This is a genomic window from Ruegeria sp., from assembly GCF_965221235.1.
GTDB lineage: Bacteria > Pseudomonadota > Alphaproteobacteria > Rhodobacterales > Rhodobacteraceae > Ruegeria.
Map to the genome: position 1 here is coordinate 115344 of NZ_CBDCRS010000005.1, position 115343 is coordinate 230686.

Annotated in this window: 100 protein-coding genes and 1 pseudogene (2 of these 101 cut by a window edge); 60 read left to right on the plus strand and 41 right to left on the minus strand. The window is 57.5% G+C overall.

Annotation, left to right across the window (positions count from 1 at the left end):
- The 4 genes in view from ACOQOY_RS21190 to ACOQOY_RS21205 are tightly spaced (at most 46 nt apart) and all read right to left on the minus strand, a layout consistent with a single transcriptional unit that may run on beyond the window.
- Window positions 1-548 carry the start of a hypothetical protein gene (locus ACOQOY_RS21190; RefSeq protein WP_420587365.1) on the minus strand. Its footprint begins 1129 nt before the window's first position, so the window shows 548 of its 1677 coding nt (coding positions 1-548); its start codon is at window positions 546-548; its stop codon lies off the left edge, out of view.
- A gap of 46 nt (window positions 549-594) precedes the next feature.
- A complete protein-coding gene (locus ACOQOY_RS21195) occupies window positions 595-1056 on the minus strand; it encodes an SGNH hydrolase domain-containing protein (RefSeq protein WP_420587366.1) in 462 nt (153 codons plus the stop codon).
- Window positions 1019-1180, minus strand: coding sequence for an SGNH hydrolase domain-containing protein (locus tag ACOQOY_RS21200; RefSeq protein WP_420587367.1), 162 nt, complete (start codon window positions 1178-1180; stop codon window positions 1019-1021). The genes ACOQOY_RS21195 and ACOQOY_RS21200 overlap by 38 nt, the downstream gene beginning before the upstream one ends.
- Entirely contained in the window at window positions 1122-2162 is a 1041-nt protein-coding gene (locus ACOQOY_RS21205; RefSeq protein WP_420587368.1) for an acyltransferase family protein, read from the minus strand. The genes ACOQOY_RS21200 and ACOQOY_RS21205 overlap by 59 nt, the downstream gene beginning before the upstream one ends.
- 442 nt (window positions 2163-2604) lie before the next feature.
- Between ACOQOY_RS21205 and ACOQOY_RS21210 the strand changes: the two genes are divergently transcribed.
- The 4 genes from ACOQOY_RS21210 to ACOQOY_RS21225 are packed head-to-tail and all read left to right on the plus strand — an operon-like array spanning window position 2605 to window position 7034.
- Window positions 2605-3609 (plus strand): UDP-glucuronic acid decarboxylase family protein, encoded by a 1005-nt coding sequence (locus ACOQOY_RS21210; protein WP_420587369.1) that lies wholly within the window; start codon window positions 2605-2607, stop codon window positions 3607-3609.
- The gene (locus tag ACOQOY_RS21215; protein WP_420587370.1) at window positions 3606-5099 is read left to right on the plus strand and encodes a hypothetical protein; all 1494 of its coding nucleotides are present in this window, start codon (window positions 3606-3608) and stop codon (window positions 5097-5099) included. Before ACOQOY_RS21210 ends, ACOQOY_RS21215 begins: the two co-directional genes overlap by 4 nt.
- The gene (locus ACOQOY_RS21220; protein ID WP_420587371.1) at window positions 5099-6121 is read left to right on the plus strand and encodes a glycosyltransferase family 2 protein; all 1023 of its coding nucleotides are present in this window, start codon (window positions 5099-5101) and stop codon (window positions 6119-6121) included. The genes ACOQOY_RS21215 and ACOQOY_RS21220 overlap by 1 nt, the downstream gene beginning before the upstream one ends.
- Window positions 6105-7034, plus strand: coding sequence for a sulfotransferase (locus tag ACOQOY_RS21225; protein ID WP_420587372.1), 930 nt, complete (start codon window positions 6105-6107; stop codon window positions 7032-7034). The genes ACOQOY_RS21220 and ACOQOY_RS21225 overlap by 17 nt, the downstream gene beginning before the upstream one ends.
- Window positions 7035-7060: 26 nt before the next feature.
- Here the strand turns inward: ACOQOY_RS21225 and ACOQOY_RS21230 are convergent, their stop codons facing one another.
- A complete protein-coding gene (locus ACOQOY_RS21230; RefSeq protein WP_420587373.1) occupies window positions 7061-8539 on the minus strand; it encodes an NAD(P)/FAD-dependent oxidoreductase in 1479 nt (492 codons plus the stop codon).
- A gap of 663 nt (window positions 8540-9202) precedes the next feature.
- On the opposite strand from ACOQOY_RS21230, the gene rfbF reads away from it, so the two are divergent.
- The 5 genes from rfbF to ACOQOY_RS21255 are packed head-to-tail and all read left to right on the plus strand — an operon-like array spanning window position 9203 to window position 13581.
- Window positions 9203-9976: a glucose-1-phosphate cytidylyltransferase gene (gene rfbF, locus ACOQOY_RS21235; protein WP_420587374.1), complete on the plus strand. Its 774-nt coding sequence runs from the start codon at window positions 9203-9205 to the stop codon at window positions 9974-9976.
- Entirely contained in the window at window positions 9958-11052 is a 1095-nt protein-coding gene (gene rfbG / locus ACOQOY_RS21240; protein WP_420587375.1) for a CDP-glucose 4,6-dehydratase, read from the plus strand. The genes rfbF and rfbG overlap by 19 nt, the downstream gene beginning before the upstream one ends.
- A 5-nt stretch (window positions 11053-11057) precedes the next feature.
- The gene (locus ACOQOY_RS21245; protein ID WP_420587376.1) at window positions 11058-12290 is read left to right on the plus strand and encodes a methyltransferase domain-containing protein; all 1233 of its coding nucleotides are present in this window, start codon (window positions 11058-11060) and stop codon (window positions 12288-12290) included.
- Entirely contained in the window at window positions 12290-13180 is an 891-nt protein-coding gene (locus tag ACOQOY_RS21250; RefSeq protein WP_420587377.1) for an NAD-dependent epimerase/dehydratase family protein, read from the plus strand. The genes ACOQOY_RS21245 and ACOQOY_RS21250 overlap by 1 nt, the downstream gene beginning before the upstream one ends.
- Window positions 13177-13581, plus strand: a complete 405-nt coding sequence (locus ACOQOY_RS21255) for a GtrA family protein (RefSeq protein WP_420587378.1) — start codon at window positions 13177-13179, stop codon at window positions 13579-13581. The genes ACOQOY_RS21250 and ACOQOY_RS21255 overlap by 4 nt, the downstream gene beginning before the upstream one ends.
- 3 nt (window positions 13582-13584) lie before the next feature.
- Here the strand turns inward: ACOQOY_RS21255 and ACOQOY_RS21260 are convergent, their stop codons facing one another.
- Both ACOQOY_RS21260 and ACOQOY_RS21265 read right to left on the minus strand, forming a co-directional pair.
- Window positions 13585-15618 carry a hypothetical protein gene (locus ACOQOY_RS21260; RefSeq protein WP_420587379.1) on the minus strand — a complete coding sequence of 678 codons (2034 nt, stop codon included), beginning with the start codon at window positions 15616-15618 and terminating at the stop codon, window positions 13585-13587.
- A complete protein-coding gene (locus tag ACOQOY_RS21265; RefSeq protein ID WP_420587380.1) occupies window positions 15615-16586 on the minus strand; it encodes a glycosyltransferase family 2 protein in 972 nt (323 codons plus the stop codon). Before ACOQOY_RS21265 ends, ACOQOY_RS21260 begins: the two co-directional genes overlap by 4 nt.
- 602 nt (window positions 16587-17188) lie before the next feature.
- Here ACOQOY_RS21265 and ACOQOY_RS21270 point away from each other — a divergent pair.
- Window positions 17189-17890 carry an arylsulfotransferase family protein gene (locus ACOQOY_RS21270; RefSeq protein WP_420587381.1) on the plus strand — a complete coding sequence of 234 codons (702 nt, stop codon included), beginning with the start codon at window positions 17189-17191 and terminating at the stop codon, window positions 17888-17890.
- Window positions 17891-18002: 112 nt separating this feature from the next.
- Here ACOQOY_RS21270 and ACOQOY_RS21275 read toward each other — a convergent pair whose 3' ends face one another.
- The 6 genes from ACOQOY_RS21275 to ACOQOY_RS21300 form a co-directional block, all read right to left on the minus strand.
- Entirely contained in the window at window positions 18003-19832 is a 1830-nt protein-coding gene (locus ACOQOY_RS21275) for a hypothetical protein (RefSeq protein ID WP_420587382.1), read from the minus strand.
- A gap of 2 nt (window positions 19833-19834) precedes the next feature.
- Complete coding sequence (locus ACOQOY_RS21280; RefSeq protein WP_420587383.1) at window positions 19835-20572, minus strand: SDR family oxidoreductase; 738 nt, start codon at window positions 20570-20572, stop codon at window positions 19835-19837.
- The gene (locus tag ACOQOY_RS21285) at window positions 20569-21831 is read right to left on the minus strand and encodes an FAD-binding protein (RefSeq protein WP_420587384.1); all 1263 of its coding nucleotides are present in this window, start codon (window positions 21829-21831) and stop codon (window positions 20569-20571) included. The genes ACOQOY_RS21280 and ACOQOY_RS21285 overlap by 4 nt, the downstream gene beginning before the upstream one ends.
- 59 nt (window positions 21832-21890) lie before the next feature.
- Entirely contained in the window at window positions 21891-22313 is a 423-nt protein-coding gene (locus ACOQOY_RS21290) for a GtrA family protein (RefSeq protein ID WP_420587385.1), read from the minus strand.
- Complete coding sequence (locus ACOQOY_RS21295; protein WP_420587386.1) at window positions 22310-23764, minus strand: UbiA family prenyltransferase; 1455 nt, start codon at window positions 23762-23764, stop codon at window positions 22310-22312. Before ACOQOY_RS21295 ends, ACOQOY_RS21290 begins: the two co-directional genes overlap by 4 nt.
- A gap of 137 nt (window positions 23765-23901) precedes the next feature.
- Window positions 23902-24258 carry a hypothetical protein gene (locus tag ACOQOY_RS21300; RefSeq protein WP_420587387.1) on the minus strand — a complete coding sequence of 119 codons (357 nt, stop codon included), beginning with the start codon at window positions 24256-24258 and terminating at the stop codon, window positions 23902-23904.
- 764 nt (window positions 24259-25022) lie between these two features.
- On the opposite strand from ACOQOY_RS21300, the gene ACOQOY_RS21305 reads away from it, so the two are divergent.
- From ACOQOY_RS21305 to ACOQOY_RS21320, 4 genes are all read left to right on the plus strand, one after another.
- Entirely contained in the window at window positions 25023-25514 is a 492-nt protein-coding gene (locus ACOQOY_RS21305) for a hypothetical protein (RefSeq protein ID WP_420587388.1), read from the plus strand.
- Window positions 25508-26872 (plus strand): arylsulfotransferase family protein, encoded by a 1365-nt coding sequence (locus ACOQOY_RS21310; RefSeq protein WP_420587389.1) that lies wholly within the window; start codon window positions 25508-25510, stop codon window positions 26870-26872. The genes ACOQOY_RS21305 and ACOQOY_RS21310 overlap by 7 nt, the downstream gene beginning before the upstream one ends.
- A 78-nt stretch (window positions 26873-26950) precedes the next feature.
- Window positions 26951-28174 (plus strand): PepSY-associated TM helix domain-containing protein, encoded by a 1224-nt coding sequence (locus ACOQOY_RS21315; RefSeq protein WP_420587390.1) that lies wholly within the window; start codon window positions 26951-26953, stop codon window positions 28172-28174.
- Window positions 28175-28365: 191 nt separating this feature from the next.
- Entirely contained in the window at window positions 28366-28539 is a 174-nt protein-coding gene (locus ACOQOY_RS21320; RefSeq protein WP_420587391.1) for a hypothetical protein, read from the plus strand.
- Window positions 28540-28797: 258 nt separating this feature from the next.
- Here ACOQOY_RS21320 and ACOQOY_RS21325 read toward each other — a convergent pair whose 3' ends face one another.
- Entirely contained in the window at window positions 28798-29034 is a 237-nt protein-coding gene (locus ACOQOY_RS21325) for a hypothetical protein (RefSeq protein WP_420587392.1), read from the minus strand.
- Between the two features lie 249 nt (window positions 29035-29283).
- Between ACOQOY_RS21325 and ACOQOY_RS21330 the strand changes: the two genes are divergently transcribed.
- The 8 genes from ACOQOY_RS21330 (at window position 29284) to ACOQOY_RS21365 (ending at window position 39468) form a co-directional block, all read left to right on the plus strand.
- The gene (locus ACOQOY_RS21330) at window positions 29284-31320 is read left to right on the plus strand and encodes a B12-binding domain-containing radical SAM protein (RefSeq protein WP_420587393.1); all 2037 of its coding nucleotides are present in this window, start codon (window positions 29284-29286) and stop codon (window positions 31318-31320) included.
- Between the two features lie 94 nt (window positions 31321-31414).
- Window positions 31415-32605: a PepSY-associated TM helix domain-containing protein gene (locus ACOQOY_RS21335; protein WP_420587394.1), complete on the plus strand. Its 1191-nt coding sequence runs from the start codon at window positions 31415-31417 to the stop codon at window positions 32603-32605.
- Window positions 32606-32665: 60 nt separating this feature from the next.
- A complete protein-coding gene (locus tag ACOQOY_RS21340) occupies window positions 32666-34162 on the plus strand; it encodes a lipopolysaccharide biosynthesis protein (RefSeq protein ID WP_420587395.1) in 1497 nt (498 codons plus the stop codon).
- 27 nt (window positions 34163-34189) lie between these two features.
- On the plus strand, window positions 34190-35293 hold the full coding sequence (locus ACOQOY_RS21345; protein WP_420583443.1) for an IS4 family transposase: 1104 nt from the start codon (window positions 34190-34192) through the stop codon (window positions 35291-35293).
- A gap of 206 nt (window positions 35294-35499) precedes the next feature.
- The gene (locus tag ACOQOY_RS21350; protein ID WP_420587396.1) at window positions 35500-36471 is read left to right on the plus strand and encodes an NAD-dependent epimerase/dehydratase family protein; all 972 of its coding nucleotides are present in this window, start codon (window positions 35500-35502) and stop codon (window positions 36469-36471) included.
- Between the two features lie 9 nt (window positions 36472-36480).
- Window positions 36481-37695, plus strand: a complete 1215-nt coding sequence (locus ACOQOY_RS21355; RefSeq protein ID WP_420587397.1) for a glycosyltransferase family 39 protein — start codon at window positions 36481-36483, stop codon at window positions 37693-37695.
- Window positions 37696-37748: 53 nt separating this feature from the next.
- Window positions 37749-37946 carry a hypothetical protein gene (locus tag ACOQOY_RS21360; RefSeq protein ID WP_420587398.1) on the plus strand — a complete coding sequence of 66 codons (198 nt, stop codon included), beginning with the start codon at window positions 37749-37751 and terminating at the stop codon, window positions 37944-37946.
- Window positions 37939-39468, plus strand: a complete 1530-nt coding sequence (locus ACOQOY_RS21365) for a GMC oxidoreductase (RefSeq protein WP_420587399.1) — start codon at window positions 37939-37941, stop codon at window positions 39466-39468. The genes ACOQOY_RS21360 and ACOQOY_RS21365 overlap by 8 nt, the downstream gene beginning before the upstream one ends.
- Here the strand turns inward: ACOQOY_RS21365 and ACOQOY_RS21370 are convergent.
- Window positions 39441-40727 (minus strand): glycosyltransferase, encoded by a 1287-nt coding sequence (locus ACOQOY_RS21370; protein WP_420587400.1) that lies wholly within the window; start codon window positions 40725-40727, stop codon window positions 39441-39443. The two genes, ACOQOY_RS21365 and ACOQOY_RS21370, sit on opposite strands and share 28 nt — an antisense overlap.
- A 261-nt stretch (window positions 40728-40988) precedes the next feature.
- Here ACOQOY_RS21370 and ACOQOY_RS21375 point away from each other — a divergent pair, with 261 nt between their 5' ends.
- Entirely contained in the window at window positions 40989-42083 is a 1095-nt protein-coding gene (locus ACOQOY_RS21375; protein WP_420587401.1) for a glycosyltransferase family 4 protein, read from the plus strand.
- Window positions 42084-42420: 337 nt separating this feature from the next.
- On the opposite strand, the gene ACOQOY_RS21380 is transcribed toward ACOQOY_RS21375, so the two are convergent.
- The 4 genes from ACOQOY_RS21380 to ACOQOY_RS21395 all read right to left on the minus strand — a co-directional run bounded on the left by ACOQOY_RS21380 (window position 42421) and on the right by ACOQOY_RS21395 (window position 47211).
- Window positions 42421-43401 (minus strand): formylglycine-generating enzyme family protein, encoded by a 981-nt coding sequence (locus ACOQOY_RS21380; protein WP_420587402.1) that lies wholly within the window; start codon window positions 43399-43401, stop codon window positions 42421-42423.
- Between the two features lie 104 nt (window positions 43402-43505).
- On the minus strand, window positions 43506-45137 hold the full coding sequence (locus tag ACOQOY_RS21385; RefSeq protein WP_420587403.1) for a GMC oxidoreductase: 1632 nt from the start codon (window positions 45135-45137) through the stop codon (window positions 43506-43508).
- Window positions 45138-45140: 3 nt separating this feature from the next.
- Complete coding sequence (locus ACOQOY_RS21390) at window positions 45141-46061, minus strand: hypothetical protein (protein WP_420587404.1); 921 nt, start codon at window positions 46059-46061, stop codon at window positions 45141-45143.
- Window positions 46062-46158: 97 nt separating this feature from the next.
- A complete protein-coding gene (locus ACOQOY_RS21395; protein WP_420587405.1) occupies window positions 46159-47211 on the minus strand; it encodes a Gfo/Idh/MocA family protein in 1053 nt (350 codons plus the stop codon).
- A 156-nt stretch (window positions 47212-47367) separates the two neighbouring features.
- Here ACOQOY_RS21395 and ACOQOY_RS21400 point away from each other — a divergent pair, with 156 nt between their 5' ends.
- The 17 genes from ACOQOY_RS21400 (at window position 47368) to ACOQOY_RS21480 (ending at window position 66001) form a co-directional block, all read left to right on the plus strand.
- Complete coding sequence (locus ACOQOY_RS21400) at window positions 47368-48456, plus strand: NAD-dependent epimerase/dehydratase family protein (protein WP_420587406.1); 1089 nt, start codon at window positions 47368-47370, stop codon at window positions 48454-48456.
- Between the two features lie 69 nt (window positions 48457-48525).
- Window positions 48526-49701 carry a glycosyltransferase family 4 protein gene (locus tag ACOQOY_RS21405; protein ID WP_420587407.1) on the plus strand — a complete coding sequence of 392 codons (1176 nt, stop codon included), beginning with the start codon at window positions 48526-48528 and terminating at the stop codon, window positions 49699-49701.
- 210 nt (window positions 49702-49911) lie between these two features.
- On the plus strand, window positions 49912-50832 hold the full coding sequence (locus ACOQOY_RS21410; protein WP_420587408.1) for a glycosyltransferase family 2 protein: 921 nt from the start codon (window positions 49912-49914) through the stop codon (window positions 50830-50832).
- 1 nt (window position 50833) lies between these two features.
- Window positions 50834-51805 (plus strand): lysylphosphatidylglycerol synthase transmembrane domain-containing protein, encoded by a 972-nt coding sequence (locus ACOQOY_RS21415; RefSeq protein ID WP_420587409.1) that lies wholly within the window; start codon window positions 50834-50836, stop codon window positions 51803-51805.
- Window positions 51805-53250, plus strand: coding sequence for a protoporphyrinogen/coproporphyrinogen oxidase (locus ACOQOY_RS21420; protein ID WP_420587410.1), 1446 nt, complete (start codon window positions 51805-51807; stop codon window positions 53248-53250). Before ACOQOY_RS21415 ends, ACOQOY_RS21420 begins: the two co-directional genes overlap by 1 nt.
- 3 nt (window positions 53251-53253) lie before the next feature.
- On the plus strand, window positions 53254-54018 hold the full coding sequence (locus ACOQOY_RS21425) for a polysaccharide deacetylase family protein (RefSeq protein ID WP_420587411.1): 765 nt from the start codon (window positions 53254-53256) through the stop codon (window positions 54016-54018).
- Window positions 54019-54229: 211 nt separating this feature from the next.
- On the plus strand, window positions 54230-55600 hold the full coding sequence (locus ACOQOY_RS21430; protein ID WP_420587412.1) for a nucleotide sugar dehydrogenase: 1371 nt from the start codon (window positions 54230-54232) through the stop codon (window positions 55598-55600).
- A gap of 108 nt (window positions 55601-55708) precedes the next feature.
- Entirely contained in the window at window positions 55709-56728 is a 1020-nt protein-coding gene (locus tag ACOQOY_RS21435) for a hypothetical protein (RefSeq protein ID WP_420587413.1), read from the plus strand.
- A gap of 17 nt (window positions 56729-56745) precedes the next feature.
- Window positions 56746-57915: an FAD-dependent oxidoreductase gene (locus tag ACOQOY_RS21440; protein ID WP_420587414.1), complete on the plus strand. Its 1170-nt coding sequence runs from the start codon at window positions 56746-56748 to the stop codon at window positions 57913-57915.
- Entirely contained in the window at window positions 57915-58337 is a 423-nt protein-coding gene (locus tag ACOQOY_RS21445) for a GtrA family protein (protein ID WP_420587415.1), read from the plus strand. The genes ACOQOY_RS21440 and ACOQOY_RS21445 overlap by 1 nt, the downstream gene beginning before the upstream one ends.
- Before the next feature lie 39 nt (window positions 58338-58376).
- Window positions 58377-59309, plus strand: coding sequence for a hypothetical protein (locus ACOQOY_RS21450; protein ID WP_420587416.1), 933 nt, complete (start codon window positions 58377-58379; stop codon window positions 59307-59309).
- Window positions 59306-60133, plus strand: a complete 828-nt coding sequence (locus ACOQOY_RS21455; RefSeq protein WP_420587417.1) for a sugar phosphate isomerase/epimerase family protein — start codon at window positions 59306-59308, stop codon at window positions 60131-60133. Before ACOQOY_RS21450 ends, ACOQOY_RS21455 begins: the two co-directional genes overlap by 4 nt.
- Window positions 60130-60942, plus strand: coding sequence for a glycosyltransferase family 2 protein (locus tag ACOQOY_RS21460; protein WP_420587418.1), 813 nt, complete (start codon window positions 60130-60132; stop codon window positions 60940-60942). The genes ACOQOY_RS21455 and ACOQOY_RS21460 overlap by 4 nt, the downstream gene beginning before the upstream one ends.
- A gap of 141 nt (window positions 60943-61083) precedes the next feature.
- The gene (locus ACOQOY_RS21465; protein ID WP_420587419.1) at window positions 61084-62262 is read left to right on the plus strand and encodes an acyltransferase family protein; all 1179 of its coding nucleotides are present in this window, start codon (window positions 61084-61086) and stop codon (window positions 62260-62262) included.
- Between the two features lie 167 nt (window positions 62263-62429).
- On the plus strand, window positions 62430-64364 hold the full coding sequence (locus ACOQOY_RS21470) for a hypothetical protein (RefSeq protein ID WP_420587420.1): 1935 nt from the start codon (window positions 62430-62432) through the stop codon (window positions 64362-64364).
- A 263-nt stretch (window positions 64365-64627) separates the two neighbouring features.
- A complete protein-coding gene (locus tag ACOQOY_RS21475; protein ID WP_420587421.1) occupies window positions 64628-64813 on the plus strand; it encodes a hypothetical protein in 186 nt (61 codons plus the stop codon).
- 198 nt (window positions 64814-65011) lie between these two features.
- Window positions 65012-66001: a glycosyltransferase family 2 protein gene (locus ACOQOY_RS21480; protein ID WP_420587422.1), complete on the plus strand. Its 990-nt coding sequence runs from the start codon at window positions 65012-65014 to the stop codon at window positions 65999-66001.
- Between the two features lie 9 nt (window positions 66002-66010).
- Here ACOQOY_RS21480 and rfbD read toward each other — a convergent pair whose 3' ends face one another.
- Genes rfbD through rfbC form a run of 3 tightly spaced genes read right to left on the minus strand, consistent with a single transcriptional unit; the run spans window position 66011 to window position 68456 of the window.
- Window positions 66011-66862: a dTDP-4-dehydrorhamnose reductase gene (gene rfbD, locus ACOQOY_RS21485; RefSeq protein ID WP_420587423.1), complete on the minus strand. Its 852-nt coding sequence runs from the start codon at window positions 66860-66862 to the stop codon at window positions 66011-66013.
- Window positions 66859-67899: a dTDP-glucose 4,6-dehydratase gene (rfbB, locus tag ACOQOY_RS21490; protein ID WP_420587424.1), complete on the minus strand. Its 1041-nt coding sequence runs from the start codon at window positions 67897-67899 to the stop codon at window positions 66859-66861. Before rfbB ends, rfbD begins: the two co-directional genes overlap by 4 nt.
- Window positions 67896-68456: a dTDP-4-dehydrorhamnose 3,5-epimerase gene (rfbC, locus tag ACOQOY_RS21495; protein ID WP_420587425.1), complete on the minus strand. Its 561-nt coding sequence runs from the start codon at window positions 68454-68456 to the stop codon at window positions 67896-67898. The genes rfbB and rfbC overlap by 4 nt, the downstream gene beginning before the upstream one ends.
- A 392-nt stretch (window positions 68457-68848) precedes the next feature.
- Between rfbC and ACOQOY_RS21500 the strand changes: the two genes are divergently transcribed.
- Window positions 68849-70087, plus strand: coding sequence for an arylsulfotransferase family protein (locus ACOQOY_RS21500; protein WP_420587426.1), 1239 nt, complete (start codon window positions 68849-68851; stop codon window positions 70085-70087).
- Here the strand turns inward: ACOQOY_RS21500 and ACOQOY_RS21505 are convergent.
- Window positions 70072-70761: a class I SAM-dependent methyltransferase gene (locus ACOQOY_RS21505; protein WP_420587427.1), complete on the minus strand. Its 690-nt coding sequence runs from the start codon at window positions 70759-70761 to the stop codon at window positions 70072-70074. The two genes, ACOQOY_RS21500 and ACOQOY_RS21505, sit on opposite strands and share 16 nt — an antisense overlap.
- Window positions 70762-71078: 317 nt before the next feature.
- Here ACOQOY_RS21505 and ACOQOY_RS21510 point away from each other — a divergent pair, with 317 nt between their 5' ends.
- Window positions 71079-71405, plus strand: coding sequence for a hypothetical protein (locus tag ACOQOY_RS21510; protein ID WP_420587428.1), 327 nt, complete (start codon window positions 71079-71081; stop codon window positions 71403-71405).
- Window positions 71406-71423: 18 nt separating this feature from the next.
- Window positions 71424-72488 (plus strand): arylsulfotransferase family protein, encoded by a 1065-nt coding sequence (locus ACOQOY_RS21515; protein WP_420587429.1) that lies wholly within the window; start codon window positions 71424-71426, stop codon window positions 72486-72488.
- Here the strand turns inward: ACOQOY_RS21515 and ACOQOY_RS21520 are convergent.
- The 4 genes from ACOQOY_RS21520 to ACOQOY_RS21535 form a co-directional block, all read right to left on the minus strand.
- Window positions 72440-73197, minus strand: a protein-coding gene (locus ACOQOY_RS21520; RefSeq protein ID WP_420583776.1) for an IS5 family transposase whose coding sequence is annotated in 2 segments (ribosomal slippage) — window positions 72440-72861 and window positions 72861-73197 — 759 coding nt in all. Because the reading frame shifts where the segments join, the coding sequence is not laid out codon by codon here. The genes ACOQOY_RS21515 and ACOQOY_RS21520 overlap by 49 nt on opposite strands.
- A 115-nt stretch (window positions 73198-73312) precedes the next feature.
- Complete coding sequence (locus tag ACOQOY_RS21525; protein ID WP_420587430.1) at window positions 73313-74806, minus strand: sulfotransferase; 1494 nt, start codon at window positions 74804-74806, stop codon at window positions 73313-73315.
- On the minus strand, window positions 74803-75015 hold the full coding sequence (locus ACOQOY_RS21530) for a hypothetical protein (RefSeq protein ID WP_420587431.1): 213 nt from the start codon (window positions 75013-75015) through the stop codon (window positions 74803-74805). The genes ACOQOY_RS21525 and ACOQOY_RS21530 overlap by 4 nt, the downstream gene beginning before the upstream one ends.
- Before the next feature lie 478 nt (window positions 75016-75493).
- Entirely contained in the window at window positions 75494-78148 is a 2655-nt protein-coding gene (locus ACOQOY_RS21535; RefSeq protein ID WP_420587432.1) for an AMP-binding protein, read from the minus strand.
- 1382 nt (window positions 78149-79530) lie between these two features.
- Here ACOQOY_RS21535 and ACOQOY_RS21540 point away from each other — a divergent pair.
- The 5 genes and pseudogenes from ACOQOY_RS21540 (at window position 79531) to ACOQOY_RS21560 (ending at window position 85305) form a co-directional block, all read left to right on the plus strand.
- Window positions 79531-80243: pseudogene (locus tag ACOQOY_RS21540) on the plus strand (IS5 family transposase).
- A gap of 65 nt (window positions 80244-80308) precedes the next feature.
- On the plus strand, window positions 80309-81307 hold the full coding sequence (gene dctP / locus ACOQOY_RS21545; protein ID WP_420587433.1) for a TRAP transporter substrate-binding protein DctP: 999 nt from the start codon (window positions 80309-80311) through the stop codon (window positions 81305-81307).
- A gap of 95 nt (window positions 81308-81402) precedes the next feature.
- Window positions 81403-82017: a TRAP transporter small permease gene (locus tag ACOQOY_RS21550; RefSeq protein WP_420587434.1), complete on the plus strand. Its 615-nt coding sequence runs from the start codon at window positions 81403-81405 to the stop codon at window positions 82015-82017.
- Window positions 82014-83306: a TRAP transporter large permease gene (locus tag ACOQOY_RS21555; protein WP_420587435.1), complete on the plus strand. Its 1293-nt coding sequence runs from the start codon at window positions 82014-82016 to the stop codon at window positions 83304-83306. The genes ACOQOY_RS21550 and ACOQOY_RS21555 overlap by 4 nt, the downstream gene beginning before the upstream one ends.
- A gap of 490 nt (window positions 83307-83796) precedes the next feature.
- The gene (locus ACOQOY_RS21560) at window positions 83797-85305 is read left to right on the plus strand and encodes an aldehyde dehydrogenase (NADP(+)) (RefSeq protein WP_420587436.1); all 1509 of its coding nucleotides are present in this window, start codon (window positions 83797-83799) and stop codon (window positions 85303-85305) included.
- On the opposite strand, the gene ACOQOY_RS21565 is transcribed toward ACOQOY_RS21560, so the two are convergent.
- Genes ACOQOY_RS21565 through ACOQOY_RS21575 form a run of 3 tightly spaced genes read right to left on the minus strand, consistent with a single transcriptional unit; the run spans window position 85302 to window position 88602 of the window.
- A complete protein-coding gene (locus ACOQOY_RS21565) occupies window positions 85302-86333 on the minus strand; it encodes a histone deacetylase family protein (protein ID WP_420587437.1) in 1032 nt (343 codons plus the stop codon). The genes ACOQOY_RS21560 and ACOQOY_RS21565 overlap by 4 nt on opposite strands.
- Before the next feature lie 3 nt (window positions 86334-86336).
- Complete coding sequence (locus ACOQOY_RS21570; protein ID WP_420587438.1) at window positions 86337-87266, minus strand: 3-keto-5-aminohexanoate cleavage protein; 930 nt, start codon at window positions 87264-87266, stop codon at window positions 86337-86339.
- A 1-nt stretch (window position 87267) separates the two neighbouring features.
- Entirely contained in the window at window positions 87268-88602 is a 1335-nt protein-coding gene (locus ACOQOY_RS21575) for an aspartate aminotransferase family protein (RefSeq protein ID WP_420587439.1), read from the minus strand.
- A 108-nt stretch (window positions 88603-88710) separates the two neighbouring features.
- On the opposite strand from ACOQOY_RS21575, the gene ACOQOY_RS21580 reads away from it, so the two are divergent.
- A complete protein-coding gene (locus tag ACOQOY_RS21580; RefSeq protein WP_420587440.1) occupies window positions 88711-89685 on the plus strand; it encodes a LysR family transcriptional regulator in 975 nt (324 codons plus the stop codon).
- 36 nt (window positions 89686-89721) lie between these two features.
- Window positions 89722-90552: a carbon-nitrogen hydrolase family protein gene (locus ACOQOY_RS21585; RefSeq protein ID WP_420587441.1), complete on the plus strand. Its 831-nt coding sequence runs from the start codon at window positions 89722-89724 to the stop codon at window positions 90550-90552.
- A gap of 42 nt (window positions 90553-90594) precedes the next feature.
- Here ACOQOY_RS21585 and ACOQOY_RS21590 read toward each other — a convergent pair whose 3' ends face one another.
- The 7 genes from ACOQOY_RS21590 to ACOQOY_RS21620 form a co-directional block, all read right to left on the minus strand.
- Window positions 90595-91602, minus strand: coding sequence for a GlxA family transcriptional regulator (locus tag ACOQOY_RS21590; protein WP_420587442.1), 1008 nt, complete (start codon window positions 91600-91602; stop codon window positions 90595-90597).
- 424 nt (window positions 91603-92026) lie between these two features.
- Complete coding sequence (locus ACOQOY_RS21595; protein ID WP_420587443.1) at window positions 92027-93430, minus strand: L-serine ammonia-lyase; 1404 nt, start codon at window positions 93428-93430, stop codon at window positions 92027-92029.
- A gap of 42 nt (window positions 93431-93472) precedes the next feature.
- The gene (gene glyA, locus ACOQOY_RS21600; RefSeq protein WP_420587444.1) at window positions 93473-94735 is read right to left on the minus strand and encodes a serine hydroxymethyltransferase; all 1263 of its coding nucleotides are present in this window, start codon (window positions 94733-94735) and stop codon (window positions 93473-93475) included.
- 53 nt (window positions 94736-94788) lie between these two features.
- A complete protein-coding gene (locus tag ACOQOY_RS21605; RefSeq protein ID WP_420587445.1) occupies window positions 94789-95316 on the minus strand; it encodes a sarcosine oxidase subunit gamma in 528 nt (175 codons plus the stop codon).
- A gap of 14 nt (window positions 95317-95330) precedes the next feature.
- Entirely contained in the window at window positions 95331-98333 is a 3003-nt protein-coding gene (locus ACOQOY_RS21610) for a sarcosine oxidase subunit alpha (protein ID WP_420587446.1), read from the minus strand.
- Window positions 98326-98628, minus strand: a complete 303-nt coding sequence (locus ACOQOY_RS21615; protein ID WP_420587447.1) for a sarcosine oxidase subunit delta — start codon at window positions 98626-98628, stop codon at window positions 98326-98328. Before ACOQOY_RS21615 ends, ACOQOY_RS21610 begins: the two co-directional genes overlap by 8 nt.
- Before the next feature lie 10 nt (window positions 98629-98638).
- Window positions 98639-99892: a sarcosine oxidase subunit beta family protein gene (locus ACOQOY_RS21620; RefSeq protein ID WP_420587448.1), complete on the minus strand. Its 1254-nt coding sequence runs from the start codon at window positions 99890-99892 to the stop codon at window positions 98639-98641.
- A 106-nt stretch (window positions 99893-99998) separates the two neighbouring features.
- Here ACOQOY_RS21620 and ACOQOY_RS21625 point away from each other — a divergent pair, with 106 nt between their 5' ends.
- Window positions 99999-100982 (plus strand): GlxA family transcriptional regulator, encoded by a 984-nt coding sequence (locus ACOQOY_RS21625; RefSeq protein ID WP_420587449.1) that lies wholly within the window; start codon window positions 99999-100001, stop codon window positions 100980-100982.
- A gap of 126 nt (window positions 100983-101108) precedes the next feature.
- Here the strand turns inward: ACOQOY_RS21625 and ACOQOY_RS21630 are convergent, their stop codons facing one another.
- Genes ACOQOY_RS21630 through ACOQOY_RS21645 form a run of 4 tightly spaced genes read right to left on the minus strand, consistent with a single transcriptional unit; the run spans window position 101109 to window position 107092 of the window.
- On the minus strand, window positions 101109-101762 hold the full coding sequence (locus tag ACOQOY_RS21630; RefSeq protein WP_420587450.1) for a transglutaminase-like domain-containing protein: 654 nt from the start codon (window positions 101760-101762) through the stop codon (window positions 101109-101111).
- A gap of 21 nt (window positions 101763-101783) precedes the next feature.
- The gene (locus tag ACOQOY_RS21635) at window positions 101784-103538 is read right to left on the minus strand and encodes an acyl-CoA dehydrogenase family protein (RefSeq protein WP_420587451.1); all 1755 of its coding nucleotides are present in this window, start codon (window positions 103536-103538) and stop codon (window positions 101784-101786) included.
- Window positions 103539-103546: 8 nt separating this feature from the next.
- Window positions 103547-105871: a 3-hydroxyacyl-CoA dehydrogenase NAD-binding domain-containing protein gene (locus tag ACOQOY_RS21640; RefSeq protein WP_420587452.1), complete on the minus strand. Its 2325-nt coding sequence runs from the start codon at window positions 105869-105871 to the stop codon at window positions 103547-103549.
- 27 nt (window positions 105872-105898) lie between these two features.
- On the minus strand, window positions 105899-107092 hold the full coding sequence (locus ACOQOY_RS21645; protein WP_420587453.1) for an acetyl-CoA C-acyltransferase: 1194 nt from the start codon (window positions 107090-107092) through the stop codon (window positions 105899-105901).
- 330 nt (window positions 107093-107422) lie between these two features.
- Between ACOQOY_RS21645 and ACOQOY_RS21650 the strand changes: the two genes are divergently transcribed.
- The 9 genes from ACOQOY_RS21650 to ACOQOY_RS21690 form a co-directional block, all read left to right on the plus strand.
- On the plus strand, window positions 107423-107911 hold the full coding sequence (locus ACOQOY_RS21650; RefSeq protein ID WP_420587454.1) for a MarR family winged helix-turn-helix transcriptional regulator: 489 nt from the start codon (window positions 107423-107425) through the stop codon (window positions 107909-107911).
- Window positions 107908-108885, plus strand: a complete 978-nt coding sequence (locus ACOQOY_RS21655; RefSeq protein WP_420587455.1) for a winged helix-turn-helix transcriptional regulator — start codon at window positions 107908-107910, stop codon at window positions 108883-108885. Before ACOQOY_RS21650 ends, ACOQOY_RS21655 begins: the two co-directional genes overlap by 4 nt.
- A gap of 434 nt (window positions 108886-109319) precedes the next feature.
- Window positions 109320-109772, plus strand: coding sequence for a CoxG family protein (locus ACOQOY_RS21660; RefSeq protein ID WP_420587456.1), 453 nt, complete (start codon window positions 109320-109322; stop codon window positions 109770-109772).
- A 30-nt stretch (window positions 109773-109802) separates the two neighbouring features.
- On the plus strand, window positions 109803-110570 hold the full coding sequence (locus ACOQOY_RS21665) for an enoyl-CoA hydratase-related protein (RefSeq protein WP_420587457.1): 768 nt from the start codon (window positions 109803-109805) through the stop codon (window positions 110568-110570).
- On the plus strand, window positions 110571-111431 hold the full coding sequence (locus ACOQOY_RS21670; RefSeq protein ID WP_420587458.1) for an FAD binding domain-containing protein: 861 nt from the start codon (window positions 110571-110573) through the stop codon (window positions 111429-111431).
- Window positions 111428-111916 carry a (2Fe-2S)-binding protein gene (locus tag ACOQOY_RS21675; protein ID WP_420587459.1) on the plus strand — a complete coding sequence of 163 codons (489 nt, stop codon included), beginning with the start codon at window positions 111428-111430 and terminating at the stop codon, window positions 111914-111916. The genes ACOQOY_RS21670 and ACOQOY_RS21675 overlap by 4 nt, the downstream gene beginning before the upstream one ends.
- Window positions 111913-112677 (plus strand): N-acyl homoserine lactonase family protein, encoded by a 765-nt coding sequence (locus ACOQOY_RS21680; protein ID WP_420587460.1) that lies wholly within the window; start codon window positions 111913-111915, stop codon window positions 112675-112677. The genes ACOQOY_RS21675 and ACOQOY_RS21680 overlap by 4 nt, the downstream gene beginning before the upstream one ends.
- Window positions 112670-115039, plus strand: a complete 2370-nt coding sequence (locus ACOQOY_RS21685; protein WP_420587461.1) for a xanthine dehydrogenase family protein molybdopterin-binding subunit — start codon at window positions 112670-112672, stop codon at window positions 115037-115039. Before ACOQOY_RS21680 ends, ACOQOY_RS21685 begins: the two co-directional genes overlap by 8 nt.
- A gap of 3 nt (window positions 115040-115042) precedes the next feature.
- Window positions 115043-115343: the start of an SDR family NAD(P)-dependent oxidoreductase gene (locus ACOQOY_RS21690; RefSeq protein ID WP_420587462.1), read on the plus strand. The gene runs 455 nt beyond the window's last position; only the first 301 of its 756 coding nucleotides appear in the window; it begins with the start codon at window positions 115043-115045; its stop codon lies beyond the right edge, outside the window.

Genomic DNA, 115343 nt, shown 5'->3' on the forward strand with positions numbered 1-115343 from the left:
GCCAATCCCACGGGCAGGGACCATGCGGCGCGGTGATCGCGCAAGGCAAGGCAGACGCCATGACAGACCAGCGGTACAAAGACATACCCTGCAAATTCCCCCGCCGCCTGACGAACCACCCAGTCAATGCCCAGATGATAAGGAGCCAAGGCCCAGACCACAGCGGCGATTGCAGCGGACTTCATAGGTAAGAATTGCCGGGCAAAGACCCAGAATGCCAGCCCCGACAGCCAGCACAGCAGCCCTCCGGCCAAACCGAACTGAACCTGCGGGCTGCACTCGGGGCACAGCCATTGGGCAGGCCCGGCAGCAACGTAGAAAGGTAGCGGCGCGTAAAAAAAGAAATCAAACCCACCAATGCCGTCCCACAGGGCGGGCAGAAACCGGGGATAGGGCGTGCCAAGACCAACAGCTTCGGAAAACGCGATGGTCCAGCTTAGGTTGAAGCCGAACGAATGCCCCATCGGAGTGCCAATCGCCGCAAAGACAAGAACGCCAACGACCAGAGCGGCACATGCAATCAATCCCGCCCACAGTTTATCTGCCACTGGTTCCCTCCTGTCTTTTGACATCACCATCACGGTCCCAGTGCATTCAGTCGCCCGACAGAATGTGCGCGAGGTGTTGGTTCAGAAGCGTAGACACAAGCAATCGCGCGCCTGCCTGATTGAGATGATCTTCGTCCAGATAAATAGGATCACCGTTTTCAAGGACGCGGCAAGAGCTTTCACACAGATCATCCACCGGTCTTGCCAGGATTGTGCCGAATTTTCGGCTGCCTTCTAACAGGATCGCGCAGGCAGGCTCATTTCCGCGGTCGAACTCTTCTCGCGTCGGCAGAGCGCGCAATCGCGTCCCAAAGGTAAAGCTTGCGGCATGGGCATCAGGGACATTGAGGCCGGCTTCCGGGATGCTGCCAACGACCACAACATCGACTTTGCGGTCATTTAACCGCTGAAGCAGTCGTTCGACACCCTGTTTGACGTGAATGGGATTGTTCCTGATACCTGTCGGGGCCTCACCGGCTGCGGCCATTTCGGCGCGGCGGACACCCATCAAAGGCGGGCAGCCCAGTTTGACAATAGCCACCCCCGGAATATCGCTGCTCTTGCAGCCAGGCATCAAAACCGGGCAGCAAAGCGCTCGCATGGGAATCCCCCCACACGATGATTTGGCCCACCGCCGGACCATTCGATGTGGCGCCGATCCGGCAGGGTTCTTTTTCTGTTGACCACCCGGCCATACTGTACCCGCGCCGCGACCAGAACGGGCCAATGCCACAGATTCAAGGAGTATGAGATCAACCCGATCCAAACCACGGGGCGCAGGGTCAGAAATCTGGCTATCATCGACCGGCCATACATCCCGGCCCAGATTAGAAACGCGGCTCCCAAGCAGGGCGGGATCGCCGTTATGCCCGGAAACGGCGTATGATCCGAGATCAACAGAATGCTGCCTATAATCAGGACTGCGCCGATCAGCGCCACCGCTTCCACAGCAGCCGGGCGACGCAATGCCGGAAAAGCGCCCACCGCCAACAAAGCGCCGATCCCAAGTTCCCAGATCCGGGTTGGGGTCAGATAAAAATTGGCAACGGGATGCGCTGTCGTCGCATACATGGAGAGCGCAAGCGAAACCAAAGAGATCAGCACAATTACCCTAATCCAGACCCGCATCGAGGCTCTGGACAACGCCCAAAGCAAGAGCGGAAAGAACAGATAAAATTGCTCTTCCACGGCCAGAGACCAAGTGTGCAGTAGCGGCGCAAATTCGATTCCATGGCCAAAATAGTCTCCGGCATCCATCCAGAACCAGATATTGGAGGCAAAAAGCAGGGTCGCCCCCACTGACACTGCCAGATTGCCATACTGGTTCGGCAGCAACAGGAACCAACCAACCGCGAGACAGGCGGCTAGAACCACAAACAAGGCCGGCAAAATGCGTCTGGCCCGACGTTCATAAAAAGACAGAATCGAAAATTGTCCGTCCCGGATTTCGCGAGCCAGAATGGTCGTGATCAGAAAACCCGAGATGACAAAGAATATGTCTACGCCAACAAACCCACCGGGAACCCCGGCGAAACCGGCATGGTGCAGAACCACGGGAACAACGGCAACAGCGCGGAGCCCGTCGATGTCTGGTCTGTAAAAACCTTTAGACACAACACTCACACAAAAACTAAATCTATATATTTTGTTACTGCCGTTCCTGCCGCCGATCAAGGCAACCCGGCTTGGGTCGCAACGCCGGACAGGCCGTTTTCAGAGCGTTGCAAGCCTTAATTCACAGTTCTGTCGCAGGCGGGGCATCCCAGCGAAGGAAACAATTCCGCTCAATCGGCGAGACTATCCGTTAGAGAGGTTACTCCCCCCTGCATTCACCCGCTTTTTGCCGCAAAACAAAGGAAACCGGGGATGTGCAATATTTCTTCTTCGGCAATCAGCAAGTTTCGTGTAGCTTTGAACTGTTATTTTACCAAGTACAGGCGCTTATTTTCGATCGGAATTTGCATTTTGGCCGTTTGTTGAAAGTGCCTGCCTATGAGCAGGGAGATGTTGCGAATGGGTGTTACACAGAAGACGGCCAAAAGTGCCGGGTGCGCTGATGAACGCGTCTGATTTTGACCCCAATGACATGAACCTCAACGCCAAACGGGTTTTGGTGACGGGCGGAGCCGGTTTTCTGGGCTCGCACCTGTGTGCAGCCTTGCTTGAACAGGGACACGAGGTTCTGTGCGTCGATAACTTCTTCACCGGGCGGCGGGGCAACCTGCGATACCTTCTGAACAACCCCCGGTTCGAGGTCATGCGCCATGACGTGACCTTTCCGCTTTATGTCGAGGTGGACGAGATTTACAATCTGGCCTGCCCGGCCTCGCCCTTCCATTATCAGCACGATCCGGTGCAGACGACCAAAACAGCGGTGCATGGGGCGATCAATATGCTGGGGCTGGCCAAACGCCTTGGCGCGCGGATTCTTCAGGCGTCGACGTCTGAAATCTATGGCGATCCGCAAATCCATCCGCAGACCGAGGATTATGTGGGTCACGTCAATCCGATTGGTCCGCGCTCGTGCTATGACGAGGGCAAGCGCTGCGCCGAGACCTTGTTCTTTGACTATTACCGTCAGCATAACCTGCCGATCAAAGTGGCGCGGATCTTCAACACCTATGGGCCGCATATGCACCCCGATGACGGGCGTGTGGTGTCCAATTTCATCATGCAGGCCCTGAACGGGGACCCCATCACCATCTACGGCGATGGCAGTCAGACCCGGTCTTTCTGTTTCGTGTCCGATCTGATCGATGGTCTGATCAAGCTGATGGAATCCCCTGATGACGTCACCGGGCCGATCAATTTGGGCAATCCGGTTGAGCTGAGCATCCGTGAACTGGCGGACTCGGTCATTCGCCTGACCGGCTCGAAATCTGAACTGGTGCAGCGACCGCTGCCGCAGGACGATCCGATCCAGCGTCAGCCGGATATCACCCGTGCCCGCGAACAGCTGGGCTGGTCGCCCCAGGTGGCGCTTGAGGACGGGCTGAAGGCGACAATTGGATATTTTCAGCGCACGGCAGTCACCGCCGAGAAAGCCGCCGGGCAAGTATGAGCATATCAGTTCCCTCGGATAAACACTCCTCGAGGGTCAGAGCGCTGCTTCTTTTTGCTCTGGCCGTTCTTGCTTGTTTGTCTGTGGTGCTGATCAATGGCGAGGCGCTCTATTACTTCGACACTGGCAGCTATATCCGGCAGGGCAGTGTCGCACTGAACACGATCCTGCCCCCGGTGTATGAAGGCAGCGTATCCGGTGGAACTTACGCCGCAGATCAGGACAGTACAGCCACCGGATCGCGGTCGCTGATCTATGGCCTGATCATGGCGTCGTTCTTCCGTGCAAATGCGCTGTTCGCTATGCCGGTTCTGCACCTTGCCGTCGTGTTGCTAACGGCGTGGCTGTTGGCGCGGACGGTCAGCCGGTATCTGGATGGCGATTACGGAACACCGGTGATTACCGCTGTGCCGCTGCTAGCGGCGGCCTGTACCTCAATGCCATTCTACGTCGCTTTCATGATGCCCGATATCTTTGCGCCGGTGCTGCTGATTGGGATTGCAGCGCTGACAGCGTTTGGACGCGTGATGCAAATCTGGGAGATGGTGCTGATTTCTGGCCTGGCCCTGTTCAGCATCCTTCTACACCCCTCGCATCTGGCCGTGGCGGGCCTGATGATCCCCTTTGTCTTACTGGTTGCGCTGTGCCGCAGAACACCGGGCAAGTGGCGCCCGGTCATTATTATGATTGTGATCCTGACCCTTGCCCTGGCCGAACGCAAAGCGTTTCAGGTCACAGTCGAAAGCACGACGAACAAAGAGGTTGTCTATACCCCTCATATTACCGCACGGTTGATCGTCGACGGGCCAGGAATGGATTACCTCAACGAGGTCTGCCCTAACACAGACATCCCGACCTGCGCCCTGCACGAAGCGCTGTCCTGGTCGGATGATCCCTACAGGATGACACCATCCCACATTATTTTCGAACGCTCTGATCGGTTGGGTTCGTTCCGGCTGATGACTCCTGAAAATCAGAAACGGGTTGCGCTGGCACAGCGTGATTTTGCACAGGCGGTGTTCCTGTCGCGTCCGATCTCGACATCGCTGGCGCTGGCCGAAAACGGGTATCGCCAGGTTCTGCGCTATAGCATCACTATGACGATCCCGTCTGACGTCGAGATCAACAACGCCCGCAATCTGGCGCGCCTCAACCCATCACAGCTGCACCTGATCCAGAGCGGCGTCCTGTCCGAAGAACGGGTCTGGATCGAAACCGCTGATGTCCTGCACGGCATAATCTATGCGGCCTCGTTTGTCTTTATTGTGGTCGTATTGCTCAGGCCACGCAGCGTACCGACAGACGTGAAACTGTTTGCCCTGTTTATTCTGATCGGAATTGCGGTGAATGCGCTCGTTTGCGGTGGCGTTTCCCAACCTGCAGACCGCTATGGCGCGCGGGTGATGTGGCTGCTGCCCTTTACGGCGGCCCTTCTTTATCTTGTTCAGCGGTCTCACGCACCGCGCAATGCGACCGGAGACCTCGTGTGATGTCTGAACAATCCCTCTCAATCAGCGTGATCATGCCGGCCTATAACGCCGAGCATCTGCTGCCCCGCGTCCTGTCTCCGCTAATTGAGATGCTGAACAACGGTCTGGTGCAGCAGGTTCTGGTAGTAGATGACCAGTCCCCCGACGGCACCGCAGCGCTGGCGCGAGAAATGGGGGCCACGGTGCTGACCACCCCGGTCAATGGCGGGCCGGGGGCGGCGCGCAATCTGGCCGCCCAGCAGGCCACCGGTGACATCCTGTGGTTTGTTGATTCCGACGTCATCGCCTGGCCGGACGGGCCGGACCATATCCGCAGTGCGATGTCCGAAGACAATGTCGCCGCCGTATTCGGATCCTACGACGATGCGCCAGATGGTCAGGCCTGGTTCTCGCGCTACAAGAACCTATTGCATCGGTACCACCATCAGCGGGCCAAGCGGGAAGCGCGCACCTTCTGGGCCGGGTGCGGGGCCATCCGCCGGGACGTGTTCAATGAGGTCGGTGGGTTTGACGTGAAAACCTATGAGGTACCCTCGATCGAAGATATTGAGCTGGGCTACCGGATCGCAGCCACCGGCCGCCGCATTCTGGTTGAGCCTCAGTTGCAAGGGAAACATCTGAAAGTCTGGACCATCCGCAACAGCCTGAGCACGGATATCTACTGCCGCGCCCTGCCCTGGGCCCGGCTGATGATCTCGCGCGAGGGGCTGACCGACGACCTTAACACCTCAACCGCCGAGCGGTTGCGGGCCGGAATTGCGGGTTTGTTGCTGCTGTCGATCCTGGCGCTGCCATTCTGGCCTGGGGCTTGGCCCCTGCCCCTGATGTTACTGGCAGCGGCCTTAGTCGCCAATTTCGATCTGGTGCGCGCCATGTCCGGGCATGGCGGGCCGTGGTTTGCGTTCAAATGCCTGCTGTATCATCAGATTTATTACGTCTATTCCGCCAGCGTCTATGTTTGGTGCCTGTTCGAGTATCATGTGCTGGGGCAAAAGCAGAAACTTCATGTCACACGCAATTGATGCCCTGTCCAAGCTGCGGCTGCCCGACTTTTTGATGATCGGTGCGGCGCGCGCGGGAACCACCGCGCTTTACAGCTATTTGCGGCAGAACCCGAGCATCTTCATGCCCACCTCCAAAGAGCCGAATTTCTTCGCCTTTGAAGGCGAAACGCTGACCTATACCGGCCCCGGAGCAGACTACGTCAACAACTCGGTCACAGATGTCGAGGCCTATGGCGCTCTGTTCGCCGAAGCCCCGGAACACTCTGTCTGTGGCGAGGCGTCGCCGCTTTACCTTTACGCCTCCAAGGCGCCCGAGCGGATTCACCGCCACATCCCAAAGGTGCGCATGGTTGTCATTTTGCGCAATCCGATTGATCAGGCGATGTCGCATTACATGTATGCGGTAAAACAACGGATTGAACCGCTGGAAGATTTCACTGCCGCGTTGGAGGCCGAAGAGGAAAGACTGGCCGCCGGGTGGCAACCCCTGTTCGGCTATTCCCGCTATCCGCTGTATGCGCAGCAATTGACCCGGTACTTCGACATATTCGACCGGGATCAGTTCCTGATCCGCACGTATGAAGAGTTTCAGGCCGACCCACAGACTGTCATCGACGACATTACGGGATTTGTGGGTGCAAAACCCGGTTTCAGCCCGGATATGACGGGGCGGGTCAATGCGGGCGGTGTTCCGCGCAGCCGCATCTTTCAGGATTTTCTGATGAAGCCGAACCCGATCACCGGGATGATTGCCCGTGTAATGCCGCTGGAAACCCGCCGCAGAATCCGGGATCGCCTGTCGGAAATGAACCTTAAACGCGAAACGAACATGCCTGCAAGGGCGCGTGAAATTCTACAAGACCGGCTTGTCCCCGAGATCGAAAATCTTGAGCAACTTCTGGATCGCGACCTGAGCGCCTGGAAACACTGACGCTCAGACCCGCGGCGAGACCGCGTTTATGCGATCTTGTTTGCTTTGCCGCCAAACATCTTTTTCTTCTCGGGCTTGACCTCGAATTCTTCGTGGTACGAGCGTTCGACATTCACGTCCCAGATATCGTTCTCTTCGCCCAGAATGTTGCGCGCAGCATACATCGCCGACAGCATCGAATGGTCCTGATTGTTGTAACGATGCAGGCCGTTTCGGCCAACGGTCTGGAAATTTTCGAACGTCTTCAGCCAGTCGCTGACCGTTCCCAGCGCGTCCTTGTATTCGGTATCGTATACCGGATAGGCCTTGGGCTGACGAATGACCGCAAAGTCAACGACGTCGCTGGCCTTGGCCAGACCAAGCTGTTCCAGCTCTTCACTGGCGAGCTTTCTGAGGTCTTCGTTTGAGGATGACCATAACCCGTCATCCTTCTGGCAGAAATATTCCATGCCGATCGACGCGGTGTTCTGGTCCGGCAGCATTTCCTTTGACCACGCCCGGAAATTCTGAATACGGCCCACTTTGACCTTGGGACTGTGGATATAGATCCAGTTGTCCGGGAACGGATCGGCGTGATCCAGGATCAACGTCACGATCAGGAAGTCGCGATAGCGTAGGCGATCAGCGGCCTCAAGCACCTCGGGCGGTGGGGGCGGATCAAACGCGTGGATCAGGTCACGCACCGCCATAGAGTTGATGAATTCAGCCCCCTCAACCCGTTCGATATGTCTTTCGCCTTCTTCGGTCCAATGGCGAACGTCGATTGAGGTTACGCGGTTGCCATCGCGGTTCACCTTCACCACTTTGGACCGGGTTTCGACGCTGCCGCCCTTTTCCCGGATCAGATCGCGGGTTTTTTCCCACATCATGCCGGGACCCAGGCGCGGATACTGGAATTCCTCAATCAGGCTGGCGGTGTCATTGGCCCCCGAAATCGCATTCCAGACGGCCTTGGGCAGGGACAGGTTCTTGATCCGCTGCGCGGCCCAGTCTGCTTGGATTTCCTTGGGTGAAATCCCCCAGACCTTTTGCGTGTAGCTATGGAAGAAGTGCATGTACAGCCGCCCGCCGAAGCGGTTGATCACCCATTCCTCAAACGTATCTTCCTGCGGTTTGGGCCGGATCTTCCATTTGATGAAGCTGCCGATGATCTTGTAGGTTTCATAAGGACCGATATTGCCCAGGGCGTTGAAGATGCGCAGCGGGTAATCGTAGAACTTGTTGCGATAGAAGATGCGGCTCAGGCGCTGAACAGTGATGAAATCGTCGCCCATCACCTCATGCCACATGTCCTCGACTTCACCGACCTTGGTGAAAAACCGGTGGCCTCCGATGTCAAAGCGATAGCCATTATGCGTTTCGGTCCGCGAGATGCCACCCACCATGTCTGAGGCCTCATAGACTTGAGGGACATGTGCATCGCTCAGTTTTTGGAGTTCATATGCTGCGGTCAGGCCAGCTGGGCCGCCACCAATTACGACGACTGGTACAATATCGTTTTTCAAATCACTAACATCCATACTAAAACCCTTACCTCAGGCTACTAAAGGTTGCCGTCGATTCACACCAAAATCTACGGAACCCGGAAAAACCCGCCATCTCAAGGGCTGCATTTCATCCATGCGCCCTCATTGCGCTTTATCTACCCGCCCGTGATTTCACCTATGTGACAGTGGAGACGTAAGTGAGTAGCGGCCTGATTTAGCTGTCGTGGACCTCAGACCAGGCGGGGCATCTGTTCGTCTCCTGTTGTCTGGCTCAAACCGATTAAACTATTGAATCATGGCTTTTTACGCCACGCAGGCTGAATGCATTGATCATTTGTCCTGCAGCATCTCGTGCCGCGCTGGTCGCCATGTGACATGTCCTGAAATTTCATTGATTGAAACCGACGTGCCGCACTGGAAGCCTAAGATATGTGCGTGCTTTGGCCGGATGTGCGTTTTCTCGCCCCAGGGGCAACAATCCACCTCAACCCAATGAATTGTTCGCGCTTTCACACAGCCGCCGAGGCCGGTTTTCCCTCTGGCAAAGCGCGCGACAATGAATCTTGACATGTGTCCGGGGCTGCCATCCTACTATACGTGTGTTTGATTGTAACAAGGTTGCTTAACTGAGGCTCGTGGTCGGCAAAAGTCGGCCCCGATTGCGTCTGAGGAGCTGGTTTTATGAAGTGCGTTATTCTGGCCGGGGGTCTTGGGACCCGGCTGAGCGAAGAAACCATCCGGATTCCAAAACCGATGGTCGAGATCGGCGGAAAGCCGATTATCTGGCACATCATGAAAATCTATGCCGCACATGGCGTGACCGATTTCATCGTATGCCTGGGCTACAAGGGCTATGTGATCAAGGAATATTTCGCGAATTTTTTTCTGCACAGCTCGGATGTCACGATTGATCTGTCCACCGGTAGCCTTGAAATTGCCAACAGCAAATCCGAACCCTGGCGCGTGACGTTGGTTGATACCGGCGAAAACAGCCAAACCGGTGGGCGGTTGGGGCGAGTTATGCCGCTGTTGCAGGATGAAGAGGCCTTTTGCCTGACCTACGGGGATGGTGTTGGCGATATTGATGTTGGTGCCAGCATCGCGTTTCACCGCAGCCACGGCAAGCTTGCAACTGTCACCGCCGTGCCGCCACCCCGGCGGTTCGGCAAGCTGGAACGGGACGGTGGCCGGGTTGTTAGCTTCACGGAAAAGCCCGTGGGTGACGGCGGCGTGATCAACGGCGGATTTTTCGTCCTGTCGCCGGAGGTCAAGAAATACCTCGGCAATGACAAAATGGCGTGGGAACGTGAACCCCTGACCGGTTTGGCCCGCGACGGTGAGCTGATGGCCTTTGAACACAAGGGGTTCTGGCAGCCGATGGATACGATCCGCGAACGTCACGAGCTTGAGGAATACTGGGCCAGCGGCGAGGCCCCATGGAAGATCTGGGAATGACGGCGGCCTTTTTTGCAGGGCGACGGGTTCTGGTGACAGGTCATACCGGGTTCAAAGGCGCATGGCTGTCGGCATGGCTGTCTTCGGCGGGGGCAGATGTAACCGGGTATGCTTTGCCACCGGAAGGGCAGCCCAACCTGTGGTCCTTGCTTGATGTGTCGGGCATGCGCTCGATAAACGGTGATCTCAATGACCGCGAGACACTAGATCGGGTCATCGCCGAAACACGTCCGGAGTTTGTGTTTCACCTGGCCGCACAGTCCTTAGTGCGCAGGTCCTATCGCGAACCCGTCGAAACCTTTGCCAGCAATGTGCTTGGCACGGTTCAGCTGCTGGACGCGCTGCGCGCCGCGCCCGATCTTCGGGCCGTGGTCGTCGCCACCTCGGACAAGGCGTATGAAAACGCCGAGCAAATCTGGGGCTACCGCGAGACCGATCCGATGGGCGGTCAGGATCCCTATTCCGCCTCGAAAGGTGCGACCGAGATTGCAACGGCCGCCATGCGCCGCAGCTTCTTTTCAGAGAATGCAGCGGGGGCGCATCCGGCGCAGGTTGCGACCGCACGTGCGGGGAATGTCATCGGTGGTGGCGACTGGGCTGAAGATCGGCTGGTGCCGGACATCGTGCGCGGCTGTCTGGGTGAGGACGGCTGCGTCCACCTGCGCCATCCCAACGCCATTCGCCCATGGCAGCATGTGCTTGAGCCGCTGCGCGGATACCTGATGCTGGCGCAGGCACTCGACGGCAACGCGGACTTCGCCAGCGGTTGGAATTTCGGCCCCGATCGCGATGACGAACGCCCGGTTGTTGATGTTGCGAACGCGATCGTGGCGGCACTGGGGCAAGGTCGGATCAAGACTGACCCGAACGCAGCGACGGTACACGAAGCCACAATGCTGAGGCTGGATGTGTCGAAGGCCCGGACCGGTTTGGGCTGGTATCCGGCTCTCAGTTTTGAAGACACCGTGGCCTTTACCGCAGACTGGTACGCTGGTTGGTCTCGGGGGGAGCTAGCGGCAGAGCTGTGCCGGACTCAGATCAGCGCTTACGAAACACTGCTTCAGAGACAGGGATAGGACCTATGCCGCAACCGCGCTGCCGCCATTGCGATGCTCTGCTGACACTGACCCTTGTGGATCTGGGGCAATCACCTCTGGCCAACTCCTATGTCCCGCCGGAACAGGCGGACATCCCAGACGCGACCTATCCGCTGCACACGCGGGTTTGCACTCAATGCTGGCTGGCGCAGGTGGATGATGCCGTTCCGCCGGAAGAGATATTTTCGAACAACTACGCGTATTTCTCATCGTTTTCTGACAGCTGGCTTGCCCATTGCAAAACCTACGCCGAAAACATGATACAGCGCTTCGATCTGGGACCGGACAGTCTGGTGGTCGAGATTGCGTCGAACGATGGCTACCTGCTGCAATATTTCGTGGAGCGCGGAGTGCCGGTTTTGGGGATCGAGCCCTCGGCCAATGTGGCACAAGTTGCCGAGCAGAAGAATGTGCCGACCCTTGTAGAGTTCTTTGGTCAATCCCTTGCTGAACGACTAACGCAGGAAGGAAAGCGCCCTGATCTGATTGCCTCGGCCAATGTTCTGGCGCATGTGCCGGATATCAATGATTTCGTCGACGGAGTGGCGACACTACTGCACGAGGATGCGGTCTATACGGTTGAGTTTCCGCATCTTCTGAACCTGATTAAACAGGTACAGTTCGATACAATCTACCACGAGCACTATTCCTATCTTTCGCTGCTGACGGTCGAAAAAATCTTTGCCCGCGCCGGGCTGCGGGTTTTTGATGTCGAAGAGCTGCAAACCCATGGCGGATCGCTCAGGGTATTTGCTTGCCTGAACGAGGCCAGCCACAGCGAGGGCCCGGGGCTGGCCAAGGTGCGCGCCGACGAGACAGCAGCACAGCTGGACCGGGCGGAAGGGTACATGAACTTCACTGCTCGGGTTGAGCAGGTGCGTGACGGGTTGCTGACCTTTCTGAACACGGCAAAAGCCGAGGGGAAAACCGTTGCGGCCTATGGGGCTGCGGCCAAGGGGAACACGCTGCTGAATTATGCGGGGATTGGCCCGGACCTGATCGCATATTGCGTCGATCGCAATCCCGCCAAGCAGAACACGCTTTTGCCCGGCAGTCGGATTCCGGTGCGGCCAGTTGGTGCGCTGCGGGCTGATCCGCCGGACTATGTGGTGATCCTGCCGTGGAATATCCGCGACGAAGTCATCAACCAGCTGTCGGACCTGCGCGACCATGGCACGCGCTGGGTAACAGCTGTGCCGGAGATCAGGGTCAGCTGATGGCACGGGTTCTTCTGACCGGAGCCACTGGCCTGACGGGGCGCGCAACCTTAGAATGCCTGATGCAGGCCGGACATGAGGTGATAGCGCTTACACGTAAAGGCCGCGTGGCGGCTGCGGACCGGACCCTCACCTGCGATCTATTGGACCCCGCGGAAGCCTCAGCCGCCTTGCGCGCTGCCGATGCGACAAATCTGGTGCATCTTGCTTGGCATGACGATCCGCAAGATCGATGGGTTTCCCCGGTCAACCTCGACTGGATGGCCGCGACGCTGCAACTGGTTCGCGAATTCGCGCGACAGGGCGGGCAAAGGGTGGTGTGTGCTGGTAGCTGCGCAGAATACGACTGGTCCGGGTCCGAGTTGACTGAAGCCACGCCGTTGCGCCCTGCAACACCCTATGGGGCGGCCAAGGCTGGCACCGGACTGGCCTTATGTGCAGCGGCACATGATCTGGGATTGTCCCTCGCCTGGGCGCGGATTTTCTTTGTCTATGGTCCTTACGAGCCCGCCGGTCGTTTGCTGGGTGACTTGATCGGCAATTTGCGCCGGGGCAAAGCCGTGGACTGCACAGATGGCACGCAAAAGCGCGACTTTCTGCATGTGGACGATCTTGCCCGCGCCCTTACGCAGCTATTGGCGTCGGATGTAACCGGAGCCATCAATGTCGCCAGCGGCACCACGCTGGCAGTGCGTGACTTGATCGACGAGGTGGCAACGCAGCTAGATGGCTCTGATCTGGTGCGTCTGGGGGCAATTCCCCGCAGCGCACAGGACCCGGATTGTTTGGCCGCCGACGTTACACGCTTGCGCGATGAGGTTGGATTTGTTCCCGAACATGACGTTGCTTCGGGGGTTGCTGCGGTGATTGCGGCAACGGCAAAAAGATGAAGCCTCTATTGTCCGATCCCAAATGGGCATTCCTGCGCTTTTTAGTTGTGGGTGTCGTTAACACGGGCTTTGGATATCTGCTGTTCGCCCTGTTGCTTGCCGCAGGCTTGTCCGCGCAGCCCGCGCTGGCCTTGGCGTTTGCGGGTGGCGTTTTGTGGAACTATGTCACCCATGCCCGATTGGTCTTTGGCACCGGCGGCGTAGCCCGACTGCCAGTCTATGTGCTGGCCTATCTGGGTCTTTACGGCATCAACGCGTTGGGTCTGCAAGCACTGCTTTCAGCTGGTCTGCCCCCTATTGTGGCACAAGGAGTGTTAGTGCTGCCCATCGCCGTGCTGGCTTATATCGTGATTGGGCGGGTGCTGACGGGTCGCTTTCCTTGGAGCCGCGGTGCAGGATGATCCTCAGCCGTCGACGGTGACATAGATCAGCTCGCGTCCGGGAAAGGCCGCGATTGTTGCCTGATTGGCCTCGGACCCCAGATCGCGGACGTAAATCGGACGGTCGGACGAAAGGAACGGATCAAGCCGATAAAAGGCCAAGCCGATGTCGCCGGAGGTCGCGACAAACACAAGCGCATTTGTCAGGTTCTCGCGCTGTTCAAGGTCCCGGATTTCTGACGTATAGCCCAGATACCCATGATACTTTGCGACCCCCCGCCAGGGCGTGAACACCATCAGGGATACGGCGCACAGAAACAGCAATACGACGGAAAAGCGTTGTTGCCCGGTCTCGGACAATCGCAGCCTGACCTCCAACAGACCCGCCGCAGATAAGGTAAGGAACGGCAGCAGCGCGACGTACCAATAGCGCGGACCAATGAAGAAGGTTCCGGTATACCAGTAAAAGAACATGACGCCGATGACGACGACCAACAGGGCCAACATGGCCTTGTCAAAACCTGTCGGATGGCGGAACCACAGCACTGCAGCCCACAGTGCGGTCAGCGATCCGAAGGTCCAGCCGAGAAATTCGAAGTTCATAAATGCGAACCCGTTGAGCGTGTTCAACAGCCCTTCGGCCGGGCTATGCCCGGGCCAGATGTCCAGCGCCAGCCAATCTCCGGCTGGCGGGCCAATGTCAGGGCCGAACCCAAAGGTGTTGCCCGCACCGGGCCACAGACGGTTGATATAGTCCGCCTGCGGTGTCAGCAGCAGATCCCCCGTTGTGGCAAGGTTGAACAGGAAAAAGGTGGACCCTGCTGCAAAGCAGCCCAACCCGTAAAGGATAATCCGGGCGATGTTGCCCCGGAAATCGAGCAACAGCCAAAGCCCTGTCAAGCCGCCGATCAAGATACCCTCCAACGGGCGGGTGGTGAACAGCCACCCCATCGCAAGACCCGCGCCAAAGGCTAAAACCGCTGCCTTGCCCGACCTGTCCGTGACTGGTCGCAGCAGCAGCCACCAGCCCAGCAACGCCAGAAAGAGCCCAGCCGCATGGGCCATCATCGACGCGCCAATAGCCAGTACCCAAGGCGAACTTGCCATCAACAGGCCGACCACATCGGCGCGGGTTGTGCCGACCGTGTTGCGAAGAATGCCATGGGCCAGCCAGACAGATGCCCCGGTCAGCGCTGGGTTCACGATCCACGGCATGCCGATCAGAACCCCAAGGCTCAGAATACCGGGCCAGCCCGGGGCAACGACCGACAACCAGCGATCGCCACGAATATCCAGCAGGTAATATTCCAACGCGGGTTGCGCTTCGACCGGCGGGGCCGGAACGGTCAAAGCGCCTCCGGCAAAGGTGCGGGCCTGAAACAGATAGGCCACTTCATCCTCGACATGCGGCACGCGCTCAAAGGCAAACCAGGCCAGAAGCGCGCTGGCGACAAAGGCGAAAATCGCCAGTCCCAGTGGCGGCACTCTGGGAACATGCGAGGGCCCCGCCACCAGAAACATGGCCATCACCGTGGCCAGCTGCATCGTGGATATCAAACCGCCTGCTAGGGTCTGTTTGAGATAGGGAAAATAATGGCCAAATGCGACGTAATTGGTGGGTGAGACAGTAAACACTGTGACCAGTACAAGCAGGATCAGTATTCGGCCATACCCAAAATCTCTCAGACCTTGCCACGCCGCGGCGGGCCAGCGGGTGACCAGTACATACCCGGTCAGCACGGTTTGCGCCCCCAGAATACCCAGCATCATCAGCGTTGCGGTGTCTGTGGACAGGTCCAGTTTCGGAAACCACAAGGGCTGTGTCATCCACAACCGCGCTGCGCTGCCCAGCAAAAACAGCGCGGCCAGAGCAGCAAACAGCCCATAGCCCCGCATCGCGAACCCGACGAAGACCATCAGGCTGACACCCGTCAGGATACCCATCCAGGCCATCATCTCATCCTGCGTTGCATTGGTTTGCATGGCGCTGGTTGCATCTGCGCAAAACGCAAAAGCTACCGTCAGCAGTGACAGGCGCAGGAAGGTCGGGCCGATCATGCCGAAGATTTGGCCTCTGAGGTGTCCGGGGTGTCGATATTGATCTTTTCCTGCTCGATCACGATCGGACCGCCGCGTACCTGATTGTGGATCGAGGTGATGTATTCCCCCAACATCCCAATGAACAGAAGCTGCACGCCAGACAGGAAAAACAACGAGACAATGATGGTCATGGTCCCGCGCGGTGCTTGATCAGGAGAGACCAGATACGCGATCACCGAGAAGATCGAGAACAGGATACAGCAGATGGCAATCACCAGCCCGCTCAGGGTGCAGAACCGCATCGGCGCGCGGGTGAATGCAAAGATGGCGTTCAGCGCCTGATCCGTCAGCGCACCCATATTGTGTTTGGACAGGCCACGTTTTCGCGCCTTCCACGTGTAAGGCACAATAACCCGGCGGAACCCGCAGGAGGCGATGATCCCGCGGATATACGGATAGTGATCGTTATGCGCCAGAACCGCATCCAGAACACGCCGGTCGACCAGCTGGAACTCTCCGACGTTTGGTTCCATCTCGACATCCGACAAGCTGTTGATGGTGCGGTAAAAGAACTTCCGCGCGGTTCTGAAAAAGAATCCTTCTTCGCGGGTGTTTCGCGCCCCGGCCACCACGTCATAACCGTTTTCCCAAAGCTGGACGAATTCGGGGATCATCTCGGGCGGGTCCTGCAAATCTACGGGCAGCAAAACCACGATGGCATCGCCCGTCGCATACCGCAGCCCGTTAAAGGTGGATCGGAACACGCCGAAATTGCGGGCATTGACGACAATTTTGACGTTCGGATCTTGTTCGGCGATCCCGCGCAAGACCTCTACCGTGCCATCGTTTGACGCGTTGTCGATGAAAATATGCTCATAGTTGTAATCAGGCAGCTCGTTTTCGAATAGCGCTTTCACCGTGTCGTAGCAAACAGCGACATTGTCTTCTTCATTGTAGCACGGCGATACGACGGAAATGGTTTTCATGACACAATCTGGAAGGGAACTCAGGACACACTCAAAGGAAATTCAGACAGTCTACAACCAATGTAGCTGAAACCCGTTTGCCGCGGAAGCACTTGCATCACAGCCATCCATGCTTTGATGGCGTGGTGCGGCTTTTGCGCCGTATCTGCCTAGGTACGGCAACTGGATCTGATCAAATTTCTGGACAGTCTTTGGTTTTCGGCCCTTTTGTTGGCGCAATTTCCATACTTCAGGATTAGGCCTTGCAGGTCTTTGCAATAATAATTTGCGCATGTTTAGCTGCACACATCTTCATCAATAACCACAAAGCCACAGCTAAACGGTTTTACATGGCGCCAGATCCAGCTTTTATACCGGCACGCACGCGGACCAGCCCCCGATACCTCTGGTTTCCAGTCGCATCCCTTCCTCTTGCGCCAATGCAATTGCGATCCGGCCCCTCTTCGTTTTTACCTAGTTCAGAAGTTACTATGAAAACATTATCCATTCTGTCAGGACTTCTGCTGCTTTTGATTTTAGCCTTCACCGCTGGCATGTAGACAACGCACAAAGGCTGGAAACCTTATCAGGCGCTTGTTGAGACCCGCAATGTCTGGAGGTCGATGAAGGCCACGGGAATGGTCCTGCCCGAGGGCTCGGTCCGCAAACGTCCGAACTGGGCTGTCGATGCACGTTATGTCGTCACCGCACCCGACAAGATGGCCCCCGGCTTTCTGGTTGTAACCCGATTTTCTACGGACAAACACGGCTATGTCTTTGACTTGATGAACGAAGATGAAGATATCCTGCATCCCAATAACGTCGAGCCCTTGCCCGCAGCCCGGGCCGACGCTTTTTCCATGTTCGAAGCCGGGGATCTTCTGGTCAGCCTTAGGAACATCGACCTTGTCGCCGTGATCGACCGGGACACGCACGAGATTATCTGGGCCCGCTACGGCCCTTGGCGCTACCAGCATGATGCGGACTGGCAACCGGATGGCACCATCACTGTCTATTCAAACAACATCCACAGATTCCGGACCACCATTGTCGAAGTCAATCCACTCACCGGTAAGGCTCGTGACCTGTTTCATGGCACTGGCTTCAAGTTTGATTCTTTCATCATGCGTCAGCACCATCGCCTTTCAAATGGCAGCTGGCTGATCGTATCACCGATGGAAGGCGGCGTCATAGAGGTCACCGCGACCGGTGAACCCGTTCGGGAGTTCAACAACTACCTCGACGAAAACTACAACAAGGTCGTAACCCACGCAGAAGTGCTGCCCCCGGATTATTTCGACACAATGCCACAATGCGCGCAGTAAACAGGCACTTTATTGCGCCAAATGTAGGAACAAAGCTGAAAGAGTGTTCCCTCTCATAAGCCGTCGACGCAATGCCGGGTACTGATTGCCATCGTAACCGCCGGGCACAGCTTCAGCGCTCCTGCGCAAGTAGCTGCAGACTTTGCCGGTTATGCTGGCGCTGCCCATCCAGAAGGTTGTCAAAGTCGATGTTTTCAATCGGGCGGGTGGTGATCCGCCCGAGTTCGTCTACCAGCCTGTCGGCATGAGGCGAGTCCCGACGCACATAAAGGAAATGCGTGTACTCCTCCAGAGAAGGGTAAGGATAGGGAATCTCCCCGACTGCAATCCAGCGGTCGCGCAGTTCGCGCATCCGGACATGCAACATCTCGAGCCGTTCGTCGTAGGTCATCTTGCCCATGAAGCGTTCGTATGAGGCAAAGATCACCGGCTGCAGCAGGATATTCTGCGCGTATTCGCTCTGCACCAGCGGGTCGTCGCGGCCACTCTCCGCACCCGCGCTTGCTGCCGGCACCGGGCCGAGATAAACGTCCGGATCGGACCCCCAGATATACTGTTCACGCTCCATCGGCGTAATCGGCTCGCGCCCGGACAATACGTTGTCCGTCAACCCGATCGGATCGATCAGCGAGAACCCGCTAACATACGGAATATAACCGGCTGAATCAAAGACAAGCGTCCCGTCGGACCCCGCCTCGGAGCGCGCGAGCGCTTCGGCAATCGGCTCATAGTGCAGTATCTGTATCCCGCTGAACCACTTCCAATGGCGCGAGCGGTCGAATTCAAATTGGACCGCCAAAGCACAGAGTAACACACTGGTAACCAGAACCCGTCCGCCAGTTGATCCGAGTGCTCTTCCGGCAAACTCTTGCATCCGCTCGGTGGAACGACCCGATGAGAGCAGCCAACTCAGCCCGATCCAGAAGAACACGGCCGTGGGATATTCGAACCGATTGAAGAAGCCAACAAGATGAAGCGTGGTCGTGTAGTATGCCAGAAAGGCGGCAACAGGAACGACGAGCAGTGCGATGCGAGCGGGTACTTGATTGACGTGGTTGTCCCGAAAACGCCAGTCAACGAATATCAGCAGCGGGACTAATAGCCCTATGCGCCAAAACATATCGCCGAGGAATCTCTTGACCGGTGAAATGCCATTAAACGCCAGAGGATCCGATGCCTTCACATAAAATGAATTGGGCAGGACATATCCGAAATAGCTGTACTTCCACGCCAGGAAGGTCAGTCCCATTGCGACCAGCACCGCAAATGAGACGGCAAGCTGCCGAATGAAGAGTGTGTTCGCCTGCGTCAGCCAGGTCCGCAGCGCAACGATGCCCAAAACAAGCCCTTGGCCCATGATGAACGGCGCCGCATCCGGTCGGCACAAGAGACAAAAGAAATTCACCACCGCCAGCCCCAAAGCTGCGGTCCAGGTTCGACGATTTAGCAAGATCAAGCTGGTCAGGAAGCTGGCGGAAATCAGAGTCAGAAAAATCAGCGTCTCCATCCCCGAGTTCAAGTGGACAGTGAAGGCCACGCCGGAAAAGAACATCGCGAGCGGAAGCGCAGCCGCCACGTCAAAACGACCGGTCAGGTTCTTGATCGTGAAGTAAAGGATGACGACGAGGGCCGCGAGGCCAAGGGTGTTCATGGCATAAGAACTGATGGCGGGGGACAGGCCGAGTTTGAAGGCCGCCGCATAGAGCAATGTCTGCAGGAAAGAAGTGGAGCCTTCCACTGGAGGTCCGTCAACATTCCACACGATCCCCAGGCCCTGACTGAGGTGTTCGGCAAAGCGGATCGTTATGTAGGCATCGTCTGGGAAATAGCCGCCGAAGCGCACTGAGCGAAAGGCGGCAAGTAGTAGCGCCCCAACAATTAGCAGCCACGGGGCGAATTTTCGGAACGCGTGCAACGCCTCGGCTCTTGCTTCTTCACGCATGGTTATATCCTCAGCCTCTTGAAAACCGGCTCTGGAATATTCCGGATGATCAGCATAATCAGCCGCCAGATCGGGCGAAAATAGATCACGTCCTTCCTGCCTGCGACAGCACGCGCGATGGCATCCGCGACCTCGCCTGGTTCGGCGGTCAGCTTGGCCGGCAGGTCCATGCCTTCGGTCATTTGGGTTGAGACAAAGCCCGGAAGGACCGTCACGACATGAACCCCGCGTTTGGCGAGACGATTTCGCAGGCCTGACAAGAAGGCCGTGAAGCCTGCCTTTGCTGAGCCATAAACGTAGTTCGTCGCCCGGCCACGGTCCCCTGCGACCGAACTGATGCCGACGAGGGTGCCGCTGCCGCGCGCCTCGAAGCTGTTGGCAAGGACCGTCAGGATGCTCGCCGGACCTTCGTAATTGCTGCGCATTACACGGCAAGCCGCCCGTATATCGCGCTCGTTTTCCGCTTGTTGGCCCATAAGGCCGACGACACAGACCGCGACTTGGGGCAGCTGTGGAAGTTCCGCAACGAAGGCGTCGTGGGTTTCAGTCGCCAGCGCATCGAATTCGTGCAGGGTCACCGAAACCCCGTGGCGCAACTCCATATCAGTTTTGTCGGCTTCAAGGGCGGAGGCGTTGCGGGCGGCCAATTGGACGGGATTGCCAAGCGCGGCAAAATTGTGGGCGACAGCCTTGCCGATGTCGGATCCAGCGCCGAGGATGAGTACGGGAAGCTTTGTCACAGGGCCAGCCTTTCGGATTGGGCCGATCTGAACCGGCTTGTGTACCCATGGCTGTCGCGGTGGGCGCGGAAATCAGCGGCGCGTATGTCTGAGGCGCGCAGCGTTTCGGTACGCATCCGGCTATCTTTTGCCAGGTAAAAGCGGCCGCCGTTTTCGATGGTGATCTGGTCCAGTTGCTCCAGCAGCGCGAGGGTTTTCCTCGTGACCGAAAAGTCCAGCGCGAGCGTGTAGCCATCCATCGGGAAAGAGAAAGCGCTTTCCTGCTTGCCAAAGCGTTTCAACACCGCAAGGAAGGATCCGGAACCGGCCTTGGCAATCTCGGCCAATAGTGCTGTCAGCCCGGCCTCGGATTGGTCCAGCGGTAAAGCGCATTGGAACTGGACAAAGCCTTTGCGGCCATAGATGCGGTTCCAGCCCAAGATCGCGTCGAGCGGGTAGAAGTAGCTGTCCCAATCTACGAGGTGCTCTGCTGTCTTTCGCGCGCCGGCCCAGTAGTAGAGGGCGTTGAAGGCACGCACGGTCAGGCTGTTCAGCGCAAAGGCCGGGAAGTCGATCGGGACCGAGAGTTTCCTTTTAGTCTTGGTCCGGAAAGGGGCCAGCGCCTTACCCGTCGGCAGATCGCGGAGGGTCGCATGCTCTCCGAGCATCACCAGGGATCGACCAAGATTGCCGCGGGTGCCGAGGCAATCGATCCAGGCCACGGAATAGGTCGCGTCCTGCGTTGCCTCGAAAGCGGCCATCGCGGCCTTGAGATTGGGTGCGGCGATGGTTTTCTGGCGAATCCAGGCGGTTTCAATTGACCGCAGACGGATGGCGGCGCGCAGGATGACGCCGGTCAGCCCCATGCCTCCCAAAGTGTGGTCGAACATTGCTGCATCGTCGTGTGGGGAGCAACGGCGGATTTCACCATCGGGGCCCATGACATCGATCCAATCGACGCAGTATCGGAAGCTCCCGTCCTTGTGGTGGTTCTTGCCATGGACGTCCGCCGCGATGGCACCGCCCAGCGTGACGAACTTGGTCCCGGGCGTGACCATCGGGAACCAGCCGCGGGGCAGAAAGGCGGCAATGATGTCGCCCAGCAGTACCCCGGCTTCCGCGACCAACTGACCGGAGGCGGGATCGAAGGCGATCATTCGGTTGATGTGTCGCGTCTCAATCGTGGCGGACGTGTTGATGGCGCTGTCGCCATAGGCGCGGCCATTGCCACGGGCGATAAGGTTCGGCTCGGAGAGGACCAGATTCCGCAATGCGTCCACGCTGCGCGGCCGATGGGTCCTTGCCTCCAGCACAGGATATCGCCCCCATCCCGACAGCATCATGCCGACACTGCCATTTGCCGATCGGCGAACACGAAGCGCCGATCGAGTTTGTACTTCACGACATAGCCGACCGAAAGCCCCAGGATCGCGCCCAACTCGCGCGTCATGTCCGTCTGCCAGATCAGCCAGAACGCTGTTTCGGCACCCCAGAAGATCGCCGTTGTGATGAGCCCCATGGACGTATAGAGAGAGAACTTCCGACCATGGTTTTTCGCGCCGGTCTCAACGTCGTAGAAGATCCAGCGCTTGTCGAGGACATACTTGATTACGAGGCCAACGATGGTTCCCCCGCGCACGGCGGCAGCGAAATAGCCACTGGTATCCCCAAACTGCAGGACCAAACGCTGGGTGGTAAGGTTGGCAATTATTGCCGCAAGGGCGAAGGCCGCGTATCTCAAGATGAGCGTCTGCAGTGTCATGCCAGCGCCCCCCCGAGAACAAAGCCCAGAATAATCAGTAGGCACATCTGGCTGATGCGGTCCTTTGCCGCGTAAACCACGGGATCGTCATGCATGTGGCCTCGGTGCGCGACCATCACTGCCCGGGTGATCCAGTACAGCAGGACGGCGCAGACGCCCCACAGGGCTTCTGGATGCGCGTAAAGTTCGACCACAGCGGGCGAATTGACGTAAAGCATCATCACCAGCACGGAAACGTACCCGGAGCCGATCGCGATCATCGATATGATCGGCAGGTCGTCCACGTGGTATCCCCGTCTGCTGGCCTTGAGGCAGCCGCGATCGGCGCTGTCGATGAGCTCGGTTTGGCGTTTGACCGCGGCCAGCGACAGGAAGAAAAACACCGAGAATGCGAGCAGCCAGACAGACAGCGGAATGCCGGTGGCGACCCCGCCCACAATGATCCGGGTCGTGTAGAGGCCCGCCAGGACGCAGATGTCGATGACGATTTTGCGTTTGAGATACAGGGAATACGCGGTGGTCAGCAGGTAATAGGCCACCATCACCAGCAGGAATGACAGGCTGATGCTGATTGCAAGCAGGCCGCCGAGGCTAAGCAGCCCCGCCGCCATCCATGTGCCGTGGGCAATCGGGATACTGCCAGAAGCAAACGGGCGGTTCTTTTTGTGCGGGTGGGCTCGGTCCGCTGCGAGATCAAGCAAGTCGTTCAGCACATAGACGCTCGACGCCACCAGGTTGAAGCAGACGAAGGCGAGCAATGACAGGAGGAAGGTCTGACTGTCCAGCTGATGCGCTGCCAGCATTGGCAAGAAGACAAGCACGTTTTTTAGCCACTGGTGGGGCCGCAGCGCATTGATGTAGGATCTGACCGATTTTGTGTCGGTGACGAGATGTTCGACGTTTTCACAGACGCTCTCAGCTTCCCGGCGCAATGCGGCAGTGGCATTCACGGTGATAGCCTTGGCGGCCCGCTCCCAGACTGGCAGATCGGCTTTGGCATCCCCCATATAGGCGAAGCCCTTTGACCCGAACCGATTTGCTAGGAATTGCCCCTTGTGGTCGCCCTTCAGGTTCAATTTGCCATCAGAGCCATGCACCTCGTCAAAGATGCCCAGATGCCTAGAGATTGCTTCAGCAAAATCACGATCACTGGCTGTGACGAGTGCCGTTTTTCCTCCAGACTCTCGCCAGGCTTCAACAAAGGCTATCACCTTGACGTCATAAGGAAGGGTAGCGGTGTCGACTGCCGAAGCTGCGGCCAGATGGCGCTTGAGATATGCCCGCCCACGAGCCAGCGCCGCAACGGAGAGGAAGGGGCTGCGCCAGTCCCGACCAAAGGCCGACCAGAAGCTCTCATGGAGTAAGTCGCTTCGCAGGAGCGTTCCGTCAAGGTCGACCACCAACATGCCTGGAGCGGAAGCATCAAGGGTATTAAACAATACTGCTGTCACGTGCTACTCCGATAACCTTGGCTTAGCTTAGCACCCTATTCTGCACTCGGCCGGACTCGACCCCGTAGTGCTCTGGGTTACCGCCCGCCCCAGAAGCCATATTCCAGATGGACTGGAGGCCAGTAATGCGCGGGCAATCAAATTGAACCACTCAGGTGAGGCTGATCGACAAAAAAACCGCCATTGATCAGTCCGCTATCTCCGACAGGCTGTTCGGAAAAGTTAAGAACCTGGTTGTCCTGCACCTCAAGCTTACCAAAGCAGCGCAGCGACGGGACCGTCGCGAGTGTGCTATAAACCCGGATGTCTATATTCCCAACCTCATCGCCATGGGTCAGGCAGAATGCCTCTTCATCTTTGAGGCGGGGCATAACCTGCTTAAACCGCCCACCGGTCAGGCTGCATTTACCCGTATCAACCAGCGTTACGCGCCAGGGTTCGGATTTACCGTTTGCGACTTGCAGGCTGCCGCTGGCAAGGAAAACGTAATTCATAAAATTGCTCCGTCGTTAACCACGAAGACAGTCACTAGTTAATTGGCCTATAACCTAGACCTGATGTGGCCCTCTCTCTCCAAACACTCAGGAGTAGTAGGGCGGAAGCGTCACGCACCTGTCAAGATTCACGATGTTAAGAGTTGTTATGCAATAAAATTTCGGACACTCTCACGCCAAAAAGTATACAATATGCTTGGTGAGGCGTCATTGTTGACTTTTCCGCAAATGTTGGAAGGGCATTCGAAGCACACCGTCCGCAATACCTCAAATCAAGGCAAAACAGATCGGATAGTTTGCCTCTGCCATGAAAGTGCCCAGAATTTCCTTCGGCCGTCCGGCAGCCATGAGGGCGGCCTGTGTCGTGTCGGAATACATCAATTTTTCAAATTTTTAGCTTGAAATCCCCCTTTCTATCAAAGGTGAAAGCTGTTGGTTTTCCGCAGAACCTGTTCCCAGGGCGCAAAGCCGGGTTTGGATATTGGTTCATGCGTCAGATTAAACCGCGATTTCCGGGCCGCGACCCAACACTCACTTGTAGATCAAAGAAAACGGCCGCGTGGACGGGACTACATTTGCTGCGGGGCAACATGATTTTGTTGTGAATCTCAGGCGTCCTCCTGTAACCTGACGACAGTGTTATTAGTGAGGATGTTAGTCAATTGAAAAAAGGTATTGTTCTCGTAGTTATCATTGGTGGTGGCCCGGCTGGGTTAACAGCGGCTTATGAAATCCAAAATTGAGTGTTACGAGAGTTGAGAGATATGCATGTTCCTCAGGTCTGCGAGGCCCCGGACATGGTCGGCCGAATTTCCCGCACCGAAACCCATAAAGGCTATCGCTTTGATATCGGTGGCCACCGGTTTTACACGAAAGTACGCGAAGTCGAAGACATTTGGCATGAGGTGATGGGCGATGATTACATCACCGTGCAAGGCCTGAGCCGTATCTTCTATCGCAACAATTTCTACGGCTACCTGCTGCGCATCTTCAATGCTTTGGGCAATATCGGCCCCTATGAGACCTACAAGACCATCGGCAGCTTCATCAAGTGGACGATCCAGCCCAAACCGCAGGAAGATACATTTGAGGAATGGGTGATCAATCGCTTTGGCAGGCGGCTCTGTATGCACTTCTTTCACAGCTACACCAAAAAGGTCTGGAATGCGTTTTCCGGCGCCTATCACACCGTCTGCCTGATTGAGGAATTTCAGTATCCCCGCCCGGGCCCCGGCATGATGAGGAAACCATGTTGAAGCATCTGGACAAGATCGCGTTTTTCGTAGCACTGCCTCTGCTGGTCGTAGGCCTGGCCTTCGGGGCCGGGATGTATTCGGGTTTGAAAAAGAACTTCGCCTACAAATCGGTCAAACAATTCAAAGAGAACATGTTCCTGGTTTTTGATGAGCGCGAGAACTGGGTGCCTGGTGGTCGACCGATTCATTTTCTGCAACCTGCGCGAAACCCGGGAAGTGAGGTGACCGTCAACGAGCGTCAGAATGATGGAAACCTGATCTTCATTTCCGGTTTTTTTGGCGACGGCAACGAATTACGGCTCATACAGCGCGACGGAACACTGATGGCTCGTTGGCCAGTTCGGTTTTCCGACCATTTCCCTGACACCTCCCATATCGAGAATCCACCGGCGACGGACCACAACATCGACACACACGGAGCGCTCATCCTTCCGGATGGATCGGTCGTCTTTAACTACGACTATGGCGGCACGGTCAAACTCTCGCGTTGCGGAGAGGTTGTGTGGACACTTGCGCATCCGACGCATCATTCGATCGAAGTGGCCGAAGGGGGCGGGTTCTGGGCCCCCGGACGCCACTATCTAAGACCCCCGGAATATGATCGCTTCTGGCCTATGACTCGCCCGGGTCCGGGTAAATACTTCCTGGAAGACCTGGTTTTGAAAATGTCGGATGACGGAGAGATTGTAATCCAGAAGTCTGTTCCCGAGATCCTCTTTGAGAACGGGCTCGATGCGCTGCTGACAGCGACAGGCTACAGTTTTGGCCACGGAACCGACCGCGACGCCGAGCTCGTCCACGTAAACAAGATCGAAGAACTTCCCGCAGCGTATGCCGACAGTTTTCCGGAGTTCGAGGCCGGCGATCTGCTGCTGTCGCTTCGGACCTACAACCTTCTGTTCGTCGTCGATCCGGATACCTGGAAGGTGAAATGGCATCAGACCGGTCCGTGGCGGCGCCAGCACGATCCCGAGTTCGATGCGGATGGCACCTTCTCAGTATTCAACAACAATACCTATCAGCTGGATTATCTTCCAGATGACTCGATCGATCTGGATGCCCCGCTGGTTGGCAATATCCTGAGAGTGGACCCGTCACACGGAACAACGTCGGTCGCATTCGGTGACCGCGAAGGTGAAGAGTTTGGCACCGTCGTTAGGGGCAAGCATGAGATCACTGGCGACGGCGGGTACCTGATAACCGAGTTCGAGGCGGGCCGCATCTTTGAGACCGATGCGGATCGCAGGATCGTCTGGGAATATGTAAACAGGTATGACGAGGACGAGGTTCTGGAGGTGACCGAGGCCCGGCTCTATCCCGCCTCGTATTTCGCGACGGATACCTGGGCTTGTCCGTAGGCGCGGCCTAACGGAATATGTGTTGCGTGGTTATGAGGAGCGTCAAGCTCTTCGACGGAATTCTGAATTGGGGTTGCAATGTTCGACTTCCGCTTACGTATACCAAGCTGGCACCGGTTGCACTCCTTTCTCGGGTTGGGTGCGTCTTTGTTCTTCACCTTCCTGTTTCTTACCGGCACGCTCTTGGTGTTCGCGCCAGAGCTGGACTGGCTACGATACTCTGAAGTTCGCGCATCGCCGCAGGGTAGTGCGAAACTGAGCTTGGGAACGATCTACGACGCGGCTGCCAGGGCCCGGCCCGATTGGGACATTGTAGCGCTCGATCGGTCAGAGGGCGCGCGGTTTGCCGACCAGGTTACGGGCATCCGGCCTGAAGGCCGCGATGCGTTTATTTGGGTCGATCCCTACACCGGTCAGGTGAATGGCGAGACGTCCTCATTTACCATCCATGCCGCTCTGTTGCGATTGCACGAAGCCCTATTCATCCCCGGGAACCAGGGCAAGCTTGTCGTAACATTCTTTGGCATTCCCCTGACCGCCACAGTTATCGCCGGCCTGTTTCTCTACCGCCGGTTCTGGACCGGTTTTTTCCGCTGGCCACGTTTTTCGAGTCGCTCCCGGGCCTGGCTCAGCGATCTGCATCGGCTAATCGCAGTCTGGTCGCTCGTCTTTTTCGTACCCCTGGTGGTGACCAGCCTTTGGTATTTTGTTGAAACCGTCGGACTCGATGCGCCCGCTACGCCAGCGAACCGTACTGTCACCCGCGACCGACTCCTCCCGCCGGATTTCGACGGTGCGCGTCTCGATGCCGCCAGCGCAATCGCCACGGCGACATTGCCGGGCCTAGAGGTTCGGAAAGTGATATTGCCCCGCCGACCCGCACAACCAATCGTTTTCCAAGGGGATCATACGGCGGTTCTGGTTCGTCCTCGGGCAAACTCAGTCTATTTCCACCCGGAAACGCTCGAGGTGCTCGGTGCGCATCGCGGCGAGGACCTGTCGCTGCACCAGCGCATTGCGGAAGCCGCCGATCCGATACATTTCGGCACTTGGGGCGGGCTGCCGACGCGAATTCTCTGGGGCCTGTTTGGTGTGGGACTATCGGCCTTGACGATAATCGGGATGATAATACACGCCAAGCGCGTCGGGATCATACAGCAAAAGACCACCGGCGCACCGGCGCGTTCCGGCTTCGCCCGGGTCTGGCGCGGGATGGGCCCGTGGGGACTTGGAGGCTGGATTTCGTTGGGGTTGGTGGTGACAGGGCTGGCTCTGTTAACGCGCAACTTCCTGGGGGCCTAAAGCGTTTCGGTATTACTTTGAGACATACCCAACAGCGTTGAAGAAATGTACTGCAAAGTGTGGGGTAGTGGCGTATTTCGATTTGATGGTGCCAGAGATTCTGAAAGTTGTCCGCTTCAAAAGTCTTTCAGCTGAAAGCCCGCCTCTTGGGGAAAGGTCCAATGATCTGGCGGCAGGTTTAGGTTCCGGCTTTGACGACTCTGCGCGAATTGCAAGGCATTGTGCCGGTGACCATGGGCTGGAAAGGTTTTAGCTTTTTCTCTTCGATGTTCGCGCAGGGCGGCACGGATCGTTTGAATTGCATGCTGCATTTGGCGTTGGACCGACTTGGGCTTCGGGAGAGCGAGCGGTTCTCGTATGTCTAAGTTAAGGATGGTCACTGGGAGCACAAGTTTTGCATCTCGATCATCGTCACGACCAACCTAGCCGTCGGCAAATGGTCGATTCTGTTGAAAAACACCGTGTTGTGATCGCGAAAAGTAACGCATTGAACGGAGTGCGAACGGCTTTCTTATCAGAACCATTCGCGTTTGCTGCGGTGCAGGAAAGACCTATGCCAGTCTCCAGAGATATGGACGGTGGAGGCGAGGAATAATGCACGGAGCACATGGCGGGAAAACGCCTTACGAAACTCTCAGGGAAAAGCTAAAAGAAAAGCAGCAGATGCCGCGCTGAAACGCCCACGTTACAATCTTTTCCATGGCTCCGACCTCACGTTCGATGCCTTCATAATGGGTCACCACCAGCGCCTTCCCAACGGCAACTGGCTGATTATTTCCTCTACGGAGGGTCGGGTTATTGAAGTCACCGCGACGGGGGAGCCCGTCCGAGGATTCAACAACTACCTTGATGAAGAACACAATACGATCGCCTCACATACGGAAATCCTGCCCCCGATTATTTTGAGACAATGCTCCAATGTGCCCAGTAAAAAGGCACCTGATTAAGCCAAATGTAGAAACAAAACGGAAATTATCTATACTTTGTGCGGACGACATAAGGTGTGATCCGGGAAACTGGACAGATGGCGGGTTGGTACAATAGCCTTTTCCCGTCGACCTGAGTCACGCCGTATCTGGTAATTAGTTTTGCGACATAAGGGTTTTTAGATGCGTATTTACCTAGCCGATTTGGGCCATAATCTTGTGACCGCCACATCAGACACCTACCCTTTAGGTGTCGGAAACCTCGCGACCTATGCCAAGGCTTACGCCAAATCGAAGACGCCTGTTGAGGCACAGATATTTCGTGATCCGCAAGAGTTGAAGGCGGCAATTGACGCTGCTGCGCCGGATGTGATCGGGTTTTCCAGCTATTCCTGGAACCACCATCTGGCTCTTTCTTTCGCCGATTATGCAAAGCTGGCCAACCCCAATGCCCTGACGCTGATGGGCGGCCCCAACTTTCCGCTGACCGAAGACGAGCAGGACAGCTGGATCAGGACGATGCCACAGATCGACATGCACGTGCGCGGACCGACTTACGAGGGCGAGCGCGCCTTATTAAGCACGCTGCAACGGTTCATCGACGTCGGCACCCGCCGCGAAGGGATGTGGGACGAAGCGATTGACGGCGCGCTGTTCGTGCATCCCCAAACCGGCGAAATCCTGCGCGGTGGAGAACTGCCCCGCATCCGCGATCTGGATGAAATTCCCTCACCCTATCTGGCCGGGCTGATGGATAAATTCTTTGACACCGGCCTGTTTGCGCTGATGCAACTGGCCCGCGGCTGCCCGTTCACCTGCGCGTTCTGCAACTCGGCAGTCAAATCGAACTCGAAAGTTTTCCGCCATTCGTTCGAGCGGACCAAGGCGGATCTCGATTACATCGTGGCGCGGATCAACCACGCCAGCCCGCTATGCTTTGCCGACGACAATTTCGGCATGTATGTGCAAGATGAAGAGGTGGCTGACTATCTGGGCCATTTGATGGAGAAATACGACTGGCCGAAATATATCCGCACGACGACCGGTAAGAACCGCGGTGACCGGATCATCAAGGTCATGCGCAAGGCCAAGGGCCGGTTACCGATGACCTCGTCGGTTCAGTCGCTGAACCCGACCGTTCTGAAAAACATCAAACGCGACAACATCAGTCTGGATACCTATGCCGAGGTCCAGCAAGAGCTGCACTCAAAAGGGATGCAATCCTATGGCGAACTGATCCTGTGCATGCCGGGTGAGACCAAGGAATCGTTCATGGATGCGGTCGACAAGCTGATTGAAACCGGCGTCAGCCGGGTCGCCGCGCATCAGCTGATGCTGTTGCATGGTGCGCCCTTGGCCAACCCCGAAAGCCGCGAGGAATTCGGCTTCAAAACCCGCCACCGCGTGGTTGCCCGCTGTCTGGGCAAATATACCGGCGATACTGTGGTTGAGACCGAAGAGATGGTTGTCGAATCCGAACATTTCTCGTTCCAGGACTATCTGGACACACGGGTGTTCCACCTTCTGCTGACAATCTTCTATTATGAGGATAATTTCGATGAAGCATTCCGGCTGGCCAAGGCCAATGGCATTCGGCCATTTCAAGTGGTCAAATATATGCAGGAAATCCTCGACGAGGCCCCGCAGGAATTACGCGATGCAGTCTCGGGCTATCTTGAAGAAAACCAGGCCGAACTGTTTGAAACCCGCGCCGATTGCGCGGCATGGGCCAAAGAGAACTACGACGATCTGATCAGCGGAGAGCTGGGCGGAAATCTTCTGAGCAAATATTCCATGATCGGGCGTTTCATTGTCCTGAACGAGGCGCTGGGTTTCCTCAAACGCGCGATTTCCGACCTTCTGGGTCCTGACAATCAAAATGCGCAAGCTATGTTGGAATCCATCATCGGTTATTACGATGCGGTGATGCTGCATGTGCCGTTCGCGGAAAATCTTGAACGCGAGCCGGTCTGGACATCGCAATTCGATGTCGAGGGATGGCGCGCTGATGGCTATTCAGGATCGCTCAGCGATTACAGGTTTGATGCGCCGCGTGATTTCCAGACTCAGGTCGATACGCGCATCAAGTCGACGCTGTTGTCGCGGATTGAAACCTTTGGCGAGCACGCGTCCGGATTGGGTCGCTTTACGCGGACGATGTTTGCCAATGATTTCCGCCGCAAACTCGACAGCACCTCACAGAGCCATGCCGCCGAATGAATCCGGGCCGGGGCCTGCATCTGACATCCTGTAAGGTTGACAGGCCGCTGGTCGGCAAGGATTTTATGTTTGGCAACAACAGGTGCGCGTGCGTATGGGTCGTCAGTTTCGCAGTTTGACATTCACGGTCCATAAGTGGCTGGGGTTGCACCTGTCCCTTTTCATGGCGTTCTTGTTTCTGACCGGCTCTGTTCTTGTGGTGGCCAGCGAACTTGAGCTTGTATTCCGCCCGAATGTCTGGACCACCGTTCAGGATCAGGAAAGAACCGCAAGCTTTGGCACCATCTACGATACGGTTAAATCCACAGACTCGGTGCGGGCGATCAACGTGATCGAAAAATATCCTGGCGCTTGGCTGACCGACAAGGTCTATGTCGCCACGTCCGAGGGGCCAAAGGTTATGTGGACAGACCCTACAAGCGGTGCTGTTGTCGACACGACCCAAGTGGTTGGCTTTCGATCGGTTCTCAGGGATCTGCATGACAATCTCCTGTTGGATCATCGCGTTGGCTACCTGCTGGTTTCAGGGATCTCAATCCTGATGCTGGGGCTAATTGTGTCGGGGCTGATCAGTTACCGGCGGTTCTGGAAGGGGTTCCTGCGCCGCCCTTCTGATCGCGCGGGCCGAAGGGGCTATCTTGGTGGCCTGCACCGGCTGCTTGCCGTCTGGTCCGGGGTCCTGATGCTGCTGATTGCCGTCAGCAGCTTTGTGTTCTTTCTGGGCGGTCTGGGCATCAGCGGCAAAACAGCCGCCCCCGGCCCTGCGCAGGAACGGACCGAAGTGTTGCCCGCTGATTTCGCCGGGGCGCGCATTGATCAGGCCGAAGCCATCGCCCGCACCGCCCTGCCCGGCTTTGAGCCTTCTGTCATGGTGCCGCCCCGCAATCCGCGCGGCGGTATCGTCTTTTCCGGATCGTGGGATGGCGGCCCGCCCCTGCTGGGCGCGGCGCGGGTCGTCATTGATCCGGTGACGATGGAGGTGATGGCCGCTCTGACACCGTCCGACAACACCGGCATTGCGCGCCTAAAGCCGTTGATCGACAAACTGCATTTCGGAACCTGGGGTGGGTTGTTTTCCAAACTGCTCTGGCTTGGGTTTGGTCTGGCAGGCTTTGGTGTCGCCCTCAGCGGTATGATGACCTTTGCCGCCCGTCAGTCGGGCCCGCTATCGGGCGATGCAGGTGTAATGCGGCAGGTCTGGTCAGGGCTTGGCCTGTTTCGATGGGTCTATGCCCTTTTGGCATTAGGCATTTTTGCAGCCGCGAGTTATCACTACGCGTTGTAATTCAGCCATCGCTGCCAGGCCGGAGTTGAGTATTATTTTTGGTGAAGCGATAAGATAGCGATGTCATTTGAACGGAAATTCACCAAAGGCGTCGCCTGGATGTCGGCAGGCGGCTGGGTCGAACAAGCCATTAACTTTGCCATACTCGCCGTGCTTGCCCGTCTTCTGGGCGTCGAGACATTCGGCATTCTTGCAATGGCCGCAGCCCTTGTCCTGCTTGTGGAATTTTTGGTGCGCGAATCTGTGTCTGAGATATTGCTGACACAAGACACGTTGTCACCACAGCGCCTAAACTCCGTATTCTGGCTGTTGGTGGCATTTGGTGCGGGGCTGGCAGGTTTGCTGTTTATCGCATCAAATCCGATTGCGACCTTCTATGGCGAAGCGCAGGTTGCCCCGCTTATTGTTGCGCTATCGCCAACCGTACCCATGATTGCGCTGGCGGCGGTTCCCGTGGCATTGCTACGGCGCGAAATGCGATTTCGTGCATTAGCTCTGCGGGCGGTATGTGGCGTCATTGCAGGTGGGGTGGTCGGGATCGGCATGGCACTTTCAGGCTTTGGTGTCTGGAGCCTGGCAGGGCAGCGTGTCACCCAAGTTGGCGTGAACGCAATCATGGCCTGGGCTGCGGTCTCGTGGCGACCGGGCTTGAGCGTATCCTTTACCCATATCGGCGAGGTTTTGCATTTCGGCCACCGCATCATCGGCCTGCGCGCGGCTGAACTAGTTGCAGTTCAGATGCCCTCGGTCATCATCGGAGCCACGCTTGGTCCCATACAAGCTGGGTTGTTTTCGATCGCATGGCGGGCGGTCGAGATTGCTTCTTTTCTGGTAACAACACCTTTGCGCATGGTGGCCCATCCCGCACTCAGTCAAGTCATGCGCGACGGTGCAAACGCCACTGCGCTGCTGCTAGATATCATGCGCATCACGGGGCTTGTGGCCTTTCCTGCCTTTGCCGGTCTGGCGCTGCTGTCCGAACCGGCACTAACCGTTCTGTTCGGACAGAAATGGGCTGCAGCAGCACCTGTCCTGAGTATTCTGTCAGTCTTCGGACTGTATCTATGCATCGAGAAGGTACAGCAAACCTACTGTCTGGCTGCAGGTCGGGTGGGTATTCTGGCCTTGCTGGCCTGGTGCGAAGTCGGGTTGAGCATCACCCTGATCTATCTCACCGTTCCTTTCGGACTTCCGGCTGTCACTGCGGGCTTTGTGGTCGCATTTCTGGTTCTGTGGCCACTGCGTTTTCGCAATCTTGCCGCCATCGCCAACCTCAAAGCTGGTACGCTCATGCGCCTGCACATCGCACCCTTTTTTCTAGCAGCCATCATGGCGGCCGGCGTTTACCTGGTAAGCCACCAACTGGCCGAAACGTCTGGGCTGATCGTGCTTGTTACCGGCACTCTGAGCGGCCTGGTCCTGTTTGCAGGGCTGGCATTTTTTTTCCTGCGCGACAGGTTGGAAGTATTGCGCTCGTTCATTCGCCAAAAGGTTCCGGCGTCTAAACCACGGTACACGACGCTTCTTGAAACGAGGGGCGAAAAGGATTCGAATTGAAGATTCTTCACTACAAGGATCTTCAGGATGTTCGGATTTCTCCTCACCCCTCTGATGACAACGCTAAGCCCACATTTTGATCTGAGCAAGACGCGATTGGAGACCCTGGCCATAATGCTGATTGGTCTGGCAAACGGTCGAACTGTGAACCTTGGTCATCTGGCGAGTCAGTTCCCCGGCAGCGCTCTTCATGCATCGAGTTATCGCCGCCTTCAGCGCTTCTTCCAGCATGTTCGATTGGATGGAGATGTGGTTGCGCGGTTGATTATCTGCCTGCTTGATCTGAAGGGTCCAAAGCTCCTTGCGCTGGACCGGACCAACTGGAAGTTGGGCAAGACCGATATCAACTTTCTGGTTCTGGCGATCGTGACACGCCGCTTCAAGGTGCCTCTGATGTGGTCGCTTCTGGGTAACAGCGGTAATAGCTCAACGCGGCAACGCAAGAAGTTGATCCGACGATATCTTCGAGTGTTCGGGGCATCTTCCATTGAGGCTCTGCTGGCAGACCGGGAGTTCATTGGGGATAAGTGGTTGGATTTTCTCGCTGAAAACAACGTTCCATTCGTCGTCCGCTTACGCGAAAACATGCACATCCACACCGAAGACGGACGCCGGTTCCAGTTGCGTTCGCTGCTGCGCAAACGCCGCAAGGGCCAATGGAAAGGCTGGCTGGGCGGCATGGCGCACACGCCCAAGAACCTATTTCGCTTTCAGGGGAAACGGATCAAAGGTGGCGAGTTGATTTGGGTCGCAACAAACATCGACGCCCCAAAAAACCCACTCAAACTCTATCGCAAAAGGTGGGGCATTGAATGCCTCTTCGCAGATGCCAAAACTCGTGGCTTCAATATCGAAGACACTCACATCACCGACCCGCACAAGCTTGCGACACTCCTTACGATCGTTGCGCTGGCCATGACCTGGGCATACCGATGCGCAAGTCAGGCGATGGGCCGACAGGGGATCCCGAAAAAAGCCCACAAGCGGCGGGCAACGTCATGGTTCAGGGTCGGGTTCGACGCGCTCCGACGTTGGATCTTATATAACCCGGAAAAGGCTCTTCAGGCCTGGCGACGAACCTGCCCAAAGCGGTCGCTTTCAAGCCCCAAAATGGAGCGCGTTTGGCCATGAGTCGTGTACCATGCGTCTAAACAGTCTTCATGATGTACGTCGCTGCAAAATCAGGCAAAATGCCTGCAATTGTTTCCCGATCAATCACAGAATGCAGATCCAAATTCCATTCGTTCACTACATACGATCCGGGAATATAGATGCGTTCCGGGCGACGTGTTATAATCAGGGCAATTGGTTATTCTTAGTAGGTCTGGCGAGTACAAATGCATATTCTGATTACCGGTGGTGCCGGTTTTATTGGCTCACATCTTTCTGAACGCTTGATCCAGAATGGCCATGACGTCACGGTTCTGGATGATCTTTCCACCGGACAGATATCCAACCTTGCCGCGATTGCAGATCACTCTGCGTTTCGTTTCGTAGAAGGCAGCATTCTGGACCGCGCTCTGGTTGCCAAACTGGTCACAGCCGCCGACGTGGTATTCCACCTGGCTGCAGCAGTCGGGGTCAAACTGATAATGGATGAGCCCAGCCAATCGATGCTGACGAATGTTGCTGGTACCGAAAACGTTCTGGACGCGGCCCTGCAGAACGGAGCGCACACATTCATCGCATCCAGCTCGGAAGTCTACGGGAAAGCAACAAAATTCCCGTTCCAAGAAGAAGACGATCTGACAATCGGGGCAACAAAAAACCTGCGGTGGTCTTATGCCTGCGCCAAAACTCTGGATGAGTTTCTGGCACTGGCCCATGCCCGGGAATCCGGCCTGCCGGTCACCATTCTGAGGTTTTTCAACACCACCGGGCCGCGTCAAACCGGACGCTATGGCATGGTTCTGCCCAATTTTGTGAAATCCGCGCTCGAGAATGCTCCGTTGATCGTACACGGCACTGGCAAACAATCACGCTGCTTTGGGCATGTCGCAGATGTTGTCGAGGCCATGTGCCGGCTGATGAACACGCCGGCAGCCCGCGGCGAGGTTTTCAATATTGGCACAGATCAGGAAGTCACGATCCATGGGCTGGCCGAACAGATCATCAAGGCGGTTGGGTCTGACTCTGACATACAACTCGTGCCGTACGAGCAGGTTTACCCCGAGGGGTTCGAAGACATGCAGCGCCGCCTGCCTGATGTTTCGAAACTCGAGCGCATCACCGGGTTCCGCCCGATGCTACCTCTGAGCCAGATCATTGACGATATTGCCAATGAAATGCGCCTTCCGCTAACGGCATAGATTACAGCTATGCAGTACACCGTGCTCAGGTCTGTCGATTATTTCTTGCTGGCGGCCATTCTGGCACTGGCCATCGTGTTGCGCCTAATCGGCCTGAATGCACCGCTGTGGTATGATGAGATCGTCACCATCCAGTCCTATGTGCGCGGCCCATGGTCCGACATCATGCAGGGCTATTCGATGAACAACCACTATCTGTTCACCTTGCAATCCAAACTTTCCACATCTGTGTTTGGCGACCACATCTGGGCGTACCGCCTTCCGGCAGTGTTGTTCGGAACTGGCACTGTCCTTGCCATCTGGTGGCTTGCCCGGGATGTGGCCGGGGTGGCCGTAGCACATGTCTCGGCGCTGTTGATCGCCCTGTCCTATCATCAGGTCTGGTTCTCTCAGAACGCTCGTGGCTATACCGAGCTGGCATTCTGGAGCACCCTCGGTATGATCTTTTTCCTGCGTGGGGTAAATGCACCAAAGCGCGGCACATGGGTTGCCTATGGTCTGGTTCTGGCCGCAGCCGTCTTTACACATCTGACCGGGGCGTTTTTCTTTGCCGCACAAGGGCTCGTCTGGCTTGTCCTTGTCATTGCCCTTGCCCTGAAAGGGCAGTTACCGCGCGATCTGCTTCTGTCCCCGCTGATCGGTGCCACTGTTGGATTGCTGTCGCTCGCCGCGTTCTATGCACCTGTGATCCCCGATGTTCTGAACACCGTAGGGTCAGTATCCGAAACATCCGCAGTCGATCTGATGCAAGAGTATCAAAACCCGATCTGGACCGTGTTCGAAGGGGTTCGGACCGCGATTGGCACGGCCGGTGCTTTGCCCTTGCTGGTGGCATTGGCCGTGGTGGCGGTCTCTTGCATCGGAACCGCGACATTGCATGGGCGGGCACCGCTTTTTGCTCCCATGGTACTGGCGCATATCCTGCTGATGCTGGTTCTGTTGCTGGCTCTGGGCATGCGCGTCTGGCCCCGGTTTTTCTTCACGGATATTGGCTTTATCCTGATTCTGATCGTGGTTGGTGTCTCTGCCACTACACGGTTTGCAGGGCGCCTTGTGGGGCGGCCCACGCTTGGGCGATATCTGTTCATTGCCGCATCGGCGGCGATGGTGTTGATCTCAATTGCCCTGATCCAGAGAAACTACTCGGCCCCGAAACAGGATATGGCGGGCGCATATGAAATGGCAGAAAGCATCAGGACAGCCGAACAGACGTATATTCCGTAGGCCATAGCGGCCCCTTGTTTGCCGGGTTTTTCGGAGCCGACTGGGGGAATCTGATGTCACAGAAGGACTATGACAAGGCTCTGGCCGAGCCCCGGCCGGTCGTTCTCGTCGTACCGTTCCCAGCGCGGTCGCACAGGATGATCCCGACCTTGCGCAACGATATCGGGCCTGTTTTTGAATTGGTCCACCACTTCCCTGGAACCCTTGGGGACGGAGATATCCTTATTCTGAAACGCCACGGGTATGACTGATCTAATTATTGGGTCTGGCCCATCTGGGGCCTCGGTCGCTGCGGCCTTGCTGGCGCGGGGGCGGCAGGTGCTGATGCTGGATGGGGGACAAATTCCAAATCAAAAGGCCACAGCGCTGCGCACAGAAATGGCCAGCATGCCACCGGATGAATGGTCACAGGACATGCGCGCCAATTGGCAGGCTCCGCAGTTCCAGACGCCACCGGGGCAAATCCGCCGGTTCGGTTCTGACTTCGCGATGGAGCCTGCCTCCGAGACCCTGACCAGGACAGAGGGGTTCGGATTACGGGCCTCGCGCGCGGAAGGGGGGCTGTCAAATCTGTGGGGCTCAGCTGTTCTGCCCAACCGGGCTGAAGACATATCGGACTGGCCGATTAGTGCTAGCGATCTCGCCCCTCATTACAAGGCGGTGGCAGAGTTCATGCCGATCAGCGGTCAGAGCGATGATCTGGAAGCCCTTCTGCCTGTCTTTTCCATGCAAGGTCGAACCGCGCTGAATTCATCCCCTCAGGCCGCTGTATTGCTTAAAAAGCTGAGCCAAAGGAAAGCGAACCTCGCAAAATTGGGCGTTCATGCCGGTGCTGCCCGGTTGGCCGTAGATCCGGCCTGCCAATATTGCGGTCAGTGCCTGCATGGCTGCCCGTGGGGTTATATCTGGTCGGCCAGACAGACGCTTGCCGATCTGCGCAACCGACCGGGTTTCAGCCATCAGTCTGGCGTTGTCCGCCGCTTCGAGGAAACCGCAGACGGCGTAATCCTGACGCTGGATGGCGGTGAAACCCTGCAGGTCGACCGTGTCTTTATCGCCGCAGGTGTACTGGAAACAGCGCGGCTGATTTTGACCTCGGACCCCGACCGCAGCCGGGTTTTGACTCTCAAGGACAGCCAGCATTTTTTTCTGCCCAGCCTGCACAGATGGCGTGCGCCGCGCCAGCCGGACCGGATGCCATTTCACACGCTGCCTCAGGCCTTTGTGGAAATCGCTGATCCGACTATTTCCCAGCGTCTGGTTCATGCACAGATCTACACCTGGAACGAATTCTACGCCCATGATTTAAATTCGACCTATGGTTCCAAACTGCCCGGCTCGGCCCCACTGTGGCGTGCCTTGGCGAAGCGGCTGATCGTAGCACAGGCATTTTTGCATTCCGACCATTCGGCCCGGATTGACCTGTCGCTTGCGGCAGACGGGCGTCTAACCCCTTCGGTTGTCCAGAATCCTGACACCGATCACATCATGACTGCTGTCAAAGCCCGATTGGCCAAAGCCCTGAACACGGTGGGGCTTTCGACACTGACCTTTGCCGCTCGCCGTGGAGAGCCGGGTTCGGGTTTTCATGTGGGTGGGTCGGTTCCGATGTCGTCTGATCCCGGCCCCGGCGGCACGGATATTCTGGGCCGGCCCAAAGGATTGTCCCGCGTTCATGTCGTTGACGCCTCAAGCCTGCCCAGCATTCCGGCCACGACCATTACATTCTCGGTTATGGCCAACGCTCATCGGATCGGGACATTGGCGGGTTGAGATCCACTCTCAAACGCCCCAGCCTCAAGTGCTTTGGCCAGCGTCCGGTCACCTTTTCCCTGCGCCGCGCGGGCTAGGGCAGCTCCATATGCTTGAAGCACCGGTGTTTCGTGCCAGATATCCAGAAACGCATTGCGTGCAGCTGCACCCTGCTCGTCGCGCCGGTCGGGCCGATTCTGCAGATCACGCATCGCGGCGATCAGATCATCTTCGGTCTCGAACAGCGATCCACCGCCTGCCCGCTCGACGATTTCAGGGAAGGGCCCCAGTCGCCGGGCGATCACCGGCGTGCCCAGCCGAAAGCTTTCGATCAGGATGATGCCGAAGGTCTCATAACACACGGACGGCACGATCAGCCCAATGGCGCCCCGGTAATAGGCGTTGAGTTCTTCCAGCGTCTTGCGACCCAGGAATTTGATCCGTTCATTACCTGCGGCCTGTTTCTTCAAGTCATCAGCATAGCCGCCATCGCCTAGGATTAATAAGTCAGCATCCGGATAGCGGTCAAAGGCCGGGAACACATCCTGCAGCCCTTTGATCTTTTCCAGCCGTCCAACGAACAGGAAATAGGGGCGTTCATGCACGGCCGGTTCCGGCAAGGCGTCCTGATCCAGATCGGGCAGGAAATAGGGCAATACCTGCATCTCTTGCCGCAGGCCAAATTCACGATGCTTGGCGCGGCTGAATTCACTTTTGGCGATGATCAGATCCATGTGATCCAGCGCCCGGTCCAGCGCCCCGGTATACCGCCAGAGCTGAGGCGGGCGTTTGTAGTTCATCATGCAGCGCAGGCATTGGCGGTCGTCACACAGCTCGCGCCCATGCCGCCACAGTACATGGGTGGGACAAACCAGCCAGTGTTCATGGGCCTCATAGATTTTAAGTCCCTCGCCCATCGGTAAAAGGCCGGGGCCGCCAATCAGAGAGGTATTGTTATGCCAGATGATATTCGGCTTCCGCTCGGCCAGAATCTCGCGGATACGTCCCGCGTGCACCACCGGGCGGCCCAACTGCTGGGTCAGCAGGTTCGACATCATGCCATTTCGGCTGCGCAGCCCGATCCGCCGCACACCGTTGGGGTCGGCCTCGGGCTGGGGCTGCCCACCAAGAATCAGATAACTGTCCTCATCATGCACCACCGTCACGTCGTGACCGCGCGCCACCAGCGCCTGCGCCATGCGTTGAATGCCCACGGCATCACCACCGAAGGAATAGGGCGGATAAAATGTGGTGAACATCAGAATGCGCAATGACTGCATGCGGATTTTACCGGGCTACTAATAACTGACCGTTATTAGACACAATCCATATGGCAATCTAAAGTCCGAACCAGTGTGATCTGCGGGTTCTTACCTTGTGTTGCGGACATGCTGCAAAGGCACACGTTCTGAAAGGATCGGCCATCCTGACATAGGCAAATTATGCCCGCGTGTTATGATCGCCCGATTGTTGAAAAATTTGGCTCCGACCTAAATCAAATGCAGACTACCCCGTCTTCAAATCCCCTTCATGTCGTCGAAATGGGTTCCCAGTTTGGCATGGGCGGCATCACCCGGCATATCCTCGGGCTGAGCGACTGGCTGGAAGCCAGAAACCACCGCATCACGCTGGCTGGCACTGCTGACATCTGGGCCGGTCCGAACCGGGGTGATGGATTTCTGAATCTGCCTACACGCTATGTTGCGGGCGAAGGGGGCAGCATGGTCAACCGGTTGCGTCACACGGCCAGCGCAGCCTGGCGTTTGAGGCGCTGGCTGGCGGACAACCCTGCCGATCTGATCCATTGCCACGAATCCGCGCCCGCTCTGGTCGCCAATCTTGCCCGCACCGGTCGCCGCATTCCGGTCGCCGTCACCTATCACGGGTCTGAACCGGAACGCATTGCCGCCTTTGGCCGGATTGCCGCCAAATGTGATCTGGTGATCACGCCCAGCCATCGGTCTGCCGAAGATCTGGCCATCATCGGCAATGTGCCGAAGGACAAGTTGAAGGTGATCGGTCTGGGCGTGTCCCCTCCGCCCGAAGACAGCGCCGAGGAGGTCGCCAAACTAAGGGCAAAACTGCTTGGGGATGGCGAGCGGTTGATCCTTACATTGGCCCGCCTGCAGCCGCAGAAAGGGATCGACATCCTGATCGATTGTGTCATCCGGATGAAGCAGACCCACCCCGGTTACCGCTTTGTCGTAGCGGGCGACGGGCCGGACGAGGCGAAGCTGCACGCCCTGGCGCAGGAAAAAGGGGTTGGCAAGCATCTGAAATTCATCGGTCGGACGGACAAACCGATCCGTCATCTGCGCGCGGCTGACCTATTCCTGCTGACCTCACGTTGGGAGGCGTTGCCATTTACGATCGCCGAGGCTTTTCAGGCGGGAACACCCGCCGTGGCCACTGCCTGTTCCGGCGTGGTCGAATTGATTGATGACAGCGTTGGCGCAGTGGTGCCAATTGGTGACATCGATGCGATCTGCACCGCTGTGGCAGATGTCCTGTCGGAAGAAAGACGTCTGAAAACGCTGGCGGACAATGCCCTGAAACGCAGCCACGAAAACCGCTTTGACCCGGATTGGGTGCACCGCCAATTTGAAAAAGCTTATTACGATCTAGCGAGGCGGTAACGCAGCTAACCTAACAGAAAGGTTCAGACACACTCATCGACTGCATCGCACAGTTACAACATGTGTTCGGGCCGTTGCGCGGCCTTCGCACTTGCCCCTGGCCAGTATGGCGTTAGCAGATCACGCCCAATTCAGAACGACATGCTCGGAGCACTCTGGCGCAACCTAGATTTCCTGACCCAACCCGCCGTTGCAACCGCCTGTTCCGGCGTGTTTTAATTAATCGATGACGCCGTAGGGGTGATTGCGGCCATTGAAGGCACAGCCGTGAAGGTCAGTTCGATCTCGACTTTCAGCATCTCAGGCTCGAGAGGGCTTATCTCGATCTGATCGGGTGTTAATTCGCAGGGGAGGCCATCTCGCGTACCAGGCGGATAGCAAACCCCTCATCCCGGTTGTAATAATGCGGGCCAACCCGGAAAGCCGAGCGCGCACTTGGGGCAATATCCAGCGCGCCACCGCCGCGAATGGTGCGGAATTCGCAGTTTTCATCGGGCACATGCGGCGCGGCGGACTCTTTCACGGCATCATGGTAGGGCTCAAAACAATCTTCGACCCATTCGTACCCATTTCCGTTCATGTCATGTAAACCGAACCCGTTGGCCGGGAACTGACCCACTGCGCTGATCCGTGTATCGCCAAAGGCGTCCCAACATCCGATACAAGCCGCATTGTTCTGCCCGATCTCATTACCCCATGGGTAGCGGGTAACAGTTCCGGCGCGCGCGGCATATTCCCATTCAGCATCCGTCGGCAGACGATACGTCTGACCGGTTTTTGCACTGAGATACGCTGCCAAAGCCTGGGCATCCTGCCAGTCAAGTTGGAGCGCCGGCTGATCCCCCCGATAATCCTCGCCAAGCGCTGGCATATACGGCGGACGTCCGGTGATCGCCTGCCAGTCCGGGTCATCCTGAGCTTGTTGCCACTGATCAAACGTGACCTCATAGCGCGAAAAGGCCAATGGCCGGGCGATATGGACCAGACGCCGTGGTCCTTCCCGGTTTGCAAATTTCAGCTGCCGCCGGATCGGTGGGCGGCTGAAGACATGCAGATAGCGGTCCTCTTCAAACGCGGGAGAACCAAGCAGGAAGTAGCCGGGCTGCACCACGACCATCTCCGGACACCCCTCGCAATCGCTGAACACCTGACCCTCGGCAATCAGATCGGCTCCGGGCTGGCGCAGGGGCAGAATCTGTGACGCCCCGAACAAAGCGGCCTGCTGTAAGGCCGACAACTCGGGCGCTGGCAGTACGTCTTGACCTTGTGAGGCGGCCAAAGCGGCATCAAGATCGTTCAAGGCCGAGCGCGCGATCATGAGCATCCCTCCGAACGCCAGCGCGCAACCAAAAAGAAGCACGGCCATAATACGAAGGAACTTGGCCAGTTTCCCGCGTCGCCTGGTTGGTCCGTGTACACGCGTCATAAGCCGTGCCCCTTTTCTGCGGTGACCTTCTCGGCGATCCGCGCGCCTGCGCGGGCGGACAGGGCCATGATGGTCAGGCCGGGATTCTGGAACGGATTGGTCGGAAACGCAGCCGAGTCCGTGACATGGACATTGGGGCAGTCATAGACTTCAAGATCCCTGTTTAGAACATGCCGGTTGGGATCATCACCCATGCATGCCCCTCCGGTTTCATGGATTGAAGAGCCCGGCTGCAAGGCCCCGTCCGGGGTGTAAACCAATGGTCCGGCCATCTTGTAGGCCAGTTTGGAAATCAGGCTTTCGCGCCCCAAAAGATCATCAGGCAAGCCAAAGGTCTCAGACACATCCTTCAGCGTATCCTTCATGTCCTGCACCATGGCGCGTTCATTCTCGGAATGGCGTAGTGTGACCTTTGGTACCGGAATACCCCATGCGTCGCGCCTGTTCGCATCCAGTTCAATCCGGTTTTCGGCGCGCGGCAGAACCTCTCCGATCGCCATGAAGAACCAACCTGGTTCGATCCGCCCAACTGACCCCAGCAAGGAATAGCTACGCAGAAAGCCGCAGTCATCGGGCCCGCCACGATTGCGGAAGCCGGGAATATAGATGCCAGACTGGGCGCCGAAATCATACGGATCATGGCTTGGCCCCAACCCTTCGACCTGAGGCAGAGTGCCAGCACGAAAGACCATCAGGTGATCCGACAGGTAGCGCCCCAGATTGCCGGACGAATTGCCCAGCCCCTGCGCATGCCGCGGCCCGTGGGAATTCAGCAAAAGCCGCACCGACTCAATTGTTGAGGCGCAGACCGCAATCACCCGCGCGGTCACGCTGTGTTCGTGCCCGCTGGAGGCGTCGATGTAGCGGACGCCAGTGGCCAGACCTGTCTTTGCATTGGTTTCGATCTTTGACACCACCGCCCCGCTGCGCAGTTCGAAATTCCCGCTGGCTTGCGCAGCTGTCAGTGGCAGCGGTGTCCGTGCAGGCACGTGGCGAATGATCCGGCAGGTGGTTGCGGGGCGATCCGGCCATTTCTGCGCCAACTCGTCCATGAGGTTGCGCTCGGCCCCGGTCAGCGGGTGCGGGGCGTCATAGAGACCATCAGGCAGGTTTTCGATCTGTGCCGCCTCGCCCGCGACTCCCAGAAACTGCTCCACCCGTCCATACCACGGGTCGAGATCGGCATAAGAAATCGGCCAGCTGTCTCCGAAACCGTCTTGATCGGCGGCCTTGAATTCCTGATCTGACAGGCGCAGCGCATTGCGTCCCCACAGATGCAATCGCCCACCGACCTGACGGGAGCGGAACCAGTTGAAGTGGCCGTCCCGTGGCGTGGTGTAGGGGTTCTGCCGGTCATTGACGAACAGATGCCCGGTCAGCGGCGTGAAGGACATGCATCGCGCCTGCACATGCTGCCCCCGCAGGATCGCCATAACACGGCTGAGGATACTGACCCGAGATCCACCCGCGCGGTCACTGTCGGGGAAGTCATCTTTGGGGTCCAGCGCGCGCCCGGCCTCTAGCATCAATGTCCGGCAACCGCGCTCGCTGGTCTCTTTTGCGACCCAACCCCCGGCAGCGCCCGAGCCAATGACGATGACGTCGTATTCTGGACCGGGTGTCTGCATCGTTCAGGGCCTGCGTGTGATGTAGCCCCAGACCTCGCCACAGGTCCAGGCAATAGTCAGGATGATAATATACGGCAGTGCTGTCAGGTATCGCAAAAGCCGCCCCTTGCCGGCCTGTGTCAGACCGTGACGCACCCACAGGACCGGTGGTATCAGCGGGCTGGACAGGATATAGGCCAACCTCTTCGGGCCGCTCATATGCGTGGCCCGGATATGGCCGAACAGGCGACCCCAGTGAAACCGCTCGGGCAGCAACTGCCTCAGCCGGGCTGGAGGGCGCACATGGTCGACCACCAGCTCATTGGACAACAGCAGCTCTTCGCCCTGTTCGATCAGGAACCAGTGGACAACCGGCTCGCGGAACCGGTCCTTCCACAGATGGCAGGTCGCCTCCAATGCCTTCCGGCTATAGGTCACGTTCACATCCGAGACCCATTCCGCCGGACCGCTATCGAAGGGCAGGCCATAGCGCCCGAAGTCGGTCACGTAAAACGCCCAGTTCAGCAGCGAGACGGGTTCCTTGCAGTCGATGGCCCCGCCGATGACGTTCTTGCCGGTTTCTGCATGCAGACGCATGACGGTCCGCGCCCAATCCGGGTGTGGGTGGCCGCGGTCTTCCAGGATCGCAATCACATCGCCGGTCGCGGCGGCCAGTCCTGCGGCTCGGCGTCGGTCAAACAACTCGTGCTGGCCCGCCTCGGACGTGATCGGACGGGCGGGTGTGATGGGTCCAAGGTCAAGAAACTTCACATCCGGGAACTCGACCGCGTAATCGGTGACGTCCAAAACGCTCGCATCATATGGCACGATCAATTCAAGGGGCGGAGGGTTCTCGAACGCAGCGACCGACACCAGAAAGTCGCGTAGGTAAGAGCCGCCATCGACAATCGTCACGACTATGGAAAGCGTTGGATGATCTGTCACCGCAAGCTCCTGCAACTGGAAAAATCCTGCCTCTTCAACGCAGATACTGACAAGGCCCGGTGGGGATGCCAAGCATCCTGTGCAAACTGATCCAAGCTCATGCGGCCATATCCCCCAGAGCCTTCAGCGTGACCGGCTGCCCGGTCGCACCGCTTTCGCGCACGGCATCGGCGACCTCGATCGCCCGCAGTGCGGCGTAGCCGTCGGAAATACGCAACCCGGTCTGCCCTGCACATAGTCCGACAAAGTCTCGCATCTCATCGGCGAAGGACAGCAGCGCGGTGGTTTTCCACGATTTCACCTTTTCCCGCAGCATGATCCCGGGATAGCGGCGATGCTGACGCGAGGGCTTGCCACCCGGGCGATCCGTTGTGATCAGCAATGTCTCCATCGGCGCATAGGCACCGCGTACCATGCCCTTGGTGCCATAAACCTCGATCTGGCTTTTGTAGCCTTTCCAATCCGACCACGTGGCCTGATAGATCGCGGGAATACCTTCGGGATTCTTGAAGATTGCCATCGCATTGTCCTCGGAGCCCGGTTCGTTCCAGACTTTTTCCGTGGCGATGCCGTAAACGCTGGTGATCTCGCCCATCATATGGCGGGCCATGTCGGTCATGTGAATCCCAACATCCCACAGCGCGCCCCCGCCTGAGATGTCGGACTTGTATTCCCAGTCATACACGAACTTCGTCAGACCTTCGTGCCCACCATAGATGCGCAGATGATCGACCTCTCCGATCTGGCCCGAGCCGATGACGTCTTTCACATACGAAAAGGCCGGGTAATAGCGCATGTTGAACCCGCCGCCCAAAGCCTTGCCTGCCGTCTGCGCCGCGGCGACGATCCTGCGGCTGGCTTCGACCGTGGTGGCCAGCGGCTTTTCTGCCAACACATGCAATCCCCGGTCAAACGCGGCAATGCACAGCGGTTCGCGCACATGGGCCGGGGTCGAAATGACAACCGCGTCCATATCAATGTCAAAAAACCTGTCTGTATCGGTAAAGGCTGGCGCATCTCCGGCAACAGCCTCGGCGCGATCCATTTTGGTATCCATGACGGCGGCCAGAGTGGTGTCGGGATTGTCGATAATGGTCTGCACGCGCATCTGACCAATCTTGCCAGCCGCACCAATCACGCCGATCCTCATAAAATTCCTCACTCAAAACCTTGGGGAAATACACCCCGAACATCTATAACATCAGATCATCTGTTAGCGGAGTAGCACGCGAAATCGCCCTGCGCTAGGTTTCTGGCGCGCAACGATTTCAACGCAATGGTTTTAATTGGTGAAGGATTGGCAACAGTGAGTTTAACCGGATCAAAAAATTTGCAGGGGCAAGCGGTGTTTGTCACCGGCGCGACAGGATTCCTGGGGGCGCGTCTGGTTCCGGCCCTTCTGAACAACGGCGGGCAGGTCACAGCCTTGCTGCGCAGCCGTCATGGCGCGAAAGACCTTGAGGCAAAAGGCGTCACAGTTGTCACCGGTCCCCTCGGTGATCAGGGGGCACTTACTAAGGCTCTGCGCGGCCACGACATGCTGATCCATCTGGCCTATGACGTGCGGGCCACCGCCGAGCGGAATCTGACGGACTTTGGCGCGCTGCTCGGTGCCGCGCAGGAGGCCGGGATCGGTAGGATCATCCACACCAGCTCAATCGTTGTCTATGACGATTGGCCCAATGCGGATCTGGACGAGACTAGCCCGATGCAGCGCCCCGGCGGCAGCCCGTATCGGCAAGCCAAGATCAAAATGGAGGCGCAGCTGATGGCCGGGTCAATTCCAGCCGCAATCCTGCAACCCACCCTGATTTATGGGCCGGGCAGTGCCTTGTGGACCGATCAGTTGACGGAAAACCTTGTGGCTGGAACTCAGATCCTGCCCCAACCCGAAGGCCTGTGTAACGCCGTCTATGTCGACGACGTGGTTCAGGCCATTCTCAGGGCGGCGGCTCTGGAGGATCTGGGGCAGGAGCGATTCGTCATCTCCGGCCCGGAACCCGCAAGCTGGTCTGAATTGCTGTCAGGCTATTCCCAGATCGTCGGCAAGGGCGACATCCGATTTGAACGACACGAAACCCTGTTGCAGCGCCTTGGGCCAGAACCTGACCACGACGCCGCCGCCGAGACCTTGTCGACCGCGGCCCGGATCAGCGCGCTTGGCCGCACGGTGCTGGGGCGAAATCGGTTTGAGGCTCTGGTGCGTGCCGTCAAACGGCGCGTGGCGTCGGGTGATGGCGTGGCCTATCCCGACCGGCATCTGCTGGACCTTTTTGCAGCCCGGGGCCGGTGCAGCATCGCCTTGGCGCAGGATCGACTGGGATACCGGCCTGACTATTCCCTTGAAAAAGGTCTGGAGGCGACAGCAGACTATTTGCGGGGCCGATTTGGCTGAAGCCGCCCCATGATTTGAAACGTAATCGCAGGCCCTCCGTATTTCTTGGGCCGCCATCAGGGCAAGACCATGCTGCATATCGGTGTCGACGCAAGCTCTTGGGAAAATGAACGGGGCTTCGGGCGTTTCACCCGCAACCTGATCCCGGCGCTGGCGGCGCGGCATTCGGGCTTTCGCTATACGCTGCTGTTCGATCAGGCCCCCACGCGCCCTGTTCCCGACGGCGTCGACGTCCGGGTTGCGGGGTCAGACAAGTCTATGTCCGAGGCTTCTTCCGGCGCATCGGCGCGCGGCGGGGCCGATCTGATGACCATGGCGCGAACCGCACGGCAGATGAACTGTGATCTGTTCTTTTACCCCGCCGTCTATTCCTATTTCCCGCAGCTGACCCGGCGGCCCTCGGTCGTGTGTTACCACGATACCATCCCCGAACGGTTTCCGGACCTGATATTCCCTAAGAAATTGAATTTCCGCCTGTGGCAGGCAAAATGCTGGCTGGCGAAGAAACAGGCCACGCGGATCATGACCATCTCACAGGCATCGGCGGATGATCTGGACCGCATCTTGCGCATACCCGCCGGTCGCACCGACATTATAACCGAAGGCGCCGAACCGGTCTTTCGACCCATCCACGATAAACAGCTTCTGGTGCAGACCCGTCAAAGATACGGGATTCCGACGGATGCGCCTTTGCTGGTTTATGTGGGCGGATTCAACCGGCACAAAAACGTGCTGCGCCTGATCGAAGCCATGCCCGACATTCTGGCGCGGGTCCCTAACGCGCGGCTGGCCATCGTGGGACGCACGACTGGTGCCCGCTTCTGGGACAACATCGAAGACCTGAAAGCCAGCGCCGCCGCCGATGCGGCCCGATCCGAAAGCATCGTGTTCACGGGTGAGATCGACGACGAGGAACTGGCCGCCTTGCTGAACACATCTGACGCGCTGGTCTTTCCGTCGCTGTGGGAGGGGTTCGGCCTGCCCGCGCTTGAGGCGATGTCCTGCGGCACGCCGGTTCTGTCCTCGGACCGCGGCAGCCTGCCCGAAGTGGTCGGGGATGGTGGGCTCTATTTTGATCCGCTGTCCAGTCAGGCTGTGTCGGATCAAGCCGTCCGGTTGCTGAGCGAACCGGGTCTGCGTGATGCGCTGTCGCAAAAGGCACTGACGCAGGCGGCCAGGTTCAGCTGGGACAAAGGTGCAGAACTGGCCGAGGCAAGTTTCAGGAAAGCATTGGGTCATGTGTGATGCGACAAGGCGATCCAAACCCAATGTGATCACGGCTTTGTTGCCGTTTCAGCCACGCCTTGGGCAAATTTCACCGAACAGATGCACTTATTCTGGACTTCGCACCGGGAAAACCCAGAATACGACCGTGTTCGGTATTGTTCAAATTTTGCCAAATTCCCGGGTTATGTTTAATTTTAATTGGTTTGAGAAAAGGGATGGTTCACCTCGATGAACAAAGTGACTGATACAAACGCTTCAAACAGCACTGCCGCCGAAGACCTGACAGGGACCGCGGGCATGGAGCTGAGCGTGGTGATCCCAGCCTATAATGAGGAAAACGCTGTACTCAGCACGGTTGACGACGTGCGTGCGCATCTTGAGCCGCTTGGCATTCCCTTTGAAATCATCGTGGTTGACGACGCCAGTCAGGATGCCACCCGCGCCCGCGCCAAGGAAAGCGGGGCCATTGTCACCTATAACGACGTCAATTCCGGCTATGGCGCCAGCCTCAAGCGCGGGATCAGAATGACGCAGTACGAATATGTCGCCATCCTTGATGCTGATGGTACCTATCCGGCACGGTTTCTGCCGGAAATGCTGAGCTTGTGCCGGGAGCAGGACATGGTTGTGGGGGATCGCGGGTCGGCAATGAAAAACGTGCCGCTGCTGCGCCGTCCGGCCAAGAAGTTCCTCTTTGCCTTCGCCTCGTTCCTGGCCGAGCGTAAAATCAACGATCTCAATTCAGGAATGCGGGTGTTTCGCAGGTCTGAACTGATCCCTTTTCTGCCTCTTCTGCCGCAGAATTTCTCGTTCACCACCACGATCACGCTGTGCATGACATCGAATGGCAAGCGGATGATCTATACGCCGATCGAATATGGCAAACGCGTTGGCAAGTCGAAAATCCGGCCTATCGACTTTCTGAATTTCATCATTCTGATCCTGCGCATCAGCACGTTGTTCAACCCGCTGCGCGTGTTCATTCCTTTGGGTCTGGTCTTTTTCGGCCTTGGCTTTTTCAAGACGCTATACGATCTGACGCAATGGAACCTGAGCGAAACGGCCGTCTTCTCGTTTCTGGCCGCAATCATGATCTGGTCGCTTGGGCTGATTGCAGACATGATTTCGCGGCTGCATCTCAGGCCCTGACATGAGCGCGCCTGCCACTCGTGCAAAGATCCGGCGCGGCTGGGTCATACGGGCCGCAGGCTCATTACTCATGCTGGCCATCCTGTTCTGGCTGCTTCCGTTCGATCACATCCGGCAGGCGTTTGAGGCAATCCCGCTGAGAGTGTTCCTGCTGGTGCTGCTCCTGTTTCTTCTGGCGCATGTAGCCGCGGCGCTGAAATGGTGGCTTTTGCTGGACCGGGCCCTGCCGCCGCTGGCAGCCATTCGCGCGCATTTTGCTGGGCTTGCAGCCAATCTGTGCCTGCCTGGCGCAATTGGGGGCGACGCGGTACGTGCCGGTCTGGCGCAAGCATCGGTCAAAGACGGCGCCCGTGTGGTTGCCGTTGCAGCCGCCGACCGGCTGATCGACATGCTGGCCCTGTTGGCAGTGTCGGGCGTTGGTCTGGTGCTGTCTCGGCATGCCGGGGCCGACAGCGGGATGGTTTTTCAGGTTGCGTTGTTCCTGGCCGTTCTGGTCGCAGGCGTCATTGCGCTGCCACATCTTCTGCCCCTGCCATGGCGATTGGCCCCTTCCCTGCCCGGGCGTGGATTTGCCGAGCGACTGGCCGCAGCTTTTTCCGATCTTAGCCAGAAGCCTGCCCTGCTTGCGCTCGCCTTTGTCGCCTCGACCGCGATTCAGTGCCTTTTGGCTACGCTCGCATGGTGGCTCGCTGTGGCCGCCGGAACCGGAGTTGATATTGGCCATTGGCTGTTTGCCTGGCCGTTGGCCAAGATTGTCGCGGTGCTACCGGTTTCGCTGAACGGGCTTGGGCTGCGCGAGGCGACTTTGGCCGTCTTTCTGTCCCCGTTCGGGGCGGACCCGTCTGTTATCGTCGCGGCTGGCCTGATGTGGCAGGCCGTCCTGTTTGTTGCCGGGGGGCTTGGCGGGTTGGTACTCAGCCTCTCGGGGTTAAAACTCGGCTCATCCCCTGCCGGAAAGAAAGAGTATAAGTGATGGATGTTTCCCAAAGCGATGCGGGCCAGGACAAGCCCCACATTATCATTCTGGGCGCTGGACCGGCGGGTCTGGCGGCAGCGCATACGCTGACCCGCAATGGTCAGGCGCGTGTCACCGTGATTGAATGGGCGGGTCAGGCCGGCGGAAACTCGGCGTCATTCCCGGTTGAGGGGGTGATCTGCGACTACGGCTCGCACCGGTTCCACCCGGCGGCCGAGCCCGAAGTGCTCGCCGATGTGAAAGAGCTGTTGGGCGACGACCTGCTTTTGCGACCCCGGCACGGGCGCATCCGGTTGGGTGGTAAATGGATTCACTTTCCGCTCAAGCTGACGGATGCGTTGATGCGGCTGCCCAAACCCTTTGCGCTGTCGCTGATTGGTGACATGGCCCTGAAGCCGTTCCGCAAGAAAAGTCAGGGGCCTGAGACTTTTTCGTCAGTACTGTATGACGGGTTGGGGCCGACGATTTCCGAGAACTTTTATTTCCCCTATGTACGCAAGCTCTGGGGACTGGACCCGGATAAACTGGCGGTCACGCTGGCCGAGCGGCGCGTTGGCAGCGGTTCGGTCGGGAAAATTCTGATGAAGATGCTGCGTCTGATGCCTGGTCTGCGCAGCGAGACTGCCGGACGATTTTATTATCCCCGTCAGGGATTTGGCCAGATTTCGGATGCCATGCTGGACAGCGCCCGTCAAAACGGTGCCGAATTCCTGTTTGAGACCGAGATCACCCGCATCGAACGCGATGGCAACCGGATCACAGGGCTGACCCTGCAAACAGAGAATGGGGAAACGCGGCTGGATGGCGATCTGATCCTGTCGACGATCCCGCTGACCGGGCTAACCCGCTTGATTGACGAGCCGCCGGCGGATGTCGTCGAAGCGGCCCGCACGATCCGGTTCCGCGGCATGATTTTGTTGTATCTTGTTCTGGAAACCGACCAGTTCACCGAATTCGACGCGCATTACTTCCCGGAAACGTCAATTCCCATTAGCCGGATGTCAGAACCCAAGAACTATTCAGCCAGTGCTGATCCTAAGGGTGTCACTGTCCTATGTGCCGAGCTACCCTGTGATCCCGGCGAAAAATGGTGGGACATGTCGGACGAGGATCTGGGGCGCGCTTTCACCGAATGGCTGGGGCAGCTGGGTCTGCCTGTCACCGTGCCGGTGCGGCGTTGCGAAACCCGCAGGTTGGGCCATGCTTATCCAGTGTACGATGTCGATTACCAAAGCCGTTTCGACACGGTGGATCAGTGGCTGCTTGGGTTGGACGGCCTGCTGGTCTTTGGAAGGCAGGGGTTGTTTGCGCATGATAATACGCACCACGCCTTTGCCATGGCCTATGCTGCCGCGGATTGCATCGGCCCGGACGGACAGGTGGACCGGGCCAAGTGGAATGAATATCGCGACATCTTCGCCACCCATATAGTCGAGGACTGATCCGTGGCAGCCCCGCAGCTTGATATTCTGATGTATCATTCGATCTCGGATGCGCCGGGGCCAACTTCGATCTCACCGCAGGTATTTGCCGCGCAAATGCAGGCCTTGGCCGTATCCGGCGTACCGGTTGTCTCGCCGGATGCCATGGCCCAACCACCCGCGGATCGGGCGGTCGTCATCACCTTTGATGACGGATTTGCCGACTTTGACACGACCGCCTGGCCAATCCTGCGCGACCATGGGTTTCGGCCAATCGTCTACCTGCCCTCAGATCTGATGGGCCAGTCCGAAAACTGGGCGGGCTGCAATACTCCTGCCCGGCCTTTGATGAACTGGGACCGGATCGAATCTCTGGCGACCGAGGGCGTCTGCTTCGGCGCTCATAGCCTCAGCCACCCCGATCTGACCACCCTGCCCGCCGACAGGCTGGAGACAGAGGTGGCGCAGTCAGGCCAGGACATCTCGGCCCGGCTTGGCCAACCGATCCACCACTTTGCGCCTCCTTACGGTGCTTCTTCACCCGCTGTGCGCCGCTGCATCGCGCAGCATTATACCACGTCGGTCGGCACCAGACTGGGCGTGGCCAAAGCCGGATCTGACCTTCATGACCTGCCCCGGCTTGAGATGTTCTATTTCACCGACATCGCCCGCTGGCGGGCACACTTGGCGGGGCGTGGACGAGGCTATCTGGCCCTTCGACAAACTCTGCGGCAATTGCGCAGCATCGTCAGGACCGGTAAGGAGACACCTGCGCCACCCCGCCAATAACCGGGCCCTCTTTCGAGGAAAACAGTAACAGAGCATTGAAAATGGGCAGATTGTCTCAAATCACCAGACAGACCCGTGCTGCCGAAGCGATTCCCAACAAATCTGTTGGCTTTGCGCGCCATCCCCGGCATTCTGTTGTCCGGGGCGCGTCTGGTATTATGGGCGAACCGTCCGTTATTTTCAGTGTGACTTTGTGTAATCTGGGTAAGTTATGAATTTCGAGACCTCGCACCATCAATCCCTCAAGCAACGCATCGCTGCCCGCGAGGCACGGATTGCTGTCGTAGGGTTGGGCTATGTCGGCCTGCCGCTGGCGCTGACCGCCTATGATGAAGGGTTCGACACGACCGGAGTTGACCTTAACCCCGACCGGGTGGCGCGGATCAACCAAGGCGATCAGGTGATCTCGTACCTGGCGCAGGACCGGATTGCAAAGGCGGTGGACAGCGGCAAGTTCCGCGCAACACAGGATGTCGCGGCGCTGGAAGGGGCCGATATCATCCTGATCTGCGTGCCGACCCCGCTGAACGATGCGCAGGACCCGGATATGCGCTTTGTCGCCGCTGCCGCACAAACCATCGCGCGGCATCTGCGCCCCGGTCAGATGGTGGTGCTGGAAAGCAGCGTCTGGCCCGGAGCCACAACAACGCTTGTGCAACCGATCCTAGAGGCCGGCGGTCTGCGCGCGGGCAGCGATTTCTTCCTGGCCTTCTCGCCGGAACGCGAAGATCCCGGCAATGACAAATTCGACACGCATAGCATCCCGAAAGTGGTAGGCGCCGACGATCCGCTGTCGCTGCAATTGGTCGAGGATTTCTATCGCGCCATCGTCACCAGTGCGGTACCAGTCAGCTCGGCCGCAACTGCCGAAGCGGTCAAACTAGTCGAAAACAGCTTTCGCACTGTCAATATTGCGCTGGTCAACGAGTTGAAAACCGCTCTCGGCGCAATGGATGTCGATGTCTGGGAAGTGATCGAGGCGGCGGCGACCAAGCCCTTTGGCTTCATGCCCTTCTATCCCGGTCCCGGTATCGGTGGGGCCTGCATTCCGGTCTCGCCCGCTTATCTGGCATGGCGTGCGGCGGACGCGGGATCAGACACGCCGATCATCAATCTGGCGCGGTCCAGCAACGATGCGGTTCCGTCCATGCTGGCGGCACGGATGGCGGCAGAACTGGCGGCGCGCAATGGTTCAGCGCTGGTGGAAACCGGGCAGCCGCTGACGGGTCAATGCATCCTGCTGATGGGCATCGCCTATAAGCGCGATGTGGAGGACACCCGCCGCAGTCCCGCTCTGGTCCTGTTGGACGAGCTGGAAAAGCTGGGGGCCGAAGTCGATTACCACGACCCGTATTTTCCCCGCCTGCCCGAAGGCGGCGAATACCCGCATCTGGCAGGTCGCGAGTCGGTTCCGCTGACGTCAGACACTGTGAAACGCTATGCCGCCGTGGCCGTCATCACCGATCACAGCGCCCCTGATTACGCGCTGGTTGCGCGTGAGGCCGCGCTGGTCATCGACACTCGGAATGTGTTTGAAAAGCAGGGGATCAAGGTCACGGACGGACGGCTGGTCAAGATGTGACTCTGTCGCGAACTGTCAGTTTTTGATCCTTTCTCGATAAATGTTGACAGGTATTCCCCGCATCAGGACACTTTCAGAAGCAACCCTTTGCTGGTCCAGGAGCGTGAATTGCAGGTTCCATCGTCTGCCACATCTCAAACTAAATCGCCGCCTCTGCAATTGCGCGGAGAGTATCTGATCAGCATTGCCATACTGGCCAAGGGCGATATTGCCGAGACCGAGCGGACAACCCGCGAAGCGCTGGAATTTCTGGAAAATACGGCTGAGTTCTTTGAGATTCTTCTGCTTGTGTCCACAACGGATTACGACCGCAACCGTGAAGTTTTCGACCGCTTATTCAGGCTTCGCAACTTGCGCAGCCTGATCCTGCGAGAAGGAACCGGGGAATACCGCGCTGCTGTTGTTGCGGCAACGGAAACAATTGGCGACTTTGCGATCATTGTATCTCCAACTGAGCGCAATCTCATTGACCTTCAGAAAATCTTCGACATTATGACCGGCTCTGGCGCGTCGGTCCGGTTGCGAAGCCCCCGCCGCGTTGCGCTGCCGGCGCGCGCGTCGGCGCGTCTGCTCAGCCTGATCTCAGGCTACGAGGTTGACCCGCAAATCCTGCGGACGGCAGCATTCCACCGGTCTCATATCGGGTGGATCGCCTCACGCGCTGACCGAGAAATCGCCCTGCGCTTTATGCCCCGCAGCGGTGGACATTCCGAAGACATCACGACGCTGGATGTTGATCCGGACAAAGATGTGCGCAACGGGCGTTCATTGCTCGGCCGATTTGGGATGGCGGTCGAGATTCTGGCCAATTCGCCGCCCAGCATTCTGCGCTTTCTTGCAATGTTGAGCTTTTTTGTGTCGTTCTGCTCGGTCTTGTTTTTCATTTACGCAATCTGCCTGTTTGTTTTGGGCGTTGCGCTGGAACCGGGCTGGTTCACAACCAGCCTTGCCATCAGCGGTTCAACCGCGCTGACCGGGCTGCTGTTCGGCGCGATTGCCACGGCGCTGTATCAAATTCTCAGCCGATTGCAGAACAATACGGGGGACGAGATCATCCGGGAAATGAACAACGCCGATTTCTTTACAAATTTTCAACGGGTCAATGTCGAGACCATGTCCCCGGATTGATTGGCTGATCCGCCGAAATGAATACCACTGATCCCACTGGCTCTGGTGAATTCGACGTCGTCATAATTGGAGGCGGGTTCTTTGGCTGCGCGCTCAGCCTGCTGTTTCGCAGCATTACGGATCGGGTTCTGGTGGTTGAGCGTGGTGCCGAACTGATGACCCGGGCCTCTGCGGTCAATCAGGCGCGAGTGCATTCCGGGCTGCATTATCCCCGAAATTTTGTCACGGCGCAGCGCTCGCTCAAGAATTTTCCGGTCTTCACACAGGCATTCCGAAACTGCGTTCAGGACGATTTCGAGATGCTTTACGCCATCTCAAGACGCAGGTCTCATGTGCAGGCCAACCGGTTCGAGGCGATGTTTAATCTGATGGGCGCCCCTATTCAGCGCGCCAGCCCATCGCAAAGCGCCCTGTTCGACCCGGCCCAGATCGAGGCGGTGTTCACGTGTAAGGAATACGCGTTCGACTGGACCCGGCTACGCCAGCACTTTCACCGCCGAATGTCCGAGCATGAGGTCCCAGTGTGGTTCGACACCGACGCGCACCGGGTTCGCAAAACCACGAGCGGGCGTCTTGAGGTCGAGCTGTCCAACGGCGCGACGATTGCGGCGAAAACGGTGTTCAACGTGGGATATGCGCAGCTCAATACACTGCTGCGCAACAGCGGTCTGGATCTTTACCCGCTCAAACATGAACTGGTCGAGATTGCGCTTGTGAAACAACCGACAGAGCTGAATCAGCTTGGCGTGACGGTCATGGACGGGCCTTTCTTTTCGATCATGCCCTTTCCCGCCGAAGGGGCGTTTTCGTTGTCACATGTCCGCTATACGCCGCAGGCATCCTGGATCGATACAGCCACCGGTCCCTCTGCCTATGAGCAATTTGACCGGTTGAAACAGCAGCACCTGCACAGCCGCTGGCGGCATATGGTCAATGATGCGACCCGCTATATGCCTTGCATGGCTGATACGGAGTGGGTGCGATCCTTGTTTGACGTCAAAACCGTGCTATTGCGCAATGAATTCGATGATGGACGGCCCATCCTGATGGATGAACACGCGCAACTGCCGGGGTTGTTCTCGATCCTCGGCGGGAAGATCGATAACATTTTCGACCTGTTCGCGTTTCTCAAGGCCAGACGCCCGGACTGGACTGCGCTGTCGTCACATCTGGTGACGGAGTCCTGATGCGCTTTCTTCGCTTTACTGCCATCAGCGGGCTGGGCCTAGTGGTCGATATCGCGGTTGCGCTGTTCCTGCATCGGGTGGTTGGCCTGCCCTTGTGGCTGTCGGCAACAGTCAGTTTTGTGGCCGTCGGGATCTGCAATTATCTGATCTTTGAATTCTGGCTGTTTCGGGCCGATGGCAGCGCCGTTTCCCTTCGCCGTCTGGGTGGTGTTCTGCTGAGTGCCGCAATTGCCGGAGGCGCGCGCATCACAACCATCCTGTTCATCGAAGCCTATGCTGGCGAGGCACCGACGCCCAGTGCATTAAGGGACGCTCTGACCTTGCTGGCGGGGGCCGGAGTGTCACTGATCGTGAATTTTGTCATAAATTCCCGCATTGTTTTCCGGCGGAATATGCAAGGATCACACCCAGAGGATTTGTGAACCGGGTGTGCATGTCAACGAGTGTCAGAGGAAAAGGTGATGGATAGTCTTGTTGGATATTCTGGGTTTGTTGGCGGCAATCTGACCGGTCAGCACGGGTTTACCGGGCTATTCAATTCATCGAATATTGATCAGGTGGTCGGGCATGAGTGTGACACTCTGGTGGTGTCGGCAGTTCCGGCCACAATGTGGCTGGCCAACCAGAACCCCGATGCAGATCGGGCCAATATTCTGGGCTTGTTTGACAAGCTGCGTCAGGTTCGCGCGGCCCATGTGGTTCTGATCTCGACCATCGCCGTCTATCGCGATCCGTCTCAGCCGGTGACGGAAGACAGTGACGATTTTGAAACAGACCTCGCCTATGGCCGTCATCGTCGCGAGTTTGAAACCCTGATTGCGGATCACTTCCCCAGCCGGCTTATTCTGCGCTTGCCGGCATTGTTTGGGCATGGCCTGAAAAAGAATTTTCTGTTCGACTGTATGAACCCGGTGCCGTCCTTTCTGAAAGCCGAGATCTATGAGCGTCTGCACTCTACCGCCAGCGAGGCCGACCAGCGGGTGATTGAACGTGGCTTTAGTTGGGATGAAACGGCGAATATGTGGCGCTGCAACCGGGATGCAATCGTGGGCACCCCGTTGCGTGACATCTGCGAACAGGCCGGAGTGACCGCTTTGGCCTTCACCCACGCAGACAGCATGTTTCAGTTCTACGACCTGTCCAGATTGTGGCATGACATCACCATCGCGCGCGAGAATGACGTGGCTGTGTTGAACCTTGCCACCCGACCCCTCAGCGCGGGGGGGCTTTACAAGGACCTCACGGGAAAGGATTTTCCGTATCGTGACGCGCCAAAGGTCACGCAGGATATGCGCAGCCGACATTCCGATCTCTGGGGGCATGAGAACGGATATCTGCTGGGGCGTGACGCCATCCTGTCAGGCATCCGGACGTTCACGGGGTTGGGTCAATGAAGCTGTCGGTCTCGAATATCGCCTGGCCGTCCGAACAAAGGGGCGCGGCCTATGATCTGCTGCGCGATCACGGGGTGAGCGGGCTGGAATTCGCACCGGGCCTGCTGTTTCCCGGGCATGACGCACCACTTGGGGCAACGGCGCAGGACTGCAACGAGGTCATTGCCGAACTCTCAGCCTATGGGCTGCGCCCTTCGTCGATGCAGTCGTTGCTGTTCGGTGTCCCAGACGCCCATCTTTTCGGGCCGCCGAAAGCGCAGCAGACTTTGCAGGACACGATGCAGGCTGCAATTGGGCTTGCCGCGCGCCTGAACTGCCGGAACCTTGTCTTCGGCTCGCCTGCGAACCGATTGATCCCAGACGAAATGAGCCCGATCCAAGCCCAGACTATCTGGCACGACAGTTTCCAAAGGTTGGGGGATATGGCCGCATCCCGAGAGGTTGTTGTCGCTCTGGAAACAAACCCGGTGCAATATGGTACAAATTTTATGACCACTATTGCCGAGACCCTGGCGGTGGTCAGAGCCGTCGATCATCCTGCAGTCCAAATGAACCTTGACCTTGGCGCCGCTATCCTGACCGGTGAGATCGAGACAGTCGATGACTGGCTTGCCCCCGCTTTGGACGCATCGCACCACGTGCACCTCAGCGCCCCTGATCTGGCCCCGCTGTCAACGCAGGCGGCAATGGTCCGGCGTATCTGTGCGGCGTTGGATGCAGCGGGCTGGAACGGCTGGGTTTCGGTTGAAATGCGCGGCGGGCTTGAGGCGCTGTCAGAGTCCCTTACTGCCTGTTTCGGGCCGCAATCGGAGCGCGCCGAATGACTGAACCTGTACCCGCCCGGCAGGTGCCCACTTATGAAAGTCAGGTGTTTAAGCCCCGTGGATCATCGGCTGTGCTGATCATTCCTGTCATCAACGAAGGCGAACGGTTGCTGGGCCAGCTGGACGCCATAGCGGCGCTCGATCCGCCAGTGGATGTGGTGATTGCAGATGGTGGCTCGGCTGACGGGTCGACGGATTCCGCTCGGCTTGAACCCCGGCGGGTGCGGGCCTGCCTTACAAAGACCGGTCCCGGCAAGCTAAGCGCGCAATTGCGGATGGCGTATGCCTGGGCACTGGATCAGGGCTATGACGCGATCCTTACGATGGATGGAAATGGCAAGGATGGCGTGGATGGTATTCTGAGCATCCTCGACAAGCTTGAGGAAGGGTATGGCTATGTTCAGGGCTCGCGCTATGCCCACGGGGGGCGGGCCATCAACACACCGCTGTCCCGCTGGATCGCTGGCCGGCTGATCCACGCCCCCCTGATCAGCTTTGCCGCGCGTCACTGGTTCACCGACACCACCAACGGGTTCCGGGGCTATTCCCGCGCCTTTCTGGACGATCCCAGCACCCGCCCGTTCCGAGATATTTTCATCAAGTATAACCTGCTGTTCTACCTGTCTGTCCGTGCCTCGCAACTTGGCTATAAAGTCACCGAAGTTGGAGTTACTCGCACTTATCCGGACAGCGGCAAAGTGCCGACAAAAATCACTGGGCTGAGTGGCAAGCTGGACTTGCTGGCCGAGCTGTTTGGCGCCGTCATCGGGCTTTATCATCCGAAGGATGACGCCAAAAACCGGCCCTGAAAACGGCTTGCTTGCGCAACAGGTGGCGCCCGGACTGCCGCAGGCGACATTGCCTGATAACCCCTCAATAAGGTATAATCGGGCAATCGGTTCGATGAATTTAACTTTGCACGGTTTACCAGTTCAGGTGTTGTAACGATTGTGACGCGCTTTACAGAAGAAAAACCCACCATGGCCGCTTCGCCCGGTCCGCGCACTCTGGCGGATCAGTTTGATCTGTATAACGGGCGCACAACCGGCTTCGACTATTTACGCATCACGCTTGCGATTGGCGTTCTGGCCTGGCACTCGTTTGGCGTGACCTACGGACGCGAAGCGCTGGACGCTTTCTTTCGCGATGTAGCACTTGCCCCGGCAGTGCGTATGATCCTGCCGATGTTCTTTGCACTCAGCGGATTTCTGGTAACGGCCAGCCTGTACCGATCGGACAGTCTGAAGGTTTATCTGATCTTTCGCGGTCTGCGCCTGTTTCCAGCCCTTACGGTCGAGGTGGCGCTTGCCGCCGTGATCCTTGGCCCCATCGTAACATCACTGACCTTGGGCGAGTATTTCACGGCAGGTGGGTTCTATTCCTATTTCCTGAACATTCTCGGCCTCGTCCATTATGAGCTGCCTGGCGTTTTCCACGGCATCCCGTATCCAAGGGTCGTGAACGGCTCACTCTGGACAGTTCCATACGAACTGGAATGCTATTTCTATCTGGCGCTGTTCTTTGTGCTGGGCGTATTCCGCAATCGCTGGTTCGTGCTGCTGGTCTTTATCGGCCTCACTATCATGAGCGTGGCTTTGGGGGCCTCCAGCGCCAAGGGTGTGGTCATCGTTTTGAAAAATATGCTGATCGCCACTCCCGAAGGTCTGGAACCCAACCTGCAACAGGCGGTGGACGACCGGATTCAGCTGGCGCGTATTTTGGTTGTCAGCTTCTTCGCCGGTGCCAGCCTCTATGCGTGGCGCGACAAAGTTCCGCTGAACGCCCCACTGGCCGCAATTTGCGCTGTCATCTCGTTCCTGTGCCTCGGCTCCTCCAGTCTTTATTTCTATGCGCCGATGTTTGCCACTTATCTGACCGTTTGGCTGGGCCTGCAAAACCCGACCCTGTGGGGCGTGCTGAAAACCGGCGATTACTCCTATGGCATTTACCTCTATGCCTTTCCGATCCAGCAGGCGCTGATGCTGACCGGGTGGTTCGATCAGCAATACCTGTTCCATTTGGTGGTGACGCTGGCCGTAGTGTCCTTGTTTGCGGCGTTCTCATGGCATGTGATTGAAAAGCCCAGCCTGAAAGCCAAATCCTATTTTCTGCCGTCAAAAGTCTCGTGAATTTTCGTCGATTGTTTGCGAATGAAAGCAATGTGATCCGCGGAAATACCCGGGAACGTATTGGGAAGCCGCAAATTTCTTGGCAAGCCCGTATGGATGGGGTCAAGATATCAGGATTGTTCCAAAGCATTATCGGTACGTGTCTCCCGATCAGGACGAGGGTATAGATGCACACACATACCTACCCCAACTGGCGCAGTATTGGTTTCGCGCTGATCTCGTTTCTTGTGGTCCTGCCGCTGATCGAATGGCTTCCGCAGATGTTTGGCCATGCGCCCGGAGTCATCAGCACGGCGCAGGCTGAAGGTTATAACAACCGGGCTGCGCATCTGATTACCATTCTTTGGATCGCCGTTACTGTGGCTGGCGTCTGGGGCCTGTCGCGCGGAGCGGATCCTCTGCCGCTTGCCGCCGAACCGTCTCGGGCAAAACCCGGATGGGCCTCGACCCTGCTGCTGCCGTTTCTGGTCTGCGTTGCGATCGCATTTGTCTATTTCCCGCCCGCCCTTGCGCCCAGCGGGCCGTATTTTGAGGAATCCATCCACCTGACAACCATCCATCGGATGCTGAACGGCGATGTTCCCTATCAGGATTTCGAGTTCCTGTACGGGCCGCTTATGCTCTATCCGGCCTATTGGTGGACCAAGCTGACCTCATTTTCACTGACCCCGTTCTACAGCTATGTGCTGATGCTGGAACTGCTGGTTATGCTGGCGCTACTGATCGCCATTCAGGTCCATATCGCCTCGTTTTGGGGGCGTCTGGGCGCGTTTCTTCTGCTCTCCAGTCTGTATTTCAACACTATGCTCGGCCCAAACCAGAACGGGTTGCGCAAGCTGGCCGGAGTTCTGATCCTAATCAGCGTGGCCCACCGCCCGTTTCATACTGGGTTGAACGTTCTGCATGGCGTAGGTCTGGGGCTGTTGCTCAGCTATTCTCAGGATTTCGGAGCTGCGACCGCCATTGGCATCTTTGCCATCTACGCGTCCCTCTTTATCAAACTCCGGGACAGGCGCGCCATCCGCGCGCTTATGTTGACGGCTGGTACATCTTTTGTCGTTTGGCTCGGATGCCTGTGGCTGCTGCTTGGCCCCGCCATCGGAGACTATTTTTCCGTCGTACGTTATCTGACCGGCCAGTTTGACTCGGGCGAGGCCGCATTCCGCTTTTATTGGACCGCGTCGGGCCTAGCCGTGTTTGCTTTGGTCCTGATCGCTGTCTGGCTAACCGGCTCGGCTTTGGGCCGGAGATGGACGGCAGTGCCGGGACCGTCCGATCTGTTGATCATTGGCGCTTTGGCCTATGCTGCCATATTGCTGAAAAGCGGGCTCAGCCGTGCAGATCAATGGCATCTGGTCCCTGCCGTTCTGCCCATCGCGTTCTGCATGGTGCTGCCGTTTCGGGCCGCCTATGCCCCCGTCCCCATTACAGTGCGGAGTTGCGGAATTGTCCTGACCGTGATCCTGGCGCTGACCTATACCTTTGGTCAGTTCACAATCGCCCGATATGTCTTCCGCACCGGCCTTCTGTCCAATTATCAGGCAATGATCTCAGGGCAATTGACGCAACCCGATACGGTCGTCGACTCTGTCCTGCCCAACCTTCTGCGCGAAAACAGCGACCCTGATGAAAACACGGTTGCGCTGTCCCGCTTTCTGGCCGAGCCGCCACAACGCGACAAGCCGGTTTTCGCCTATGACAGGCTGTGGTCCCTGCCCGCCCGGTTGGGCGTATCAAAGGTTGGGTTCCTGACGGACAATTACATTTATGGCGACGCGCGGGGACATTCTTTGCTTGCCACGCTTCAGGATCATCCGGATGCTCTTGTGATTGTCGATCGCGAAAGTTTCGACTGGTTGTCAACGACGCCAAAGGATGCCCCGCCGCCCTCTGGCAACCATTGGGTCAGTTCCGGTAAATATGGCCAATTGCGTGCAATATTGGCATCAGTCCACGTGCCTGCCGTCCCGCTTGAGGCGGCACAGATGCGCCTGCGCTGGCGACGGCTGGTTGGGAATTACGTGATGGATTACTATGCGCCTATCTTTGACAACGACCGCTTTGTTGTTCTGGAGCGCATAGACGGCACTGCGTCGGATTGAACCATTCCTGCTGGGCCGCGGACAGCCCGGCCTGCATTCAATTCGCAACATATAAGCAGCAAGTCGCTCAAAATCCGAAAAACCTGTTCCAACCGATTTTCAGTAACCATATTTTAACCTAAGGGCTTCCATAATTTTGCCGTGATTGTGTCACGGAATATTCAAAGGAACCTTGCTCAGCGATACTGCCAGCCCTGATAACAGGGGCAGCAGTGATCGAGGCCAATGTCGGAGAGTGTGCTTCAATGCCGGGAATTTTAGGAGTGACCATTCTAGTAGGCTTCATCGCCGCCGGAGTGGCCTTGTTTTCCGGGTATTCCCTGCTGACGGCCTTTGGGTTCTACGTTTTGTTTGGCTGGCTTTTCATACTCTGCTCAGGGCTGGCAATCTTCACCTTTAAAGCGCTGAAAAAGCGGATTTACAAACAGCGCCATCCGGTAATCTCATAACAAACTGACCGCGTATGCGTTCTGAGGATTTCCACCTGTGTTGTAATGCCGTGTGAGACAACTCGCGCGGACGTGGCTTTGTTCAGACGCTGCACCGTTTTTATTGCGTATGTTCAAGGAACTCTTTGAACCGGGCTGCAAAGCGTGGTCACTTAGACATGATCGACAAAACAGACAATCGCAATGACGCCACAGACCATGAGCACGCTCACATCTCCGCATCGGGTCACGACCTCTGCCACAGGCGGACCGACGCTCAGTATCGTTATCCCCATGTTCAACGAAGAAGATGTTCTGCCCGTTCTGTTCGAACGGCTTTGTTCGGTGCTCGACTCCCTTGGCGAAAGCTATGAGATTATCTGCGTCAACGATGGCAGCACCGATGGAACTGCCCAAATGCTTGCTAAGGCGCACGACGACAACGAGCGGGTGAAAGTCGTGAATTTTTCGCGCAATTTTGGCAAGGAAATCGCCATGACGGCTGGCCTCGACCTTGCTTCGGGGCAGGCAGTGGTGCCAATCGACGCCGATTTGCAGGACCCGCCAGAGCTGATTGGCGCATTTTTGGAAAAATGGCGTGAAGGGTTTGATGTTGTCTACGCAGTACGACGTCAACGGGACTCGGACACCAAAATGAAGCGCTGGACGGCGGCAAGATTCTATCGGGTCATCAACACGATGTCCGGGGTGCCGATACCCGCCAACAGCGGCGACTTTCGCTTAATGGACCAACGTGTGGTCCGTGCGGTTGTACAGTTACGTGAACAGAACCGTTTTATGAAAGGGTTATTCGCCTGGGTCGGTTTCCGCCATGCCGAGGTCCCCTATGACCGACCCGTGCGCGCCGCCGGGAAATCCAAGTTCAACTACTGGCGGCTGTGGAATTTCGCTATCGACGGCATCACCGGTTTCAGCACCGTTCCTTTGCGGGTCGCGGGTTATGTCGGCATACTGACTGCTCTTGGCGCGATTGTTTATGGCATTTACCTGATCATGCGCACGCTGATTCACGGGGTGGATGTCCCTGGCTATGCCTCGTTGATGGTCGCAGTGTTGCTGATCGGCGGGCTTCAGCTGGTCGTGCTTGGCGTGATCGGAGAATATCTGGGACGGCTATATGAAGAAGCCCGAAAGCGGCCACTTTATATCGTCGAAAGCAGCCTGGGCTTTGACGAGACGTCCCCTTGAACACCGTAGTCAGTGCGTGGTTTTCAGGTCGCTGACAATATCGCTCAACCCCTGTTGCCAGTCTGGACGCGTGATGCCGAAGGTTGTCTCCAACGTGCTGCAATCCAGCCGCGAATTCAGCGGTCGCTGAGCGGGGGTGGGATAGTCCGCAGAGGGGATATCCTGCACCTGACATTCGATCCCGGCCTCTGTAAAAATCGCGCGCGCGAACCCGGCCCAGCTGACATTCGGAGCACCGCCAAAGTGATAGACACCAGCCTTGCCCGCATCTTCGGCCAATTGCCGCGCCATGGTCAGGCACGCCGCCGCGATGTCCCGCGCCGGTGTCGGGCCGCCGATCTGATCGGCCACGATGGACAGCCGGTCCCGCTCAACACCCAGCCGCAGCATTGTTTTGACAAAGTTATTGCCATGGGCTGACACCACCCAGGACGTCCGCAAGATGCCGTAAGCTCCTCCGGCACTGGCAATCCCTTGCTCACCCGCCAGTTTGGAGCGGCCATACGCCCCCAGCGGACCGGTCGCATCGTCGGGTTTCCATGGGGCTTCGCCCGACCCGTCAAACACGTAATCCGTTGAAATTGAGACGAACGGGATGCCCAATGCCGCACATTCCCGCGCCATTGCGGCGGGGGCGTCCGCGTTGATCACGTTGGCCAACGTTTCTTCGTCCTCGGCCTGATCAACGGCTGTATAGGCAGCGGCGTTGATCACCGCTGTTGGGGAAGCCGCGCGAATGGCGGCAGCACAGGATTGAGGCTGCGCCAGATCCGCCTGAAACCGGTCAAGGCACGTGACACCCGCGTGCACCGCAAGCTCTTGCGCTACTTGTCCGGTCCGGCCAAAGACGAGAATGGTCATGCCTTTGTTCCCAGCCGTTCGCCGACGCCCTCGCGGTTTTGCAGCGCCTGCCACCAGCTTTCATTGTCCAGATACCAGCGGACGGTGCGCTCCAACCCTTCTTCGACGCTGACCGAGGGTCGCCAGCCCAGCTCATCCCGGATACGGGTGGGGTCAATGGCATAGCGCGCATCATGGCCGGGCCGGTCCGTGACAAAAGTGATCAGGTCCGCATACGGCTCTGCACCCGGGCGCAGGCGGTCCAGAATCCCGCAAAGCATCTGCACCAGTTGCAGGTTCGAACATTCATTCTCACCACCAATGTTGTAGCTACGGCCGAGCTCACCCTTCTGAGCCACCAGCAGCAGCGCTTCGGCGTGATCTTCTACGAACAACCAGTCCCGCACGTTCGAGCCATCGCCGTAAATCGGCAGCGGCTTGCCCGCGAGCGCGTTCAGGATAATGACCGGGATCAGCTTTTCCGGAAAATGGTAGGGACCGTAATTGTTTGAACAATTCGTCAGCACCACCGGCAACCCATAGGTCTCGCCCCAGGCGCGCACCAGATGGTCACTGGCGGCTTTGCTGGCGGAATAGGGTGAGCGCGGATCATAGGGCGTTTCTTCCGTAAACTGCCCGATTGGCCCAAGTGAGCCATAGACCTCATCCGTCGAAATGTGGTGGAACCGGAAGCTGTCTGGTCGTCCTTGTCTGTCCCAATACACTCGGGCAGCCTCAAGCAGGTTATAAGTTCCGGTCACGTTGGTTTCGACAAAAGCGCCGGGCCCGTCGATGGACCGGTCCACATGGCTTTCGGCGGCCAAGTGCATGATGACGTCAGGCGCATGGTCAGCCAACGCCTGATCCAGCGCAGGGCGATCGCGGATATCGGCTTTCAAGAAATTGTAATTGGGATCATTCGCCACCTCGGCCACATTTTCGAGGCACGCTGCATATGTCAGCGCATCCAGATTGACCACCTGGTGCCCGTCCCGGATCGCCCGCCGAACAACAGCCGAGCCAATGAAACCCGCGCCACCCGTTACCAGAATTTTCACGAAATGCTCTCCCATTCAAACGGGCTGTTAAATTCGGCCAATGCCGGTGCTACCTTGTCCTTGTCCGACAGCACCGGGTCGCTCGTCAGCCCCCAATCCACACCGCAACTGTCCCAGCGGACTGCGCCGTCACAGTCCGGCGCGTAATAATCGGTGCATTTGTAACAAATCTCGGTATCCGCTTCTCGCGTGACAAAGCCATGCAGAAAGCCCTTTGGCACCAAAAGCTGTTTTCCGTTCTGCGCACTCAGTTCAACGCCCAGCCATTGGCCAAAGGTGGGCGAGCCCTTGCGGATATCGACCACTACGTCAAAGAACGCACCCTGCCCGCAGCGCACCAGCTTGTCCTGAGCATGCGGCGGCGACTGATAATGCAGACCCCGCAATGTGCCGACGCTGGTTGAAACCGAATGATTGTCCTGCACAAAATCCAGATCGATCCCATGCGTCTGCATGGTCTTGCGGTTCCAGCTTTCCGAAAAAAAGCCTCGCTCATCGCCAAACCGCTGTGGCGTCAGGATCAGGATGCCCGGCAGGGCGGTTTCTTCAATCTGCATATGGTCAAAACCCGAATTGGCGCCGGAGCGTCTTAGCAACTGATGATGAGCGTGTCACAGAGCGGATGTAAAGAAGCCGGATCATTCTGTGACCGTTTAAGAATCTGCTTGTTTGGGGAAATTGTACTGAATTTGGAAACGCCGCGAAACGAAGGGCCAGGCTTTCTATCAAGGTGGATTTCCGCGCATCTTTTAACATTGCTCGTTCATTTGGTCGGCGACTGAGTTCAAGGCCAGATACGCTTTCGATATTAGAGTTGCAATGGATGACGTCTTTGGTCACGCTGATCAGCGATGACGCGTTCTGGGAAAGCTATAGTTTAATGAAATTTTCGGATTTCATGCGAAAAATGGATTTATCGTTTTTAGCCTTCGCAGTCTGCGGGCTGATATTGGCATTCATATTGGGCGTTACGTTCGGCCACTTCCGGCTTCCACCGCAACCACAGTTAGAAGTCGGGATAAAAACGCTCAAGACCGTGCGCAAAGAAGGGTTGGCCATGCTGGGCATCCGCCCGGTTCAGCATATGGAGGCGATGACCTTCCCCCAGGACCACGTGGCGCGGATTGACGCTAATAATATGCAGCCCGGTGTCACGATGCTGGTCAGCGTTTTTGATGGCAGGTTGACCGCGCGGCTTTATGGGATGGACGGGGCCGTCCTGCACGAATGGCCAGTCGATTTCTTTGAATTGGCGCAGGGGAACGCGGCGCACAGGTTTCATGCTCTGATCCATGGCGCGCAGCTTTTGCCCAACGGGGACCTGCTGGCCAATCTGGACGGGCAAGGCACCTACCGGATTTCGCCCTGCGGCGAGGTGATCTGGAAAAACGACAGCCGCGCGCATCATGCGCTGACGCTGGATGGCTCGGGCGGGTTCTGGGTGCCGATATATGTAGACAAATACACGGCCGATACGCTGGTGCCTTATGGCGATGGCTATCATTTCGACGCCATTGCCCGGTTCGATCTGGAAACCGGCCAGCAAACGGATTTTGTCGATCTCGTTCAGGTGCTGACCGATAACGGACTCGAAGGCATGATGGCCATTCGGCAAACGCCGGATGACGTGGCCCATTTGAACGACGTCGATATCCTGAGTTCAGAGATGGCGGATGCTTTCCCAGATTTTGATGCCGGTGATCTGCTGTTGAGTTTTCGGAAATTCAACCAGATTTGGGTTCTGGATGGGGAAAGCCATCAGCTGAAATGGTATATCACCGGGCCGATGATCGGCCAGCATGACCCCGATTTCCAATCGGACGGAACCATCACGCTGTTTGACAACCGCTCGGGCGGGAAACCCGATGCGGCATACGGGTTTCGTGGCAACCGGGGCGGCAGCCGGATATTGCGGATCGATCCTGTCTCACGTGATGTAACCACGGTGTTTGACGGATCGGGGGAAGAGGCGTTCTACTCTCTGTACCGCGGCAAGCATCAGATCCTTGAGAACGGCAATATCCTGTTGGCCGAAACCGATCGCGGCCGCGCGTTTGAAGTCACGCCTGATGGCAATGTCGTCTGGGAAGTCATCAACGGGTATGACGACGAGGCGGTTTTCTGGATGATGGATGCCCTGCGCTATCCCTTGTCTTATGGGGATTTCGTCGATCAGGGCTGTTCCTGAGGCCTGCTGCTGTTCGGCAATCTCTCTGACGGGTTACGACGCACCCGGATGAAGTATTGCAGGTAGATAAAATTCTTCAGTAAGCCCATGGTCAACCAGTTCACCAACCGCTTGCGCCGCCCGTAGAACTGACCCTCTATATGTTCCAGCTCAAGCCCGGTTCCAGTCATCAGCTGTATCGCCGTATCCCGCACGAACCATCGCAAATGTGTGCGGTCCAGAATGCCCTTTTCCGTATACTCAAAGCGCCCCTTGAACACCAAAGGGATTACCAGCCTGTGGTTTCTGGCATTTGGAATGCTCGCCACGATCACACCGCCGGGCTTGAGCATGGCGTGGCAGGCCTCGATCACAGACCAGGGATCAGTCAGATGCTCAAGAACATCCAGACACAGAATGACATCGAAGACCCCCTGCTCGGCCTCGATCCGTTGCAATAGCGCCGGGTCCTCAAGATTGCCGGAATACGCCGCGTCTACGCTGGCATGTTTTGCGTCCGCAACCAGATCAACGACAACATATCGCTCGGCCTTGTCCACCTCTTTGAGATACCCTGCCGAGGCGCCGATACCCCCGCCAATGTCCAGAACCGCATTTCGGCCATCCGGCACAAGATCAAGGACATCCTTGCGCACCAAGGCGTGATAATCGTCACGGACATCTGTGTTTTTCATTTTTATCAACAAGTTACCGGCTAAAACGAGAAAACCATACCCCCGCGGCCTGAGGAAAACAATACTCGTGGCCCGAACCCCCGTCAGAAGGTCGAATCCCCTTGCTTTCAGCCGCTAATTGCCGGGCGTGCGGCCGGATTGTTCGCTATATCGACAGAGGCTCTATCATCCAATCCGGGTACTTGTGTTCCCGGCCACTCTCGTCAGTAGAAAATCTGAGCCAATTCCTGCTCAATCCGTACATATCAACGCTGTACACTGAGGGAAATCGACAGTTTTCGGTTATACGGCGGTCAAGGTGAATGGGAGCTTTCGACATGAAAGACAAACTTTCACTTGGGTTCTTCTTTGCTGCCTGCGCAATAGCGATGTTTCTGATCGGCGTTTTTACGGCGCGGTACCACTTGCCTCCTTACAGATATATCGTCTCTGCGATTTCCGAAGTGAAGACCGCATTTGCCTATCATCAAGAGCGGCTGGGATGGCAGTATTTCAGGTATGACGATGCACCCGAAACACCCGATACCTTGCATGCTCCGAACCTGCGCGCTCTGGGCGCGACCCTGGTTTCAGGGTTCAGTTCGGATCCGGACATCCATCAGGTCAGGATCGTCGATGCCCATGGGGACATCATTCAGGAATGAGCGCTGAGATGGGATGATTTGTGGCCAGATACCCCGACCCACATCCCGAAACCTGTTCTGAACCGCAAACAGCACCACCTGCACGGTATAGCGCTGCTCGAGGATGGGGACATCGTATTTAACTTCACCGAGCTGGCCACGCTCAGGGTCGACCCCTGCGGGCAGGTTGTCTGGCGGCTTGACCGCCGCGGCCACCACTCAGTCGACGTCAGTTCCGACGGATCGCTTTGGATACCTAGCCTTGTGACCCATTATGAGCCCGTGGAAAGCCTGCCCAACCACGCCCCCCCGTTCGAAGAGTTCTGGGTGATGCACGTGTCCGCAAGTGGCGAGGTTATTGATGAGTTTTCGTTGAACCAGGCCCTGATAGACAATGGCTATTCCGGTCTGCTTTACGGATCAACGCTTGACGAATTCCGCCCCATCGTGTCCCGCGACACGCTTCACCTGAACGATGTTGAGGTCTTTGATATCGACATGAAAGAAGGCGTCGCGCAACATGGCGACATTCTTGTGTCGCTGCGCAATATCAACTCGATCATTCTGATGGACCCCACAGATCGGCGCATCAAATTCATTTCAACCGGTCGGGTTATGCGCCAGCACGACGCCGATTTTGTCGACGGAAACACGATCTCGGTATTTAACAACAACAACCTGTTGCCGGAATGGCTGGACAATGCCTCGGGTCAGCGGGGTGTTCAGAACCAAAGCAGTTCAGTCGATACGATATCGCTGGTATCCGGCGACATCCTGCACTCAATCGCGGATGCAGGCGGCGAAGCATTCTTTACCGACGTTATGGGCATGCATCAGCGTTTGGACAATGGCAACCTGCTGGTCGCCGAAGCGCGAGCGGGGCGTGTTCTGGAACGATCACCCGACGGTCGAACGGTTTGGGAGTATTACAATCTGATCGAAGACAATCTTTTGGGCGGAGTCACTTATGCCGAGCGGCTGGACCCTAAATTTGACGGTCATCTGTTTGAAACCGCGCGGCAAAACTGTTCGGAAAAACTAGGGTCTGTTGACAATCAGCGTGCGGCGACGAGCATAGCGCAGAGGTGCCAGTTAGCAGCGTAACTGATGTCGGTCTTGTCGTATCGCGTTGCTATACCTCTGAATTCCTTGATCTTTGCGAAGTAATTTTCAATCAGATGACGCCACTTGTACATGTGGGTATCGTAGTCTCTCAGCATTTTTCGGTTCGATTTTGGCGGGATAACAGCAGTAGCGCCGCGCTCATCAAGGTCTTTCAGAAGCCAATCAGAATCGAAGGCTTTGTCGGCCAGCAAAGCTCCGAAGGAGACATCCTGGATCAGGGGAGCAACTCCTTTCATGTCGTGTGCTTGCCCCGGTAGAAGCAGAAAACGGAACAAGTTGCCGAGCGCATCGACCAGGGCCACAATCTTGGTCGTCAGCCCGCCGCGAGAGCGTCCGATGGCTTGATGCTGAGTCCCCCTTTTGCGCCCGACGCCTTCTGATGGACTTGCACAATTGTTCCGTCGATCAGAGCGTATTCGAGGTCGGGCTCTCTGCTTATAGCATTGAAAAGACTCTCAAACACACCGGCTTTGGCCCATCGACGAAAGCGTTTGAAAACCGAATTCCAGTTACCGAAATCCTTGGGTAGGTCACGCCATGGCGCGCCTGTTCGTACGCGCCAAAGTACCGCTTCCATGAACCGTCGATTATCCTGACCCGTCGCCCCCGGGTCACCGGCCTTGCCGGGCAGGAGCAGCGCCATCTTCTCCCAAAGATCATCCGAAATCACAAAACGGTTTTCGTCCATTCAAACCTCCATTTTGGAAACTTGAATCAGAGTTCAGACAAATTGTGAATCCCAAATGTCAACAGACCCTAGCTCAGCAATGATAATTTTCCGGGTTTTTGCGGGGCAGCACCTGTCACATGGCGATCTTCGCTTGTCCTAACTGCGCGTAATCCTGCACCGCCGCGTAGAGGTCCTGCGCTTGCTGCAAACGCTCGGGCGTAAAAGCCTCGGTCTCAGTCACATCGGGTTGGGAATGGAAATAGGAAGGAAAATCCTGATCTCCTGCCGACAGGCCAAGGTTTTTATACAAAGCCATCATCGTGGCCTGTGGCGTGCTGCGCAGATCGTCCTGTAGAACGAAAATACAACTCTCTTTGTACCTGAGAATTTCCTGAAAGGCGCATGTCCAGTAATCCAGCCAATAATCGGGCTGGTGCGCGTCAAGCGCCCCCTGGCTCAGATCTGGAAACAGGAAGGGTTTGTGCAGGTTGCCAAACTCGTAATGGCCGATATCCGCCATGTAACGGGTCACAAAGCTGTCGTCGTTCTGGAGTGAGCTAAAATTCAAATGTTGCCGCAAAAGCGACATGGCGTGGCATTCCGGTCGCCGGATCGGTACAACAATTCGACAATCGGGAAACGCTTTCAGTAGATAGGGAATGCGGGCGATATTGGCGTTATTCTTCGAGCAATAGCGGGTTTTCGACTGTGTGCCCGGCGGCGCCTGTACGTTGCGCGCGCGGATAATGCTGGCCATGTGATCGTGCAAAAACCGGTTCGCCTGCGGCACCTGATCCTCGGCTTTCCATAAGGGGATCGTGGCCCCTGTGTAGTTCTGCGGCCAGAACATTTTCCAGACGACCTCTTCCAGCGCCTCTGCGCTGTTCAGGTCGATCTGCATACCGTCGCCATGGGCTCGCGCCTGTCGTCGAACACTGCGCTTTTGACCGCCCGCCAATTTGTTCCACATAACCGGAGCCGTCACAAACGGCATGTCCCGATAGATATGCGTGGCAATCTCGGGCGCGTCGTGCAGCGCATTCAAAACTGCCGTTGTTCCGCCGCGTGCCAGAGACGTCACAAAGATCGGCTGCGAGATTGCGGGCCGAGACGATTTTGCCGTCAAACCACCCTCAACTCGCGCGGCAAATTTAAGAATGGCCGGGCTGGCAAAGGCAAAATTGTGAACAAACTGGTCAACGGGCGAATACAGAGGATCTTTGGTCTGTTGAGGTGCGACAGGTTTGCGGAGCCGACCGGCCCCTTTGACCACGACAATGGCCAGAACAGACACGATGACGATGTAGTCCACCCGCAGCATGACATCCAGCACTGCGCCGCCCGCCACGAAACCGACCCGATCCGCAAGCCAGATCGGCAACCCAGCAAGGGCCAGCGCCAGTGCGATGCGCCATGCGATATTGCCGCCCCCGATCAACAGCCGAATACCCGCCTGCCGCGCAGCGCGTTCCTTTTCCCGATCCGAAAGCTGATTGTCGAACAGGGACGACACCCCTGTCAGGCTTGCCGTGATGACGGTCCGGGCGACACCCGCTATGTTCGTCCACCACAGCGCGCAGATAAAACCCGCGACCGCAAAAAGTGAAACAAGAACGGCCTGCATCATTGGGCCGCGTCGGACCCACTGCCTTCGTCAGCTTGATCTTTCGACCCGCGCAGTAACCGTTTCAGGGGAAACCATAGCAATCCTACGAACAGAAACAGAACACCTAGCAAAACGGCGACGGTCACTGCGATTGCCCCCAACCCAGCACCGGGGCCGATATAAGCATGCGCCGGATCAGGCAGCATCATAAGCAGGGCTGCTACAAACACTGCCAACCTGCTGTACGGTTCATATTTATTCCACAATTTCATTTGCGTACATTCTCCCAACACTCACACTCAAAACTCTTCGACTTTGTCGAAACACATTAATTACGTCATGGGCGATAGCCAAAAGGCGACGCGTAACCTTGAAACTAAACCGAATTCAGCAAAATTTGCAGAGCCAAAAGTTTATTCACCCAAGTTTTCGGAATAATACCATCAAAAGCTGCTGATTGTCGTCATTGCCTGAACTTGGACGCTCATATCAGCAGAATGCCGCATCTGACACGCCGCAATACCCCCAAGGAAAGAAGGCGTGCTTTCAATACTGTTCGCACTTTTGCACAGGGGAACGGGTCAGGCTTAGAGGCTTCCTCGGGCATTTCCCACGGCCGATAGTTTGCCAACACAGCGCGGCAATCGACGCCGGTACGCTCGGCGAAAAATAGAGCGCCATGTGGATCTTCTTTCTCCAGACAGCGGCTCAGCGCGAATTTGGGCCGAACGAAGTCGCGCGCTCTGTTTTACGCTCTCTCTTGCCAACAGATGGTGACGCCGAGCCAAGATACCGCAACAACCGGTTCAGGACCGGTTCCAGCTTTTGCGTAACTAGCTGCGCCGAGCCCGCAATCATTACCGAGCCAAGCAGGGTTGCCACAAACATGGACGTGTTTGACCACCGTTCATCCGGCGGTCCTTGACCAAAGCGCTGAACGACGGCCAGCACAAATGGATGAAAGAGGTATATGAACAGGGTCAAGCTGGCCAGGTAAGTGGTGGCAGAGGCCACCACAGGTTTCAGATGCACTTTGAAACCAAACAGAATGCCGATCGAACCAATCGAAATGAACATCAATGCCAGGGGCGCCGCGTCATGCCAATGTGTCGCCAGCAAAGCGACGACAACGAAGGACAGCACTATCTTGCTGTCTTTTGTGGTCGCAAAAAACAGGCACCATCCCAACGCCGCCAGCTGGAAGGCTCCGATTGTGTGACGCAGCCTGTGTGCGGCCTCTACATCCATCACCCCTGCGTATTCAAAGGCAAGTGATGCGCTGATCAGGATGACTGCTCCGCCGGCAAGAGGAGAGCCCGATGCCCATTTGCGAACCTTTGGTATGAGGAACGGGATACATGCCAGAACAACAACCTGAACCAGGGCCGAGATGTACCAATAGAAGTTGATCTTTGTGCGTTCGTTGCCGGTTTCGTCGTAGTTGCCCAACAGAAACCACCAGTCAGCCTTGACCGGGGTCCAGGTAAAATGCACGAAGATGAGGATCAGGTAATACCAGATCAGCACCTTGCCGACCGACCGCAGTGCGACGCGCAGCACCTCACCCTTGAACAAGGACGCACTTTGGAATCTGGCAATGGAATAACCGCTGAGAACAAGCAGGAAATACGCCCCACCGCCCAGATAAAACCGGGTCGAATGATTGGCCAGAATTGCAACAATTGCCGCGATCCGAAACAGCAGTTCCATCGGCACGACGCGGGTTGTCGGGCCGTCAGCAGGCCTTTCGTCGTTCTCAAGCCGAAGCAGGTCTCTGATCGGTATGCGCTCCCAACCTTCTGGAACATCGCGGCCTGAGTTGCTCAGGAACAGCTCCACCTCAAGATAGGCCAGACTGTCACCGCCGTAGTCACTGAAAGATTGCGACAGATCAATGTGTTCTACCCCAAGCGCCTGCCGCAAAACGGAAAGGAGATCGTCGGATTTTCCGGCCGGGGCAGCAGGTTGCGCCGCCGCCATCTCCCGAAGGGATCGATAGTCTACTTTTCCCGATGGCAGGGTTGGAACCTGATCCAGGTAGGAAACTTTCACCTGATTGGTCCCAAGCTTGAACTTTTCTTTCAGGTCAGTTTCCAGAGAGCCCATGATCGGGATCCCGACCACAAACACCGCCAGCAAATCATCCGTGCCACTACAATAGCCAGTGACTTGATTACGCCGCAGATAGGCTTCTATTTCATCGAGGTTGAGTCTGAGCCCGTTCGGTTTGATAAAACGGGACTTGCGCCCGACGATCCTAAAAAGGCCGCTTGCGGTCAGTTCCGCAATATCGCCAGTGTTGAGCGCTGAAAGCTGATGCGCATTGCGCAGATCATCGCGTGTTGTTGCATACCCCATCATGACATTGGGGCCGCGATAGACCAATTCACCGGGAATACCGGCCTGGGAAATTGTGTTGCGGTCTTCGTCCACGATCGTCAGCTCTCCGCCCGGGATCGCCTGTCCAATCGTGTCGATATCATCCAGTGACGCATCGACCGGAACATAGGATATGCGTGGGGACGCTTCGGTCTGCCCGTACATCGGTACAAAGTCCCAACCTTCGCGATCAGAAACCGTCTTGAAGGCACGGGCGACGTTTTTGGGGACCTTCCCCCTCACTTGTAGCACCATGCGCAAGCTCGGCAATTGATCTCTGCTAAAGCCCGACTTCTCAAGCAGTTCCACCTGCAAAGGCACCAGTGGCAGAACCGACACTCGCCATTGCCGGGCCAATTCCCAGAATTCAGTTGCTGTCGTTGGATGGTCCGCCAGGACGAATGTACCGCCAACGGCCAACTGCGTATTAAGCACTGACATGCCGTATGAATAGAACCACGGCAGAGAAGATATCCCGGTATCCTCAGCCGTCAGAGACAGGTAGGACACAATCGCTCCGGTATTCGAGCTGATGTTCTTTTCCGACAAGCGCACCAACTTGGCCGAGCCAGTGGTCCCGGATGTCGACAACAAAATCCGAAGCTCCGGGGACATCTCGACAGGTCGTGTGCAAGCGACCTCTTTCTCAAGGTCACGGCCGTTGCACCGGACAATCAAGTTGGGTTCAAAAGCCTGCCGCACCCCGGCCAGGAACGCTGCGCGACCCGGCTCGGTCAGAATGACTGGCCAGTTTTGCCGCAATGCGCCCAGATAGGCAACGATCGCCATTGGCTGATTGGATGCTTCAAGCAGGACAAGAGGCCGCTCCATCCCAACCGAGCGTTTCGTTTCGGTGGCCCAGTTATCAGCCCGGCGCGCCAGATCCTGATAGGTAATACGCTCAGCACCGTGAACAAGGGCGGTTTTTGCGCCAAAGGATTCCAGCTCAGTCCAAAAACACAATTCACGCCGTGCGCCGGTCATAAAACGCAAACCTCGAAATCAAAATGTACAGCGAGGTCAAAAATTCAGCAGCGACCCGCGACGTACCGAACAGCTCGGTTCCGAGCGATAAGTCCGGAAAAAACAATGCAATGTTAAACTAGCGTTAACTTACGCTTTCACTGCTGTCACTGAATCCGTCACTTTTCCAGTTGTTTCACGCACAATCAAAAAGTCAGCGCGACAGTGTTTCACTTTGGCAAACAATTTGAGGCGAGCTCATCCCACCTTAAGGTCAGAGGCTGTACCAATTGGCAGCACAAGCGATCAAATGGACTCCCCTGGGCTTTGGGGTCCCGATGCCAAAGAGCCGGACGCGCTGATTGCCAACCTTGTGCTCGAAGAAGTTCTGGTGCGCTCAGCGAGATTGGCCTGCCGCAGCCCACATCCGCACCGAACCAAAAGCTCTGCCGGATTTCATAGCCAGTTACGCGATCAGTGTAGTGGCATCTTTTAGGCTTGTGGGGCGAGTCGTGGGGTCTGGGAGCTGAAGGCTGCCGACATCGTGCGACCCCAGCCATACAAAGCACCAAGAAAACCGGGCCAAGAACTCACCCGCCGCGGCCCATGATCTGAGGAACTTCCCCGCGTCAGTCGGCATGCGTCAGGAAAGAGGTGTGACAGCCAGCCTCGCTATCATGTTCCGTTTAATACAATTTATTGATGCCAGGCGTTGAGGTAATTCAATCCGGGCGCTTTCACTCAGGTTTTTCTCATCATTCCTGTCATTGTGAAGCGCCGCAAGTGAATCAGTATATCTTGCGGTCCGCAGGTTAATCATAGACGGTCGTTAAGCAGACTTAATGAGGAAATACGGGAAAGGTCGGTGTATGGTCGCTTCAACCATTTTGCCAAGGGGCACTTGGGCGGATGCGCAAAGATACTACAAATTATGCGCTAATTTACAATTCAGGAATGCGCAGAGGCCTTTAAATGAGTGTTGAGGAGAAATTGCCTAGACACGACTACGACACTCAACAAAGCTTTAGTGCAAACTTTAGCTGCCGGGGGTAATATCAGCGTTGTCTTTCTGAGCGCCAAATGATGCAAAAGTTCACAATGAATTTTTTGGATTTTGGATACGATCTGATCTATAGAGGCCGAACCTGCCTCTCGAAGGAGATTACTTGATCAACGTCGATACACTTCTTTTGCCGCTCAGCACGTGGACATTTGTGTTGTGAGACCTTTGAATATCCACTGGGCGAGAAGTTAAGTTACCGTCGAATCAGAAACCAACGAGGAAGCTAGGGTCTGTTGACATTTGGGATTCACAATTTGTCTGAACTCTGATTCAAGTTTCCAAAATGGAGGTTTGAATGGACGAAAACCGTTTTGTGATTTCGGATGATCTTTGGGAGAAGATGGCGCTGCTCCTGCCCGGCAAGGCCGGTGACCCGGGGGCGACGGGTCAGGATAATCGACGGTTCATGGAAGCGGTACTTTGGCGCGTACGAACAGGCGCGCCATGGCGTGACCTACCCAAGGATTTCGGTAACTGGAATTCGGTTTTCAAACGCTTTCGTCGATGGGCCAAAGCCGGTGTGTTTGAGAGTCTTTTCAATGCTATAAGCAGAGAGCCCGACCTCGAATACGCTCTGATCGACGGAACAATTGTGCAAGTCCATCAGAAGGCGTCGGGCGCAAAAGGGGGACTCAGCATCAAGCCATCGGACGCTCTCGCGGCGGGCTGACGACCAAGATTGTGGCCCTGGTCGATGCGCTCGGCAACTTGTTCCGTTTTCTGCTTCTACCGGGGCAAGCACACGACATGAAAGGAGTTGCTCCCCTGATCCAGGATGTCTCCTTCGGAGCTTTGCTGGCCGACAAAGCCTTCGATTCTGATTGGCTTCTGAAAGACCTTGATGAGCGCGGCGCTACTGCTGTTATCCCGCCAAAATCGAACCGAAAAATGCTGAGAGACTACGATACCCACATGTACAAGTGGCGTCATCTGATTGAAAATTACTTCGCAAAGATCAAGGAATTCAGAGGTATAGCAACGCGATACGACAAGACCGACATCAGTTACGCTGCTAACTGGCACCTCTGCGCTATGCTCGTCGCCGCACGCTGATTGTCAACAGACCCTAGTCATATAGCTCCGAAGAACAACAGCCTTCACAACATGGAGAAGTACCTATGAAGACCCTTCTGAAAACCGTCGCCGCCAGCGCGCTTGCCCTGCAGCTTGCTGCACCTGCTTTCGCCGAAGACATGAAGCTTCGCTTCGCAGGCGTGTTCCCGATTGATCACCAGGGCACCAAAATGATGGAACAGGTTGCGGCCGATGTGGCAGCAGCAGATGTTGGCCTGACCATCGAAGTTTTCCCGGCGAACCAGCTGGGTTCCGGTGAAGCTCTGTTCGAAGACGTTGCCCGCGGTAACATCGACCTGGCGGCGGCGTTCATCTATGCCGACACCGACCCGCGCCTGGAATTCCTGTCGATGCCCTTCCTGCTGAGCGGCTGGGACGAAATGGACAGCGTTGCGCGGAACATGGACTCCGAGTTCAACACGATCCTGCAAGAGATCACCGATGAGTACGGCGTGCGCGTGATGGCTCAGAACCCCGAAGGGTTTGTCGGCATCGTGGCCACGCAGAAGCCCGACAACTGGAACAACTTTGACGACAAAGGCGTTAACATTCGCGTTTGGTCCTCGCCGGTCATCAAGTCCATGGTAGAGTCCCTGGGCTATCAAGCCACCACCATGGCTTGGGGCGACATCTTCCCTGCGCTTCAGTCCGGCATCGTCGATGGCGCCATCTGCTGCACCAAGACAGCAACCTACTCGATCTTCGCCAAGTCCGATGTCGGCAAATACTTCGTCGAGTATAATTCGGCCATCGAACTGACGACTTACTACGCCTCGCAGCGTACCCTGGATAAGTTGAACGATGAGCAAGTCGCGGCACTCGAAGCTGCCATGACCAAAGCATCCAACGATTTCTTCCAGTACAACCGTGACAACGACGCGGCCTTTGGTGAGAAGCTGGTTGAAAGCGGCTATGAAATCCTCACGCTGAGCCCTGAAGAGCAGGCTGCAATGGCCGCGCACGTTCAGGAGAACGTCTGGCCGAAAATGTCCGCAAATGTTGGTCAGGACGTCATCGACCGCCTGCTGGCAAGCAAAAACTAAGACCCATATGAATCAGGAGGGGCCGGCTGCACAGTCGGCCCTTTCTCTACGCAACAATAAGCTCTACGCAACAATAAGAAATCGGGGGGACTAACATGTCGAATGACGCTCACAATCCGTCAGTGATTCCGACCGACGAAGACATCGCAAAACCGCAGAAAATTACCGACGAGCTTCCACCTATCATCGGCTACCCCATGAAACTGATCGCCTTTGTCATGAGGCAGATTGTCATGTTTTGCGGGTTCCTGATGGCCTTCACCTTTGGTGCCGTTGTTGTCATTCGATACGGTTTCAACGGGGACCTTTTCGCATACGAAGAATGGCTCTTGGGCTTCAGCATTGTCGGCTTTTTTGCCGGAGCCGTTTTGGCTTCTGCGCGGAACCTGCATATCAATGCGGACATCCTTGGCATCATGATCTCAGATCCCAAGAAGATCTGGTGGCGCAACCTCATCGTTCTGGTGATTGAATTGGTCGTCATCCTGTTCATGTTCTACGCCTGCTACGTCTCTTTGCTGGACGACTTTTCCTTCCCGCGTCTGCGTTCAACACCTGTGTTGCGCATTCCGTTCGTTACCTGGCGCATCGCAATCATGTGTGCGTTTGGTTTCATGGCTATGTTCACTGCGGCATACCTCTATGTGCACATCCGTAAGGGGCTTGGACTTCCCCTGAGATCCGAGACCCTTAAAGGAGCCGCAAAATGATCATTGCCGGAAGTCTCATCATCGTCTGCGTCATGCTGTTGCTTGGCGTAAGCGTATACATCGCGTTTGGCGCCGTTCTGATCTTTATCGCTTTGATCGGCGATATCTCGATGACGGGCTTTTTGCCGACGGGTGCCACGGGCATTCGATCGCTGGTTCTGCTCGCGATTCCGCTCTTCATGATTGCCGGTGGCGTCATGGAGAAAGGGAAGATCGCCGCTCCACTTGTCGCGCTGGCTGAGATGTTCATCGGCCACGTCAAAGGTGGACTGAACGCGGCATCCGTTCTGGCCTGCGGCGTGTTCGGCTCGATCTCGGGCAGTGCAAACGCGACGCTGACCTGCATCGGCGGTATCATGATGCCGCACCTGAAGAAGGCGAACTACCCGGGCGGGCAGTCGGCAGCATTGATTGTTTCGGCGGCACCTCTCGGACTGCTGATCCCACCAAGCGCATCGCATATTCTGTATGGCTGGGTGGCTCAGCAACACGTGCTTAAGTGCTTTTTGTCGACAGTCATTCCGGCAATCATCCTGATCAGCCTACTGATCGTCACCAACCAGTTCATGCTGCGCAAGTATCATGACATCAAGCTGACCGAACGCCCTGATCCCTTTATGCCAGCATTGCTGGGCAAAGGACGTTTGGCCGGTCCTGCATTGATGATGCCGGTGATCATTCTGGGTGGCATCTATGGTGGTGTCATGACACCGACCGAGGCCGCAGGCATCGCCGTGTGTTATGCGATCCCAGTTGCGATCTACTTCTACCGTGGTCTCACATGGAAGACGCTGGCTCAGACCATTCAGACTTCCGGTGTGACCATCGGCGTCGTTATGCTGATGATCTTCATGGTTCTGATCGTCTCGGACAACCTGATCGCACAAGGCGCGCCGCAACTGGCAAAAGACATGGTCTACTCGGTTTCGGAAAACCCGATTGTGATCCTGCTGATGATCAACGTCGTGATGATCCTGATCGGGATGCTGATGGACGATATCTCGGGCCTGCTGCTGGCAACGCCGATCCTGCTGCCGATCGCACAGAGCGTTGGCGTGGATCCGATCCACTTTGCAGCAATCATCGGTGTGAACCTTGGCATGGCCAACATTACACCGCCGACAGCTCCGTTGCTGTATCTTGGCGCCCAGATCTGTGACACGCCGGTTTCGCGCATGCTGTGGCCCACGCTGGTCTTCATCGTGTTCGCATGGCTGCCGACGCTGATGTTGACCACGTTTGTACCTCAGCTGTCGCTGTGGCTGCCTGACCTGCTGCTTGGCAAGTAAGACACGCGGAATAAAAAGCGAAAGGCGCCCGAAAATCGGGCGCCTTTTTCGTTTTTGGCCGGAGCCGGCCCTAGTGGCTAGGGCCTCCCCTGCAATGACTTTTCCTTAAGCCCCGCTGCGGCGCTTAGAGAATATAAAGCCACGAATGCAGAGCAACAAATGCTCCGGTAACCGCTACGACAGTTGCGATGCCCAAAGTGTCTTTTACAACGTTGTTCATTGTCCTGATCCTTTACAGGAGTTGATGTTACAAGTTGCCATTTAAGGGTTTTTTTCAGGCGTGAGTACTACCTATTCCTGCATTACGGCCCTGCAGGCCTTGCATAACATTGCTCGCACATGTTCACGCCTGCCTGGCTCTTGAGTGACGACGGCTGATCATCTCAACTTCTTGCGACCGCATGTACATAAACACCGGACGCCTTGCTTTCCCGTTCGGGCCACTCTATTGGATACAATATCCAAACAGGTTACGAAAAGCGAGGCTGAGATGAGCTTTACCCCCCATGGGAAACACCTCATTGCGGGAAACTGGGTTTCGGGCAGTGCAAGTTTTGCCTCCCAACCCGCAGTTGGTTCCGGACATACGTTTTCGTCCGGAAACGCAGAAGACGTGAATGCCGCAGTACAGGCTGCTGAGGACGCATTCTGGGAGTATGGTTATTCCTCTAGACAATCCCGCGCGGCCTTCCTGAACGCTATCGCCGATGAAATCGAAGCGCGCGCTGAGGCGATCACCGATATTGGCTCAAGGGAAACCGGCCTGCCTCAGGCCCGTCTTGAAGGCGAGCGTGGACGAACAACCATGCAGTTGCGCTTGTTTGCCTCTCACATTCTCGAAGGCGACTATCTGGACCACCGTCACGATGCCGCCCTGCCGGACCGGCAACCCCTGCCCCGCCCCGAGCTGACGACCTTCCAGCGTCCGATTGGTCCGGTCGCCGTGTTTGGGGCGTCGAACTTCCCGTTGGCGTTCTCCACCGCTGGCGGTGACACCGCTGCGGCGCTTGCCGCCGGATGCCCTGTTGTCGTCAAAGGGCACGCGGCCCATCCCGGAACCGGTGAAATCATTGCCGAAGCCATCGCTGCCGCGATCAGGACTTGCGGCGTTCACCCCGGCACCTTCAGCCTGATACAGGGCGAAACACAGGCTGTAGGCGCGGCTCTGGTTCAGCACCCACTGATCAAGGCCGTTGGGTTTACCGGCTCACTCGCAGGCGGGCGCGCGCTGTTCGATCTGTGCGCGGCACGCCCCGAGCCCATTCCGTTCTTTGGTGAACTGGGATCGGTCAACCCGATGTTCATTCTAGACAGCGCGCTGACGGCACGGGGTGAGGACGTCGCCAAAGGCTGGGCTGCCTCTCTGACCATGGGTGTGGGGCAGTTCTGCACAAACCCGGGCATTGCAATCGTGCGCTCGGGTGAAGCGGCAGAGGCATTTGCGGCCACAGCAAGCCAAGCTCTTGCCGACGTGGCATCCCAGACGATGCTGACCGACGGAATTGCGGCGGCCTATCGCAATGGCCAAAAACGGATCGCGGAAACGACCGGCGTGCAGGAACTGCTGACATCGATGTGCGACCAGCGCGACGCCTCCCCGTTCCTCTATCAGACCACCGCCAAAAACTGGCTGGCGAATGAGGAGCTGGCAGAAGAGGTGTTCGGGCCTTTGGGCATCATCGTCGTGGCCGAGTCCGACGCCGAGATGCGAGAGATTGCGCTGAGCCTGCAAGGTCAGCTGACCTGCACTCTGCATATGGACGCTGAGGATATGCCCGCGGCGCAAGCCTTGATGCCCATTCTGGAACGCAAGGCAGGCCGCATTCTGGCCAACGGTTTCCCAACCGGTGTCGAGGTCTGCGACGCGATGGTCCACGGCGGGCCATACCCCGCATCGACGAACTTTGGCGCAACTTCGGTCGGCACCTTGGCGATCCGTCGCTTCCTGCGCCCGGTATGCTATCAGAACCTGCCTGCTGAACTGATACCTCAGGGCTAAGCTGAAGCCGTCTCAAAACCTTGCAGGAAGGCGTGTAGATTGTCGCCAAGCGCGTCACATAAATACCCGCCTTCCTGAACAATCACTGTTGGCAGATCGAGCGCTGCCAGCATTCTGGCAATCTCAGCGAAGCCAGGCGTCGAAACGCTGAGCCCCCCGAACGGATCACCTTCGTAGGCGTCGAGGCCAAGCGCGATGACGATGGCACCGGGCGCAAACTGTTCGACCTGTACCAACCCCTCGCGCAGACCTTTGAGGAACCCCTCGTCACCGGTGCCGCGCGGCAGCGGGATGTTCAGGTTATATCCGAGACCTGCACCCTCACCCGTTTCATGCGCATGGCCCCAGAAAAACGGGTAAAACCGTGCGGGGTCTGCGTGGATGGACAGTGTGAACACGTCATCCCGCTCATAAAATATCCCCTGTGTCCCGTTTCCATGGTGCAGGTCAACATCAATAATCACCACGCGGTCATGGATTCGCCGCATAAGCTGTGCAGCGATGGCGCTGTTGTTCAGGTAACAGAACCCTCCGGCGAGATCGCTGAAACAATGGTGGCCCGGAGGGCGGCACAGCGCATATGCCATCCGGTCGCCATCAAGCACGGCCTGAGCGGCGGACACGGCACAGTTCGCAGACCAACGCGCGGCCTCCCACGTATATGCGCCGATGGGGCATGACATGTCGGTGATATGAAAACCCGCTTGCGCCACCGCGGAGAGCGGATAGCTGGCTGTGCGTTTGTCCGGGTGTACGTTCGGAAAAATCTCTGGGGCGGCGTCCGGGATACGGGACCAGCGTTCATAGACCGTGGACAAGAATTTCAAATAGGCTGGGCTGTGAATAGCTGCGATTGGCGACAGGCCATGATCCTCGGGCGCATGGACCTCGTGACCACCCGCGGCGACTCCGGCCAACAAGCGGTCCAACCGCTCGGGCGTTTCGGGGTTGGGCTGCATGACGCCGTTTACCAAAAAGCCGCTGGGATTGTGTTGGCCTTGTCGGTCCTGATCACAAAACACTTTCATTCGTCAAAACCCCACCTTGTCTGCACCCTTGAGACCCAGTATCGCGCGGGTCTCGGCGGGCGTTGCGATGTCATATCCCAGCTCTTCCAGAATTCTGCGGATTTTCCTGACCTGCTCGGCATTGCTTGTGGCCAATTGCCCCCGGTTGATCATCAAACTGTCCTCAAGACCCACACGCACATGCCCGCCCAGAATGGTGCTCATGGTGCCAAGCGCCATCTGCTGCCGTCCGGCGGCAAGGGTGGAAAACTCGAACGCGTCACCCAGCAACCGGTCTGCCGTTTCCTTGAGATACATCAGGCTGTGCGGGCTGGCGTCGATCCCCCCCAGCACGCCCATGACGAATTGAAGAAACACCGGCGGCACAATCTGTTTCTGCTTCAAGTAAAAAGCGATTGTCTGGATATGGCCCACATCATAGCATTCGCACTCAAACCGCGCCCCGGCCTCGTCTCCCAGCATCCGAAACACGGTTTCTATGTCGTGAAACGTGTTCTTAAAGACTGTGTCACGGGTGTTTTCCAGAAATTGTTCTTCCCAATCATGGGTCCAGTCGGAATACCGCTCTTTCATCGGGAACAGGCCAAAGTTGATCGACCCCATGTTGAGCGAACACATCTCGGGCGCAAGCTCTGCCGGGGCCGACAGACGCTGTTCGACACTCATCTGCGAGCTGCCACCAGTGGTCAGATTGATGACCGCGTCCGTGGAGTCCTTGATCCGGGGCAGGAACTGACGAAAGACATTGATATCCGCACTGGGATGCCCGGTTTCCGGGTCACGCGCATGCAGGTGCAGAACCGAGGCCCCTGCTTCGGCCGCTTCGATGGCGGAGGTGGCGATTTGTTCTGGCGTTACCGGCAAATAAGGGCTCATGCTCGGTGTGTGGATCGAGCCTGTTACGGCACATGTAAGGATGATCTTGCGGGCCACGTCAGTGCTCCAATCCAAATTCGCGGGCAAAGGCAGATAGACTATCATCGAGGATGGACACGATCTCATCAATCTGAGGTTTGGTGACGATCATCGGCGGGCAGACAAGGAAATGGTCGCCTTCGACCCCACCCCGCGTTCGGCGTGAGTAGGTGATCAGGTTGCGGTCGTAGCACAGTTCGACGAACCGCTCATACGCGTTCCACGTTTTTGGCAAAGGCGCCATTGTTTCGCGGTCTGAGACCAGTTCGAATGCGGTCAGCAGACCCTTACCACGGGCATCCCCGATAAAGGCGTACCGGTCCATCAAGCCTTCGAGCCCGGCCATCAGGACATCCCCCATGGCTCGCGCGTTCGCCATCAGATCAAGCCGGTCAATTTCTTGCAGAACCGCCAGTCCCGCCGAGCAGGCAAGCGGATTGCCCGCGTAGGTGTGACCATGGGCAAACCCACCCGCGTTGAGGACGGTGTCGACCATCGCCTCATCGGCGATCATCGCCCCAAGCGGCGCATACCCCGCGCCAAACCCTTTCGAGAGCGCAACAAGATCCGGCCTGACCGCCCAATGGTCTGAGGCCAGAAACGCACCGGTTCGCCCGGCACCGGACATCACTTCGTCCATGATCAGAAGAACGCCGAATTCATCGCAAATCTCGCGCACCCTGCCGTAATAGCTGTCCGGCGCGACCAGTGCCCCGGTCGAGGCCCCGCCAACAGGCTCCATCGCAAAGGCAAGAACCGTCTCGGGGCCTTGCGCGATGATCTCGTCGCGCAGCATCTCGGCATATTTCAGCCCCCGGTCGTGATCCGAGAGGTTGTCGCGGTCCAGGTAACACGTCGGCGCCGGGATTTTCGGCATCTCCTTGTAAAGCGGTGCGAACGCATCTGTCAGCGGCCCATAGCCGGTGATAGCCAATGCCCCCAGAGTTGACCCGTGATAGGACGGAAAGCGCGAGATCACTTTCCATCGGCTGTCATTGCCCGAAGCAACCGCCCATTGCCGGGCAAACTTTACACAAGATTCAACCGCCTCTGACCCGCCGGACACGAAGAACACCTTGTTCAATCCCTCGGGCGTGCGCTCGGCTATCGCCGTGGCAAGGTTTTCCGCTGGGGCGTTTTCGAAATGCAGCCGATAGGCAAAGGTCGCGCTGTCCATTTGCGCCTTCATCGCGGCAAGAACCTGAGGGTTGGAATGACCGATATTACTGACCATCGCGCCCGAAGACCCGTCGATAAAACGCTGGCCGGACTTGTCCCAGATATAGATCCCTTCGGCGCGTTCGACCTCGGGTCGGCGCGCGCGGCTCTGGTAGAACAGATTTGATGTCCTCACGGGTCTTCTCGCTTTGATATCCGAAAGTGGGGGGTGTTTTGCAAAGACTGTGTTAGAACGCGCCATGGATCAAATAGATAATATGAGCGTGTGTTATTGATGAAATCAATGAAACCGATAGCTGATCAGGACGAAGTGATCCGGCAACTGGACTGGAACCTGCTGCGCACGTTCATGTTTGTAGTTCAGGACGGCAGCATCACACTTGCCGCGAAACGGCTGATGCGGCGTCAACCTTCCGTCAGTCAGGCGCTTCAACGGTTAGAGGCGCAAATCGGCACCGTGCTCATAGATCGCAGCCCATCGCATTTTCGCGTCACTCCGGCGGGACAGGCTTTGTATCAGGAGTGTCTTGAGACCTTCGGCAGTCTGGCGCGCGCCATCCAGACAGCGCAAGGCACCGAGGATACAGTGACCGGCACAGTCAGGCTTGCCTTGCTCAGCCGTGTCGAAAACGCGTTCTTTGACGACGTGCTGGCAGAATTTCACCGCCAGTTCCCCGAAGTCCAGTTTGACATTGAGGTCATGTCGAGCAAGGGCGTGCGCGAGGCTGTATTGGCCAAAACCGCATCCCTCGGGGTGTGCCTTGTGAATGATGCGCAACCCAATCTGGAAACTGACATTCTGTACCGGACCTACTTTGGCTTCTATTGCGGCCCCAGTCACCCATTGTTCGGAAAAGACAGCTTATCGCTGGACGACTTGCGGGATCACACATCGGTTTCGTTTCGCACCGACCATTTATGGGATGCCTTGCGCCCCGTGGCCTTGCTGCGCGCGCAGCACAAATTGGACAACATGGTGATCGGCTATACGTCAGATCTGGACGAGGCCCGACGGATGATCACCGCGGGGCTTGGGTTCGGACCCCTGCCCGTTCATATTGCCGAGAAACATGTCGCCACCGGCAAGCTCTGGCGGTTGCCGCCCTACGAAAACAGTCTTGCAATAGATATTCACTTGGTTCACCACAGAACGGCGCGCCTCAGCCGGGCTGAGAGCGCGCTTTTGAACCTGTTCCAGACACGGCTAAACGCGACCTCGCTCGCCGAACGCAGCAACACGCCCGATCTGGATAACTGAAGACCAAACCGCGTTTCCGCGATAGAAGGCAAGACAATGAACTCGGATGACACCCTGTCCCTGTTGGCGTGCCAAATTGACATTCCAGCCACTGAATCTGCTGCCGCGCGGGATGAACATCTTGCAGACTCCAGCCGGAAAGTGCGCGCCCAGCTCAGCGCACAACCTGCCGATCTTGTGGTTCTGCCCGAGCTGTCCAGCACCGACTACTCGCGTGCGGCGTTTGACCGTCTGGATGAAATTGCGGAACCGTTGGATGGGGCTTCTTTCCAGACATGGCGTGCTGTCGCCATGGAGCATCGGTGCCATGTGTCTTACAGCTTTGCGCGTCAGGGACAGGCGGGTACTCATATCTCGATTGCCGTCGTCGCGCCGGATGGCAGCCTTGTGGGACACTACGACAAACTTCACCTCTGCCAGTATGGCGCATCTATGGAGAAGGAGTATTTCGTAGCGGGCGATCATATTTTTACGTTCAATATCAAGAGTTTCAAGATTTCCCCAATCATTTGTTACGATATTCGGATACCGGAAATGTCCCGCTCGCTGACCCTGAAACACGGCGTCGATCTCATACTGCACTGTGGGGCCTATTATCGGGACGAATCCTTTGAGACGTGGCACAGCTTTGCGACAACCCCCGCGATGGAGAACCAGACTTTCTTCCTGTCCCTGAACCGCGCGGGACCCACTTGGGGCAATTCGATATTCTGTGAGCCCTGGATGGATGAAAACACGCAACCCGTCCGATTTGCGGAAACGGCCGAGGATTTCCGCCGTCTGACAGTCACCAAGGACAGGCTACAGCAGGCCAGAGAGTCCTATTCATTCCTGACAGACCGTTTGCCAGATTACGATGTGCTTTAAGGATGGAATACGCATCGCCAACCAAACAGAAACGCCCCAAAACTAAGTCCGCCAACTCCGCTTGTATTTTGACGGCGAGATTCCATATTTCCTTTTAAAATGCGCAGAAAAAGACGCCGAATTTCCGAACCCCGTTGCAGTGGCAATGTCGATGAGCCGCATATTTGAGATTGACAGCAACTTGCTTGCCCGGGCCAGTCGGATGTCATTGTAAACCTTCGCCGGGGGCTTGCCGGCGTATCGGTTGAACAATCGCTCTAACTGACGAATAGAAACTCCGACCCTTTCTGCAATCTCTTTGGTGGAAAGCGGGTTTTCCACCTCGGCTTCCATGATGTCAACTGCGTGGGAAATGAAGGTATTTCTGCTCTCGGATACACTGGAGAATACCGTTCTCTGAGGCGTGTCATCACTGTTCACACGCAGATGCAGGCACATATCCGCAACGATACTGGCCAAGCGCGTGCCGTGGTCCCGCTCGATCATGTTCAGTATCATGTCGGTTGCGGCAACCCCTCCGCCGCATGTCATCAGGGTCCCGTCGATTTCATACAGGTTTGAGGTCGGGCTCAGATCATGAAACAGCTCGCGGAAAACGCCCTGGTATTCCCAATGCAGCGTAAAGTTCTTGTCGTCCAATAACCCGGCACTAGCCAAAGCGAACGCGCCAGTGCAAATCCCGCCGATCTTACAACCACGTGTCACCTGTCGACTGATCCAGGCGATCACATCCTTGCTGATGTTGTTTTGCGGTTCATTGCCCGAGCAGATGAAAACCTGACTTCCTGCGCGGGCATCAACCCGGCCAAAATTGGGGGTGATCGGCACCCCGTTCGAGCACAAGACCGGCGTGTCTTCTTCTGCGACTGTGACCCAATTGTATAGCTGTTTCCCGGTGATCTGGTTGGCAATTCGCAACGGTTCAATCGCCGAGCTAAAAGCGAGCATGGTCAGGTTCGGCAGCAAGAAGAAGTACACGTCTTTCGGCTCATCGTCATAGATGATTGGAAAAATTGCCGGTGTCTCTACATGTCTTGCATTGTCTTGCACTTGCCAGCAGTCCTTTGTTGCGTTCCCTAACAGCGACTACGAAACACGGTCGGCAAACCGCCGCGATTTCATCATGGCGATGAAACACCCATAGGCTTGGAGCGGCGTGCAATTCATTGGGAGGGGAGAGGGAATTGCACGCCGCCAAAGGTCTGGGGCGACCTTTTCAGCTTCTGATCAGAGCCCCAGAAACAGTTCCAACGGCAAATGTTAAGCCCGCGGAATGTAGGTGGTGATCAGTAGTCTCGGAGTCCACGCGATTACGATCATGAACCAGTCATTTCAGTTTTTACGATGATCCTCCTCATCGGGTCAGGCGGAGTATCGTTTCATTGTGATGGTTCATTTAAGACAGAACGCGGGACTGTAGATATTACGATTCCGCAGCTACCGTGTAAATTTGCGCAAAGCTCTTTCTGTCAACTCAGCATTCAGGAAGGTTGACCGCCAACCCTCCCAGCGACGTTTCCTTGTAGCGGTTGCTCATGTCCAAACCGGTCTGGCGCATTGTCTCGATGCAGTTGTCCAGCGGCATGAAATGGCTGCCATCGCCGCGCAAGGCCAGGGATGCCGCCGACACAGCCTTGATCGCACCCATTGCGTTGCGTTCAATGCACGGGACCTGAACCAGCCCGGCAACCGGGTCACAGGTCATACCCAGATGATGCTCCAACGCGATTTCGGCGGCGTTCTCGATCTGCTCATTAGTCCCGCCCAAAGCAGCACACAAACCGGCCGCTGCCATCGACGAGGCCGAACCGACCTCACCCTGACAGCCAACCTCGGCCCCGCTGATCGAGGCGTTCAGTTTGATCAGCGCCCCGATGGCGGAGGCGGTCAGCAGAAAGTCGCGCTCACCTTCTTGTGTAGCGCCAACACAGTGTTCGCGATAGTAGCGCAGAACCGCAGGGACCACGCCCGCCGCGCCATTCGTCGGCGACGTGACCACACGACCACCGGCTGCGTTCTCTTCGTTCACAGCCAGCGCATAGACCGACATCCATTCATTTGCGGTGTGCGGTTGTTTGAGGTTGCTGTCGCGTTCAGCAATCAGCTTTTCGTGCAGATCAGCCGCGCGGCGTTTGACGTCCAAACCACCGGGTAGGATGCCTCGTTCTGTCAGGCCGCGGTCAATGCAGCTGTCCATGGCTGCGATGACGTCGTCGATCTGCTGGTCAACCGCCTCTTGGCTCAGATGCGCGACCTCGTTGTCGTATTTCATCTGCGCGATGGTTTTGCCGGACCGCTTCCCCATCTCCAGCATGTCCGCCGCATGAATGAACGGATGCGGATAATGCCATTCCTTCGGAATCTCTGGCGCGGAGTCGCCTTCCTCGGCACGTTGTGCCTCAAGCTCGGCCTCGGTCAGGACAAAGCCACCGCCGATTGAGTAATAGACCTCAGAAAACACAGTATTGCCATCGGCATCCTCCGCCCAGAGGCGCATCCCGTTGGCGTGACCGGGCAGGTTTTCGTCATAGTCAAAGATCACATCCTGATCGGGTGCGAATTGCACCCGGCCCAGATGATCGTTGAATATGGTCCCTTCGGCCTGAATACGCGCCAGTTCGCGTTCTGCCTGATCCGGGTCAAGCGTGGCCGGAACGAAACCGGCCAACCCAAGGATGACCGCACGGTCAGTCGCGTGGCCTTTGCCGGTGAACGCCAAGGACCCGTGCAGCGAGGATCGTAAACGATGCACCTCGCCTTTTTCAACGCGCCCGGACAGCTGTTGCAGAAACTCTGCCGCCGCTGTCATCGGACCCATTGTATGAGAGCTCGACGGGCCGATGCCGATCTTGAAGATGTCGAAGATACTCAGAAACATTTCTATCTCCTGTCAGTTCAGACGCATCAGCCCCGGCACGGGTTACCCGTAGATCGGGAACCGGGCGCAGAGCGCGTTGACCTCGGCGCGGACGCTGGCCTCGATCTGCGGATCGCCTTCGCCAGCCGTCTCCGCCAGCCCGTCGATTACGCGCAGTACCATGGTGCCGATCTGGCGGAACTCGTCTTCGCCAAAGCCACGGGTGGTTCCCGCCGACGAACCCAGACGGATGCCCGAGGTGACGAATGGTTTTTCCGGATCGAACGGGATCGAGTTCTTGTTGCAGGTCAGACCTGCGCGCTCCAGCGCCGCTTCAGCCGCCTTACCGGTCACGCCTTTGGGGCGCAGGTCGACCAGAACCATATGCGTGTCGGTGCCGCCGGAAACGATGCCCAGCTGACCGTCGATCAAAACATCGCTCAGCGCGCGGGCGTTGGCAATGACATTCGCGCAGTAGGTCTTGAACTCGGGCTGAAGCGCCTCGCCAAAGGCCACCGCCTTGGCGGCGATAACGTGCATGAGGGGGCCACCCTGATTTCCCGGGAACACGGCCGAATTGAATTTCTTGGCCAGTGCCTCGTCATTGGTCAGGATGATCCCGCCACGGGGTCCGCGCAGAGTTTTGTGCGTGGTCGAGGTCACAACATGCGCGTGCGGTACAGGGTTGGGGTACTCACCAGTTGCAACCAGACCGGCATAGTGGGCCATGTCGACCATCAGATAAGCACCAACCTCATCGGCAATGGCGCGGAAGGCGGCAAAGTCGATCGGGCGCGGATAGGCCGACGCACCAGCCAGGATCAGCTTGGGCTTGGTTTCCAGCGCCTTGGCGCGGACTTGCTCCATGTCGATCAGATGGGTTTCAGGATCAACCTCATAACTGACCGGGTTGAACCACTTGCCCGACATGGTCACGGGGGAGCCGTGGGTCAGGTGACCGCCATGAGCCAGCGACATGCCCAGGAAAGTGTCGCCCGGTTGCAGCAGCGCCAGAAACACCGCCTGGTTCGCCTGTACCCCGGAATGAGGCTGAACATTTGCGTAACCCGCGCCGAACAATTCTTTCAGGCGGTTCACGGCCAGATCTTCGACCGTATCAACATGCTCGCACCCGCCATAGTAGCGGCGGCCGGAATAGCCTTCGGCGTATTTGTTGGTCAGGACGGACCCCTGAGCCTTCAGAACAGCCTCGGACACGATGTTTTCGGAGGCAATCAGTTCGATCTGATCCATCTGGCGGGTCAGTTCAGCGTTGATCGCTTCTTCAATTTCGGAGTCGCTGGGAATCGAGACAGCAATAGACATATCGGGGGCCTCCCAATTGTAAGTTTCAGTCGATTTTAGGGGTGTGCCGAGGGTCAGAGACCCACGGCAAGTTCGGTTTCGCCGACGCTCAGCAACTGGCGCACATGCGGGTAGAACGAACGCCACACATAAATGCGGAACGCGTTCTCACCCTCGCGCAGCAGCACGACCTGAGCGGTGTCGAACACTGTCCGCGTGCCACGGCCAACCGCAATGGCGCTCAGATCACGTGGGCAGGAGGTGTTGATCAGCGCGGCAGCGTCTGCACCCGAGATCGACAGACCAAGTTCGCGGAACGACACGTCGACAAGGCTGTGGATCGCGGCCTCATAGACGTCTTCGCCCGCTTTGCGGATCGCGGGGCGATCTTCGTCAGAACAGAAGATCGTCCATTCGTCCGGGCCAAGGCAGATCGCCTTGCGGCCACCGGCCTCGACCACATCACCGATGCGGGTCGGCAGGTCCAACGCCAGCGCTTTGCCAACAGCAGCCAGATTGTCCGAGCGGCAACGCAGGCTGAATTTGCCTTCAAAGGGCAGATCCTGCACCTGCAGGTCCGATTTTTGATTGAGCTGAGTCATATCTTCTGCCCTTCTCAGAGATTGATCCGCGATCCGTCAGGATCGTAGAAATTGGTTCCGGTGACTTTCGCGGTGAAGGTCTTGCCGGGCATCGGGATGTCGACGGTTTTGCCGTCACGCCCAAAGCCGCCCTCGACAACTGCCATGGCAATCGACCGGTTCAGCGCCGCGCTCCAATAGGACGAGGTGACGTGACCGATCATCTTGGCCGGGATCGCGGTGTCGCCATGCTCGACGATCTGCGCGCCCTCTTCCAGAACGGTATTCGGGTCGTCGGTCAGCAGGCCAATCAGCTGTTTGCGGTTCTCGACCAGCATGTCAGGACGATCCAGCGAGCGTTTGCCGACGAAGTCCGGTTTCTTCTTGCCGATAGCCCAAGTCAGACCGGCATCCGCAGGGGTGACCGTGCCGTCAGTGTCCTGACCGACAATGATATAACCCTTCTCGGCCCGCAGAACGTGCATGGTTTCAGTGCCATAGACGCAGACGTCGTATTTCTGACCTTCTGCATGCAGCTTCTCCCACAGTGCGCGACCATGCTGAGCTGGTACGTTGACTTCAAAGCCCAACTCGCCGGTAAAGCTGATGCGGAACAGACGCGCTTCGAACCCTGCGACGGTGCATTCCGACACCGACATATGCGGGAACGCTTCGCCCGAGATGTCCATGCCTTCGACAAACGGCTCAAGCACTTTGCGCGCGTTGGGGCCGTTCAGAGCGATGGTTGCCCATTGCTCGGTCGTCGAGGTCAGCCAGACGTTGAGGTCAGGCCATTCGGTTTGCAGGTAATGCTCCATCATGGTCAGAACACGCGCCGCGCCACCGGTGGTGGTGGTGACGTGGAAGCAATCCTGGCTCATGCGGCCGATTACACCATCGTCACGGATGAACCCGTCTTCGCCCAGCAGCAGGCCATAGCGGCAGCGGCCGATGCCCAGCTTGGTCCAGGGGTTGGTGTACATCCGGTTCATGAACTCGGCGGCATCGGGGCCAACGACCTCAATCTTACCCAGCGTCGACGCGTCGAACATACCCAGCGAGTTCCGCGTTGCCGCGCATTCGCGGGCCACGGCGGCGTGCATATCCTCGCCCTTCTGCGGGTAATACCAAGCACGGCGCCACAGCGCGACCGGCTCGAACTCTGCGCCGTTTTCTTCGGCCCAGCTGTCGATGGGGGTCTTACGGGTCACTTCGAACAGGCCCTCTTTGTGGTAACCTGCAAAGGTGCCGAAGGTGGTGGGCGTGTAAGGCGGACGGAAGGTGGTCAGACCAACCTTGGGGGCCGGGCGGTCAAGCTGGTCAGCAGCCACTTTCAGGCCGTTCATATTTGCCATCTTGCCCTGATCGGTCGCCATACCATTGGTGGTAAAGCGCTTGATGTGCTCGATTGAGCGCATCCCGTGTTTTACGGCCAGACGAATGTCCTTGGCGGTCACGTCGTTCTGGAAGTCAGTAAACGCACGCGCCGTTGCAGCATTGGCATCGGTCGGCAGTTCCTTGACTGCAAGCCCAGTGCCCGGACGATCCTTGGCAACGGTAAAGGCTGCCTCTTGCGCACCCAGACCCAACGAAGTCAGTGCAGCATTGGCCGCAGCAACACCGTCATCAACCGCGCTCTGCTGACCCCAGTGGCCGCGACCGGCCCCTGCGATGTGGCATCTCTCGGTCATTTCGCCGGGCAGGAAGACGCCCTGCTGTTCGTCCCACACAAGGCTACCCTTGGTGTGCGAGAACAGGTGCAGCGAGGGGGTCCAACCGCCGCTCATCAGTACTGCGTCACAATCGACAACCTTTGCCCCGGTGGGTTTGCCCGCACCGTTCTGCTTGGCAATCCGCAGACCTTTGACGCGCAGACGGCCTTTGGCGTGGGTGACGGTGTGGTCCAGATAGACGTCGATATTGCGCTGTTTAGCAGCCTCGACCAAGGCGGCGTCTACGGCGGCGCGTACATCAACAATGGCAGAGACCTTGGCACCGGCATCGGCCATGTCAAACGCGGCGTACCAGGCGGAGTCGTGGCTGGTGGCAACAGCAACATTGCGACCAACCAGAACGCCGTAACGGTTCAGATAGGTCTGCGCCGAACCGGCCAGCAGAACGCCGGGGCGGTCATTGCCGTCGAACATCAACGGACGTTCCAGCGCGCCCTGCGCCAACACGACTTCTTTCGACCGTACACGCCACATCCGTTCGCGCGGAGCGTCTTTTGGGACGTCGGCCAGGTGGTCGGTCAGCTTTTGCGCCAGCGCGACCATGTTCTCATGGTAATAGCCAATCGCAGTGGTCCGGGTCAGGATCTGGACGTTGGATTTGCCCTCCAGCTCGGCACGGGCCTTTTCGACCCACTCACCTACAGCAACGCCGTCGATCTCGATCGCGTCCTCGGTCAGCAGCGATCCACCCAATTCCGGGTTCTCGTCGACCAGCACAACCTGCGCACCGCTGCGCGCAGCAGTCAGTGCAGCGGCCAGACCAGCGGCACCCGAGCCGACGATCAGCACGTCGCAATGCGAATAGCGCGAGGCATAGGTGTCGGGGTCAATCTCGGTCGGCGAAACGCCAAGACCGGCAGCACCGCGAATGAACGGCTCATAAACTTTATCCCAGAAGGATTTCGGCCACATGAAGGTTTTGTAGTAGAAGCCCGCCGCGAAGAATTTATACAGCTTGTCGTTCACCTCACCAATGTCAAAGGCCAGCGAGGGCCATTTGTTCTGGCTGGTGGTTTGCAGACCGTCATAGATTTCCTGCACGGTTGCGCGGGTGTTCGGTTCGAACTGATCTTTGGTGCCGCGAGAGGTGCCTATCAGGGCGTTGGGCTCTTCCGAACCCGCAGTGACCGGGCCACGCGGGCGGTGGTATTTGAACGACCGGCCCATCAGGTGGACGCCATGCGCCAGCAAGGCGGACGCAACGGTATCGCCTTCAAAGCCGCTATAGGTCTTACCATCAAAGGTGAAGTTGACGGTTTTCTGACGGTTGATCCGTCCTTTGTTTGCGACGCGGAACTCAGCCATTGATCTTTTCCTCGTTCAGGTCCACGGGGCAAGGTTCGCCCATCTTGTAGGTCGCGATGATTTTGTCGGTGACGGTGTCGCGCACGACATTGAAGTACCGACCACAGCCATGGGCATGACGCCATTGTTCAGCATGAAGACCGCGCACGTTGCGGCGGGTGAAAAGGTAGTCCTTCCACTCACCATCATTCAGCGTCGAGGGGTCCTCGGGGCGCTCAAGGTGCGCCTCGCCTGCGTATTCGAACTCGAGTTCGGGGAAGTATTCGTCGCAATAGGGGCAGCGAATCAAAAGCATGTCACACCTCTTAGTGGGCAACAGCCGCAGCGGCGGCTTCATCAATCAGGCGTCCGGTTTCAAACCGCGACAGCGAGAACGGGGCGTTGATCGGGTGTGGTTCATCCCGCGCAACGGTATGGGCAAAGGTGTGCGCCGCACCCGGCGTCGCCTTGAAGCCACCTGTGCCCCAACCGGCGTTCAGATACAGGCCACCAACGGGGGTCTTGCTGACAATGGCCGAACGGTCGGGGGTCACGTCGACGACACCACCCCATTTGCGCAGCATCCGCATCCGGCGGAAAATCGGGAAGACCTCGCAGATCGCAGCCAGAGTGTGTTCGATCAGCGGCAGACCACCACGCTGCGAATACGAAACATACTGGTCCGTACCCGAACCAATCACCAGCTCGCCCTTGTCGGACTGGCTGAGATAGGCGTGAACCGCGTTCGACATCACAACGCCGGGGAAGATCGGTTTGATCGGCTCGCTGACCAGCGCTTGCAGCGGGTAGCTTTCCAGCGGCAGACGTACGCCTGCGGTCTCCATGATCGGTGTGGTGTTGCCAGCAACCGAGACAGCAACTTTCTTGGCGCGCACGAAACCACGAGCGGTTTGGACACCCATGACATTACCATTGGCATCGCGGCGAATTTCAGTAACCGGGCAGTTCTGAACGATATCCACACCACGCGACGCAGCGGCACGGGCATAACCCCAAGCCACGGCGTCGTGGCGCGCAGTACCCGCGCGTTGCTGGAAGGCCGCGCCCATCACCGGGTAACGCGCGTTTTTCGAAATGTTCAGCGGCTCACATTTGGCCTTGGCCTCTTCCGGGGTCAGCCAGACGTTGTCGACACCGTTCAGACGGTTGGCGTGGACGTGGCGCTTGAAGCTTTGGACGTCATGCACGTTATGTGCCAGCATCATCACGCCGCGCTGCGAGAACATCAGGTTATAGTTCAGTTCCTGGCTCAGCCCATCCCACAGGTCCAGCGCGTGATCGAACATCCGTGCGCTTTCGTCATACAGGTAGTTCGAGCGGATGATGGTGGTGTTCCGGCCAGTGTTGCCGCCACCCAGCCAGCCTTTTTCGATCACCGCAACATTGGTGATGCCATGTTCCTTGGCCAGATAATAAGCCGTGCCAAGGCCATGCCCACCGGCACCGATGACCACAACGTCATAGCTGTCCTTCAGTTCGGCATCAGGCCACTGCGGCTGAACATTGCGATACCCGGTAAGGGCATCACGAACGATTGATAGAGCGGAATACTTTTGCACGGCTGCCTCCTAGATCAGATGGTTGCCTAATCCAAAACGAGCTTTTAACCTTGTAAAGTTGCGCAGCACTCGTGGTATTTTTGCGCACGCAAGCGGTAAGGATCTCATGGCGGACGGACAGACCCCATCAAACCGGCAGCTTTCCATCGGCTTCATCCTGGCCGATCGCTTCACGCTGACCGCATTTTCCAGCTTTGTGGATGTGCTGCGACTCGCGGCAGATGCGGGCGACAGCAGTCGCCCGATCCGGTGTAAGTGGCGCATCCTGTCCCCCGATCTTGAACCGGTCCACGCCAGTTGCGGCCTACGTATTTATCCGGAAGACCGCTTTGGCGATCCCAAGGATTTTGACTACATCGTCGTGGTCGGCGGGCTGGTTGAACATATCGAATCCAAGAACATCGAGTTCAACAAGTTCCTGCAAAAGGCGGCCGCGGCGCGCGTCCCTTTGGTGGGGCTGTGTACCGGCAGTTTCATTCTGCACGATGCGGGATTGATGGACGGCTATAAATGCTGCGTCAGCTGGTTTCACAGAGCGGATTTTCTGGAACGTTTTGAAGGGCTTGAGCCGGTCTCGGATCGAATATACGTCGTGGATCGAGATCGGCTGACCTGTTCAGGTGGCAGCAGTGCGGCACATCTGGCGGCCTTTATTGTCGAAAAACACATCGGTCGAAGGTATGCCCGAAAAAGTCTGAGCATCCTGATCGTCGATGAGGTGTATGACGGCGGCAAGGCGCAACCCAATCTGCCCCTGCAACTGTCCACGCAAGACAACCTTTTGCAGCGCGCTTTGGTCATCATGCAGCAAAACCTTGAGAACGGCATCAAAATCTCAGACCTGGCGAGCACGCTCAGGATGAGCCGTCGGACACTGGAAGGGCGATTCAAAAAAGAACTCGGGCTGACGCCGTATGAGGTGATGAACCTGATCCGGGTCGAAAAGGCCAAGGACCTGCTGATCAACACACAAGATTCCGTGTCCGAGATATCCCTCAGCACGGGCTTCTGCGATTCGTCTCACATGTACAAGGTCTTTATGCAGCGCGAAGGCCGCCCGCCATCGGCTTTCCGCAAACAGGCGTCGTGATCTTGTATACTCAAACCGAGCCGCTTCGGTCGTGAACACAGATCAGGTAGCAGAGTTCCCGGAAAGGCGAATTGATTCTTCGACCCGACATTCGTACAGCGCATTGAAAATCAATGCACCCTGACCCTAGGCCACTTCGAAAAAGCCGGGCTGATAATAGTTTTGAAAATCATCGCTTATTCGCGTGATCGGCAAGTCGGTCCAATGGCCATGATCCTTCAGATAACTCATCCGAAGATTTCTCTCAGCATCGTATTCCTGCAACAATGCGTTGGACTGCCCGTCAAACTCGGTCGGGGCTGCGCCCATCTTTTCGCAAAGCTCTTTGTTAAAGGCCGGAACTGCTTTGACCCATTTACCATTTAGGAACATCGTCGCATAGCCGTGATGCATGAACACATTTCGCCCTTGCATGGCCTGCTCCATCTTCGGTGTTGTGAAATGGTTGACCACATCGCTGGTGCCGATGACCGCCGGGATTCCGACCCCACGCAAACACGCCACCAACAGCGAAGCCTTGGGAATGCAAAAGGCCGCCTTTCGCGCCACCACATCACTGGCGCGAAAGCGGTCCGGGTCGATGGAAACACCGTACATATCATACCGAACCTGATCGCGGACAGCGTAGAATAGGCGGATGGCCTGCTGAACCGGATCCGTTTCCCCCCCGACCGCATCTTTGGTGAATTGCTCCACCTCTGGATGGTCGAAGTCGAAGAATGACGTCGGATGAAGGGCTTCATCCGACAGTTCAGGGTCTCCGTATGGCATGTATCTCATGTTATTGCGCCTTTCTCAGGGCTACAGCAGCAGCTCCTCGTGCAGATCGCCAAGGATGCCTTCGCCACATGCGATGACCTGCTCCAGGGCAAACACCTCGCTCAGCAATGTGTTTGCAAAGAAACACAGATCGGTACGGAACCGGCGATGATGCGGTGCGGTTTGCCCTTTTGCAGCCAACGTTACTTTGCCAAGATAGGCGCAACCTGCAACCAGCGAGAATTGACGCAGAGCCGCAGTGGCGATGGACTGGCTCGCCAGACCTCGATTGGACAAACGGTATTCCGCGATCTTGATCTGTGACCGTTCGAGCGCGGCAACCGCATCCGTCAGCTGACGCCCGGCACGGGCTACGACTTCTGTATCCGATTGGCTCAGATCCTTCGCGACATCCGAGAAGCTGCGGACAAGGCCGATGATCTCTTCATCAGGGATGATTGCCAGCTTGCGCCCGACGAAATCGAGCGCCTGAATTCCGTTGGTGCCCTCATAAATCGTGGTCACACGCGCATCACGCCAGACCTGAGAGATGCCTGTTTCCTCGACCACGCCCATGCCGCCATGGATCTGAATGCCAAGGCTGCCGGATTGGATACCGCTGTCGGTACAGAACGCCTTGGCGACCGGGGTCAGCAGATCGGCTTTCGCCTGCGCACTGGCATTACCTGCGCGCGCTTGGTCGATGGCATCGCCCAGTTCCAGCGTTATGCAGCGCCCCGCACTGGCCAATGCGCGCATGGTCAGCAGCATGTTCTGCACGTCTGGATGGGCGATGATGCCCGGCTCATGCGCCAACGGTCCAGAGCCTTTGCCCTGCTTGCGTTCTTTCGCGAACTCAAGCGACTTTTGAAAGGCCCATTCAGACGCGCCGACACCTTGCGTTGCCACCGCCATCCTTGCGTTGTTCATCATGGTGAACATCGCCATCAGACCCTTATGAGGCTGACCGATCAGCCAGCCCCGGCTGTCACCGCCTTCGCCAAACTGCATGACGCAGGTGGGCGAGGCGTGCAGACCGACCTTTTCCTCGATGCCAACGCATTTGACGTTGTTCGGAGTCAGGCCACCATTTTCGGGCACGTTCTTCGGCACCACAAACAGCGACAAGCCGCGTGACCCGTCGGGCGCATCCGGCAGGCGCGCCAGCACCAGATGCACGATGTTCTCGGCCAGATCGTGATCGCCGTAAGAGATAAATATCTTGGTGCCGGACACGGCGTAAGACTCATCACCCAGCGGCACGGCCTTGGTCTTCACCCCACCCAGATCGGACCCCGAGGCAGGCTCGGTCAGCGCCATGGTCGCGGTCCATTGACCCGAGACCAGTGGCGGCAGGTAGGTTTGCTGCAATTCCTCCGAGGCATGGGCCTCGATGGTTTCCGCGGCGCCCACGGTCAGCAGGTTGCCCATGACAAAGCCCAGCGATCCGGTGTGCCAGAACTCCAGTGCCGCTGAATACAGCGCGGAAGGCAAGCCCTGACCGCCCCACTTCTCGGGCAGGTTCAAGCCAACCCAACCGTCTTCGATAAACTTGTCGAACGCGGCTTTGTGGCCGGGTCCGGTGATGACTCCGCTGCCATCATGGCGCGCACCATTCTGGTCCAGTTCGCCATTCAGCGGCACCAGAATCTCGGACGCATAGCGCCCGGCCTCGGTCAGGATGGCCTGGGCAAGGTCACGATCGACCCCGCCCTCGGCCTCATCCCCGATGAGGCTGGTGCAATGCTCAAGATAGAAAAGCGCGTCCTCGACCGGAGGCGTATAGTTCCAGCTCATGTCAGCCCTCAGTTCTTTAGCGGTTTGTTGGTGGCCAGCATGTGCTTGAGGCGGGCCTGAGTCGTCTCTTGCTGCGCCAAGGCCAGCATCGCGCGACGCTCCAGCGCCATATAGGCCAGTTCATCGCAGCCCGCGCCCTGCGGCAGGTTCATCCCGGCCACAACAGCTGCGATCTCGCGGCAGATTTTCAGATCGGTGGCAGAGAACTCACCTTTGTCCACGCGGCTTTGGGCAAAGGCCACAAGCAGCTCATAAAGCGAGCTTCCACCAGCCGAGATCGTGGCCCGAACCGGTGCGGTATAGCCCTTGCTTAGTTCGATTGCTTTGGCCTTGGCCGCCGACAGCAATCGGTCGCGGTTCATCACGATGGTATCGGTCTGGCGCAGCAGACCGAGATCGCGGGCCTGCAAAGCGGAGCCGGATGTCTGGCAGCCGATCACAGCCTTGAACGCATCCTCGGCTCCCGCCATTGCATCGCCGCTGCGCTGCTGATGGCGCAGCACCAGTTGCGTGACACCGCCCCAACCGGGCAGAATGCCCACATTGCGCTCGGGCAGACCGGCATACAGCTCGGAATGGGCCACAACATGATCGGTGTGAATCGAGAACTCGGCACCACCGCCCAAAGCCAGCCCCCCGGCTGCGGCAACCACCGGGAAATCGGCGTATTTCAGATTGTGCAGCGCCTGCTGGCCCGAGGCGACAAAGCCATCCAGACCGTCCCAATCCTGACGGTCCACGAACTCCACAAACACATCCAGACGTGCGCCCGCCGAGAAGGCACGGGCATTGTCGTTGCCGATCACCAGACCGTTGAAGCCCGACTTCACCACGTCGATGGCCTGCGCCATCATGGCCGTTGCATCCGGGTCCAGCGCGTTCATCTTGGTGTGAACCTCTAGGCAGGCGATGCCGTCGCCCAGATCCCAGATCGAGGCCGAGCCATTGCCCGCAACCTTGTCCGAACCCTTCTTGATCGAAGCCAGCGTCAGCACGCCATCAGCCGGTTTCACGGCCTGCAGACCGCCACCGGCTTTCTGCATCTGACCCTCAGCCGGGTAGAAACCGCCATTTTTCGCCGCCTGACGCAGCAGGGCGGGAATGGCGCGGCCTTCGGATTCCATCCGTTCCACGATCCATGCCGCCCCAACCTGATCAGCCAGCGCAAACGGGCCTTTCTTCCAGTTGTAGCCAAGCTGCATCGCCAGATCGATATCACCGATGTTTTCGGCAATCTCACCGGCGATCTCAGCCGAGTATGCGACGAAGTTCGACAGAACCGACCACGCATATTGCGCGCCCTTGTCGTCATGGCTGCACAGCGCCTTCAGGTCCTTCCAATCGGCCAGACAGGGCAGATCGGCGGTGCCTGCCGCGCGATATTCGACGGTGTTCAGGTCCAGAACCTCATTCACCCGCTCGCCCGCTGCGTTCTTGCGGCGATAGAAGCCGCCGGGTCCAAAGCGACCGGTCAGGCCCTTGTCCAGCATCGCCGCAAAAGTCTTGTCCTGCGTAATGTCAAAATTGCGATGATCGTCCGCAGCCGGCAGAGTCTTCATGAAGCTGCCCCAGACCAGCGGCACCAGTTGGACGCCGACAAAGTCGAACAGGCCAAAGATACCAGTGCGCGGGATGCCGAACGGGCGGCTCATTACGGCGTCGGTCTCCTCGACAGTCAGGCCCAGTCGGAATGCCTCCATCGACGCGACGGACATCCAGTAGTTGCCAACACGGTTGGCGATGAAACCCGGCGTGTCGAAGCACATGATGTTCGACTTGCCTAGCAGGTGGTCGTTGATCGCATCAATCCGCGCTACAACCGCCGGATCGGTGTTTTCGTTCGAGACGATCTCGAGCAGTTTCATGATCCGCGGCGGGTTGAAGAAGTGCGTGACCACGAAGTCGCGCGCAAACCGCTCGCCCTGCCCTTCGGTCAGATCAGCGAGCGGAATGGTCGAGGTGTTCGAGGACACGATTGACCCATCCTTGCGGGCGGTCTCAACACGCGCATAGAGATCGCGTTTGATCTGCAAATCTTCGAACACAGCTTCGACAATCCAATCCGCCTCAGCGATGCGGTCGAAGTTATCCTCGACATTGCCGGTGCGAACGCGCGCGGTCAGATCGGGATGCATGAAGCCACCCGATTTCAACTGACGCTCAACACCGATCTTGGCCAGCTTGTCGCGGTCATCTGCGCCTTCGGGCACGATATCCAGCAGATCAACCTCGATCCCGGCATTGGCAAGATGCGCCGCAATGCCCGAACCCATCGAGCCCGCGCCGATCACGGCCGCGCGCTTGAGGCCCAGAGTTTCAGCCCTGTTTGCCATTTTAATAGGGTCCTGTGCTGTCATCTCTCAGCCCTCCACGTTCGCAAGGTTTTCGATGACCAGCGCGATGCCCTGACCGCCGCCGATGCACATGGTGACCAGGCCATACCGACCGCCGGTACGCTTGAGTTCGTACAGCGCCTTGGTGGTCAGGATCGCTCCAGTCGCGCCCAGCGGGTGACCTAGAGCAACCGCGCCTCCATTCGGGTTCAGTTTGTCTTCGGGGAAGCTGAGCCCATCGGCGACCGAGATCGCCTGCGCCGCAAAAGCTTCGTTCGATTCAATGATGTCCATGTCGTCCAGCGTCAGGCCCGCACGCTCCAGCGCAATCGGAACCGCCTTGACCGGGCCAATGCCCATGATCTCGGCAGGCACACCAGCCAAACCCCAGCTCAGCACTTTGCCGATGGGGGCCAGATTACGCTCTTCGACAACCTCGCCCGAGGCCAGCACAACACATGCGCCGCCATCATTGATGCCCGAAGCGTTGCCCGCAGTCACCGAGCCTTCTTTGCGGAAGGCGGGTTTCAGACCGGCAAGAACCTCCAGCGAAGTGTCAGGCTTGGGGTATTCATCGCGCGCGAAAGTTACCGTGCCCTTACGGGTTTTGACCTCGACCGGTACGATCTGCTCGTCAAACCGGCCCGCCTCAATCGCGGCGCAGGCTTTGTTTTGGGAGTTCAGGGCGTATTCATCCTGACGCTCACGGGTGATCTGGTATTTCTCGGCGACGTTTTCGGCGGTGTCGCCCATCGCGCCGTGACCAAACGGGTCGGCCAGCGTGTTGGTCAGCCAGTCATAGACATAGCCGTTGCCCATTTTCTTGCCGAACCGCATGCCCTCAACGGCCAACGGCGCGCGGCTCATGGCCTCCGCCCCACCTGCGATGGAGATCTTGCTCTCACCGTTCTGAATCATGGTTGCAGCAGTCGCAATGGCCTGCGCGCCCGAGCCGCACAGACGGTTGACCGTCAAACCCAGCGCCTCATCTGGGCAGCCTGCCTCTTTGACCACGGTACGACCCAGAAACAGGTCGGGCGCTTCGGTCGGGATCACTGTACCAAAGACCGAGTTGTCGACATCCGCAGGTTCCAGCCCCGCGCGTTCAATTGCCGCCTTTGCTGCGAAAGTACCCAGTTCGGTCGGCGTAAAGCCGGACAGGCTGCCGCCGAATGAGCCAATAGCGGTACGGGCCGCACTGAGGATATAGATATCAGTCATGATCAGTTCCGTTTCATCTGTCTGGATGTAAGAAGCACCCCACCGAACCGGTGTTCGGAGAGGCATCAGTTAGAAAAACCCAAGGATCACAGGGCGCACGGCGGACGGCTTTGATCTGCCGACTGTCGCGCCACACAAGCGAAGTACTGTTTGGTTGTGCAACAGTTGCGAACCGCACTCCGGCCCCCTTTCTCCTCCACGCACAAGTCTAGTTGTGCAATTGCAATATTAGATAACGTTATTATCTTTTTCTGGCAACCCGCTTGTTGAATCGCAACGAAATAAGGTAGGTTCGCACAAGTGACCCCGTCACACGCGCAAGGGAATCGCATGAAAGACGCCGCAAACTCAAACCGCTACCGCTCGGCGGCACGATCTCATGATCCGGCCAACATGGCCTATTTGGAAAGCACGCTGGGCTATCGAATAAAGCTTGGGCTGGTGGCGTTGTACCGCGAGATCTACGAATCGCTGGGCGATACGGACCTGACCTTGGTTCAGTTTTCCGTCCTCTGTATCGCGCTGGACAATCCGGGAATTGCGCAGTCTGAGATTGCAAGTGCATTGGGTGTGGAAAGGCCGCGGTTGGTTCCGATCATCGACAGCCTTGAGCAACGCGATTTGGCCGAGCGCCGCCCCAACCCCATCGACCGCAGGTCGCGGATGATCTTTCTGACACCAAAGGGGGAAACCTGCGTTAAGTCTCTCAAGAAAAACTTCGATGCCCATCAGGCGCAATTGCGGTCCCGGATGGGGGGCGATAAGTTCGACAGCCTGATGGACGCCCTGGATTGGATTGTGAAAAACACGCAGAAATGACACTGAACGCCAGCCCAGACGAAAAACAAAAAACTGCACGCCCTGTCGTGCTTGAGCGGCATTGCTCGGTCCGGCGCACGGTCGAGATCGTTTTGGACAGCTGGAGCTTTCTGATCCTGCGAGAATCCTTCTTTGGCGTGAAGCGGTTCGATAAATTTCAGACCCGCCTGGGCATCCCCCGCCAAACCCTTTCGAACCGCCTGAGCAAACTGGTTGAAAACGGCATTCTGTCAACGGGCACCCGCCCAAATGAGCGCGGCAAGCAGTATTTCTTCACCGCGCGTGGCAAGGACCTGTTTCCAACCATGCTTTCGCTGATGGAGTTCGGGGACAAGTGGCTGGCTGGCGACGAGCTGCCCCCGCTGCAATTGACCCACAAACGCTGCGGCAAGGAATGCCGCCCTATCACTGTCTGTTCGGAGTGCAAAACGCCCGTAAACGCCTGGGATGTTGCCCATCGCGACGGTCCCGGGGCAGGTTATTCCCCGCCCGAACTGCGCAAATCCACCCGACGCAACTCCGATCCAAAGCTGCTGCAAAGGGTGCGCCCATGCTCGGTTGCGCGCAGCCTGTCGATCATTGGCGACCGCTGGAGCTTTCTCATCCTGCGCGAAGGCTGGTTCGGCGTGCGCAGGTTCGATGAAATGCGCGAGAATTTGGGGATCGCCACCAACATCCTGACCGACCGATTGAATCATCTGGTTGAAACGGGTGTGCTCCGCAAGGTGCCCTACAACGCCGCCGGTGATCGTTACGAATATCGCTTCACGAAAATGGGCATCGACCTGTACAAGCCGATGCTGGCGATGATGGCCTGGGGCGACCGCTGGCTGAGCGATGGCAACCCGCCGCTGAAGCTGCGCCACAAAGCCTGCGGGCAGGACTTCCATGCGCAGGTTGTTTGCAGTGAATGTCTGGAACCTATCGACGCGTCGGCCACCACGCACAGGCTTAGGTATACTCTGGACGAGTGATTAGCCGATTCTGAAATGCCGGCGCTCTTCCGGCCCTAGCTGAACTTATCGCTAAATCACGCTGGGCAAGAATTTCCTTTCGGCTGCCTTGCGACAGGCTCGGCCAACCCCTTTGCAGAACGGGTTTTTTGAACCCCGCCCCCAAATCCCACATTGAGACCTTTCGCTGGCAAAGGGAATTTTACAGCTGAGGCTTGACTGCTGCCCCTTCTTTAGTCTAGTTACGCAAGTTATTAATTGGAGAAGGAACGCACAAGTAGGCCCATTTCTAACTATTTTCATTGTCGGCTTGCCGAAGAATCAAGTCTTCTACTGAAAGTGCGTGGGTTTATCAGAAGGCGCTAAGAATTCGGTCGACAGCCCGAAAATTTCCTTTTCCACAGAAACGACGATCCTGATCGGCCCGCCGGTCAAACCCGTGAACAGGAGCCGACATGGAACTGAACGACGCCATCACCATCCCCGCCGGGCGCGAGGCCGTCTGGAAGGCCCTCAACGATGTTGATGTTCTGCGCCAGTGCATTCCCGGCTGCGAAGAACTGACGCAGGACAGCCCGACCGACATGGCCGCGAAAGTCACGCTGAAGGTTGGCCCGATCAAGGCGAAGTTCGCGGGTGAAGTGACACTCAGCGACATCAACGCGCCCGAAGGCTATGTTTTGTCCGGCGAAGGCAAAGGCGGCGTCGCCGGTTTCGCCAAGGGCTCGGCCACGGTGCGGTTGGAAGAGGTTTCGGCCAACGAGACCATCCTGCACTACGACGCCAAGGCCGACGTTGGCGGCAAGATCGCTCAGCTTGGGGCGCGTCTGCTGAACAGCACCGCCAAGAAGCTGGCCAAGAAATTCTTCGACGACTTCAACACAGTTGTCACCGAGTCTGTCACCTAACCCTTCTAGTCAGGAAGCCTGAACGCCACCATGTCCGACATTCTGGTTAAAAACGAAAACGGTGTCGCCACCGTAACGATCAATCGCCCGCAAATACGTAATACTGTTACCTATGACATGTGGAACGGGTTTGCGGAAATCTTTGACGCGCTGTCCGCCGACAAATCTGTGCGGTCGGTCATCCTGACTGGCGCGGGCGGGGATTTCTCGGCCGGGGCTGATATCAGCGAGTTCGGCAAAACCCGCGAGAATCTGGAAAAGGCCAAAGAGTACGAGGTTGCGGTCGACAAAGGCTGCGCCGCGATCATGCACTGCGCCAAGCCGGTCATTGCCGTGAACTTCGGCTACACACTGGGCGGCGGCGCGCATTTGGCGATGTCTGCTGACTTCCGCTATGCGCATACCGAGGCCAAGTTCGGCATCCCAGCAGCCAACCTGTCCATCGTTTACGGCGTGCAGGCCACGCGCAAACTGCTCGCTCTGGTCGGTCTGACCGAGGCCAAGCGCATCCTCTATTCCGCGCAGCGCTTCAATGCCGAACACGCCCATAGGATCGGTTTCGTGGATCACGTCTCCGAAGCTCCGATGGCCGCAGCGGTTGAATTTGCCGGTGCGCTGGCCGCGAAGGCTCCGCTGACGCAGGGCGGCGCGAAATACATCCTCAACAGCGTTGCGCTTCAGGAATTTGATACGCACAAGGCGGACGCTTTGATCGACGGTGCCGCCGCCAGCTTTGACTATTCCGAAGGTCGCAACGCCTTTGCCGAAAAGCGCTCACCGGCGTTTCGGGGGGAATAGATGAAGCCCGCCGCATTCGAATATGTCCGGCCTGAAACGCTGTCTGAGGCGGTTGAGGCGTTGGACCATGACGACGCCAAAATCATTGCGGGCGGGCAGAGCCTGGTGCCGATGATGAACTTCCGCCTGGTGCAGCCCGAACGTCTGGTCGACATCAACCGCATCGCTGAACTCAGCCAGATCGAAAAGACCGAGACCGGCATCCGCATCGGCGCTCTGGTACGTCACGCCGAAGCCGCGCAAAGTGAGCTGCTGGCCGACCACCTGCCGATCATTCGTGAAGCAATGGCGCATGTGGCCCATGTCGCCATCCGCAACCGAGGCACTATCGCAGGCAGTCTATGCCACGCGGACCCTTCAGCGGAATGGCCGCTGCTGGTGACTTTGCTGGACGGTGAGATCGAAATTCTGGGCGGCGACGGTCCCCGCACGGCAGAACCGGATGAGTTCTTCCTGGCCCCGCTGGTCACTGACATCGAAGAGACCGAACTGGTCACCAGCATCCACCTGCCCCTGCCCGACGCGCCCTGCGGCATGGCCTTTGATGAGGTCGCGCAGCGCGCAGGCGATTTTGCCGTGGTCGCAGCCGGAGCGGTTGTGCGCGTCGAAGATGGGCAATTCGCCGAGGTGCGACTGGGGCTGGGCGGCGTCTTTGACACCTCGGTCCGCGCCACCGCGCTGGAAGAAGCCCTGACCGGCCAACCCGCCACGGCCGAGGCCATCGAGGCCGCGTTGCCGCTGGCCATAGAAGACCTTGAACCAAACGATGACCTGCACGCCTCGGCCGCTTACCGGCTGAGCCTTGTGCCGGTTCTGGCGCGCCGGGTCCTGACCCGCGCTATGAGCGAGGCCACAGCATGACCGGCAAGACACAAATCTCTCTGACCGTGAATGGCGAAGCGTTCGACGCCTATGTCGAACCCCGGATGCTGGCCGCCGATTTCCTGCGGGACGAGCTGGGCCTGACCGGCACCCATGTCGGCTGCGAACACGGTGTCTGCGGCGCATGCACCATCACTCTGAACGGCGTTTCCGCCCGGTCCTGCCTGATGCTGGCCGTGCAACTGGAAGGCATGGATGTGCAAACGGTCGAGGGCCTTGGCACCACCCGCAAAATGCACCGCATTCAAGAGGCGTTCCGCGAACATCACGCCCTGCAATGCGGCTTCTGCACGCCCGGATTCCTGATGACCGTGCGCGACATTCTGGACACCCTGCCCCTGCGCAATGACGAAGAAATCCGCGACGCGCTGTCGGGCAATATCTGCCGCTGCACCGGCTATGACCATATCGTCAAAGCCGTCCGCACGCTGGTCAATGAACGAGACGGAGTACCCAACCTATGAAGATGCACATTCTCGATGCGGGCCGTCTGGCCATGAAAAAGCGGATCTACGTGCCCGAATGCACCGACAAGACCGAGATGATCGAACTGCCGGTCATGGCTGTTCTGCTGCGTCACAAGGATGCCAATATCCTGTTTGACACAGGCTATCACACGCAGGTCATCACCGATGCCGAAGGTCGCTGGGGTCCGCTGGCGCGCGCGATGCAGGTGATCGGAACGCCCGAGAATAACGTGATCGACAGCCTCAAGGCCGTTGGCCTAGCGCCGGAAGACATAGACATCGTGGTGAATTCCCATTTCCACCCCGACCACGCGGGCTGCAACGAGTTCTTCACCAATGCCCGCGTTGTTGTGCATGAAAAGGAATTGGCCGCTGCGCGCAGCGAAGAAGGTGCAGCGCTGGGTCTGATGCCCGAAGACTGGGATCATCCGATGCCGATGGAGACGGTGACCGAAGGTCATGACCTGATGGGCGACGGCTCGATCATCACCATCGACCTACCCGGCCACACCCCCGGCCTGATGGGTCTGAAGGTGCAGCTGGAAAACACTGGCACGGTGCTGCTGGTCTCGGACGCCGTAAACCTGCGCCGCAACCTGGACAATGACGAAGTTCCAAAAAACGCATGGGATGCGGATGCGGTGTTGGCCTCGTATGAAAAGGTCCGCAAGCTTGAGGCTGAAGGCGGCACGCTCATCTGTTGTCACGATGACGAGCAATATAACGCCCTGAAAAAAGGCGCGGATGCCTATGACTGACGCCACCGCCTATACGCGTCCCAAATATGTGGGCAAACCGGTGCAGCGGCTGGAGGACCCGCGTCTTCTGACAGGTCGCGGCCGCTACACAGCGGATATCCAGCTGCCGCGCATGGCGCATCTGGCCTTTATCCGCTCGGATCAGGCCTATGCCCGGATCAAGGGCATTGATGCGGATGAGGCCCGCGCCCTGCCCGGTGTGATCGGCATATATACTGCCGATGATTTTGACCATATCCCCGAAATCAAAGCGCCCTCGAAAATGAAGAACTACCATGCCACCGCCTGTTCGGTTCTGGCTAAGGACGTGGTACGCTTCGTGGGTGAGCCTGTTGTGGCCATCGTCGCCTCCAGCCGTTACGTGGCCGAGGACGCTGCCGCGCTGGTCGAGATTGACTATGATCCGCTTGACGTCGCCGTCACCGCACGTGACGCAGTCGCCGAGGGCGCGCCGAAGCTGCATGACACGCTGACCTCGAACGTCATTCTGGAACGCACCTTTGCGACCGGCGACGCACCAGCCGAGATCGCCAACGCGCCCCACAAGGTTTCGGGCCGCTTCAACCTAACCCGCAAGACCTCGATGTCGACCGAGCCACGCGCCTATCTGGCCGACTACGACGCGGGCAAGGATGAACTGACGCTGTATGACTCGACCAACATCCCCGGCATTATTCGGGATGAGTTGGGGCGTCTGTTGAACCTGAACGGCAACCAGATCCGCGTGATCGCGCCGGATGTCGGTGGGTCGTTTGGGGGCAAAGGCTCTCTCTATCCCGAAGAGGTCATTGTCGCCGATCTGGCCCGCCAGCTGGAACGCCCGGTGAAATACGTGGCCGACCGGTTGGAGGAACTGACCTCTAGTTCGCAAGCTTTCGGTGAAGAGGTCGAGGCCACGCTGGCCTTCGATGCCGAGGGTCATTTCCTGGCGCTCAACGCCGAGATTATCGGTGATATCGGAGCCTATTCGATCTATCCGTGGACCGCAGCCCTGGAACCGGTTCAGGTCGCCAGCTTCCTGCCCGGCCCCTACAAAACACCGGCCTATCGCGGACGTGTGCGCGGGGTGTGCACTCCGAAACCGCCCACCGGACCCTATCGTGGTGTTGGGCGTCCGATGGCGGTGTTTGCCATGGAACGGCTCGTCGATCTGGCGGCAGCAGAGCTGGGCATATCCCCGGTTGAAATTCGTCGCCGCAACCTCGCCGAGGCACAGGATTTCCCGCATCGCATCGGCTCGGGCCTGATCTGGGATCGCTCGGGTTTTCAGGAATGTCTGGCCGCAGCAGAAAACGCCATCGACCTGACCGCTTTGCAGACGGAAAAACAGCAAAGCGACAAGTGGATCGGCGTCGGGTTTGCCTCTTACGCTGAACTCAGTGGCATTGGATCTCGCATTGCTGTGGCGCCGGGTATGCCGATGAACACCGGCGCAGAAACTGCGTCTGTGCGTATTGACGCCACCGGCGCAATCACCGCTAAATTCGGCATCGCGTCGCATGGTCAAAGCCTTGAGACGACACTGGCCCAGATCGTGGCCGAAGAGCTGGGCGTCAAGCCGCAGGACGTGCGCGTGATCCATGGGGACACCAAGGAAACGCCACATGGCACTGGCACCTATGCCAGCCGCTCGGCAGTTTTGGGCGGAGGGGCCGCGATCAAGACCACACAGGCGCTGCTGACCAAGGTCAAGCGCGTGGCAGCAACGCTGTTCGATGTTGACGCCGATCAGGTGGAAACCGGCGACGGGCGCATCTTTGTGCGCGACACCAACCACTCAATCGACTTCAAGGAACTGGCCCGCGTCGTTTATGCCGACATGACCACCCTGCCGATGGAGAAACGCGAAGCGCTTGAGGCGCAAGAGACCTTTGATCCTTTCCTCGGCACCACCACATCCTCGACCCATGTGGCTGTGGTCGAGATCGATCCGGAGACGCTAGCGATTAAGCTGCGCTCAGTCGTCGTGGCTGAGGATTGCGGCAGGCTGATCAATCCTCTGGTTGTTGATGGTCAGGTCCATGGTGGCGTGGCGCAAGGCGTCGGTGCGGCACTGTTGGAAGAGTTGAAGTTCGACGAAACCGGCCAGCCTATCACTGCGACCTTGGCGGACTATCTCGTGCCCACCTCGGCAGAAATGCCCGAGATGGATGTGCTGCACATCGAAACAGAACTACCGAACAACCCCGGAGGTTTCCGCGGCATGGGCGAAGGCGGCACCATCGGTGCCCCTGCCGCCATCGCTAACGCGGTGGCCGACGCTGTTTCTCATCTGGGCATCGGGATCAATTCGCTGCCCATCACACCAAACAAGCTGCATGCGCTGATCGCGGCGGCATCCGAACAGAACGAACAGGAGTAAGACATGGACCTCAACCTGAAAGGTAAAGTGGCGTTGGTCACCGGTGGTGGTCGCGATACCGGCGGTCAGATCGCTGAAACACTGGCCGCCGAGGGCGCAATCGTCGCTGTGAACTACCGCAAGTCAAAGGACGAGGCCGAAGCGGTTGTGAAATCCATCGAAGCGGCTGGCGGTCAGGCCAAGGCCTATCAGGCCGATATCGGCCACTATGATCAGGTCACCGCGATGGTCGATCAGATCGTTGCCGATTTTGGCCGCGTGGACATTCTGGTGAACAATGCCGGTTACGTCGTCTACAAGAAGT

Excerpts from the sequence above, each read along its gene's own strand:
- ACOQOY_RS21195 (WP_420587366.1), bottom strand. The coding sequence starts at position 1,056 with ATGGGTGTCCGCCGCGCCGAAATGGCCGCAGCCGGTGAGGCCCCGACA.
- ACOQOY_RS21210 (WP_420587369.1), top strand. The coding sequence starts at position 2,605 with ATGAACGCGTCTGATTTTGACCCCAATGACATGAACCTCAACGCCAAA.
- ACOQOY_RS21215 (WP_420587370.1), top strand. The coding sequence starts at position 3,606 with ATGAGCATATCAGTTCCCTCGGATAAACACTCCTCGAGGGTCAGAGCG.
- ACOQOY_RS21220 (WP_420587371.1), top strand. The coding sequence starts at position 5,099 with ATGTCTGAACAATCCCTCTCAATCAGCGTGATCATGCCGGCCTATAAC.
- ACOQOY_RS21225 (WP_420587372.1), top strand. The coding sequence starts at position 6,105 with ATGTCACACGCAATTGATGCCCTGTCCAAGCTGCGGCTGCCCGACTTT.
- rfbF (WP_420587374.1), top strand. The coding sequence starts at position 9,203 with ATGAAGTGCGTTATTCTGGCCGGGGGTCTTGGGACCCGGCTGAGCGAA.
- rfbG (WP_420587375.1), top strand. The coding sequence starts at position 9,958 with ATGGAAGATCTGGGAATGACGGCGGCCTTTTTTGCAGGGCGACGGGTT.
- ACOQOY_RS21245 (WP_420587376.1), top strand. The coding sequence starts at position 11,058 with ATGCCGCAACCGCGCTGCCGCCATTGCGATGCTCTGCTGACACTGACC.
- ACOQOY_RS21250 (WP_420587377.1), top strand. The coding sequence starts at position 12,290 with ATGGCACGGGTTCTTCTGACCGGAGCCACTGGCCTGACGGGGCGCGCA.
- ACOQOY_RS21255 (WP_420587378.1), top strand. The coding sequence starts at position 13,177 with ATGAAGCCTCTATTGTCCGATCCCAAATGGGCATTCCTGCGCTTTTTA.
- ACOQOY_RS21260 (WP_420587379.1), bottom strand. The coding sequence starts at position 15,618 with ATGATCGGCCCGACCTTCCTGCGCCTGTCACTGCTGACGGTAGCTTTT.
- ACOQOY_RS21265 (WP_420587380.1), bottom strand. The coding sequence starts at position 16,586 with ATGAAAACCATTTCCGTCGTATCGCCGTGCTACAATGAAGAAGACAAT.
- ACOQOY_RS21270 (WP_420587381.1), top strand. The coding sequence starts at position 17,189 with ATGAAGGCCACGGGAATGGTCCTGCCCGAGGGCTCGGTCCGCAAACGT.
- ACOQOY_RS21275 (WP_420587382.1), bottom strand. The coding sequence starts at position 19,832 with ATGCGTGAAGAAGCAAGAGCCGAGGCGTTGCACGCGTTCCGAAAATTC.
- ACOQOY_RS21290 (WP_420587385.1), bottom strand. The coding sequence starts at position 22,313 with ATGACACTGCAGACGCTCATCTTGAGATACGCGGCCTTCGCCCTTGCG.
- ACOQOY_RS21300 (WP_420587387.1), bottom strand. The coding sequence starts at position 24,258 with ATGAATTACGTTTTCCTTGCCAGCGGCAGCCTGCAAGTCGCAAACGGT.
- ACOQOY_RS21305 (WP_420587388.1), top strand. The coding sequence starts at position 25,023 with ATGCATGTTCCTCAGGTCTGCGAGGCCCCGGACATGGTCGGCCGAATT.
- ACOQOY_RS21310 (WP_420587389.1), top strand. The coding sequence starts at position 25,508 with ATGTTGAAGCATCTGGACAAGATCGCGTTTTTCGTAGCACTGCCTCTG.
- ACOQOY_RS21315 (WP_420587390.1), top strand. The coding sequence starts at position 26,951 with ATGTTCGACTTCCGCTTACGTATACCAAGCTGGCACCGGTTGCACTCC.
- ACOQOY_RS21330 (WP_420587393.1), top strand. The coding sequence starts at position 29,284 with ATGCGTATTTACCTAGCCGATTTGGGCCATAATCTTGTGACCGCCACA.
- ACOQOY_RS21335 (WP_420587394.1), top strand. The coding sequence starts at position 31,415 with ATGGGTCGTCAGTTTCGCAGTTTGACATTCACGGTCCATAAGTGGCTG.
- ACOQOY_RS21340 (WP_420587395.1), top strand. The coding sequence starts at position 32,666 with ATGTCATTTGAACGGAAATTCACCAAAGGCGTCGCCTGGATGTCGGCA.
- ACOQOY_RS21345 (WP_420583443.1), top strand. The coding sequence starts at position 34,190 with ATGTTCGGATTTCTCCTCACCCCTCTGATGACAACGCTAAGCCCACAT.
- ACOQOY_RS21350 (WP_420587396.1), top strand. The coding sequence starts at position 35,500 with ATGCATATTCTGATTACCGGTGGTGCCGGTTTTATTGGCTCACATCTT.
- ACOQOY_RS21355 (WP_420587397.1), top strand. The coding sequence starts at position 36,481 with ATGCAGTACACCGTGCTCAGGTCTGTCGATTATTTCTTGCTGGCGGCC.
- ACOQOY_RS21360 (WP_420587398.1), top strand. The coding sequence starts at position 37,749 with ATGTCACAGAAGGACTATGACAAGGCTCTGGCCGAGCCCCGGCCGGTC.
- ACOQOY_RS21365 (WP_420587399.1), top strand. The coding sequence starts at position 37,939 with ATGACTGATCTAATTATTGGGTCTGGCCCATCTGGGGCCTCGGTCGCT.
- ACOQOY_RS21370 (WP_420587400.1), bottom strand. The coding sequence starts at position 40,727 with ATGCAGTCATTGCGCATTCTGATGTTCACCACATTTTATCCGCCCTAT.
- ACOQOY_RS21375 (WP_420587401.1), top strand. The coding sequence starts at position 40,989 with ATGGGTTCCCAGTTTGGCATGGGCGGCATCACCCGGCATATCCTCGGG.
- ACOQOY_RS21380 (WP_420587402.1), bottom strand. The coding sequence starts at position 43,401 with ATGATCGCGCGCTCGGCCTTGAACGATCTTGATGCCGCTTTGGCCGCC.
- ACOQOY_RS21385 (WP_420587403.1), bottom strand. The coding sequence starts at position 45,137 with ATGCAGACACCCGGTCCAGAATACGACGTCATCGTCATTGGCTCGGGC.
- ACOQOY_RS21395 (WP_420587405.1), bottom strand. The coding sequence starts at position 47,211 with ATGAGGATCGGCGTGATTGGTGCGGCTGGCAAGATTGGTCAGATGCGC.
- ACOQOY_RS21405 (WP_420587407.1), top strand. The coding sequence starts at position 48,526 with ATGCTGCATATCGGTGTCGACGCAAGCTCTTGGGAAAATGAACGGGGC.
- ACOQOY_RS21410 (WP_420587408.1), top strand. The coding sequence starts at position 49,912 with ATGAACAAAGTGACTGATACAAACGCTTCAAACAGCACTGCCGCCGAA.
- ACOQOY_RS21415 (WP_420587409.1), top strand. The coding sequence starts at position 50,834 with ATGAGCGCGCCTGCCACTCGTGCAAAGATCCGGCGCGGCTGGGTCATA.
- ACOQOY_RS21420 (WP_420587410.1), top strand. The coding sequence starts at position 51,805 with ATGGATGTTTCCCAAAGCGATGCGGGCCAGGACAAGCCCCACATTATC.
- ACOQOY_RS21430 (WP_420587412.1), top strand. The coding sequence starts at position 54,230 with ATGAATTTCGAGACCTCGCACCATCAATCCCTCAAGCAACGCATCGCT.
- ACOQOY_RS21440 (WP_420587414.1), top strand. The coding sequence starts at position 56,746 with ATGAATACCACTGATCCCACTGGCTCTGGTGAATTCGACGTCGTCATA.
- ACOQOY_RS21445 (WP_420587415.1), top strand. The coding sequence starts at position 57,915 with ATGCGCTTTCTTCGCTTTACTGCCATCAGCGGGCTGGGCCTAGTGGTC.
- ACOQOY_RS21450 (WP_420587416.1), top strand. The coding sequence starts at position 58,377 with ATGGATAGTCTTGTTGGATATTCTGGGTTTGTTGGCGGCAATCTGACC.
- ACOQOY_RS21455 (WP_420587417.1), top strand. The coding sequence starts at position 59,306 with ATGAAGCTGTCGGTCTCGAATATCGCCTGGCCGTCCGAACAAAGGGGC.
- ACOQOY_RS21460 (WP_420587418.1), top strand. The coding sequence starts at position 60,130 with ATGACTGAACCTGTACCCGCCCGGCAGGTGCCCACTTATGAAAGTCAG.
- ACOQOY_RS21470 (WP_420587420.1), top strand. The coding sequence starts at position 62,430 with ATGCACACACATACCTACCCCAACTGGCGCAGTATTGGTTTCGCGCTG.
- ACOQOY_RS21480 (WP_420587422.1), top strand. The coding sequence starts at position 65,012 with ATGAGCACGCTCACATCTCCGCATCGGGTCACGACCTCTGCCACAGGC.
- rfbD (WP_420587423.1), bottom strand. The coding sequence starts at position 66,862 with ATGACCATTCTCGTCTTTGGCCGGACCGGACAAGTAGCGCAAGAGCTT.
- rfbC (WP_420587425.1), bottom strand. The coding sequence starts at position 68,456 with ATGCAGATTGAAGAAACCGCCCTGCCGGGCATCCTGATCCTGACGCCA.
- ACOQOY_RS21505 (WP_420587427.1), bottom strand. The coding sequence starts at position 70,761 with ATGAAAAACACAGATGTCCGTGACGATTATCACGCCTTGGTGCGCAAG.
- ACOQOY_RS21510 (WP_420587428.1), top strand. The coding sequence starts at position 71,079 with ATGAAAGACAAACTTTCACTTGGGTTCTTCTTTGCTGCCTGCGCAATA.
- ACOQOY_RS21525 (WP_420587430.1), bottom strand. The coding sequence starts at position 74,806 with ATGATGCAGGCCGTTCTTGTTTCACTTTTTGCGGTCGCGGGTTTTATC.
- ACOQOY_RS21535 (WP_420587432.1), bottom strand. The coding sequence starts at position 78,148 with ATGACCGGCGCACGGCGTGAATTGTGTTTTTGGACTGAGCTGGAATCC.
- dctP (WP_420587433.1), top strand. The coding sequence starts at position 80,309 with ATGAAGACCCTTCTGAAAACCGTCGCCGCCAGCGCGCTTGCCCTGCAG.
- ACOQOY_RS21550 (WP_420587434.1), top strand. The coding sequence starts at position 81,403 with ATGTCGAATGACGCTCACAATCCGTCAGTGATTCCGACCGACGAAGAC.
- ACOQOY_RS21555 (WP_420587435.1), top strand. The coding sequence starts at position 82,014 with ATGATCATTGCCGGAAGTCTCATCATCGTCTGCGTCATGCTGTTGCTT.
- ACOQOY_RS21560 (WP_420587436.1), top strand. The coding sequence starts at position 83,797 with ATGAGCTTTACCCCCCATGGGAAACACCTCATTGCGGGAAACTGGGTT.
- ACOQOY_RS21565 (WP_420587437.1), bottom strand. The coding sequence starts at position 86,333 with ATGAAAGTGTTTTGTGATCAGGACCGACAAGGCCAACACAATCCCAGC.
- ACOQOY_RS21580 (WP_420587440.1), top strand. The coding sequence starts at position 88,711 with ATGAAACCGATAGCTGATCAGGACGAAGTGATCCGGCAACTGGACTGG.
- ACOQOY_RS21585 (WP_420587441.1), top strand. The coding sequence starts at position 89,722 with ATGAACTCGGATGACACCCTGTCCCTGTTGGCGTGCCAAATTGACATT.
- ACOQOY_RS21595 (WP_420587443.1), bottom strand. The coding sequence starts at position 93,430 with ATGTTTCTGAGTATCTTCGACATCTTCAAGATCGGCATCGGCCCGTCG.
- glyA (WP_420587444.1), bottom strand. The coding sequence starts at position 94,735 with ATGTCTATTGCTGTCTCGATTCCCAGCGACTCCGAAATTGAAGAAGCG.
- ACOQOY_RS21605 (WP_420587445.1), bottom strand. The coding sequence starts at position 95,316 with ATGACTCAGCTCAATCAAAAATCGGACCTGCAGGTGCAGGATCTGCCC.
- ACOQOY_RS21610 (WP_420587446.1), bottom strand. The coding sequence starts at position 98,333 with ATGGCTGAGTTCCGCGTCGCAAACAAAGGACGGATCAACCGTCAGAAA.
- ACOQOY_RS21615 (WP_420587447.1), bottom strand. The coding sequence starts at position 98,628 with ATGCTTTTGATTCGCTGCCCCTATTGCGACGAATACTTCCCCGAACTC.
- ACOQOY_RS21625 (WP_420587449.1), top strand. The coding sequence starts at position 99,999 with ATGGCGGACGGACAGACCCCATCAAACCGGCAGCTTTCCATCGGCTTC.
- ACOQOY_RS21630 (WP_420587450.1), bottom strand. The coding sequence starts at position 101,762 with ATGAGATACATGCCATACGGAGACCCTGAACTGTCGGATGAAGCCCTT.
- ACOQOY_RS21635 (WP_420587451.1), bottom strand. The coding sequence starts at position 103,538 with ATGAGCTGGAACTATACGCCTCCGGTCGAGGACGCGCTTTTCTATCTT.
- ACOQOY_RS21640 (WP_420587452.1), bottom strand. The coding sequence starts at position 105,871 with ATGGCAAACAGGGCTGAAACTCTGGGCCTCAAGCGCGCGGCCGTGATC.
- ACOQOY_RS21645 (WP_420587453.1), bottom strand. The coding sequence starts at position 107,092 with ATGACTGATATCTATATCCTCAGTGCGGCCCGTACCGCTATTGGCTCA.
- ACOQOY_RS21650 (WP_420587454.1), top strand. The coding sequence starts at position 107,423 with ATGAAAGACGCCGCAAACTCAAACCGCTACCGCTCGGCGGCACGATCT.
- ACOQOY_RS21655 (WP_420587455.1), top strand. The coding sequence starts at position 107,908 with ATGACACTGAACGCCAGCCCAGACGAAAAACAAAAAACTGCACGCCCT.
- ACOQOY_RS21660 (WP_420587456.1), top strand. The coding sequence starts at position 109,320 with ATGGAACTGAACGACGCCATCACCATCCCCGCCGGGCGCGAGGCCGTC.
- ACOQOY_RS21665 (WP_420587457.1), top strand. The coding sequence starts at position 109,803 with ATGTCCGACATTCTGGTTAAAAACGAAAACGGTGTCGCCACCGTAACG.
- ACOQOY_RS21670 (WP_420587458.1), top strand. The coding sequence starts at position 110,571 with ATGAAGCCCGCCGCATTCGAATATGTCCGGCCTGAAACGCTGTCTGAG.
- ACOQOY_RS21675 (WP_420587459.1), top strand. The coding sequence starts at position 111,428 with ATGACCGGCAAGACACAAATCTCTCTGACCGTGAATGGCGAAGCGTTC.
- ACOQOY_RS21680 (WP_420587460.1), top strand. The coding sequence starts at position 111,913 with ATGAAGATGCACATTCTCGATGCGGGCCGTCTGGCCATGAAAAAGCGG.
- ACOQOY_RS21685 (WP_420587461.1), top strand. The coding sequence starts at position 112,670 with ATGACTGACGCCACCGCCTATACGCGTCCCAAATATGTGGGCAAACCG.